Annotated in this window: 95 protein-coding genes, 1 tRNA gene, 1 other RNA gene, 1 pseudogene and 1 riboswitch (1 of these 99 only partly in view); of the genes and pseudogenes, 58 read left to right on the top strand and 40 right to left on the bottom strand. The window is 43.7% G+C overall.

Annotated elements, in window-relative coordinates; all coding sequences use genetic code 11:
* From proB to BET10_RS11560, 6 genes are all read left to right on the top strand, one after another.
* Nucleotides 1-252: the end of a glutamate 5-kinase gene (proB, locus tag BET10_RS11585; RefSeq protein ID WP_170829142.1), read on the top strand. Its footprint begins 852 nt before the window's first position; only the last 252 of its 1,104 coding nucleotides appear in the window; the start codon falls outside the window, past its left edge; its stop codon occupies nt 250-252.
* Between the two features lie 77 nt (nt 253-329).
* Nucleotides 330-1,328 (top strand): GGDEF domain-containing protein, encoded by a 999-nt coding sequence (locus BET10_RS11580; RefSeq protein ID WP_070985742.1) that lies wholly within the window; start codon nt 330-332, stop codon nt 1,326-1,328.
* Between the two features lie 46 nt (nt 1,329-1,374).
* On the top strand, nt 1,375-1,740 hold the full coding sequence (locus tag BET10_RS11575) for a glutaredoxin family protein (protein ID WP_070985741.1): 366 nt from the start codon (nt 1,375-1,377) through the stop codon (nt 1,738-1,740).
* Nucleotides 1,741-1,837: 97 nt separating this feature from the next.
* A complete protein-coding gene (gene gltX, locus BET10_RS11570; RefSeq protein WP_070985740.1) occupies nt 1,838-3,322 on the top strand; it encodes a glutamate--tRNA ligase in 1,485 nt (494 codons plus the stop codon).
* Between the two features lie 142 nt (nt 3,323-3,464).
* A complete protein-coding gene (locus BET10_RS11565; RefSeq protein ID WP_070985739.1) occupies nt 3,465-4,157 on the top strand; it encodes a DUF3581 family protein in 693 nt (230 codons plus the stop codon).
* 78 nt (nt 4,158-4,235) lie between these two features.
* Nucleotides 4,236-5,465, top strand: a complete 1,230-nt coding sequence (locus tag BET10_RS11560; protein WP_070985738.1) for a DEAD/DEAH box helicase — start codon at nt 4,236-4,238, stop codon at nt 5,463-5,465.
* Between the two features lie 47 nt (nt 5,466-5,512).
* Here the strand turns inward: BET10_RS11560 and BET10_RS11555 are convergent, their stop codons facing one another.
* Nucleotides 5,513-6,469 (bottom strand): methylenetetrahydrofolate reductase, encoded by a 957-nt coding sequence (locus BET10_RS11555; RefSeq protein WP_070985737.1) that lies wholly within the window; start codon nt 6,467-6,469, stop codon nt 5,513-5,515.
* Between the two features lie 262 nt (nt 6,470-6,731).
* Here BET10_RS11555 and BET10_RS11550 point away from each other — a divergent pair, with 262 nt between their 5' ends.
* The 3 genes from BET10_RS11550 to BET10_RS11540 all read left to right on the top strand — a co-directional run bounded on the left by BET10_RS11550 (nt 6,732) and on the right by BET10_RS11540 (nt 11,261).
* Nucleotides 6,732-9,599: a M16 family metallopeptidase gene (locus tag BET10_RS11550; protein WP_070985736.1), complete on the top strand. Its 2,868-nt coding sequence runs from the start codon at nt 6,732-6,734 to the stop codon at nt 9,597-9,599.
* Nucleotides 9,600-9,792: 193 nt separating this feature from the next.
* Nucleotides 9,793-10,614 carry a serine O-acetyltransferase gene (gene cysE, locus BET10_RS11545; protein WP_070985735.1) on the top strand — a complete coding sequence of 274 codons (822 nt, stop codon included), beginning with the start codon at nt 9,793-9,795 and terminating at the stop codon, nt 10,612-10,614.
* Nucleotides 10,615-10,640: 26 nt separating this feature from the next.
* On the top strand, nt 10,641-11,261 hold the full coding sequence (locus tag BET10_RS11540) for a hypothetical protein (protein WP_139158545.1): 621 nt from the start codon (nt 10,641-10,643) through the stop codon (nt 11,259-11,261).
* On the opposite strand, the gene xseA is transcribed toward BET10_RS11540, so the two are convergent.
* Nucleotides 11,255-12,610 (bottom strand): exodeoxyribonuclease VII large subunit, encoded by a 1,356-nt coding sequence (gene xseA, locus BET10_RS11535; protein ID WP_070985733.1) that lies wholly within the window; start codon nt 12,608-12,610, stop codon nt 11,255-11,257. The genes BET10_RS11540 and xseA overlap by 7 nt on opposite strands.
* A 132-nt stretch (nt 12,611-12,742) precedes the next feature.
* On the opposite strand from xseA, the gene guaB reads away from it, so the two are divergent.
* From guaB to rimI, 5 genes are all read left to right on the top strand, one after another.
* Nucleotides 12,743-14,212 (top strand): IMP dehydrogenase, encoded by a 1,470-nt coding sequence (gene guaB / locus BET10_RS11530; protein WP_070985732.1) that lies wholly within the window; start codon nt 12,743-12,745, stop codon nt 14,210-14,212.
* Nucleotides 14,213-14,316: 104 nt separating this feature from the next.
* Complete coding sequence (guaA, locus tag BET10_RS11525; protein WP_070985731.1) at nt 14,317-15,891, top strand: glutamine-hydrolyzing GMP synthase; 1,575 nt, start codon at nt 14,317-14,319, stop codon at nt 15,889-15,891.
* A gap of 144 nt (nt 15,892-16,035) precedes the next feature.
* Nucleotides 16,036-16,112 (top strand) — tRNA-Trp (locus BET10_RS11520).
* A 77-nt stretch (nt 16,113-16,189) separates the two neighbouring features.
* Nucleotides 16,190-16,465: a hypothetical protein gene (locus BET10_RS11515; protein ID WP_070985730.1), complete on the top strand. Its 276-nt coding sequence runs from the start codon at nt 16,190-16,192 to the stop codon at nt 16,463-16,465.
* Nucleotides 16,466-16,511: 46 nt separating this feature from the next.
* Complete coding sequence (gene rimI / locus BET10_RS11510) at nt 16,512-16,931, top strand: ribosomal protein S18-alanine N-acetyltransferase (RefSeq protein WP_070985854.1); 420 nt, start codon at nt 16,512-16,514, stop codon at nt 16,929-16,931.
* On the opposite strand, the gene BET10_RS11505 is transcribed toward rimI, so the two are convergent.
* Nucleotides 16,903-19,599: a hybrid sensor histidine kinase/response regulator gene (locus BET10_RS11505; protein WP_070985729.1), complete on the bottom strand. Its 2,697-nt coding sequence runs from the start codon at nt 19,597-19,599 to the stop codon at nt 16,903-16,905. The two genes, rimI and BET10_RS11505, sit on opposite strands and share 29 nt — an antisense overlap.
* A gap of 468 nt (nt 19,600-20,067) precedes the next feature.
* Here BET10_RS11505 and prfC point away from each other — a divergent pair, with 468 nt between their 5' ends.
* From prfC to BET10_RS11485, 4 genes are all read left to right on the top strand, one after another.
* Nucleotides 20,068-21,651, top strand: coding sequence for a peptide chain release factor 3 (prfC, locus tag BET10_RS11500; RefSeq protein WP_070985728.1), 1,584 nt, complete (start codon nt 20,068-20,070; stop codon nt 21,649-21,651).
* Between the two features lie 21 nt (nt 21,652-21,672).
* Entirely contained in the window at nt 21,673-23,415 is a 1,743-nt protein-coding gene (gene argS / locus BET10_RS11495; protein WP_070985727.1) for an arginine--tRNA ligase, read from the top strand.
* A gap of 91 nt (nt 23,416-23,506) precedes the next feature.
* Nucleotides 23,507-24,148, top strand: a complete 642-nt coding sequence (gene pdxH, locus BET10_RS11490; protein ID WP_170829141.1) for a pyridoxamine 5'-phosphate oxidase — start codon at nt 23,507-23,509, stop codon at nt 24,146-24,148.
* A gap of 85 nt (nt 24,149-24,233) precedes the next feature.
* Nucleotides 24,234-24,998 carry a TatD family hydrolase gene (locus BET10_RS11485; protein ID WP_070985725.1) on the top strand — a complete coding sequence of 255 codons (765 nt, stop codon included), beginning with the start codon at nt 24,234-24,236 and terminating at the stop codon, nt 24,996-24,998.
* Here the strand turns inward: BET10_RS11485 and BET10_RS11480 are convergent.
* Complete coding sequence (locus BET10_RS11480; RefSeq protein ID WP_070985724.1) at nt 24,965-25,582, bottom strand: AhpA/YtjB family protein; 618 nt, start codon at nt 25,580-25,582, stop codon at nt 24,965-24,967. The genes BET10_RS11485 and BET10_RS11480 overlap by 34 nt on opposite strands.
* A gap of 75 nt (nt 25,583-25,657) precedes the next feature.
* Here BET10_RS11480 and serB point away from each other — a divergent pair, with 75 nt between their 5' ends.
* The 8 genes from serB to BET10_RS11440 all read left to right on the top strand — a co-directional run bounded on the left by serB (nt 25,658) and on the right by BET10_RS11440 (nt 38,069).
* Nucleotides 25,658-26,680: a phosphoserine phosphatase SerB gene (serB, locus tag BET10_RS11475; RefSeq protein WP_070985723.1), complete on the top strand. Its 1,023-nt coding sequence runs from the start codon at nt 25,658-25,660 to the stop codon at nt 26,678-26,680.
* A 127-nt stretch (nt 26,681-26,807) separates the two neighbouring features.
* Nucleotides 26,808-27,545, top strand: coding sequence for a hypothetical protein (locus tag BET10_RS11470; protein ID WP_070985722.1), 738 nt, complete (start codon nt 26,808-26,810; stop codon nt 27,543-27,545).
* Between the two features lie 527 nt (nt 27,546-28,072).
* Nucleotides 28,073-28,822 (top strand): pyruvate dehydrogenase complex transcriptional repressor PdhR, encoded by a 750-nt coding sequence (pdhR, locus tag BET10_RS11465; protein ID WP_070985721.1) that lies wholly within the window; start codon nt 28,073-28,075, stop codon nt 28,820-28,822.
* Nucleotides 28,823-28,884: 62 nt separating this feature from the next.
* Nucleotides 28,885-31,551, top strand: coding sequence for a pyruvate dehydrogenase (acetyl-transferring), homodimeric type (gene aceE / locus BET10_RS11460; RefSeq protein WP_070985720.1), 2,667 nt, complete (start codon nt 28,885-28,887; stop codon nt 31,549-31,551).
* Between the two features lie 12 nt (nt 31,552-31,563).
* The gene (gene aceF, locus BET10_RS11455) at nt 31,564-33,453 is read left to right on the top strand and encodes a pyruvate dehydrogenase complex dihydrolipoyllysine-residue acetyltransferase (protein ID WP_070985719.1); all 1,890 of its coding nucleotides are present in this window, start codon (nt 31,564-31,566) and stop codon (nt 33,451-33,453) included.
* 171 nt (nt 33,454-33,624) lie between these two features.
* The gene (lpdA, locus tag BET10_RS11450; protein WP_070985718.1) at nt 33,625-35,049 is read left to right on the top strand and encodes a dihydrolipoyl dehydrogenase; all 1,425 of its coding nucleotides are present in this window, start codon (nt 33,625-33,627) and stop codon (nt 35,047-35,049) included.
* A gap of 196 nt (nt 35,050-35,245) precedes the next feature.
* Nucleotides 35,246-36,655 carry a mannose-1-phosphate guanylyltransferase/mannose-6-phosphate isomerase gene (locus tag BET10_RS11445; protein WP_070985717.1) on the top strand — a complete coding sequence of 470 codons (1,410 nt, stop codon included), beginning with the start codon at nt 35,246-35,248 and terminating at the stop codon, nt 36,653-36,655.
* Nucleotides 36,633-38,069, top strand: a complete 1,437-nt coding sequence (locus BET10_RS11440) for a phosphomannomutase (RefSeq protein WP_240503681.1) — start codon at nt 36,633-36,635, stop codon at nt 38,067-38,069. Before BET10_RS11445 ends, BET10_RS11440 begins: the two co-directional genes overlap by 23 nt.
* A gap of 30 nt (nt 38,070-38,099) precedes the next feature.
* Here the strand turns inward: BET10_RS11440 and BET10_RS11435 are convergent, their stop codons facing one another.
* Nucleotides 38,100-39,047, bottom strand: a complete 948-nt coding sequence (locus tag BET10_RS11435; RefSeq protein ID WP_070985716.1) for a sodium-dependent bicarbonate transport family permease — start codon at nt 39,045-39,047, stop codon at nt 38,100-38,102.
* Nucleotides 39,048-39,155: 108 nt separating this feature from the next.
* Between BET10_RS11435 and BET10_RS11430 the strand changes: the two genes are divergently transcribed.
* Nucleotides 39,156-40,112: a LysR family transcriptional regulator gene (locus BET10_RS11430; protein WP_070985852.1), complete on the top strand. Its 957-nt coding sequence runs from the start codon at nt 39,156-39,158 to the stop codon at nt 40,110-40,112.
* A 24-nt stretch (nt 40,113-40,136) separates the two neighbouring features.
* On the opposite strand, the gene BET10_RS11425 is transcribed toward BET10_RS11430, so the two are convergent.
* On the bottom strand, nt 40,137-40,526 hold the full coding sequence (locus tag BET10_RS11425; RefSeq protein ID WP_070985715.1) for a DUF2750 domain-containing protein: 390 nt from the start codon (nt 40,524-40,526) through the stop codon (nt 40,137-40,139).
* 46 nt (nt 40,527-40,572) lie between these two features.
* Entirely contained in the window at nt 40,573-41,112 is a 540-nt protein-coding gene (locus BET10_RS11420; RefSeq protein ID WP_070985714.1) for a GNAT family N-acetyltransferase, read from the bottom strand.
* Nucleotides 41,113-41,181: 69 nt separating this feature from the next.
* Here BET10_RS11420 and BET10_RS11415 point away from each other — a divergent pair, with 69 nt between their 5' ends.
* From BET10_RS11415 to BET10_RS11395, 5 genes are all read left to right on the top strand, one after another.
* The gene (locus tag BET10_RS11415; RefSeq protein WP_070985713.1) at nt 41,182-41,850 is read left to right on the top strand and encodes a tRNA-uridine aminocarboxypropyltransferase; all 669 of its coding nucleotides are present in this window, start codon (nt 41,182-41,184) and stop codon (nt 41,848-41,850) included.
* A gap of 903 nt (nt 41,851-42,753) precedes the next feature.
* Nucleotides 42,754-43,758, top strand: a complete 1,005-nt coding sequence (locus tag BET10_RS11410) for a Fe(3+) ABC transporter substrate-binding protein (protein ID WP_070985712.1) — start codon at nt 42,754-42,756, stop codon at nt 43,756-43,758.
* A gap of 17 nt (nt 43,759-43,775) precedes the next feature.
* Nucleotides 43,776-45,392 carry an ABC transporter permease gene (locus BET10_RS11405; protein WP_070985711.1) on the top strand — a complete coding sequence of 539 codons (1,617 nt, stop codon included), beginning with the start codon at nt 43,776-43,778 and terminating at the stop codon, nt 45,390-45,392.
* Nucleotides 45,389-46,420, top strand: coding sequence for an ABC transporter ATP-binding protein (locus BET10_RS11400; protein WP_070985710.1), 1,032 nt, complete (start codon nt 45,389-45,391; stop codon nt 46,418-46,420). Before BET10_RS11405 ends, BET10_RS11400 begins: the two co-directional genes overlap by 4 nt.
* Before the next feature lie 25 nt (nt 46,421-46,445).
* On the top strand, nt 46,446-47,363 hold the full coding sequence (locus tag BET10_RS11395; protein ID WP_070985709.1) for a Dyp-type peroxidase: 918 nt from the start codon (nt 46,446-46,448) through the stop codon (nt 47,361-47,363).
* 32 nt (nt 47,364-47,395) lie between these two features.
* Here the strand turns inward: BET10_RS11395 and argR are convergent, their stop codons facing one another.
* Nucleotides 47,396-47,863 carry a transcriptional regulator ArgR gene (gene argR / locus BET10_RS11390; RefSeq protein ID WP_070985708.1) on the bottom strand — a complete coding sequence of 156 codons (468 nt, stop codon included), beginning with the start codon at nt 47,861-47,863 and terminating at the stop codon, nt 47,396-47,398.
* Nucleotides 47,864-48,117: 254 nt separating this feature from the next.
* On the opposite strand from argR, the gene mdh reads away from it, so the two are divergent.
* Entirely contained in the window at nt 48,118-49,056 is a 939-nt protein-coding gene (gene mdh, locus BET10_RS11385) for a malate dehydrogenase (protein WP_070985707.1), read from the top strand.
* 141 nt (nt 49,057-49,197) lie between these two features.
* Here mdh and BET10_RS11380 read toward each other — a convergent pair whose 3' ends face one another.
* Together BET10_RS11380 and BET10_RS11375 are read right to left on the bottom strand one after the other, a co-directional pair.
* Nucleotides 49,198-49,782 (bottom strand): class I SAM-dependent DNA methyltransferase, encoded by a 585-nt coding sequence (locus BET10_RS11380; RefSeq protein ID WP_070985706.1) that lies wholly within the window; start codon nt 49,780-49,782, stop codon nt 49,198-49,200.
* A gap of 204 nt (nt 49,783-49,986) precedes the next feature.
* Nucleotides 49,987-51,312 carry a peptidoglycan DD-metalloendopeptidase family protein gene (locus tag BET10_RS11375; RefSeq protein ID WP_070985705.1) on the bottom strand — a complete coding sequence of 442 codons (1,326 nt, stop codon included), beginning with the start codon at nt 51,310-51,312 and terminating at the stop codon, nt 49,987-49,989.
* 148 nt (nt 51,313-51,460) lie between these two features.
* Here BET10_RS11375 and tyrS point away from each other — a divergent pair, with 148 nt between their 5' ends.
* Nucleotides 51,461-52,660 (top strand): tyrosine--tRNA ligase, encoded by a 1,200-nt coding sequence (gene tyrS, locus BET10_RS11370; RefSeq protein WP_070985851.1) that lies wholly within the window; start codon nt 51,461-51,463, stop codon nt 52,658-52,660.
* 53 nt (nt 52,661-52,713) lie between these two features.
* On the opposite strand, the gene BET10_RS11365 is transcribed toward tyrS, so the two are convergent.
* From BET10_RS11365 to folE2, 4 genes are all read right to left on the bottom strand, one after another.
* A complete protein-coding gene (locus tag BET10_RS11365; RefSeq protein ID WP_240503680.1) occupies nt 52,714-53,661 on the bottom strand; it encodes a cobalamin biosynthesis protein CobD/CbiB in 948 nt (315 codons plus the stop codon).
* A 16-nt stretch (nt 53,662-53,677) separates the two neighbouring features.
* Entirely contained in the window at nt 53,678-54,385 is a 708-nt protein-coding gene (gene mtnN / locus BET10_RS11360) for a 5'-methylthioadenosine/S-adenosylhomocysteine nucleosidase (RefSeq protein WP_070985703.1), read from the bottom strand.
* Between the two features lie 124 nt (nt 54,386-54,509).
* Nucleotides 54,510-55,100, bottom strand: coding sequence for a DUF2726 domain-containing protein (locus BET10_RS11355; RefSeq protein ID WP_070985702.1), 591 nt, complete (start codon nt 55,098-55,100; stop codon nt 54,510-54,512).
* Nucleotides 55,101-55,185: 85 nt separating this feature from the next.
* The gene (folE2, locus tag BET10_RS11350; RefSeq protein ID WP_070985701.1) at nt 55,186-56,106 is read right to left on the bottom strand and encodes a GTP cyclohydrolase FolE2; all 921 of its coding nucleotides are present in this window, start codon (nt 56,104-56,106) and stop codon (nt 55,186-55,188) included.
* 211 nt (nt 56,107-56,317) lie between these two features.
* Between folE2 and arcB the strand changes: the two genes are divergently transcribed.
* A complete protein-coding gene (arcB, locus tag BET10_RS11345) occupies nt 56,318-58,648 on the top strand; it encodes an aerobic respiration two-component sensor histidine kinase ArcB (RefSeq protein WP_070985850.1) in 2,331 nt (776 codons plus the stop codon).
* Between the two features lie 60 nt (nt 58,649-58,708).
* Here arcB and arcA read toward each other — a convergent pair whose 3' ends face one another.
* The 5 genes from arcA to trmB all read right to left on the bottom strand — a co-directional run bounded on the left by arcA (nt 58,709) and on the right by trmB (nt 63,727).
* The gene (arcA, locus tag BET10_RS11340) at nt 58,709-59,425 is read right to left on the bottom strand and encodes a two-component system response regulator ArcA (protein WP_070985700.1); all 717 of its coding nucleotides are present in this window, start codon (nt 59,423-59,425) and stop codon (nt 58,709-58,711) included.
* A 107-nt stretch (nt 59,426-59,532) separates the two neighbouring features.
* Entirely contained in the window at nt 59,533-60,048 is a 516-nt protein-coding gene (locus BET10_RS11335; protein WP_070985699.1) for a YfiR family protein, read from the bottom strand.
* Nucleotides 60,048-61,667, bottom strand: a complete 1,620-nt coding sequence (locus BET10_RS11330; protein WP_070985698.1) for an ATP-binding protein — start codon at nt 61,665-61,667, stop codon at nt 60,048-60,050. The genes BET10_RS11335 and BET10_RS11330 overlap by 1 nt, the downstream gene beginning before the upstream one ends.
* A gap of 240 nt (nt 61,668-61,907) precedes the next feature.
* On the bottom strand, nt 61,908-62,942 hold the full coding sequence (locus BET10_RS11325; RefSeq protein WP_070985697.1) for a methyltransferase: 1,035 nt from the start codon (nt 62,940-62,942) through the stop codon (nt 61,908-61,910).
* A 59-nt stretch (nt 62,943-63,001) separates the two neighbouring features.
* Nucleotides 63,002-63,727, bottom strand: a complete 726-nt coding sequence (gene trmB / locus BET10_RS11320; protein ID WP_070985849.1) for a tRNA (guanosine(46)-N7)-methyltransferase TrmB — start codon at nt 63,725-63,727, stop codon at nt 63,002-63,004.
* A 129-nt stretch (nt 63,728-63,856) separates the two neighbouring features.
* Between trmB and mutY the strand changes: the two genes are divergently transcribed.
* Nucleotides 63,857-64,915, top strand: a complete 1,059-nt coding sequence (gene mutY, locus BET10_RS11315) for an A/G-specific adenine glycosylase (protein ID WP_070985696.1) — start codon at nt 63,857-63,859, stop codon at nt 64,913-64,915.
* A 38-nt stretch (nt 64,916-64,953) separates the two neighbouring features.
* Nucleotides 64,954-65,229, top strand: a complete 276-nt coding sequence (locus tag BET10_RS11310; protein WP_070985695.1) for an oxidative damage protection protein — start codon at nt 64,954-64,956, stop codon at nt 65,227-65,229.
* Between the two features lie 64 nt (nt 65,230-65,293).
* On the opposite strand, the gene ispB is transcribed toward BET10_RS11310, so the two are convergent.
* Nucleotides 65,294-66,265 (bottom strand): octaprenyl diphosphate synthase, encoded by a 972-nt coding sequence (gene ispB / locus BET10_RS11305; protein ID WP_070985694.1) that lies wholly within the window; start codon nt 66,263-66,265, stop codon nt 65,294-65,296.
* A gap of 367 nt (nt 66,266-66,632) precedes the next feature.
* Here ispB and rplU point away from each other — a divergent pair, with 367 nt between their 5' ends.
* From rplU to BET10_RS11280, 5 genes are all read left to right on the top strand, one after another.
* Nucleotides 66,633-66,944 carry a 50S ribosomal protein L21 gene (rplU, locus tag BET10_RS11300; protein ID WP_070985693.1) on the top strand — a complete coding sequence of 104 codons (312 nt, stop codon included), beginning with the start codon at nt 66,633-66,635 and terminating at the stop codon, nt 66,942-66,944.
* Nucleotides 66,945-66,961: 17 nt separating this feature from the next.
* The gene (rpmA, locus tag BET10_RS11295; protein WP_010383519.1) at nt 66,962-67,219 is read left to right on the top strand and encodes a 50S ribosomal protein L27; all 258 of its coding nucleotides are present in this window, start codon (nt 66,962-66,964) and stop codon (nt 67,217-67,219) included.
* Between the two features lie 170 nt (nt 67,220-67,389).
* A complete protein-coding gene (cgtA, locus tag BET10_RS11290; protein ID WP_070985692.1) occupies nt 67,390-68,547 on the top strand; it encodes an Obg family GTPase CgtA in 1,158 nt (385 codons plus the stop codon).
* Between the two features lie 70 nt (nt 68,548-68,617).
* A complete protein-coding gene (gene folA / locus BET10_RS11285) occupies nt 68,618-69,109 on the top strand; it encodes a type 3 dihydrofolate reductase (protein WP_070985691.1) in 492 nt (163 codons plus the stop codon).
* Nucleotides 69,110-69,189: 80 nt separating this feature from the next.
* Nucleotides 69,190-69,564, top strand: coding sequence for a DUF3718 domain-containing protein (locus BET10_RS11280; protein WP_070985690.1), 375 nt, complete (start codon nt 69,190-69,192; stop codon nt 69,562-69,564).
* A gap of 141 nt (nt 69,565-69,705) precedes the next feature.
* Here BET10_RS11280 and ssrS read toward each other — a convergent pair.
* A non-coding RNA gene (gene ssrS / locus BET10_RS11275) (6S RNA) lies at nt 69,706-69,888 on the bottom strand.
* Nucleotides 69,889-70,073: 185 nt separating this feature from the next.
* Between ssrS and BET10_RS11270 the strand changes: the two genes are divergently transcribed.
* Genes BET10_RS11270 through BET10_RS11255 form a run of 4 tightly spaced genes read left to right on the top strand, consistent with a single transcriptional unit; the run spans nt 70,074 to nt 74,304 of the window.
* Nucleotides 70,074-70,631 carry a UPF0149 family protein gene (locus tag BET10_RS11270; protein ID WP_070985689.1) on the top strand — a complete coding sequence of 186 codons (558 nt, stop codon included), beginning with the start codon at nt 70,074-70,076 and terminating at the stop codon, nt 70,629-70,631.
* A complete protein-coding gene (gene pepP / locus BET10_RS11265; RefSeq protein ID WP_070985688.1) occupies nt 70,631-71,941 on the top strand; it encodes a Xaa-Pro aminopeptidase in 1,311 nt (436 codons plus the stop codon). Before BET10_RS11270 ends, pepP begins: the two co-directional genes overlap by 1 nt.
* A gap of 9 nt (nt 71,942-71,950) precedes the next feature.
* Nucleotides 71,951-73,135 carry a 2-octaprenyl-6-methoxyphenyl hydroxylase gene (ubiH, locus tag BET10_RS11260; RefSeq protein ID WP_070985687.1) on the top strand — a complete coding sequence of 395 codons (1,185 nt, stop codon included), beginning with the start codon at nt 71,951-71,953 and terminating at the stop codon, nt 73,133-73,135.
* Nucleotides 73,135-74,304: an FAD-dependent monooxygenase gene (locus BET10_RS11255; protein WP_070985686.1), complete on the top strand. Its 1,170-nt coding sequence runs from the start codon at nt 73,135-73,137 to the stop codon at nt 74,302-74,304. Before ubiH ends, BET10_RS11255 begins: the two co-directional genes overlap by 1 nt.
* A gap of 222 nt (nt 74,305-74,526) precedes the next feature.
* Here the strand turns inward: BET10_RS11255 and BET10_RS11250 are convergent, their stop codons facing one another.
* The gene (locus tag BET10_RS11250; RefSeq protein WP_070985685.1) at nt 74,527-75,372 is read right to left on the bottom strand and encodes a LysR family transcriptional regulator; all 846 of its coding nucleotides are present in this window, start codon (nt 75,370-75,372) and stop codon (nt 74,527-74,529) included.
* A 130-nt stretch (nt 75,373-75,502) separates the two neighbouring features.
* Between BET10_RS11250 and BET10_RS11245 the strand changes: the two genes are divergently transcribed.
* The 4 genes from BET10_RS11245 (at nt 75,503) to gcvP (ending at nt 80,837) form a co-directional block, all read left to right on the top strand.
* Nucleotides 75,503-76,075 (top strand): hypothetical protein, encoded by a 573-nt coding sequence (locus BET10_RS11245; RefSeq protein WP_070985684.1) that lies wholly within the window; start codon nt 75,503-75,505, stop codon nt 76,073-76,075.
* A 119-nt stretch (nt 76,076-76,194) separates the two neighbouring features.
* A complete protein-coding gene (gene gcvT, locus BET10_RS11240; RefSeq protein WP_070985683.1) occupies nt 76,195-77,277 on the top strand; it encodes a glycine cleavage system aminomethyltransferase GcvT in 1,083 nt (360 codons plus the stop codon).
* Nucleotides 77,278-77,331: 54 nt separating this feature from the next.
* On the top strand, nt 77,332-77,721 hold the full coding sequence (gene gcvH, locus BET10_RS11235) for a glycine cleavage system protein GcvH (RefSeq protein WP_070985682.1): 390 nt from the start codon (nt 77,332-77,334) through the stop codon (nt 77,719-77,721).
* 224 nt (nt 77,722-77,945) lie between these two features.
* Nucleotides 77,946-80,837: an aminomethyl-transferring glycine dehydrogenase gene (gene gcvP, locus BET10_RS11230; protein WP_070985681.1), complete on the top strand. Its 2,892-nt coding sequence runs from the start codon at nt 77,946-77,948 to the stop codon at nt 80,835-80,837.
* Between the two features lie 174 nt (nt 80,838-81,011).
* On the opposite strand, the gene BET10_RS11225 is transcribed toward gcvP, so the two are convergent.
* Nucleotides 81,012-81,749, bottom strand: coding sequence for a hypothetical protein (locus BET10_RS11225; RefSeq protein ID WP_139158544.1), 738 nt, complete (start codon nt 81,747-81,749; stop codon nt 81,012-81,014).
* Between the two features lie 221 nt (nt 81,750-81,970).
* Between BET10_RS11225 and BET10_RS11220 the strand changes: the two genes are divergently transcribed.
* A complete protein-coding gene (locus tag BET10_RS11220) occupies nt 81,971-82,486 on the top strand; it encodes an REP-associated tyrosine transposase (RefSeq protein WP_070985679.1) in 516 nt (171 codons plus the stop codon).
* 100 nt (nt 82,487-82,586) lie between these two features.
* On the opposite strand, the gene BET10_RS11215 is transcribed toward BET10_RS11220, so the two are convergent.
* From BET10_RS11215 to BET10_RS11170, 10 genes are all read right to left on the bottom strand, one after another.
* Nucleotides 82,587-82,895 carry a hypothetical protein gene (locus BET10_RS11215; RefSeq protein WP_070985678.1) on the bottom strand — a complete coding sequence of 103 codons (309 nt, stop codon included), beginning with the start codon at nt 82,893-82,895 and terminating at the stop codon, nt 82,587-82,589.
* Nucleotides 82,896-82,999: 104 nt separating this feature from the next.
* Nucleotides 83,000-83,503, bottom strand: a complete 504-nt coding sequence (locus tag BET10_RS11210; RefSeq protein WP_070985677.1) for a hypothetical protein — start codon at nt 83,501-83,503, stop codon at nt 83,000-83,002.
* Nucleotides 83,504-83,813: 310 nt separating this feature from the next.
* Entirely contained in the window at nt 83,814-84,314 is a 501-nt protein-coding gene (locus BET10_RS11205) for a hypothetical protein (RefSeq protein WP_070985676.1), read from the bottom strand.
* A 174-nt stretch (nt 84,315-84,488) separates the two neighbouring features.
* Nucleotides 84,489-85,355: a hypothetical protein gene (locus tag BET10_RS11200; RefSeq protein ID WP_070985675.1), complete on the bottom strand. Its 867-nt coding sequence runs from the start codon at nt 85,353-85,355 to the stop codon at nt 84,489-84,491.
* Nucleotides 85,352-87,823, bottom strand: a complete 2,472-nt coding sequence (locus BET10_RS11195) for a fimbria/pilus outer membrane usher protein (protein ID WP_240503679.1) — start codon at nt 87,821-87,823, stop codon at nt 85,352-85,354. Before BET10_RS11195 ends, BET10_RS11200 begins: the two co-directional genes overlap by 4 nt.
* Nucleotides 87,824-87,833: 10 nt before the next feature.
* Entirely contained in the window at nt 87,834-88,529 is a 696-nt protein-coding gene (locus BET10_RS11190) for a fimbrial biogenesis chaperone (protein WP_070985674.1), read from the bottom strand.
* A gap of 225 nt (nt 88,530-88,754) precedes the next feature.
* Nucleotides 88,755-90,737: a TonB-dependent receptor plug domain-containing protein gene (locus tag BET10_RS11185; protein WP_083330515.1), complete on the bottom strand. Its 1,983-nt coding sequence runs from the start codon at nt 90,735-90,737 to the stop codon at nt 88,755-88,757.
* A 139-nt stretch (nt 90,738-90,876) separates the two neighbouring features.
* On the bottom strand, nt 90,877-91,659 hold the full coding sequence (locus tag BET10_RS11180) for a DUF3307 domain-containing protein (protein WP_070985672.1): 783 nt from the start codon (nt 91,657-91,659) through the stop codon (nt 90,877-90,879).
* Between the two features lie 10 nt (nt 91,660-91,669).
* Nucleotides 91,670-92,293 (bottom strand): hypothetical protein, encoded by a 624-nt coding sequence (locus BET10_RS11175; protein ID WP_070985671.1) that lies wholly within the window; start codon nt 92,291-92,293, stop codon nt 91,670-91,672.
* Nucleotides 92,294-92,538: 245 nt separating this feature from the next.
* Nucleotides 92,539-95,139, bottom strand: a complete 2,601-nt coding sequence (locus BET10_RS11170) for a TonB-dependent receptor (protein WP_070985670.1) — start codon at nt 95,137-95,139, stop codon at nt 92,539-92,541.
* 97 nt (nt 95,140-95,236) lie between these two features.
* Between BET10_RS11170 and BET10_RS11165 the strand changes: the two genes are divergently transcribed.
* Nucleotides 95,237-97,333, top strand: coding sequence for a winged helix-turn-helix domain-containing protein (locus BET10_RS11165; protein WP_070985669.1), 2,097 nt, complete (start codon nt 95,237-95,239; stop codon nt 97,331-97,333).
* Between the two features lie 4 nt (nt 97,334-97,337).
* On the opposite strand, the gene BET10_RS11160 is transcribed toward BET10_RS11165, so the two are convergent.
* Together BET10_RS11160 and BET10_RS11155 are read right to left on the bottom strand one after the other, a co-directional pair.
* On the bottom strand, nt 97,338-98,666 hold the full coding sequence (locus tag BET10_RS11160; protein WP_070985668.1) for a TonB family protein: 1,329 nt from the start codon (nt 98,664-98,666) through the stop codon (nt 97,338-97,340).
* A gap of 281 nt (nt 98,667-98,947) precedes the next feature.
* Entirely contained in the window at nt 98,948-101,521 is a 2,574-nt protein-coding gene (locus BET10_RS11155) for a TonB-dependent receptor (RefSeq protein WP_070985667.1), read from the bottom strand.
* Nucleotides 101,522-102,034: 513 nt separating this feature from the next.
* Here BET10_RS11155 and BET10_RS11150 point away from each other — a divergent pair.
* From BET10_RS11150 to BET10_RS11135, 4 genes are all read left to right on the top strand, one after another.
* On the top strand, nt 102,035-102,283 hold the full coding sequence (locus BET10_RS11150) for a hypothetical protein (protein ID WP_070985666.1): 249 nt from the start codon (nt 102,035-102,037) through the stop codon (nt 102,281-102,283).
* 138 nt (nt 102,284-102,421) lie between these two features.
* The gene (locus BET10_RS11145; RefSeq protein WP_070985665.1) at nt 102,422-102,670 is read left to right on the top strand and encodes a DUF3297 family protein; all 249 of its coding nucleotides are present in this window, start codon (nt 102,422-102,424) and stop codon (nt 102,668-102,670) included.
* A gap of 494 nt (nt 102,671-103,164) precedes the next feature.
* Nucleotides 103,165-103,377 carry a hypothetical protein gene (locus BET10_RS11140; protein ID WP_070985664.1) on the top strand — a complete coding sequence of 71 codons (213 nt, stop codon included), beginning with the start codon at nt 103,165-103,167 and terminating at the stop codon, nt 103,375-103,377.
* Nucleotides 103,378-103,442: 65 nt separating this feature from the next.
* Nucleotides 103,443-104,570: a radical SAM protein gene (locus BET10_RS11135; protein ID WP_070985663.1), complete on the top strand. Its 1,128-nt coding sequence runs from the start codon at nt 103,443-103,445 to the stop codon at nt 104,568-104,570.
* Nucleotides 104,571-104,687: 117 nt separating this feature from the next.
* On the opposite strand, the gene BET10_RS11130 is transcribed toward BET10_RS11135, so the two are convergent.
* Complete coding sequence (locus tag BET10_RS11130) at nt 104,688-106,784, bottom strand: zinc-dependent metalloprotease family protein (protein ID WP_070985662.1); 2,097 nt, start codon at nt 106,782-106,784, stop codon at nt 104,688-104,690.
* 69 nt (nt 106,785-106,853) lie between these two features.
* A riboswitch (cyclic di-GMP riboswitch) is annotated at nt 106,854-106,941 on the bottom strand.
* Between the two features lie 334 nt (nt 106,942-107,275).
* Between BET10_RS11130 and BET10_RS11125 the strand changes: the two genes are divergently transcribed.
* Both BET10_RS11125 and BET10_RS11120 read left to right on the top strand, forming a co-directional pair.
* The gene (locus tag BET10_RS11125) at nt 107,276-107,578 is read left to right on the top strand and encodes a hypothetical protein (RefSeq protein ID WP_070985661.1); all 303 of its coding nucleotides are present in this window, start codon (nt 107,276-107,278) and stop codon (nt 107,576-107,578) included.
* A 73-nt stretch (nt 107,579-107,651) separates the two neighbouring features.
* Complete coding sequence (locus BET10_RS11120) at nt 107,652-108,497, top strand: carboxylate/amino acid/amine transporter (protein ID WP_070985660.1); 846 nt, start codon at nt 107,652-107,654, stop codon at nt 108,495-108,497.
* 37 nt (nt 108,498-108,534) lie between these two features.
* On the opposite strand, the gene BET10_RS11115 is transcribed toward BET10_RS11120, so the two are convergent.
* The 4 genes and pseudogenes from BET10_RS11115 to BET10_RS11100 form a co-directional block, all read right to left on the bottom strand.
* A complete protein-coding gene (locus BET10_RS11115) occupies nt 108,535-110,034 on the bottom strand; it encodes a calcium-binding protein (RefSeq protein ID WP_070985659.1) in 1,500 nt (499 codons plus the stop codon).
* A gap of 161 nt (nt 110,035-110,195) precedes the next feature.
* Nucleotides 110,196-112,469, bottom strand: coding sequence for a catalase/peroxidase HPI (gene katG, locus BET10_RS11110; RefSeq protein WP_070985658.1), 2,274 nt, complete (start codon nt 112,467-112,469; stop codon nt 110,196-110,198).
* Nucleotides 112,470-112,763: 294 nt separating this feature from the next.
* A complete protein-coding gene (locus BET10_RS11105) occupies nt 112,764-114,044 on the bottom strand; it encodes a S41 family peptidase (RefSeq protein WP_170829140.1) in 1,281 nt (426 codons plus the stop codon).
* Nucleotides 114,045-114,211: 167 nt separating this feature from the next.
* Nucleotides 114,212-115,033: pseudogene (locus BET10_RS11100) on the bottom strand (GNAT family N-acetyltransferase).
* Nucleotides 115,034-115,343: the final 310 nt, after the last annotated feature.

Here is a 115,343-nt window from a genome sequence, read left to right as displayed (position 1 = left end):
TGCCTAGCTATTGCACGCCAAGGTGCCAGCTTATTAGCCAAAGGCGTGGTAGGCGTATCAGGCAGCTTTGTTCGGGGAGATCTAATCACCGTGACTGACAGCCAAGGACAAGTGATAGCAAAAGGATTATGTGGATTTTCGGAGCGAGAGCTCGATACCATTAAAGGTTGTCATAGTTTAGATATTGCATCGGCACTTGGTTACAAAGCATCGAGTGTGGTTATCCATCGTGATGATATGGTTTTGCTATAAATCTGTACGGTTAATCACATGCAAAATGAGCGAGTTACGCTAGACTTAAGCTACTGTGTACAACAACAAGGTTGCAGATGGAAAAAATATCATCGTGTGGCTATGAATGGACTATAGGGCTGATTTCGCAAAATAGTGAACACACTTTAGATAGCTGCTTAGCCAATACATTGAATCAGCTATTGGGTGATTCCGGTATATTTGCCTTTTACTTCAGTAAAAGCCTTTCTGTACAGCAAACACCTTGTTTAACGCTAGCATCAACAGGTAAGCAGCTTTGCGATGAAAACAAAACAGCCTTATTGGAAGTTGACGTGCCGCCATTGTTAGAGCGTCTACGGAAACTAAATCAGGACGTGCAGCTACTTAATTTAGCACACATACAAGTGCTGCCCGTGAGATATCAAGGGTTGGTGCTGGGGTTTTTAGTGCTTCACAATCAATCTATCATTCCGACTTCTGGGTACTCGGTACTCAATCACATTCTTAATGTATATGTGCATCAATTGGCGACACTACAATACGCACGTATGGACCCATTAACACAGTTATTGAACCGTCAGACCTTTGATGAAAAAATCATCGATATCGCTTCGGGAAAAGAAGCATGGCTGGTTCGTGAGAGCAAGCAGCAGCTCCATTGGTATATGGCTATCGCGGACATCGACTTATTTAAACATGTTAATGACAATTATGGTCACGTCATCGGTGACGAGGTGATATTACTGGTTGCACAGTTACTAAAAAGTAACTTTCGGGCGGGAGACTACGTTTTTCGTTATGGTGGCGAAGAGTTTGCAATAGTATTTCCGTGTGAACACGAAGCTAAAGCCATGGCTAAACTAGATGGTGTACGCGCCTTGATAGCCGACACTCGGTTTCCTCAGGTGGGAAAAGTAACAATTAGTATGGGATTTGTTGAATTAAAAGATGCTGCGCAGGTTGCTGATTTTGTTAATCGAGCAGACAGAGCGCTCTACCAATCTAAGCAAGATGGCCGCAATAAAGTGACCGCATATTCGAGCTTAAAAGATAAACAAAATAACCATCATTCAGGTGATATTGAATTGTTTTAGCCTGTGTTAATATAGCGCCCATTAACTTTAATAAATGGGAGCGAGCATGAAATTTGTACGTTGGTTTTTGGGTCGAATTATTCTACTTTTGGATTTTATTTTTACACCTCGTAGCAAAAAACGCCCTGAGGATGCACAGCAAAAGCTCGATGAGCAAACTGCTCAACTAAAATTATATCAATTCCAAGCCTGTCCATTTTGCGTCAAAGTACGTCGAGCGATTAAACGCGAAGGTTTAAAAATCGAAACGCGTGATGCCAAGAACAATGCGCAATTTCGTCAAGAGTTGGCGGAACAAGGCGGAAAGATCAAGGTACCTTGTCTGCGCATCGAACAAGGCAGTAATGTACAATGGCTGTACGAATCTAGCGATATTGTTAGCTACCTAGAAAAGCTTGAAAAAGCCGCATAATTTACAGTTGCAAACGTTGTAGAGCGTTTGAGATACCCCGCGGTTATGCTAGCATAGCCGCCCATAATCTATTGTCAGACATTTAAAGAGAAACACCATGACTATCCGTACTCGTGTTGCCCCCTCACCCACAGGTGATCCGCATTTAGGTACCGCTTATATTGCCCTTTTTAACTACTGTTTTGCTAAGCAGCAAGGTGGCGAGTTTGTTTTACGTATCGAAGATACCGATCAGGTACGCAGTACACAAGAATCAGAGCAGGCGATCATGGATAGCTTACGCTGGTTAGGATTGAACTGGGATCACGGTCCAGATGTGGGTGGTGAGTTTGGTCCTTATCGTCAATCAGAACGTAGTGAGCTTTACAAAAAGTATGCCCATCAGCTCGTTGAGCAAGGTAAGGCGTTTTATTGTTTCGTAACGGCTGAAGAGCTGGATGAAATGCGCGAACAGCAAATGGCTGAAGGCTTACGCCCAAAGTATGACGGTCGTGGTTTATTACTGAGCGAAGAACAGGTTAAAGAAAACTTAGCTGCCGGCAAGCCGTATGTAATTCGCATGAAAATTCCAAGCGAAGGTACTTTTAAGTTCAATGATTATCTACGTGGCGAGATTGAGATCCCATGGGAAAACATTGACATGCAAGTATTGCTCAAAGCGGATGGGTTTCCGACCTATTTCTTAGCGAACGTGGTTGATGACCACCATATGCAGATAAGCCATATCTTCCGAGGTGAAGAATGGATCAACTCAGCACCTAAATTATTAAAGTTATACGAAGATTTTGGTTGGGAGCCACCTGTGTTGGGTCACTTACCGTTATTACGCAACCCAGATAAGTCAAAGCTGTCTAAGCGTAAAAACCCGACCTCAATTAACTACTATAAAGAGATGGGCTTCCTACCTGAAGCGGTCTTAAACTACTTGGGCCGCATGGGTTGGTCAATGCCTGATGAGCGCGAAAAATTCACCTTAGCTGAGATGATTGAACACTTTGATATGAAGCGTGTATCACTTGGTGGCCCAGTATTTGATGTAGACAAACTAAGCTGGCTAAACGGGTTGTGGATCCGCGAAAACCTTTCAGATGAAGAGCTTATTCAACGTTTTGTGGATTGGAAGTTTAATGCACAAACATTAGCTCGCATTCTTCCAGAAGCGAAGGCGCGTATTAATACGTTGTCTGATTTGGTGGACTTGGCAGGGCACTTTGTATCAGGTCAACCTGACTATGATCCAGCGTTACTGACAGCAGGTAAAGCGGATGAAGAAACGGTTCGCCAAGCATTACAGTTCTTTATTTGGCAGTTAGAAGGGCTTCGTAGCTGGAATAAGTCGGAAATCTTCGCAACAGCGAAAGCGGTTGCTAACTTCCACGAATTGAAGATAAAAGATTTCTTAGAGCCAATCTTTGTTGCGATTACTGGTAAACAGTCTTCAACATCAGTGGTTGATGCGATGGAAATTTTAGGTTCGGACCTGTCTCGTGCTCGCTTACGCGTTGCATTAGCACACATTGGCGTGTCTAAAAAGCAGGCTAAGAAGCTTGAGAAAGCATATCGAGACTTTCCTCAAGACTAATTTAACTATCTGATATTAATAATAAAAGCCACAGTTCGGTTATTGTGGCTTTTTTATTATGCAGAAAATTAAACAGATATGACCTCTAACAAGCTATATTCTGTTAACATAGCGCGGTTTTTAGTCGTGAAAGAAAAGGTCTATGTTAAGTCAATTTTTCCAGCAAGATGGTGATCAAGTTGTGATCAGTCGTGAGCAAGGCAGTGAGTTTGCCAAGCGTGTGGCTGATGATTTTAATCCTTTGCATGATGTCGATGCGAAAAAGTTTTGTGTACCAGGAGACTTATTGTTTGCACTGGTATTGGCAAAGTATGGTGTTAGCGAAAATATGCACTTTACGTTTGCCGGCATGGTTGATGAAACATCAAGGTTAGACTTTCCGGCTGGAGGTGATTCATTTGACATTACCTCTAATGACAAGGTTATGCTATCGGTAAAAAGAGAGGGTGAAAACAATCTGTGCCAAACACTGGTTGATAGTTTGACCAAGAACTATGTTGAATTTTCAGGCACAACCTTTCCACATGTCATCATTCCACTTATGGCACAAAAGCAGGTTATGATTAACCCAGCTCGCCCTATGGTAATTTATGAGTCAATGGCTATTCATTTAGATAAACTAGATGTAAAGACGTTAGACTTGGAAGCAGCGACACCCGAATTTGATTACGAAGGGAAACGAGGCAAGATCATCTTGCGCTTTAACCTGCTCAGTGAGGGTCAAAAGGTGGGTTATGGTGAAAAGCACATGGTAGTATCGGGTATTCGAGACTATTGCCAAGAGATGGTTGATGGTTTGATTGACTATTACAACGATAGAAAAGCCACTTTGTAATCACTCACAGCTAAAGCGCGCATCCCAAGCGCGCTTTTGTTATACTGCCAAGCATCTTCGTTTATATCCGGTTTATCCATGTCATTCCAAGCTTTATCTCTTTGCGGCGAACTTGCTCAAGCGCTTAACAAACTCAATTTCACAGCGCCAACCCCCGTACAAACACAATGTATACCAGTAGTATTAGCAGGGCATGATTTAGTCGCGACTGCGCAAACGGGAACCGGTAAAACAGCGGCTTTTATGTTGCCAATTTTAGAGCGTTTACTGGCCAGTCCCGAGCGCCAAGGAACCGTTAGGGCGTTGGTAGTGACACCAACCCGCGAGCTGGCGCAACAAGTCGCCCAAAGTGCTCAAAGTTATGCACAGTGTACAGCTTTAAAAATGGTCTGTTTGTATGGCGGGGCAAATATCGGGCCTCAAGAGAAGGCATTAAAAGCGGGTTCGGATGTGGTTGTGGCGACACCGGGCCGTTTACTTGATCATTTGATTAAAGGCACGCTATCACTTGCGCAGGTAGAACATCTGGTTTTTGATGAAGCGGATAGAATTTTAGATATGGGTTTTATTGGCGAAATCAAACGTATTATGCGCCATTTACCAGCACAGAGACAAACTTTGCTCTTTTCTGCCACCATAGATGAGCAGGTACAAAGCTTAGTAAAACAGTGGCTCAATGACCCTAAACGCGTAAGCATTGACAAAGAGAACAGCGCAGCACAGCAGGTGGAGCAAGTCTTTTACGCTGTGGATGAAGACAGAAAGCGTGAACTGATGTCGCACTTGATTGGCAAAAACAACTGGCAGCAGGTGTTGGTATTCACTCGTACCAAGAATATGGCGGATAGCCTCGCGAAGGAGCTCAACAAAGATGGCTTGGCGACCCTTGCAATTCATGGCGATAAGTCTCAGGGGGCGAGAGACAAAGCGCTAGAGCAATTCAAAAGTGGTAAAACACGTGTGCTGGTGGCAACGGATGTGGCAGCTAGAGGGTTAGACATAGTTGACTTAGACTACGTGATTAATGCCGAGCTTCCTTATGTTGCTGAGGATTATGTTCACCGTATTGGTCGTACGGGGCGCGCGGGAAAAACCGGCTACGCAATGTCTTTAGTGAGTATCGATGAACAGTGGCTGTTAGAAGAAATCGAAGTGTTGCTGGACGAGCGACTAACACCACAGTGGCTGCCAGGGTATGAGCCTGATTTAACCAAAGAGCCCAAAGATAACCGCAAAAACTCCAACAAGTCTCGTAAGCAAAGAGACAAAAAGCGTATTTTAAACAAACGCTCGACACGTCGCCGTTAACTTACCAGTTAAAATCACAAATAAAAAAAGCACTGAGTGCTTTTTTATTATGCAATTTGCTTTTCTGCAAGTGTGAGTTCCATCGTTGCTTTTAAAAGCCGATATAAATTGATTGACGCGTCAATCTCTTCTTTACGGTTTGTTAAACTCTCAATGTTTAAACCCAGCGGCACATCTAAATGCGCACAGCTTCTTAAGATCTGATCGAGGTTTTCACGGCAGATGCGAATAGATTCACTCAATGAGTTATCGGCATCTAAAATGCGCCATTTAGTCGCTTCAGGTACAGAAATTCCCAGCCACTGCATAAACTCGAGCGTTTTCTCACCTCCACATGGCGTAAACGTTAAAATAACACGCTTGGGCGTCAGTCCTTGTTGCTTACATGAGCGTGCGTAGCTGGTGATCAAATCAACTGTCGCTTGTGCGTTATATACCGCTTGAGAGATAAAGAACTCGCATCCTTGTGTGGTTTTCTCCAGCAGCCTTTCATGTTCATTGCGTTTGCTAGCATGGCGCTCTGCAATGGTAACACCACCCAAGAAGAACTCTTCCTGATGTTCAGCAAGTGCTGCATAGGCCTCGGGCAGGCTGAGTTTAATATCGCCAGTAGATGAAGGGCTGCCTACCAAAACCAAGTTTTTTAGGCCGTATTGTGCTTTGGTGTTATCTAACCAACTATTAAATTCAGAAGCTTCACGTTGTGCGACACTTTTGTAAGTGATGACGTCCAGTTGTGACAGTTCACTGATCAGCTGAGAATATTCGCACGGGTCAACTGTATGTTTAAAAGGAAAAGGGCGTGGCGCTTGTGTGCGACTACTTTCGTCTTGAATGTCATAGATGACTACACCGTCATATTCAATTTCATGTAAGCGACCGAGCAGTTTAGTGGCAATGCTTTTTAGTTTCGTGGTGTCGGTTCCCACCTTTGGTGGGGTTGTTCCGATTAAATATACTCCCTGATTGGAGTCTAATATTTTCTCTTGCAGTGATAACGCCATGATCCTCATCCCAGCTCAATGTGTGTCGATAAAGGATAATATAGCAGCCATTTAGACGTCTAGATAGATTTTTATAGTGAAAGTTATTCAATGAATATGAAATTAATTCAAGTTCACTTGGCTTTTTATGCGGTTGTTAACATATTTATTTACACAATTTTGACTTGGCGGGTGTTACCTCAATGATAAATTATTGCATAATGGTCTGTGATCAAAGCACTTATCAGCTATGGCAGTGCAAACAACAAATTCAGGGAAAACTATGAAATTTAAACATTTGGCAGTGAGCCTTGCGGTAACATTGGCCTTGGCAGGTTGCGTTAGTAAAGGTACTAACCAATCGACAAACATCGTTCAAACACAAAGTAACAGCAAAGTATTCTCACAAGATTACGTATTAGAAGAATTAGAAAATGGGTTGCGCGTCATGGTGGTTAAAACGGACTACCCAGACGTAGTGTCAGTGCATATTCCTGTATCGGTCGGTTCTCGCGATGAAGTTGAACCGGGCCGTACCGGTTTTGCTCATTTCTTTGAGCATATGATGTTTAAAGGCTCAAAAAAATATCCAAAAGATGTGTATGCCGATATCTTGAAAAACTCAGGGGTAGATAACCGCGCATACACAACCAACGACTATACCAACTATTATCTGAGCTTTACTAAGCAACATTTAGATAAGGTATTGGAAATACAGGCCGATATATTTCAAAACCTAACATACACCGAAGCACAGTTCCGCACTGAGGCGTTGACGGTTAAAGGGGAGTATTTAAAGAATAACGCGAATCCGATTCGCCAGTTGTTAGCTGCGGTGCGCAAAGAGGCGTTTGAAAAGCACACATACAAGCATACGACAATGGGCTTTTTTGAAGACATTGAAGCCATGCCGGATCAGATGGCCTATGGACAAACCTTCTTTGAGCGTTTTTATAACCCAGAGTATGTATCTTTAGTGATTGTCGGTGATGTAGACCCACAAGAGACTATCGCCATGGTGAAAAAACATTGGGGTGGTTGGGAGCGAGGCGATTATGTTTCAGATGTACCACAAGAGCCAAAGCAAGATGCACCTAAATATGTACATAAACAAAGTGAAGGGTTACCGGGTCACTGGCTATTGGTGTCATACAAAGGCGCTGCGTGGCAGCCAGAAGCAAAGGATAGAGCGGCGCTTGATCTAATCTCGGATCTGTACTTTTCAGAAACGTCGGAACTATATCAGCAGTTAGTAGTAGAGAAACAAATAGCCAGTCAAATACTGACATACAATCCCCAAACCAAAGATCCAGGCCTACGACATGTATTTGTTAAGGTAGACAACGCAGAAGACTTAGCGACTGTGCGTGATGCCATTAACCAAACTTATGCTAAGGCGCGTACAGAGCTTGTAAATGAAGATAAGCTAAATGCACTTAAATCGAATAGAAAATATAGCTTTATTAATGGTCTTGATTCATCGCAAGCCATTGCGTCACAGCTAGCTCAATACATGCACTTTGAACGAGATCCTGAAGTGATCAACCAGTTGTATGCAACCGCTGATGCCATCACCGCGCAGGATATCAAAGCGATTGCTAACAAGTACTTTGTGGACTCTAATCGTACTACTGTAACCATGTCGGCGCAGGCCTCAATCGATGGGTTTGACAATGAAGTGTCGCTACAGGCATTAGTTGATAAGGCAAATAAGCCGACTGAACGCCACTTTAAGGTAGTTGATAATAGCAATAGCTCACCGCTTGTTGACGTAAACTTACTATTTTATACCGGGGCTGCGGCAGATCCCGATGGTAAAAAAGGCTTGGCAGCGATGACGGCGGCCATGATTGCCAATGGTGGCTCTCAGACCAAGGCATATAAAGAAATTCAAAAGGCTTTGTATCCAATTGCAGGCACTTTCAACTATCAAATCGACAAAGAGATGTTGTCATTACGTGGTCGTGTTCACAAAGACAACATCCATCCATGGTATGCGCTGGTCAGTGAGCAGTTACTCAACCCTGGATTTAGGGCTGAAGACTTCAGCCGTTTGAAAAAAGAAATGTTGGACAACATCAAGGCGGGCCTAAAATCATCAAATGATGAAGAGTTAGGTAAAGAGGTGCTTTATCATAAGTTGTATCAGGGACACCCTTATGAAAATTATAACTTAGGCGACTTGTCTGATCTTGAAGCCATGACCTTAGATGACGTCAAAGCCTTCTATCAGCAACAGCTAACTCAAGCTAAGCTGAATGTGGGTATCACAGGAGCCATGCCAGAGGATATCAAAGCTAGATTATTTGCAGACCTAACTAAGCTGCCTAAAGGTGATGAAAAGCGTTTAAATATACCTGATGCGCCAGCGTTGAACGGTCATCACGCCACGATTGTGGAAAAAAGTGCGAAATCTACAGCGGTATCGTTCGGTTTTCCAATTGACACCATTCGCAGCAACAAAGACTGGACGGCACTTTGGTTGGTTCGATCGTATTTTGGTGAACATAGAAACTCGAATAGCTTCCTGTATCAGCGTATTCGTGAAACGCGTGGTATGAACTATGGTGATTATGCCTACATAGAATATTTCCCACGTGGCATGTTCCAAACGGTACCAGATGCAAACTTGGGTCGTTCGGAGCAAATATTCCAAGTTTGGTTACGCCCATTGCGTTCTAATAATGATGCACATTTTGCCACCCGTGTTGCACTATTTGAGCTAGATAAGCTCATTAAAGAGGGTATGAGCGAAGCAGACTTTGCTGCAACTCGTAATTTCCTAAGCAATTACGTGGCTCAGCTTGTTTCAAGCCAAGACCGTCAACTAGGTTATGCACTAGATAGCCAGTTTTATAACATTGAAGGGTTTGTTGATTATGTGCGCAAGCAACTAGCTAGTTTGACTGTAGAGGATGTTAATCGAGTGATCCGAGAGAACTTACAAACGGAGCATATACAGTACGTATTTGTAACGGGTGACGGTAAAGATATGGCACAGCGATTGGCAGAAGAAACGCCTTCACCAATGAGCTATAACTCTGAAAAACCAGAGCAATTGTTACAAGAAGATAAGCGTATTGCCTCATACAAACTAAGCATCCCTAAGCAGAATATTGAAGTACTTGAAGTGAATTCAGTATTTGAATAATACGCGGAGCAAGTTGAGCTAAAAAAGCCGCACTTAATGTGCGGCTTTTTAATTGTCAAGCTGTCATAAGCATACGTTGCGCGGCAAATAGCACTTTGTTATAACTAATTACTATATAGTTTTTTATTACGGTAACACCTGTGGGTGTTTTGTCGTTAGAATCTGTGGTGTTAATTTGAATAAAGGTATCGCTATGCGTCATGAAATATGGCAACAACTTCGCGCCGAAGCAAAAGAGCTTGTTAGCCACGAGCCATTGCTAGCCAGTCATGTATATTCAAGTATTTTGAATCATGAATGTCTGGGCGCAGCTCTGAGTTTTATCGTGGCTAATAAACTGGCCGATGCAGTGGTATCAGCGTTCACGATTCGTGAACTATTTGATCAGGCCTTTGTTGATTGTGACAATATGCTCACTCATGTTGCTCATGACATTAAAGCGGTAAAAGACAGAGACCCAGCAGCGGATAGTTACCTAACGGTAATGCTAAACCTTAAAGGTTTTCATTCTATACAGGCACATAGGTTAGCGCATTGTTTGTGGCGACAAAACCGTAAAGAGCTGGCACGATTCATCCAGAGTCGAACCTCAGAAGTGTTTGGTGTAGATATTCATCCCGCGTGTAAAGTCGGTCACGGTATCATGTTTGACCATGCAACCGGTATCGTGATTGGTGAAACAGCACTAATTGAAGATAATGTATCTATTTTACAATCGGTTACGCTTGGAGGGACGGGTAACGAGCAAGGTGACAGACACCCTAAGATCAGAGCCGGTGTACTCATTGGCGCGGGGGCTAAAGTACTGGGGAATATCGAAGTTGGTGAAGGTGCTCGAATAGGTGCAGGTTCAGTTGTACTCAACCCTGTTGCTCCGCATACGACCGTGGTTGGTGTCCCAGCTAAAACTGTTGGTAAACCTTGCAGCCCTTGCCCTGCAGAGAGTATGAATCAAAACTTCTTAGAAGACAGTGATGACCCAAAGAATGAATCGCAAACCAGTGCTATGATTTAGAGGCTGCTGTGAGAGGGTTTATAGGATTGATCTTATTACTGTTTGCTTTCGCAATGGGGATCATGGTGGAGCGGTTATGGCTGGCTGCACCACCTACAGTAATTGAGAATCAGGGAATTGCGACAACACATCCACAGATGCCAAAGGAGAGGCGGTACATGCCTATACCTTCACCCTCTGACAAACCAGGGCCACAAATAGAATCAGCAAACAGCACTATAGAGCAATTACAAGCGCAAAATCGTCAACTCCAGCAGCAACTTTTAGTTGCTCAACAACAAACAAGCGCGCCAGCGATACAGTTGGCTAATGGTGATTTAAGCGCTGTGTTATCGCAACAATATCAGCAGGAAGCTCGTGATGGATTGTGGGCTGACGAGTTAGAGTTACTGATCAACGACTTTCTCTATCAAAGCGACTTAAGTCATCTCGTTTCGTTATACAGCTATGGCTGTAAAACCACCGTGTGCCAGGTGGAGCTAGTCCCCAGCGTTCCCGTTGATGAATTTGACGAAGCAAACTGGCGGGCAGTCAGTAAAAAGTTGTTTGAGCAAAGTTGGTTCAAACGTTTTACGATGAGTACATCTTCTAGTACCAGCGAGCGTATGCAGATTTACTTAAGTACTCAACAAGTGGTCGATCAATAAGGTTTTATATTCACTATATGGGAGTGAACTTCCCCATCGTGCAATCGAGTCACCAGCGGTTGTTGAGTGTTAACTTGTGCCACAGACTTGATAACCGATTGCTGTTGGCTGGTAATACTATAGCCACGTGCTAGTACATTCAAAGGGCTCACGCTATCGAGCCTAGCGGCGTAAAGAGCCAGTTGATTCTGGCGTAGCTGTTGTTGCTTTTGCATTGCTTGGATAAGCGCATTTTTAAGCTGTTGCAACTGTTGCGTGCTGTCTTGTAGACGTCGTGTTGGGTGCTGGTGGCTTAAGCGCTGCTTTACCAAACCAAGGTGGCTACTACGCTGGCTCTGCATTTGTAAAAATGCACGGCTTAAACGGCTCGACAATTCATCGACTCTTTGTTGCTGCTGCAATAATTGATTTTCAGGATGCTGCAATTTGAGTCGTTGTTCGAGCGTTGCACAGTAATGTCTGGTATGTTTGATAGCTTGCTGTACTTGTATATGAAGTGCGCGTTTGTACTGCATAAGTTGTTGCTGTAAAGCCATTTGGTCTGGGCTCACCAGTTCGGCAGCAGCAGATGGTGTCGCAGCTCTTAAGTCAGCAACATAATCACTGATGGTAGTATCTATCTCATGACCCACGGCACTGATCACGGGTAATTGGCTCGCAAAAATAGCACGAGCCAGCGGCTCTTCGTTAAAGCACCACATGTCTTCGAGTGAGCCGCCTCCTCGACCAATGATAAGTACGTCAACCTCGGCACGTTGATTTGCTATCGTTAATTTTTCAATCAACTGGAGGTGTGCTTCTTTGCCCTGTACTTGAGCGGGGTAAATGATGACTTCCAGTTGCGGCGCTCGGCGTTTGAGTACGGTTAAGATATCTTTGATAGCGGCCCCTGTGGCGGAGGTGATCACGCCAACTTTATTTATTTGGCTTGGCATTGGCTTTTTATGAACGCTACTAAACAAGCCTTCTGCGGCTAAACGCATTTTTAGTTCATCGAATTGTTGTTTTAGCAAGCCTTCACCCGCTGCTTCCATCTTTTCAACAATAAGCTGATAATCACCCCGAGGCTCATACACAGAGACTCGTGCTTGTACCTCTACTTGAGCGCCATTGGTTGGCTTGTATTGACAGTAACGGTTATTACCGCGCCACATGGCCGCTTTAATTTGCGCCTTGTCATCTTTCAAAGAAAAATACCAATGTCCGGAAGCAGGGGCCACAAAGTTAGAAATCTCTCCACTGAGACGAATCGAAGCAAAACCTTGCTCCAAAATGCTTCTAATTTCTCTGTTTAGGCGAGAAACGGTGTAAGTTGATGAGGCACCAGAATGAAAGCCAGACAATGACATAGAACGCTCCATAAAAAATTCACGGCTACTTTATCATATTTTTTGCGAAATATTATTTACTCCACCCCTGAACGCTGATAAAATTTCGCCGCAATTCCTTATACTCAGTTCCACGTGAGAGAAACCGCAACCATGCTAAGAATTGCAAAAGAAGCCCTAACCTTTGATGATGTGCTATTAGTTCCTGCACATTCTACTGTTTTACCTCATACAGCAAATCTATCAACGCGATTGACGCGTGGTATTACACTAAACCTGCCGCTTGTTTCTGCATCTATGGATACAGTAACAGAAGCTCGCCTTGCTATTGCGCTTGCGCAAGAAGGCGGAATTGGTTTTATTCACAAGAACATGACCATTGAAGAGCAAGCGCGCAATGTACGCAAAGTAAAAGCGTATGAAGCGGGCATTGTATCTTTTCCGGTTACTGTTTCTGCTGATCTAACGATTGCGCAAGCAAATGCATTAGCAGAAGAAAAAGGTTTTTCTGGATTTCCTGTAACTGGCAAAGATAATCAGTTAGAGGGGATCGTTACTAGCCGTGACATGCGTTTTGAAACAAAGCTTGATCAGCCTGTTTCAACCGTTATGACTACCAAAGAAAACTTGGTGACGGTTAAAGAAGGTGCTTCTCGCGAAGAGATCTTAGGTCTAATGCATGAGCATCGTATTGAAAAAATCCTAGTGGTTGATGATGCGTTTAAGCTCAGAGGCATGATCACGGTAAAAGATTACCAAAAGGCGCAGGACAAGCCTAACGCTTGTAAAGATGAGCAAGGCCGCTTGCGCGTGGGTGCGGCTGTGGGTGTAGGTGCAGGCACTGACGAGCGTATTGCAGCTTTAGTTGAAGCGGGTGTTGATGTATTGCTAATTGATACCTCACACGGTCATTCTCAAGGTGTAATTGACCGAGTTAAAGCAACCCGTGAAGCTTACCCTGACCTACAAATTGTAGCGGGTAACGTGGCAACTGCGGATGGCGCTATTGCGCTTGCTGACGCTGGTGCTGATGCTGTGAAAGTGGGGATTGGCCCAGGTTCAATCTGTACAACACGTATCGTTACTGGTTGTGGTGTACCGCAGATCACTGCAATTTCAGATGCGGTTGAAGGCTTAAAAGGTCGTGACATTCCTGTGATTGCCGATGGCGGTATTCGTTTCTCAGGTGATATTGTAAAAGCCCTTGTTGCGGGTGCATCTTGCGTCATGGTGGGCTCAATGCTTGCGGGTACTGAAGAGTCTCCGGGTGAAGTTGAACTTTATCAAGGTCGCTATTACAAGTCATACCGTGGCATGGGATCGCTTGGTGCAATGAATCAAAAAGAAGGTTCATCAGACCGTTACTTCCAAAAATCAAACGAAGCGGACAAGTTGGTGCCAGAAGGCATTGAAGGACGAGTTGCTTATAAAGGTCCAATCGCGACGATCATCCATCAGCAAGTCGGTGGTATCCGCAGTGCAATGGGTCTAACAGGTTGTGCAACGATTGCAGAACTAAATACTAAACCGCAGTTTGTACGTGTCACATCTGCGGGTATGGGTGAGTCTCATGTACACGATGTACAGATCACCAAAGAAGCCCCTAACTACCGTCTGGGCTAACACTCAAAAGTGGGCTAGCGATTGCTGGCCCTTCTTAATTTTAAGTAAAGCTGCCTATATATGCTTTACTGAATTTAGTCGTTTACTAACTAACGAGATTATCAATGAGCAAAGACATCCACGATTCCCGCATTTTGATCTTAGACTTTGGTTCGCAATACACGCAGCTAATTGCACGTCGTATACGTGAAATTGGTGTGTACTGTGAACTATGGGCTTGGGACGTTACCGAAGAGCAAATCCGTGAGTTTAATCCTCAGGGCATTATTTTATCAGGCGGTCCTGAGTCAACGACGTTAGAGAACAGCCCTCGTGCACCAGAGTATGTATTTAACGCTGGTGTGCCTGTCTTGGGTGTTTGCTACGGTATGCAGACCATGGCGATGCAGTTAGGCGGTAAAGTACACAGCTCAGACAAGAAAGAGTTTGGCTATGCCCGTGTTGAAAAGGTTGGTAATTGTAAGCTATTTGACCAAATCCAAGATCATATCGAAGATGGTTTGGACTACCTTGATGTGTGGATGAGCCACGGCGATAAAGTAATTGATATTCCAGATTCTTTCGTTACTACAGCAAAAACAGAGACCTGCCCGCATGCTGCGATGTCATGGGAAGAAAAGCGCTTTTATGGTGTGCAATTCCACCCAGAAGTAACCCACACTCAGCAGGGCCAACGCCTGTTAGAGCGTTTCGTGATTGATATCTGTGCATGTGAAAAATTATGGACGCCAGCGCAAATCATTGAAGACGCAGTTGAGCGTATCAAAGAGCAAGTAGGTGATGACGAAGTGATCCTAGGCTTGTCTGGCGGTGTAGACTCATCGGTCGTGGCGATGCTGATTCACCGTGCAATTGGTGACAAGCTTACCTGTGTATTTGTTGATAACGGCTTACTTCGCTTAAACGAAGGTGAGCAGGTTATGGACATGTTCGGCGATAAGTTTGGCCTGAACATCATTAAAGTTGATGCCGAAGAGAGATTCCTTAAAGCACTTGAGGGGATTGACGAGCCAGAAGCAAAACGTAAATCTATCGGACACACATTTATAGAAGTATTCGACGAGCAGGCCAGCAAGCTGAAAAATGCGAAATGGTTGGCACAGGGTACGATTTATCCTGATGTTATTGAATCTGCTGCATCGGCAACAGGTAAAGCACACGTGATCAAATCTCACCACAATGTGGGCGGTCTACCTGAAGATATGGAAATGGGTTTAGTAGAACCATTACGTGAATTGTTCAAAGACGAAGTACGCAAGATTGGTCTAGAACTAGGTCTGCCTTATGACATGCTTTATCGTCACCCGTTCCCAGGTCCAGGTCTAGGTGTTCGCGTTCTTGGCGAGATCAAAAAAGAGTACTGTGATCTACTACGTCGAGCGGACGCTATCTTCATTGAAGAGTTACATAAAGCTGACCTTTACCACAAAGTTTCGCAAGCATTCACGGTATTCTTACCAGTTCGCTCTGTGGGCGTGATGGGGGACGCACGTAAATATGATTGGGTCGTATCACTGCGTTGTGTTGAAACTATTGACTTTATGACAGCACGCTGGTCACACTTACCTTATGAGTTCTTAGGTCAGGTGTCTAATCGTATCATCAATGAAATCGATGGCATTTCTCGTGTGGTATATGATATTTCAGGTAAACCACCCGCAACGATAGAGTGGGAATAATCATTTCAGCACTAAAATAGAGTGTAAATCTAAGGGCGAATTAAACGATATTCGCCCTTTTGTTTATTTTAGAAGCAGTTAAACGCTATTTTTATAATTTTTCTTTACCTTTGGAAAAACCTCTTTATAATGCGTCGACATTGCAGGGGCGTAGTTCCAATTGGTAGAACAGCGGTCTCCAAAACCGATGGTTGCGGGTTCGAGTCCTGCCGCCCCTGCCACTTCTTTTTTAGTTTTGCTTTATGTTCTTCAAAGCAGTATATTCCCAAATTATTAATACTCAGTACAACAGGCAACTATGCACTCTTTGTATGCTGAAATCTTGGATATCACACCGCTTGTTTTAAATAATCGTTATTGTGTTAGCGATGCGAATCAGAACGAATGCGAAACGGTTGAGCCATGTCATCTCAGTCCTCTACTGTGGGAAGATATTAAGCTCGCTACAGCACGCGAATTACATAATGTGTTCAAAGCACAGAGTATTGAGATCCAAGGTACTTCGTTGTATTTACCTGCAGAACAATTATCCAGTGCGCAAAAGCGTCAGTTATGGGCCTTACTTAGTGAATAAATTAGTACAGCGTAACGTATTAACCGACGTTGTGTTTGAACAGCTGATGAGCGTTGAAACCGCATGTCATGAATTTCCGTGGTCAGCAAATACCATGCAATCATGCCTAAGCGGCCGTTATTTTAATGGTGCAATATTCGAACAAGAGCAGCTAATTGGATTTTACATCGGTGAGGTCGCCGGGCCTGATCACACCTTAATGGACATTTGTGTAGCGCCAGCTTACCAACGTCAAGGTGTGGCCAAGATACTGTTAACAGATTTTATCGCAGTCAGTGAAGAAGCCGGTGCTGAAAACTTGTTTTTAGAGGTGCGCGCATCTAATCAAGGTGCGATTGCGTTGTACCAATGGGCTGGGTTTAGTGAAGTCGGTATACGTAAAAATTACTATCCAAGTGCCAATGGCAATGAAGATGCAATCCTAATGGCGATGACGCTTAACTTCGGCTCTCAGAGTAGTCTTTAGTTGATTCGCAGATCTGCTGCTTAAGTGTATAATTTATGGCCTCAGTTAATGACAGCATGGCGTAGTGCCACTGATTTTCGTCATTGGTGCGTAGCATCTGCTCTAGTTGATCAGCAGCACTGTGAATATTCGTAAAGCCAAAGCAGCCTGCACTACCTTTTAGGCTATGTGCCAAAGCTCTCAAAGATTCCCAGTCGCCACGCTGATAATATTGTTTGAGCTGCGCAAGGTATTCAGGGAGCTTTTGGTTATAGTTGTGTGCAATTTGCGCGAACTTCTCGCTTTTGAGCAATGAGTCCCATTTTGAGTCGCTGGCGGCTTGAAGCTGTAAGTGTTTCAGTAACACTTTTCCTAACTGCTCTCTATCGATTGGTTTTGCGAGTGTGGCATCACAGCCAGCCTTTATGTAAGATTCTATATCGTGCTTCATCACATTGGCCGTCAAAGCGATGATAGGGCCGTCATAAGCGGCATGGCGCAACATCTGAGTTGCTTCAAGCCCTCCCATTACAGGCATTTGCATGTCCATTAAAATGAGTTGATAGTCGTTAATCAGCGCTTTTTCTACGGCTTGTGCACCATTGTCTACAATGTCAGGGGTGATCCCCCAGGCATTCAGCAGCAGGGCGATCAGTTCTTGGTTATCAAGGTTGTCTTCTGCCAATAAGATACGGGCGTTTACATGAATATCAGCAAATTCTTGGGTAATGTTCGCTTTAGTTTGTTGTGCCACGAGAGCGTGTTGCATTTGTGGTGACGTATTTTCTTGATAGTTGCCCGCAATGGTGATGACAAACTGACTACCTACGCCTTGTTCGCTCTTAACCTTTACATCGCCACCAAGCAGTTGTGCTAAATTCTTTGCAATGCACAGCCCCAAGCCTGTACCACCAAAGCGACGTGTAATGGTGCTATCTGCTTGCTCAAATGGCTTAAATACTCTGCTTATTTCGCCTTGTGACATGCCAATACCAGTATCTTCAACAATAAACTTAAAGTGCTCAGTAGACGCATCATAAGAAACGTCGATGGTGACTTTGCCGTATTCTGTAAATTTTACGGCATTACTACAAATATCAATTAAGATTTGCTTTACTCGAGTTGCGTCACTATACAACACTTTAGGGATAGGAAACTGGTAATTGATGGAAAAAGACAGCTGCTTTTGCTCACTCATCGGGATGATTATGTCAGCAACATCTTCCATCAATGGCTGAACTTCAACCTCGCTGCATTCAACGGCGAGCTTTTCCGCCTCTATTTTTGATAAATCTAGAATATTGTTAATTAATTCAAGCAAGTGCTTTGAGTTACGCAACATGGTTTCTAGGTGCTTTTGGTTGCATTGGGTATCACGGTTGTTGATTAGCTGCTCGGTAAAGCCAATAATGGCCGTCAGTGGGGTACGAATTTCGTGACTCATATTCGCTAAAAAGCGGCTTTTTAACTCGTTAGCTTGCTCAGCTTGCGTAAAAGCAGTTTCTAACTGTTGGTTCATACGCTCAAGGGCAAATGTGCGGTTATCAACCTTCTCTTCAAGGTGTAGTTTGTAGTCTTCAAGCTCTCCTTGAAAGTCTCTAATTTGTTTAACCATATGGTTAAAGTCTCTAAACAGCTTACCTACTTCATCTTTATTGTCATTTGGTAAGTATACGCTGAGATCACCATCCCCCACACGATGGCTAGCTTCACCCAACAGTTCAATTGGGTTGATCAGAAAGCGCCTTACGACAATCAGTACCAAAATAGGGAGCGCGATTATGGATAGCAAAACAATGAGCGCAGTGAGATTTTTAATTGCCTGCCCAGATTCGTACAGTACATGCTTAGGAATCGCAGATAAGTAGTAGTAATCATCACTCAATTGCACCGCATAGCTGATCATGTCTAGTTTATTAATACTCGGCAAATTGAGGTTCGTCAGTTCTTCTTGATCTGCGAGATTATGAACTTGATCTACCTCTTGTGATTGTAAAGTTTGTGCGTATAAAGCCGGTGCGGAACTGAATAGGATTTTACCTTCACCGGTGATTAGCAAGTTAAGAGCATTGTCGTACGGAGACTCTAAAATAGAATAATTGATGATTGAAGGGTCTACACGTACCACAACGTAGCCTGCCAAAGTAGCTTGATTAGCTGAGCTATTTACTGCAAAGACTTGCTGCACAAAGTATAAGTGTGTCATGCCATTGTCTGTGGGGATCATAAAGTACTGCTGGCGCAAATTGCTTGTACGTACCTGATTGAAAAAAGCGTACCCTTGTGGCGGTAGGTGCAAGTTATTGGCGAGATAAGCTGTGCTGCGACCTTGTTGATCGACCAGATTAATACTGAAAATATCAGGATAGGCTTCCGTATAACTGGCGAATACGTTTTGTAGTGCCACACGGCGTTGCTCAGTAGTATCCGAATCAAGATGGCGTACACCGAGGTAATCGTTGAGCACAGGTGAAGTTGACAGCAATTTGGTTGTTGATTGATATATATCGATATAATTGAGAATTTTTTGCTGTTGTTGCTCAACAAAGCGGCTGACGGTAAGTTTGGCTTGCTTTTGTGTTGAGCTAGTCACATTCGACAATGTAAAACCACCAAGAAACAATGAGGGTAGCACCACTAAAGGGGTAATGTAGCGTAGCAGTTTTATGCTTAACTTACTTATTTTCATGGCGTTACGATAATTTCCCTATGAAAATCATATCGGTCTATTCGGGTTTAAGAATACGGTCAATTTAAAGCTTTTTTACGTTGTTACTGCTAAAAGTATGTTTGTTTAAAGTAGCAGATGTATTGTCAACCTTAGGCTATCACTGTAGACCAAATTGTCAGGAACTGACAATACAATTGCAAAAATGCAAGAATTGAAAACAAGCACTTATGTTTAATGCAAGCTTGTGTGTTGTTGTTGCTAACAAACCATGTGCAGTGCCTGTATTCAATTGATATGAGTGGGATTCAATAGAACGGTTTGAGCTGATGAAGGGGTGTTCTGGTAAAGAGAGTGTGTAAAGCGCAAATTCTCGCCCAATAACTTAATCTGGCGGCTTTTTTGCCCCGTCTAAAACAGGTATAATCGGCAAAATTTTAACTTGTTTCGCAAACAGAACTGCGAGCACACAGGGCTAAAGCTGCTTACATGTCAAATATCGTTAATGAAATACACAAGCGACGCACGTTCGCTATTATCTCGCACCCGGATGCGGGTAAAACCACCATCACCGAAAAAGTTTTATTGTTCGGAAAGGCGTTGCAAAAAGCAGGTACCGTAAAAGGGCGCGGGTCGAACCAACATGCTAAATCTGACTGGATGGAAATGGAAAAAGAGCGTGGTATCTCAGTAACGACCTCTGTGATGCAGTTTCCTTACAATGACGCTTTAGTTAACTTACTCGATACGCCAGGACACGAAGATTTCTCGGAAGACACATATCGTACACTTACGGCTGTTGACTCTTGTTTGATGGTGATTGATGCCGCAAAGGGTGTTGAGGATCGTACGCGTAAGCTAATGGAAGTCACTCGTCTGCGTGATACACCTATCGTTACTTTTATGAACAAGCTTGACCGCGATATTCGTGACCCAATGGAGCTGTTGGACGAAGTTGAAACAGAGTTAAACATCGCTTGTGCACCTGTATCATGGCCTATTGGGTGTGGTAAAGAGTTTAAAGGGGTATACCACATTCACCGCGATGAAACGATTTTGTATCAAACGGGTCAAGGCCACACGATTCAAGAAAAACGAATTGTTAAAGGCTTGGATAACCCAGAGCTTGATCAGGCTGTAGGCGCAGAGCTTGCGGAGCAACTGCGTGAAGAACTTGAGTTAGTGATTGGTGCGTCACATGAGTTTGATCAAGAATTGTTTTTAAAAGGTGAGCTGACGCCAGTTTTCTTTGGTACAGCATTAGGTAACTTCGGTGTCGATCATATGTTAGATGGTCTGACCGAGTGGGCACCAGCGCCGATGCCTCGCCAGACCGAAGAGCGTGAAGTAAAAGCTGAAGAAGAGAATTTCAGTGGGTTTGTATTCAAAATTCAGGCGAATATGGACCCTAAACACCGCGACCGTATCGCGTTTATGCGTATCGTATCGGGCAAATATAGCCAAGGTATGAAGATGAATCACGTGCGTATTGGTAAGCAAGTGAGTATTTCCGATGCGGTAACCTTTATGGCGGGCGACCGTGAACGTGCAAATGACGCGTTTGCGGGTGACATTATTGGCTTGCATAACCACGGCACCATTCAAATTGGTGATACGTTTACGCAAGGCGAGAAATTAAAATTCAGTGGTATTCCTAACTTTGCGCCTGAGTTATTCCGCCGTATTCGTTTAAAAGATCCACTCAAGCAAAAGCAGTTGTTAAAAGGCTTGGTACAACTTTCTGAAGAAGGTGCTGTGCAGGTATTTAGACCTTTAATTAATAACGACTTGATAGTTGGTGCTGTGGGTGTACTGCAGTTCGATGTGGTTGTCGCTCGTTTAAAAGCAGAATACAACGTTGATGCAATTTATGAGAGTGTCAATGTACAAACGGCTCGTTGGGTTAGCTGTTCAGATGAAAAGAAAATGGCGGAATTTAGACGTAAATGTGAGTCAAACTTGGCACTGGATGGGGGAGATAACCTGACATATATCGCGCCAAGCCGTGTAAATCTTAATTTATCTATGGAGCGCTACCCAGATGTTGAGTTCCATCATACTCGTGAACACTAAGCCGCATACAAAGGATAAAGCATGAACATTAAAACGATTCTAATTGAAAAAGCCAATGCGGCCATGTTGGCTGCGGGGATCCCTGAAGGAACTAACCCTGCGGTAACACAAAGTACTCGCCCTCAGTTTGGTGATTATCAAATAAATGGCGCGATGGGCGCAGCAAAAGCTTTGAAAACCAACCCAAGAGAGCTGGCACAAAAAATTATCGATAATCTAGATGTGAGTGATATTGCTGCACAAACAGAAATCGCAGGTCCTGGTTTTATCAATATTCATTTAAAACCAGAGTTTTTATCCGCCAGTTTAGCTGCGGCTAACAAAGACGCTAAGCTTGGTGTGTCTGAGCATCAACCTGCTAAAAAGGTTGTGGTCGATTACTCATCACCAAACCTTGCGAAAGAAATGCACGTTGGTCACTTACGTTCGACCATCATTGGTGATTCAGTGGTGCGTGCACTTGAGTTTCGTGGCGACACCGTGATCCGCCAGAACCACATGGGGGATTGGGGAACGCAATTTGGGATGTTGATAGCTCACCTTGAAGATTTGTTAAATCAAGGTGTTGACCTAGAAAATGTCGCATTGGCTGACCTTGAAAGCTTCTACCGTGACGCCAAGAAACGCTTTGATGAAGAAGAAGGCTTCGCTGACAAAGCACGGGACTATGTAGTGAAGCTACAAAGTGGTGATGAGCACTGTAAAAAACTTTGGCAAATGTTCATCGATACCTCAGTGAAGCACTCCGAAGAAGTTTACGAGAAACTAAACGTGACACTCACACGTGACGACATCATGGCTGAGAGTGCCTACAATGATCGCCTCGCTGGTGTGATTGACTTACTCAAGTCAAAAGGCATTGCGGTTGAAGACCAAGGCGCACAGGTGGTTTTCTTAGATGAACTGGCGAACAAAGACGGTGAACCTTCGGTCTTTATCGTACAGAAATCGGGTGGCGGCTTCTTGTATTCCACCACAGACTTAGCGGCATGTGACTATCGCTCGAACGAATTAGATGTTGATCGTATCCTAATTTTTGTGGATGCCCGCCAAGGCTTGCACTTCAACCAAGTTGAGATCACGGCGCGTAAAGCGGGTCTGTTAAAAGACAAAACAACTTATGAGCCAAGCCTATTCGGTACGATGATGGGAGAGGATGGTAAGCCATTTAAAACCCGTACTGGTGGTACCGTTAAATTGGCAGACTTGTTAGAAGAGGCCGTTAGTCGTGCTACAGACAAGTTAGCGAACAGAGACTCTGGCTTATCGGATGAAGAACGCAAGGAAATCGCTCGAAAAGTAGGTATTGGCGCAGTTAAGTATGCAGATTTATCTAAGCACCGTACCAGTGATTATATCTTCAACTGGGATACTATGCTCAGTTTTGAAGGTGCAACAGCGCCTTACTTGCAATATGCCTATACGCGTGTACGTAGTATTTTCCGTAAAGCGGGTGTTGATAGCATAGCATTGAATGCGCCAATCAGTATTGTTGAGCCACAAGAAAAAACATTGGCGCTTAAATTGCTGCAGTTGGAAGAAGTACTTGATCTGATGATCAATGAAGCAACACCGCACGTATTGTGTGGCTACTTGTATGAGTTAGCAAGTTTGTATATGACTTTCTACGAGGCTTGTCCAATTCTAAAAGACGATGTGGCAGATGATGTGCGTGATAGCCGCTTAATGCTTTGTAACCTAGTTGCCAATACCTTACGTACTGGCTTAGAGCTGTTGGGTATTGAAGTGATGGAGCAAATGTAAATTCGCATTCGCTTAGTTACATAGCCTCGTAGAGGTGTTAATCTAAAAGCCGCATAGAACCTTGTTTATTGCGGCTTTTTTGTAAGGAAAAATCATGAAGCTTGAAGATATTCGTCGCGAATACACAAAAGGTGGGCTGCGCAGAGAAATGCTAGCGCAAACCCCTGTTTTGCAGTTTGAGCAATGGCTACAGCAAGCTGTTGAAGCAAAGTTTGCAGATCCAACAGCCATGGTGGTGGCAACGGTAGATGAGCATGGTCAACCGTCACAGCGCATCGTGTTATTAAAACACTTAGATGACAATGGCTTTGTGTTTTTTACCAACACAGGGTCGCGCAAAGCGCAAGAAATCAAGGGCAACAATAAGGTTTGTTTGCATTTCCCATGGCAAGAAATTGAAAGACAAGTCATCGTATATGGACAAGCAAAGCCACTGTCGACTGCAGCGGTGGCCAAATATTTCTTATCACGTCCAGCCGAGAGTCAAATTGCTGCGTGGGCCTCACAGCAGTCTCGTCCGGTTTCCTCACGTAAAGCCTTAATGGAGACCTTTCATAGTATGAAAGCCAAGTTTTCCAAAGGAGAGATCCCGTTACCTGATTTCTGGGGCGGCTACTGTGTTGAGCCATCCAAGGTTGAGTTTTGGCAAGGTGGTGAGCACCGTTTACACGATCGCTTTATGTATATCAAGCAAAGCGATGGTAGTTGGGAAATCGACAGGCTCAACCCTTAAAAAAGTATAAGGCAGCCATGCGTGCTGCCATACAACCTTAGAGCATTTATACTTACCTTCATAATGTGCAGCTATTAAGGTGAACATGCACTTCATTGATACTCATTGTCACTTAGACTTTACCGAGTTTAAACTTGATCTCGAACAGCAGCTGGCGCACGCGCACGCGTTAGGGGTTGATTACTTTGTTGTGCCTGGCATTACAATAAAGCAAAGCGAATCATTACTGGCATTTTCTGAGCGTTATTCGCAATGCAGAGTTGCTGCGGGGCTGCATCCGTACTTTATTGACCAACACACGGATGAGGCGCTGCATCAGCTTATATTATTTGCCCAAAACAATAAGCATCACTTGGTGGCTATTGGGGAGTGCGGTATAGATGGCACATGCCCACAATTACCATGGCAACAAGCACTTTTTGCGGAGCAGATTAAACTCAGCAATATGCTGCAACTGCCTTTGATTGTGCACCATCGACAAAGCCATCACTTAATCGCACAAACTTTCAAGCAAACGCCGCCTAAGTTTGGCGGGGTGATCCATGCTTTTTCTGGGTCTTTACAACAAGCGCAGTATTATATCAAGCAAGGCTTCAAGCTTGGAGTAGGTGGCACCATAAGTTATGAGCGGGCAAGCAAGACCAGAAAAGTGTTTAGCCAAGTACCGTTAGAATGCTTGCTACTTGAAACCGATGCACCATCCATGCCCTTGTCGGGGCATCAGGGCAAGGTTAATGAGCCTAGGCGTTTGTTAGATGTATTTGAGTATTTATGTCAATTGCGTAGCGAGCACCCCGAGCAAATAGCACGGCAACTTTACTTGTCATCTTGTACGCTTTTTCGGATCTGACGTTTTACTTCCCAACCTTTTAATGCGCGACCAATTTGCCAAGTAAATACGCCAGTGATAAGTAACATGAGCAGCACCATACGGCCCAACTCATGGAAATGATAATGGCTTTGGCTCATCGCGGACTGAGTTAAGTACACCATGCTGACAAACCCAAGTGGTCTGTCATTGGCGGTGATCGGCTCAACCACCGAGGTTTTAAGTTTACTGATGCCCGGTAACTGTTGAGGTAAACCGTAGGTATTATCATGTTGTGTAAAGCCTTCACTCGCAACAATCAGCTCTCCCGTGTTGTTATAAATGGCGATACTGAGTACATTTTTGTCACTTTCCAGATGTTGGCTAAGCTGTTTTAACAAAGGTACGTCTTCTTTGATAAGAGGTTGGGCGGCATTAAGTGCCAGTTGACGCGCTAGGCTGCGAGCATTCATATCAGCCTGTTTGTACAATAATTGATGTGATTGAAAGCTGGTATTAAAGGCAAGCCACGTTAGGGTAACAAAGCAAGCCGCCGCAACCATCAAACGTACTAATCGACGGCCTCGTGAAGACTTTAATAAATCAATTGCTTGTGTATTTTTCATATTACCTATGTTGGTTGCTGACAGTATCATTGATAGATGTTAAAAAGGGCGAGTCTGTTACTTAGGAGCTTATGTATGCCAACCTCTAGCCTTGTGCAATTACCTGATCATGATTTATCTCATATCTTCACTTTAGCAAAATGGTACCGAATTGAAAGTGCACAGTGCTTATTAAGCGATATGACTCCTGATAGCCAAAAAGGCGTGTTTATCACCTTGTTTGGCGAGCAGTTAACAACCGCTAAGCTGCAAAACTTTCTGGCATTTTTACACGACTCGGACCTGCCAGTTAGCGCCATATGTCAATATCACCCACACCCTGCATTACCAGAAGCTATGGTGATGTATGTTGATAAGCGCTATGTGCCAGAGGTAACCGAGCAACTCAAGCAACAGCTCAGAGAGGCGGCACATTCACTGGCGCTACAGTGTGCTATTTTGGCAAACCCTGCAACTATTTCAAAAGCCGGGCTACTGGTGATGGACATGGATTCTACCGCGATAGAGATTGAGTGTATTGACGAAATTGCTCGTCTAGCCAATGTTTATGATGAAGTTGCAAAAGTAACGGCTCAGGCAATGGCTGGACAGCTCGCTTTTAGTGATAGTTTGCATCAACGGGTCAGTAAGTTGGCAGGCATAGAGCTGAGTTTAATCAAAGAGTTAAAGAGTAACCTGCCGTTAATGGATGGTATAAAAACATTATGTACTCACCTGAAGCAACATGGTTGGCATTTGTATATTGCCTCGGGCGGTTTTACTTGGTTTGCAGAAGCTTTGTTAGCACCACTACAACTCGATGGGTGTTATGCCAATGAGCTTGAAATCGCTGACGAGCACTTAACTGGAAAGGTGCTTGGAGAGGTGGTAGACGCACAGAAGAAGGCCGACATACTAAATATTTTGACGCAACAGCATGGCTTGAATAAGTCTCAAACTGTAGCAATGGGCGATGGCGCAAATGACTTGCTAATGATGGCTCAAGCCGGTACTGGGGTCGCTGTGCACGGCAAGCCTAAGGTTGTTGCTCAAGCGGATGCAGCGATCTGTGAAGGGTCACTACTACAAGTCCTTTATTTGCTATCTATTCCGCTTTAAACGCGTTATAGAAATCGTGAATAAGTGCTATATGCTAGGTAAGTAAAGTGAATATTTTATGTGAATAATAGTTTGGGATAGTCTGACCGATAACCTATAAAAGTTCATTAAGAAAAGGATATTTTTTATGAAAGTAAATGCCAACCAACTGATTGAGATAGGTGCTTTAGCAAATAAAGGCACTTCAAAATCAGTTAATCAGGAAAATACCACCACTGTGCAAAACAGTGATCTTAAACTTGCGGCTGATACTTACCATGGTTCCAAAGAGCAGATCCTAGATCCCACGTATAGTAGACCTATTGTTGTTGGTGAAGCTCAACAGCTTATAGAGGAACCAGAACAGACAAGTGCGAGACTCAATGAAGCCTATCACCAACTCTACTTTAATGGTGATATGTACAAAGCGGCTGATGAATTGGCTGGGCAGTACAACCAGTTTATGAGTGAGCTGGCCAGCAGTGACCCACAACTTGCTCAAAAGGACTGGGCATTCTCAGTTGATGAAGAAGGCGCAATTAAGGTCTCTGGGCAGCTAAGCGCGGATCAAATCAGCTATCTTGAAGATAAATTGAATGCAAATGAAAAGCTCGTGCAGCTGGCCAATGATGTTAAAGACAACTTCTTGAAGTATACCGAACTTGAGCGTGGTCCAAGCGAGCAAGGAACCAGTGAATACTGGGGCAAGTATGATGTGAACAGCGAGAACTTTTCACAAATCATTGATATGAGATCTTTAATGACAGAGCAAATCAAGGAAGATGAGGTCAGTGCGCGGATCGGCAATAACTTAAATATGTTTGGTTTTATTGAAAATATGTCTGAACAGTTAAGTGCTAAAGCTCAAGCAACATACGCCGCGTAAAGCTTGATAAAAACTTGAGTGATAAGCAATGGAGTAACTACCATTATTATTACAGCTATCGCGATTACAGCCTCATTTGGTGTTCCGCCCAAACCCCACACAGCTAAGAACTATTATATCTATCGCGTTTTCTCCTAGTAAAGAATAGGTTCTAAGTTAATGGCACGTGATATTTCACTTTTAAGATTGGATATCTACACATGGCTGGCATACAGTTGGTATCGGCGAGCATCAATTTTAGTGCCTATATATTTTCGATTGGTATGTGTTGGTGGATGATCCCTCTTTTAATTTTAAACTGGTCAGACCTTTTTTATAAACCTAGGAAATTCGATATTTTTGTATAAAGTTTACACTTTAACTATGCACTTTCAGTGGGTATTTATACGCAGATTTTTGACAGTGTTCATTGATTTTGATAACGTATTGTGCAAATTTGGTATGACCAATTTACCTTTTGGTTTTAATGGATCGGCTAACCACAAATAGTTGAGGTTAGCAGTACACTGAAATTCGGCGTTAGATCAATGTCTTTAAAGATAAAAGCAGCGAAGTTATCCGATGTTATTTTAGAACAGCTTGAGAATATGATCCTTGAGGGTTCTTTAATGCCAGGAGAAAAGTTGCCCCCTGAGCGCGAGCTTGCTAAGCAATTTGAAGTATCGAGACCTTCACTACGCGAAGCAATTCAAAAGCTCGAAGCAAAGGGCCTAGTAACACGCCGTCAAGGCGGAGGAACTTACGTTAAGAATCAATTGGAAGAAGGGCTAACAGATCCGTTATTTGACTTGATCAGCAAGCACCCTGAATCACAATTTGATTTACTTGAGTTTCGTCATGCCCTTGAAGGGATTGCCGCTTATTATGCAGCGCTACGCGGTACCGATACAGATTTCGAAAAGGTGCAAAACAGCTTTGATAGCATCGCTCAAGCACAAGGGGATCTTGCCCAAACTGCAGCGGCTATTAATGCCTTTCATTTTACGGTGGCAGAAGCCTCACATAACGTGGTGTTGTTACATTTAATGCGAGGTATGCAATCGTTACTTGAGCAGAATGTGTTGCAGAACTTAACGGTATTGGTGCAAAAATCAGAAGTAAGTGAGCAACTGGCTGAGCATAGAAGAGTGTTGTTGGAGGCCGTTATTAATGGCAACCCTGAGCAGGCACGTTTAGCCAGTAACGCGCACTTAGCGTTTATTGAAGAAGCATTACTTGAAGCGGGCAAAGAGCGTTCGCGCATCGAGCGTAGCTTAAGACGTACAAAACAGCAGTAAGCGTGCTGATCACATTAAAACTGAATAATAAATTCGTATTTTAAACATAAGGAAAATTCCATATGTCTGAAGTCAATAAATTTGACGTAGACGCGTTAGAAACCCAAGAGTGGTTGCAAGCGCTTGAGTCGGTAGTAAAAGAAGAAGGTGTTGAGCGCGCGCAGTTCTTGTTAGAGCAAGTACTTGAGCAAGCACGTCTAGAAGGCGTAGATATGCCAACTGGCACAACTACTAACTATGTGAATACTATTCCAGCGGACCAAGAACCTGCTTATCCAGGTGATGTAAACATTGAGCGTCGTATTCGTTCAATCATTCGTTGGAATGCCATCATGATCGTATTACGTGCGTCAAAGAAAGATTTAGAACTTGGCGGACATATGGCGTCTTACCAGTCGTCAGCAGCGTTCTATGAAATGTGTTTCAATCACTTCTTCCGTGCACCTAACGAGGTTGACGGTGGTGACTTAGTTTATTATCAAGGTCATATTTCACCGGGTATCTATGCTCGCGCATTTTTGGAAGGTCGTTTAACTGAAGAGCAGTTAGATAACTTCCGTCAAGAAGTGGATGGTAAAGGTATTTCATCTTACCCACACCCTAAACTGATGCCTGAATTTTGGCAATTCCCTACCGTTTCTATGGGGCTTGGACCAATCGCATCTATCTATCAAGCGCGTTTTCTAAAATACCTTGATGGCCGTGGCTTAAAAGATACCAAGAACCAGCGTGTTTACGCGTTCTTAGGCGATGGTGAAATGGATGAACCAGAATCACGTGGTGCGATCTCTTTTGCCGCGCGTGAAAAGCTGGATAACCTTTGTTACCTAATCAACTGTAACCTACAACGTCTAGATGGCCCTGTAATGGGTAATGGTAAGATCATTCAAGAGCTTGAAGGTCTATTCAGAGGTGCAGGTTGGAACGTGATCAAGGTAGTATGGGGTTCGGGCTGGGACAAACTACTAGCAAAAGATACCACAGGTAAACTACTACAGTTGATGAACGAAACCATCGACGGTGACTATCAAACTTACAAAGCAAAAGACGGCGCATACGTACGTGAGCACTTCTTTGGTCGTTACCCAGAAACTGCGGCACTGGTTGCAGATATGACCGACGAAGAAATTTTTGCACTGAAACGCGGTGGTCATGAGCCTTCTAAGTTGTTTGCCGCATTTAAAGCAGCACAAGAAACCAAAGACCGTCCAACGGTTATCCTAGCTAAAACTGTAAAAGGTTACGGCATGGGTGAAGCGGCTGAAGGTAAAAACATCGCACACCAAGTTAAGAAAATGGATATGACACACGTTGAACACTTACGTTCACGTCTAGGTCTACAAGACTTGGTGTCAGACGAAGAGCTGGTTAACCTACCGTACTTGAAGCTTGAAGAAGGCTCAAAAGAGTACGAGTACCTGCATGCTCGTCGTAAAGCACTGCACGGCTATACGCCACAGCGTTTACCTAACTTTACTCAAGCGTTAACGCTACCAGAAGTCAACGCGTTTGAGCCACTGCTACAAGAGCAAAAACGTGATATTTCAACGACTATGGCATTTGTTCGTGCGTTAAACGTATTGCTAAAAGATAAAAACATCGGTCAAAACATTGTACCTATCATCGCTGATGAAGCGCGTACATTTGGTATGGAAGGTTTATTCCGTCAAATCGGTATTTACAATCCACATGGTCAGAACTACACGCCACAAGACCGTGACATCGTTTCTTACTACAAAGAAGCAACATCGGGTCAGGTACTACAAGAAGGTATCAACGAGCTAGGTGCCATGTCGTCATGGGTTGCTGCTGCAACATCATACAGCACCAACGACTTGCCGATGATCCCATTCTACATTTACTACTCTATGTTTGGTTTCCAACGTGTTGGTGACATGGCATGGATGGCGGGCGACCAACAGGCACGTGGTTTCTTACTGGGTGCAACGGCAGGTCGTACGACGCTAAATGGTGAAGGTTTACAACACGAAGACGGTCACTCACATATTCAAGCGGGCACCGTACCTAACTGTATCTCTTATGACCCAACATTCGGTTATGAAGTGGCAGTGATTCTACAAGACGGTATTCGTCGTATGTACGGTCCTGAGCAAGAAAACGTGTTCTACTACCTAACATTGATGAACGAAAACTACCACCAGCCAGCCATGCCAGAAGGCGCTGAGGAAGGTATTCGTAAAGGTATTTACAAGCTTGAGAGCAATTCAGGCGACAAAGCGCATGTTCAGCTAATGGGCTCAGGCACTATCTTAAATGAAGTACGCAAAGCGGGCGTGATCTTAAGTGAAGAGTACGGTGTTGGTTCTGATGTGTTCTCTGTGACGTCATTCAATGAACTAACGCGTGATGGTCAAGATGCAGAGCGTTTCAATATGCTAAACCCTGAGTCTGAAGCAAAAGTACCTTACATTGCGACTGTTATGAGCGAGTCACCAGCCATTGCTGCTACTGACTACATGAAGAACTATGCTGAGCAGGTACGTGCCTTCATGCCAAGTGCTTCATACAAAGTGTTAGGTACGGATGGTTATGGTCGTTCAGACAGCCGTGAAAACCTACGTCGTCACTTTGAAGTGAATGCTGGATACGTTGTTGTTGCAGCACTTACTGAACTTGTTAAGCAAGGCAAAGTTGAGAAGTCAGTAGTCGTTGAAGCTATCAAGAAATTTGATATCGATACGACCAAAACTAACCCACTTTACGCATAAGGGGCGTTACTAATGACAATCGAAATTCATGTTCCAGATATTGGTGCTGATGAAGTTGAAGTTACTGAGATCCTAGTAAAAGTTGGGGATTCGGTTAGCGAAGAACAATCGCTTATCACGGTGGAAGGCGATAAAGCATCAATGGAAGTACCTGCTGCACAAGCAGGTACTGTTAAAGAGATCAAAATTAGCGAAGGTGACACAGTATCGACTGGCTCCCTTATCATGATCTTTGACGCCGCTGACGGTGAACAGCAACAAGACACTGAAGCCAAAGCTGATGATAAGCCAGCATCGGCTTCGGCGGGTGCAACCGAGTTACAAGAGGTACATGTACCAGATATCGGTGGTGATGAAGTTGAAGTGACTGAAATCATGGTTGCCGTTGGTGACAAAGTTGAGGCAGACCAATCAATCTTAAATGTAGAGGGCGATAAGGCTTCTATGGAAGTACCAGCGCCATTTGCAGGTACTGTTAAAGAGATTAAAGTTGAAGTCGGCGGCACAGTGTCAACGGGGTCTTTGGTCTTTGTGTTTGAAACAGGGGCAACAGCCAGTGATTCAGACCAATCAGAGTCAAAGTCAGAAGCTGCTGATACAGCAACATCGTCTGAAGTAAAAGAAGTTCACGTGCCAGATATTGGTGGTGATGAAGTTGAAGTGACCGAAGTAATGGTATCGGTAGGCGATAGCGTTGAAGCGGATCAATCAATCCTGAACGTTGAAGGCGATAAAGCGTCAATGGAAGTACCAGCGCCATTTGCAGGTACTGTTAAAGAGGTGAAGGTTGCTGTTGGCGATAAAGTGTCTACTGGGTCGCTAATTTTTGTATTTGAAGTGGCGGGTAGTGCGCCACAAAAGGCCGCAGATAAGCCTGCTGAATCTAAGTCTGCACCGGCTTCAAGCCCCGCGCCAAAAGCAACAGCGCCAGCTGCATCAAGTGTAAAAGAAGACTTTGAAGCAAATTCATCTTATGCCCACGCATCACCTGTGGTACGTCGTTTAGCACGTGAGTTTGGTGTAAACCTTGCGCGCGTAAAAGGCACAGGCCGTAAAGGTCGAGTGATCAAAGAAGACGTACAAAACTACGTCAAAGAGCTTGTGAAGCAAGTTGAGTCGGGCAAAGCGTCAGGCAACAGCAGCGCAGGCGGCGGTGAGTTGGGTCTGATTCCTTGGCCAAAAGTCGACTTTAGTAAGTTTGGTGAAATTGAAGAGAAGAAACTTTCTCGTATCCAAAAGCTATCGGGTGCTAACTTACACCGTAACTGGGTTCAGATCCCACATGTGACACAGTTCGATGAAGCAGACATCACGGCCTTAGAAGCATTCCGTAAAGAGCAGAATGTACTGGCTGAGAAGAAGAAAATGGGTGTGAAGATCACGCCATTAGTATTCGTGATGAAAGCAGCGGCAAAAGCGTTGGAAGAATTCCCAACGTTTAATTCTTCATTATCAGAAGATGGTGAAAGCCTAATCCTGAAAAAGTATGTTCACATTGGTATCGCAGTAGATACGCCGAATGGTCTGGTTGTGCCGGTTGTTCGTGATGTAAACAAAAAAGGCATCATTGAACTGTCTCGCGAGCTTATGGAAATTTCAGCCAAAGCGCGTGAAGGCAAGTTAACCTCATCTGACATGCAAGGTGGCTGTTTTACTATTTCAAGTCTTGGTGGCATAGGTGGTACGGCGTTTACGCCTATCGTTAACGCGCCAGAGGTGGCTATCTTAGGTGTGTCTAAATCTGAGATGAAGCCAAAGTGGAATGGTAAAGAATTTGAGCCGCGCTTGATGGTGCCGCTGAGCTGTTCTTACGATCACCGTGTTATTGATGGTGCATTGGCAGCGAAATTTACTGTGACGCTGGCCAGCTACTTGAGCGATATTCGCCAATTAGTGATGTAATTTATTGTCCCGCCTACTATTTAGGCGGGACATCTTTTTGTGCGGATGATACACTTTCGCACACTTTAAAATCTCTCTGCCTTGTACCGGTGTTTTTGTACGCGGCAGGCATTTTGGGTGCGGATACTCAAAAGAGTACAGTCCCGTTCGAATAATAGTTAAGGTAATAACATGAGCAACGAAATCAAAACTCAAGTTGTTGTACTAGGCGGTGGTCCTGGTGGTTACTCAGCAGCATTCCGTGCTGCGGATTTAGGTTTAGAAGTTACACTAATCGAATCTCGCAATACCCTAGGTGGTGTGTGCTTGAATGTTGGTTGTATTCCTTCAAAAGCATTGTTACACGTTGCTAAAGTCATCGATGATGCGGCAGAAATGTCATCTCACGGTGTAACATTTGGTGCGCCACAAATTGACTTAGACAAAATCCGTTCTTGGAAAGAGTCTGTTATTGGCCAGCTAACAGGTGGCCTAGACGGCATGGCTAAAATGCGTAAAGTAAAAGTAGTCAATGGCTACGGTAAATTTACGGGCGCAAACACCATTGCTGTTGAAGGTGACGCTGGTACAACAACCGTTACTTTCGATAACGCTATTATTGCCGCGGGCTCTCAGCCAGTTAACCTACCTTTCATTCCAGAAGATGATCGTGTGATTGACTCAACAGGCGCACTTGAGCTTAAAGACGTGCCAGAGAAACTACTTGTACTAGGTGGTGGTATCATCGGTCTTGAGATGGGGACTGTATACCGCGCACTAGGTTCGCAAATCGACGTTGTTGAGTTTGCTGATCAACTAGTTCCTGCGGCGGACAAAGACGTTATCAAAATTTACCAACGTTACGTTAAAGACAAGTTCAACGTGATGCTTTCTACGAAAGTTGTGGCTGTTGATGCAAAAGACGATGGTCTATACGTTACTTTCGAAGGTAAGAACGCGCCGGCTGAGCCAGTACGTTATGACAAAGTACTTGTGGCCGTAGGTCGTACACCTAACGGTAAGCTACTTGATGCTGACAAAGCGGGTATCAGCGTTGATGAGCGTGGCTTCATCAGCACTGACAAGCAAATGAAAACCAACGTTGACCACATCTTCGCGATCGGTGACATCGTAGGCCAGCCTATGCTTGCGCACAAAGCGGTTCACGAAGGTCACGTTGCAGCAGAGGTTATCTCTGGTAAGAAGCACTTCTTCGACCCTAAATGTATCCCTTCAATCGCATACACAGACCCTGAAATTGCATGGGTGGGTGTCACTGAGAAAGAAGCAAAAGAGCAAGGTCTTAGCATTGAAACTGCGGTATTCCCGTGGGCAGCATCAGGTCGTGCTATCGCTTCTGCACGTACTGAAGGTCAAACTAAGCTTATCTTTGATAAAGAGTCAGGCCGTGTGATCGGTGGTGCTATGGTTGGTATCAACGCTGGTGAAATGCTAGGTGAAATCGGCCTTGCAGTTGAAATGGGCGCAGACGGTGAAGACATCGCACTGACGATTCACGCGCACCCAACATTGAACGAGTCAATCGGCCTTGCGGCTGAAATTTTTGAAGGTTCAATCACTGATTTACCAAACAAAAAAGCAGCTAAGAAAAAGTAATCTGATTACTGCGACTTAATGCTAAAAACCCAGCTTATGCTGGGTTTTTTTATGCCCTAACGGCGGAAAATTGGCTCGAATGTAGCAATAAACTATCCTCAATGGAGTTCGCTGGTTTACAATAGAGGGCTTGAGTGACACCAAGCTGGTGAAGAACTCCGACTATACCGCCAATTAGATGTAAAGTGAGGTAAAAATGTTTCAACCAGTCATTATTGCGGGCGGTGTCGGTACACGCCTTTGGCCGCTATCTCGAGAAAAGTATCCAAAGCAATTCCTCACACTGACAGATTCAAAGCACTCCCTTTTTCAACAGACGGTATTGCGTTTGCAAGGACTACCCCATGCGAGCCCATTGGTGATTTGCAACGAAGAACACCGTTTTATGACCGCCGAACAACTAAGACAAATCGACCATACTGATACGCAAATTTTACTTGAACCCGAGGGGCGTAATACCGCTCCAGCCATCGCATTGGCTGCATTAAAAGCACTTGAGAAAGGGAAAGACCCGATTTTATTAGTATTGGCCGCAGATCACGTAATAGCGGATATTCAGGCATTTCATCATGCTGTTGAGCAGGCTGTAGCACTGGCTAAGCACAACCACTTAGTGACCTTTGGTATCGTACCCACGCACCCGCATACCGGCTATGGCTACATCAAAAGCGGACAAGCACAGCAACCGTATGGTTATCGGGTGGATAGTTTTGTTGAAAAGCCTACCCTTGAACTGGCAACGCATTATCTGAGCACGGGTGAGTATTATTGGAACAGTGGTATGTTTATGTTTAAAGCAAGTCGCTATCTCGAAGAATTAAAACAATACCAATGCGATATTTATAGCGCATGTAAAGCAGCGATGCGTGATCAAACACCCGATCTCGACTTTATACGTATTAATCAAGACGCTTTTGCTGAGTGTCCGAGTAACTCGATTGATTATGCCGTGATGGAGCATACAAAACACGGGCTTGTTGTGCCTTTGGATGCACACTGGAATGATGTAGGTGAGTTCTCCGCATTATGGGATATATCGCAAAGAGATGAACAGGGTAACGTTATCAAAGGAGATGTGAAAGCACTCGATACGCAAAACACGTTAATACTCAATGAAGACAAGCTGGTAGCAACGCTTGGCGTACAGGATTTAGTGATCATTAACACCAAAGATGCGCTACTAGTCGCACATCAAGATCACACTCAAAAGGTCAGGGATATTGCTCAACATCTGCAAGATGAAAACCGCTCAGAAGCGAGTATTCATCGTGAAGTGTATCGCCCGTGGGGCAAGTACGATGCCTTTGACCGTGGTGAACGGTTTTTGGTAAAGCGCATTACGGTTAAACCCGGTGCCAAGTTATCCAAGCAAATGCACTATCATCGCTCGGAACACTGGGTAGTGGTTGCAGGCACAGCCAAAGTGTTGATTGGTGATAAAGAGCAGTACGTCGGTGAAAATGAGTCTGTATATATTCCAATTGCACAGGTTCATGCGTTGGAAAACCCTGGTAAAGTGGATTTAGAGTTAATAGAAGTACAATCAGGCGCTTACTTGGCTGAGGATGATATTGTGCGCTTTGATGATCAATATGGCCGGCGTTGATATGCGCAGTAATGAAGTAATAGCGCAAAGTGCTATAAGCTTTGGCACGAGTGGCGTCAGAGGCGAGGTCAGCCAGTTTACACCAGACGTGATTGGTGCATTTACGCTGGCATTTGTGGCTATTCAAAAGCACGTCAAACGCGTTGCCCTTGCCATCGATAACCGCCCAAGTAGTCCGCAGATCGCAAAAGTGTGTATTAGCACACTCAAGCTACATGGCTATGAGGTTGAGTATTATGGGGTTATTCCGACTCCAGCGTTGGCTTATGCGGCTCAATTACAAGGCATTCCCGCCATTATGATCACAGGAAGTCATATTCCTTTTGACCGTAATGGTATCAAGTTTTATTTGGCCACGGGTGAAGTCAGTAAAGCGGATGAACGAGCGATTATTAATGCACAAGTCAATGTGCCAACCATTCCTTCTCTTGATTTGCCTAAGGTGAGTGACTACGCAAAGCAACAATATATCAAGCGGTATGTTGATTATTTCCCAGCAAATTTGTTAGCTGGAAAGCATATTGGTATCTATCAGCATACCAGTGCGGGTAGAGACATTTATCCGTTGATCTTGAATGCGTTGGGGGCGCAAGTCACTTTGCTTGGGCGCAGTGAACAATTTGTGCCAATAGATACAGAGGCGGTAGCGCATGCAGACCGTTTACAAGCCAGGCTGTGGGTGACATCACATAAGCTAGATGCTCTATTTAGCACAGATGGTGATGGTGATAGAGCACTGCTGGCCGATGAACAAGGTGAGTATTTAGCGGGAGACATTCTATCACTACTGGCGGCGAAGTATTTGAAGATTGAGGCGCTTGCTACCCCTGTTAGCTGTAATTCATCCATAGAAGCATCAGGAGCTTTCAAGCAAGTTCAGCGCACTAAAATTGGCTCACCCTATGTGATAGCGGGAATGGCAGCGTTACAGCACGGCCACCACAGAGTTGCGGGTTTTGAAGCCAATGGTGGTTTTTTACTTGGTTCTGATGTGTATAACAATAAAAAAGTACTAAAACAGTTACCAACACGTGATGCCATGCTACCTGCATTATGTGCTTTGGCGTGTGTATCTCAGAAAAAGTTAAGTCAGGTTGTGGCAGATGTCACGCACAGGCATACCCACAGCGACCGACTAAAAAACTTCGCACAGCACAGAAGCGCGGGTGTTATCGAGTTGGCTGCCACTCATCCAGAGCTGCTGCTTAAACGTTTGCATGTCGCTTATCAAGGGGAGTTAAAGGTGGATACAACCGATGGGGTGCGTATCACACTTGTGGATAAAGGGCATATTATCCATATTAGGCCATCGGGTAATGCTCCTGAGTTAAGGTGCTATAGCGAAGCAAGTAACAAAGCAGTTGCACAAAAGTTAGTTGCAGGGGTTTTATCTGGCATTGAGACACTGTTTTGAAAGCCCAGCTTTAAGCTGAGCTTTGCATGTTTAGTAAATGAATAATGCGAGCTGATGGTACAACCCAATCCCAATGATCACATTAAATGGGAAGGTGAGCCCGAGTGAACTGAGCATCGCCAGCCCTATATCCGCGTCAGGAATAGCTGCTTTGATGGCTGCGGGTGCCGCAATGTAGGATGCGCTCGCAACAAGGCTGGCTAAGATGACAACGGAGCCTAGTTCTAAGCCCAACAAAGTGCCCACACCCACACCAACACAGCCCAGCGCTATTGGCGTGAGTAGTGCAAAACTCGCCAGTCTCCAATGATGCCATGGCACGGGTCTGAGCGTTTGCGCGGCAGTTAAACCCATTTCCAATAAAAACAGCGCTAAGACCACTTTAAAGCTATTGGTCAACAGGCTTGTGACCTGACTGCCTTGCTGTGTGCCGTACATCATACCGATGATGACCCCCCCGACCAGCAAAATAACGCTTTTGTTAGTGAGTGTTTCGTGCCAAAGGTGCTTTAGAGAGAGCGTACTTTGCCTGTCGCTGTGTTCTCCAAAACGTCGGTAGAGTAACAGAGCGACAATAATCGCAGGCAGCTCAAGCATGACGAGATACAAGGTTACTTCTGCACCTACTTGAAGTTGTTGTGATTCGGCGTAGGCCAAGGCAACAGCAAAGGTCCCTGCACTCACAGAGCCATAGTGAGCGGCAATGCTTGCGCTGTTCGCTGTGGAAAGTTTAATGAGGTGTTTTAGCACAGGGTAAAGCGTCAATGGGATCAGAGCACCTAGAAGCATTACGGTGGCCATTTCAGGTAATAGCGTCCAGCTGAGGTTACCGTGAAGGACCATACCGCCTTTTAGACCTATGGTTAGCATAAGCAGCAGACTTAGCGTTTCGTATGTTGCTTTGGGGATAGCCAAGTCGGAACGCAATATTCCAGCGGTGAGTCCTAGAATGAAAAACATGACCACAATATCGGGCATTGTGTACTCCTCGTTCAATCAATGTATAGACAAGATCTTAGAGTGAATTTAAGATAGATAAAAATAAAATAATTGATAGTTATATATAGATATATATAAATGGGTGAAATGGATTTAAGACAGATATCATTTCGGTTACTGGAAGTGTTCATGAGTGTAGTGAAAAGTGGTTCGATAAGTGAGACAGCTCGCCGCTTGCACCTCACACAACCTACCGTGTCTTTGCAGATCAAGCGTTTACAAGAAACCGTCGCGGAGCCACTTTTTTATACCTATCAACAACGCTTGCATCCTACCGATGCGGGAATGAGATTGTTTCAAACTTGTCAGCAGGTATTCGGTCACTTTGAAGACTATCAAGGCTATCTTGATGAACTGCGCGGCGGGGAGCGGGGACATTGCCGTATCGCAATGGTTAACACTGCACAGTATATTCTACCTAAGTTATATGGGCCTTTCAGTGCGACTCATCCAAATGTTGAGATGCATGTTGAGGTTGGTAATCGTGCGCATGTGTTGAGCCGTTTCGAACGTGGTGAAGATGATCTCTACGTATTTAGCCATCCACCGACACTGGAACATGCGCAAGCGGCTAGGTTTTTGAAAAACCCATTAGTCTTTATTGCACCTAAGGGGCATCCGTTGTCACAATCAAGCGGGCTTAACCTCGCGGATGTGGTCAAGTATCGTTTCTTGTTAAGAGAGAGCGGTTCGGCAACACGTATGTTGTTTGAAAGTGAGCTGCAAAGTCGTGGTTTGGTGCTATCCAACAGTGTGAAAATGGCGAGCAATGAAGCTATTCGAGAAGCGGTAAGTGCAGGAATGGGTGTGGCGGTGCTGTCTGAGCACGTGTTGGGTCAAGACCAATCTAACATTGTAAAGTTAGATGTAAGCGATACCCATTTAGCAAGTCACTGGTATTTTGTAGTTCGAACCGATAGGCACATTTCTCACTCGGCTAAGTCATTTTTACGTTTTGCTACGTCACACCTAGAGCGTTATCTAGATAGTCCATGGACAGAAAATGAGTTACATCGACTGAATGTGACAGAGCAACAACCTTGATTCTTTGCTCCGTCACGATGTTGCCTACATGCGTTTTCTAAATTGCTCTAACTCGTAATCAAACTCATCGGGGTCAACAATCAGTCCATCCTGATCTGGAAGGGGAAATATAGCAATAGCGAGCTCGTCATCAGCCAGCCCATCGGTCCATTTATCATGCCATTTCTTCAGGCTAATGGCCTGTGGCTCGCAGTCTTTCCAGTCTCCCGTGGCCCATAGTTCAGCAAACTCCTTATTTGGCCAAACAGGCACACAGTCTTCACTGTCACTGTTGAGCATCACGCAACCATGCTCATCGGTCAAAATCCAGATTTTTTCACTTTGGGTGACTTCTTTTATTAAGTATTTATAACGTTGTGCATTGTCATTATTTAAAATCGCTTTAATGCGATCTGGGTTAATGGGGGTATTCATATTTTTATCCATGATGTGTAAGCAGCCGACGGGGACTACATAAATCTTAGCCTAAGTTTTTCCGATATAACACGGCTTCCATATCACCGAGGGGATCGCGGTGGATATACTCTTTAACAAAAGACATGCCGAGCTTTTTCATTATGTTAATTGAGGCTAGGTTATCTGCAAGTGCCGTAGCAGAGAATGACACAGTGGCTGGATTAGCACTGAGTACCTGAGCAATATGTGAAGCTGCTTCTGTGGCGTAGCCTTTGCCCCATGTACATTGCTTGAAGCGCCAGCCCAGCTCAAGGTCGCTGTCATCTCGTTCGCCGTTAAAAAATCCCATGGGGCGCACTAATACCCAGCCGATAAATTGCTGTGTATCAAGCACGTTTACTTGCCAAAGCCCCCAGCCTTGTGAGGGGTTACTAAAAGCATTTAACCGAGGAATGAAGATATTCTCAATGTCTTCCATGGAGTTGGGGATGCCACCATTTATATATTTCATTACAGCAGGGTCTTGGTCGAGTTCAAATAACAACGGTGCGTCATGTTCATCCATGAGTCGGTAGCTCAGGCGTGCTGAGTTGGTAATATTCATCTTATCTCCTTACTGCTTTTATGTGTGAATTTGATTACAATACGCGCCCAATTTATATGAGGGTGTTCAGTGAACAATTCTGTATTGGCTCTACGCCAACAGCAAATAGCCGCGGCTAAACGCGAATATAAAGCCAGAGGTTCAAAACTAAGTCGTTGTGAAACCTGCTTGTTAGCACAAAGCTTGTGCATCTGTAGCGGTATTCGAGTTGCACACAACTGCAACAGTGCAGTGTGCCTGTTAATGTATCATAACGAGAGTTTCAAGCCATCAAATACAGGTCGGCTAATCGCGGATGTTATTCCTGATAATCATGCTTTTAGATGGGACAGAACAGAACCCGACCCTGCACTGTTAGCGTTGCTAAATGATGTTCGGTATCAGCCTATCGTGGTGTTTCCTGCCGAAAATGTGGAGCCGCAACGTGTCATTGAGCATGTGATACGAGAAGACAACAAAATACCCCTGTATATTTTTTTGGATGGCACATGGCGAGAAGCGAAAAAAATGTTTCGCAAAAGCCCCTATTTAGACAACATGCCGGTGCTATCTGTGTCCCCGCAGTCACTATCTGATTATAAATTACGCGTAGCGCCGCATGCACACCAGCTTGGCACAGCAGAAGTTGCGTGTGTGGTACTAGAACAAAACGGTGAAGTAGAGGCCGCGACTTTGCTCACTGAGCATTTTATAGACTTCAGAGATGCTTATTTAAAGGGGAAGCGTCAAAAGGGCTAACAAACTCGGTTGCGAGATTTAGAGCGAGTATTTTTGACTTGGGCGGTATACCCAAAGCGAAAAAGTGTCTGGTAATGAGCAAAACGGTAACTTAAAGCTAACTTAGTATGCGTCAGAAACAAAGAAGCGCGACTCAATGAGTCGCGCTGACGGAATCTTTTATAGCGTCCTGCTATGTTGAAATTTTCAACTCCTAATTTCGTCCAGTTCCTTGGTTTCGCTTGGCGTTATGTTTCTGCGAAATCTAGCTTCCTGCTAATGTCCTCATCTTCCTTGTGCTCCATGCGCTCCTTCCATTGATAACAGCTTCCTGCTGTATGTCCTTAGCCAACGTCCTTTTGAGTCCCTGTTATGAGCCAACGGCTCTAATCCTGTTTATCTAATCCTCGGATTTCCAATTTCCACTTGAGAGATACCCTCAACGCCACTCCTGTAGCGTGTCCTTTTTGCATCATTGCAACGATAGGAACTTCCTGTTCACTCTAACTCGACACCGCATGCATCCATTATGCTTCTTCCATTACACTTACCATCCTAGTAAGCTGGGCATCCGACCCGAGTAATCAGCTTGCTAATAAACCGATGTTCTCCTGAACTTGTTACTAAGTATAAGCAATTCTGGAGTGTGCTCTAGGGAGCTATTAGCAATAAAATTTATCTCAGATACGAGTATAGAATAAAAAGTCATTTTAATTCAGTGGTTTATCGTTATTTCGGTGATATAAACAGCAGCCTCTTCCATGATCGCTTAGTGCTTAGTGAGATATTTCTCACACGTAAATTCCAATCTGGCGCAACCGTTCACCGAGATGCAGGTGAATAGTCAGGTCGAACGGGTGTACAATACCCAGATACAGGTTAAAATTGCCTGAATAAGAATAAACATTATATTGGAGCTTGATTATGAAGCGACTGCTCGCTGTTCTTTTTACCACGTTAGTATGTACGCCAGTTATGGCTGATGAAGAAGTAAATATTTACTCTTTTCGTCAACCTTTTCTAATTCAACCAATTTTAGATAAGTTCACGGCACAAACGGGTATTAAAACCAATGTGGTTTTTGCGAAAAAAGGGTTAATTGAGCGTGTAAAACGCGAGGGTAAACATAGTCGAGCCGACCTAGTTTTAACGTCGAACTTTAGTGCCTTGATCCAATTAGAAGAGCTTGAGCTGACACAGTCGATAAAAAGCGATTTAGTTACTGACAATATCCCAGCGGCATTTCGAGACCCACAAGGTGATTGGGTGGCATTGACTAAACGTGTACGTAATGTGTACTCATCAAAAGAGCGTTTAGGAGAGCTAAAGGGGCTAACTTATGAGTCATTAGCAGATCCTAAATATCGCGGAAAAATCTGTACTCGCTCAGGCAAACATCCATACAACTTAGGCTTAGTTGCTTCTATGGTAGCGCACCACGGTGAAGCTTACACTAAGCAATGGTTGTTAGATGTCAAGGCTAATTTAGCGCGTAAGCCACAAGGTAACGATAGAGCGCAAGTCAAAGCGGTAAAAGAAGGGTTGTGTGATTTAGCGCTGGGTAATAGTTACTACTTTGGAAAAATGCTGACAGACGAGAAACAAAAGGCATGGGCGGAGTCTGTATTTATCAACTTCCCAAACCAAGAGAATCGAGGTTCACACCTGAATGTGTCAGGCGTAGTGATGACCAAATATGCTAAAAACTCAGCAAATGCTCTAAAACTAATTGAGTTTATGAGCGCTGATGAAGCACAAAGCATGTACGCGTCGGTTAACATGGAATACCCAGTAAAACCGGGCGTTAAGTTATCACCGCTAGTTGAATCATGGGGTACATTCAAAGAAGACGCATTGGCACTATCCGAGATCGCTAAATATCGCCCAGTAGCACTTAGACTGATTGATGAAGTTAAGTTCGATCTATAACACTCGGAGGTTGATGTTTGTCTAGGTGGCAAGTCATAGCGTGGTCGATAGGCGTGTGCTTATCGACTCCATTGGCATTTTTAATTTTTGAATCACTGCAAGGCGACTCAGAGGTGTTTTCTCACCTTTGGGATACCGTTTTATGGGATTACATCAGTAATACTGTATTACTTATTCTCGGTGTGATCACACTAAGTTGTATTATTGCACTGCCTCTGGGATGGCTTGCTGCGTACTGTCAGTTCCCCGGCAGACGCTTTTTTGAATGGGCAATGATGCTGCCCCTAGCAATGCCAACGTATATTATTGCTTACATTTACACTGACCTATTGGATTATGCAGGCCCCGTGCAAGTCGCGCTGCGTAATTGGTTTGGTTGGCACTCACCCGCAGATTATTGGTTTTTTGATATTCGCACCTTAGCGGGCGCGATTGTGATGATAGCGTTGGTACTTTATCCATACCTGTACTTAATTTTCAAAACCGCCCTTCGTGAGCAATCATTTAAATTGGTTCAGGCCAGTCAGTTGATGGGCCTTAATCCGACGCAAAGCTTTTTCAAAGTGAGCCTGCCGCTGGCTCGTGGAGCTGTTGTAGCCGCACTGGCATTGATCAGCATGGAAACCATGGCTGACTTTGCCACCGTTCACTATTTTGCTGTAAGCACCTTAACCACGGCAGTGTATGACACTTGGTTGGGGTATTATTCTTTGACGGCTGCTGCGAAAATTTCAGGGATCATGCTGTTGTTTTTGTTTGTGTCTTTATTACTGGAGCGTTTTAGCAGAAAAAACAATACCGTTCACGAGCGGCAAGTGAGCATGAATGAACAAGCATTGTATCGCCTCAGTGGTAAGCGAGCTTGGCTAGCGACTGCATATTGTACAGTTATCTTGCTTATCGCGTTTGTTCTGCCTGTTACCATTTTAGTTGGTTATGCCATTGATTACTTTGAACAAGCATGGAGTAGTGAATTTTTCGTTTATGCTTGGCAGAGTTTGCAAATTGCGATTTGGGTCAGTGTTGTAGCGGTATTACTAAGTCTGCTGGTGGTGTTTTATCAGCGCATAGGAAGCAATGCCAGTAAGAGTGTGCCAGGCAGGTTTGCAAGTACGGGTTATGCGCTACCGGGGACGGTGCTTGCCATTGCCGTATTACTGCCGCTGACGCTACTAGATAATAAATTGAATCAGTGGTTTGCCAACACTGATTTTGAACCCGGTTTATTGCTCAGTGGTAGTATATTTGCGATGGTTTTTGCATATATTGTACGCTTTTACGCCATTGCACACGGTGCGGTTGAGTCTAGTTATGTACGGATCAGTCCATCACTTGATATGGCAAGCCAAAGCATGGGTAAGAATTTGCTACAAACTTTGAGTTTGGTGCACTTTCCGTTATTGCGCAGAGGCATTCTTACCGCGGCATTATTGGTTTTTATCGAGTGTATGAAGGAACTACCCGCAGCTTTACTATTGCGACCATTTAACTACGAAACGCTCGCCACACATGTGTTTCAATACGTCAGTGATGAGCAGTTAGAATTGGCCTCAATCTCAGCGTTATTTATTGTATTAGTGGGTTTGGTACCGCTGTATATCGTTAATCGTTCAATGGAACAACACAGCTCATGAGTAGTCTTGTATTAGAAAAGGTATCCTATCAGTATCAGCAGCAGGCTGTGATTTCTCAGTTAGATTTGACAGTAGAGCACAATGAAATTGTGTGTTTGCTCGGTGCAAGCGGATGTGGAAAAACCACCACATTAAAAGCAATTGCGGGGCTGATCAGACCACAACAGGGGCGTATCTCTATTCATGGCCAGTGTATGAGCAACAAGCAACTGTTCGTTGCGCCTCAACACCGAAATATTGGCATGATGTTTCAAGATTATGCGCTTTTCCCCCACCTCACTGTGGCGCAGAATGTGGCGTTTGGTTTATCTAAACTAAGCCGGTCTGAGCGCAGCAGTCGCGTGGCGCAAATGATGGAGTTGGTGCGCTTAGAGGGACTAGAAAAGCGCTACCCACACGAGCTATCAGGAGGTCAGCAGCAACGGGTGGCTATTGCCAGAGCGCTCGCGTATCGACCCAATTTATTGTTACTGGATGAGCCGTTTTCAAACATTGATACGCAAGTACGTTTTCAGTTAATTAGTGACATTCGCAGTATTATCAAAGACCAACAAGTTTCAGCGATTTTTGTGAGCCACTCAAAGGATGAAGCTTTTGCCTTTGCAGACAAACTCGCCATCATGCATGAAGGTAAAATTGCGCAATTGGATAGTGCTAAGGCACTGTTTCAAAAGCCAAAAACAAAATCTGTTGCCGAGTTTTTGGGCCGTGGTATTTATCTAGATGCAACGCGCTATAATGGCCGCAGTGTTGCGACCAAATTTGGTGAGGTCAGCTCATCCATCACACTGCCAGAATCTGAACGGTATGGGCAAATTTATGTTCGTCCGCAGCATATTGAATTGGTGAATGCACCTGACGGACATGTAGAAATACTACAACAACGATTCATTGGTACAGAATACGTCTATCATATAAAGGTAGCTGAACAACAACTCGAAGTTCCGGCACCCGCAGAGCAATTATTAGATACAAATCAACCTGTCTCTTTAAAAATTAAAGCACATGCGGTAAATTTCTTTTCTTAACACTAGATGAACAAAAGGAAAAGGCATGGCGCAAGCACAATCAGGGGTCTGTGCTGAGGCAAACCTACATGGGCTGCATTTATTTTTTAATGTACTGGAAGGCCAAGATGAGGTCGTCCGTGCTGCGCTGGCTAACTGCGAACGGTTACAAAATGAATTAAGTGACAGATTCTCTGAATCTATGGTATCGAGCTTTGTTGCGATAGGGGCGCAGTACTGGCCACATATTTATCCTGAGTTCATTCCTGAACAGTTGAAGAGCTTTCCAAATGTGAGTAGCTCAGAACATGTAGTTCATTCTCAACCATTTGATTTACTTTACGTGATCCGTTCAGACCGAGAAGATGTAAACCACCTTTTTGCACAAAGTGTACTGCACATGTTGGCACCCAGTGTCGAGCTGGTGGCACATGTCAGAGGTTTTCGTTTTTTAGATGGCAGAGACTTCAATGGTTTTGTGTACGGTGGCAATGCACCACACGGTCGCTTTAAGCGTCAAGTGGCGTTGGTTAATAACCCGCACAGTCGCGATGATCAGGGCTGTTATGTGCACGTTATGCGCGTGAAGTTTGACATCGATGCTTGGCAACGCCTACCACTTGATGAACAAGAGCAGTTAATGGGGCGTACACGCCTTGATAATACCCTGCTGGAGCCTAAACAGCCAGATAGTCATGCAACCTTAACTGAGCTCAAAGATGATAATGGACTGGCGTTGGTACTTGACCAAAGTATGCCGTTTGGTGATGTGTTTGAGCAGGGGAGTTTATGGCTCAGTTGCTCAGGCAATGGGAATGGGTTTGAGCAAATTTTAACGTCTAGGCTAGGCAATCCGCAGTGTTATGATCCATTATTGGATTACAGCCAAGCGGATATGGGGGCGGCTTTTTTTGCGCCGTCTATTCAATTTTTGACTGATATGGCTAAGCTTTGTGAACAGTAAAAGCTGTGATAATCACAGCTTTTCTATGGTGACTAAACGTTATCAAAAAGCGTTTTTACACGGTCTAGCGTTTCATCTATTTCAGATATTTTGGCCGGAGCGATAAAAATCGTATCATCACCGGCTATGGTGCCCAGCACGCCATCTGCTGTGCCTAAAGAGTCAAGTAGTCGTGCGATTAGCTGTGCAGCACCCGGACTGGTGCGAATGATGATCATCATTTCATTATGCATGATATCAATAACTAATTGACGTAAAGGGCTTTTCGCGGTTGGAACGCCCATTTCAGCGGGCAAACAGTAAACCATTTCTTGTTTAGCATTGCGTGTGCGCACCGCACCAAATTTGCTCAGCATACGAGATACTTTACTTTGGCTAACATTATCAAAGCCTTGATCTTTTAAGGCGTCGACAATCTCGCCTTGGGAACCGAAGTTTTCTTCTTTTAATAGAGCCTTAAAGGCTTTAATCAAGGCTTCTTGCTTTTCTTGTGGTTGCATAATGTTTCATTTCTTCTAAAGCGGTCTTGGGATTTTACACAAAACTGCAGTGTTACCCAAATTTTCACAATGAAATATGCTTTGATGGCATTGTTGAGATTGTATACAACGATGCGTAAAGGGCAAAGTGCCAAAAGCTTTACAACTATAGTCGAAAAAATCATGAAAATAACTCGGATTAATTTGTCTTTAGCGGCGCTTTTCATTATCTTTACAGCTCATTTAATTCCACCTTCAAATTATGGAGAATTCACATGAAAGTTGCTGTATTAGGTGCCGCTGGCGGTATCGGTCAAGCTTTATCGCTTTTACTAAAAAATGGCTTGCCTGCAGGCTCTGAGCTAGCACTATACGATGTTGCACCAGTTGTTCCTGGTGTAGCGGTTGACCTTTCTCACATTCCAACTGCAGTAAAAGTTGCAGGTTTTGGTGCTGATGATTTAGACGCTGCGTTAGTTGACGCTGATATCGTACTTATCCCAGCGGGTATGCCTCGTAAGCCAGGTATGGACCGTGCGGACTTGTTCAACGTAAACGCAGGTATCATCAAGACTTTGGCTGAAGGTATTGTTAAAAACTGTCCTAAAGCACTCGTTGGTGTTATTACAAACCCAGTTAACGGCACGGTTCCAATCGTTGCTGAAGTATTCAAAAAAGCGGGTACTTATGATGCTTCACGCGTATTCGGTGTAACGACACTTGACGTTATCCGTTCAGAAGCATTTGTTGCTGAGCTTAAAGGTGTTGACGTATCTGAAGTAAAAGTGCCAGTTATCGGTGGTCACTCAGGTACAACTATCCTACCTCTCCTTTCTCAGGTTGAAGGTGTAACCTTCACTGATGAAGAAGTTGCTGCACTAACGCCACGTATCCAAAATGCAGGTACTGAAGTAGTTAACGCTAAAGCGGGTGGCGGTTCTGCGACGCTTTCAATGGGCGCTGCAGCTGCACGTTTTTGTTTCTCACTTGTAAAAGGCTTACAAGGCGAGAGCAACGTTGTAGATTACGCTTATGTTGCGGTTGAAAATGGTGACGCTCCTTACTTCGCGCACCCAGTACGTCTTGGTAAGAACGGTGTTGAAGAAATCCTATCTTACGGCGAGCTAAGCGCTTTCGAGCAAAAAGCGAAAGAAGACATGCTTGAAACACTAAACAAAGACATCCAAGAGGGTGTTGACTTCATGGCTAAGTAAGCCTAGCAAGTGATTGAAAAGCCCGCAGTCGCGGGCTTTTTTGTGGGTTTTTTGTTGTGATCGCTAATCAAGTCCTACTCAGAGAACTACGTGTAAGATTAACCACGCCCAGAGGGCTTTACTTGGCGCTAGTAGACTCTGCTACGCGTTGTTTGCAACCCCCATAAGTACGTGTGCCTCACCTTTTTCACTTGTCAGTGAAAACGCATCACTAACACGTACAAGTGAGAGACCGACATGGGCGTAGGCATTGGTTATTATTTCTTTGGTGAAACCAAAATCATCTTCTTCGTTGCTACGTTTCCAATCCCATTGAATAAATGTCCCACCGTCTTTTAAAAGCAGTTTAAGTGTGGATAAGGTTTGCTCATAATCCGGTAAAAATGCACATACAGATGAGGCAACAATGAGATCAAAACGTGGCTCAAAAATAGGCTGGCTAGTGATTAAGTCTACGGAGATTTCACACGCTAGCGAGTTTACATTGTGAATATTTTTATGTTCTAAGACGTCAATCATCTTCGGCGAAGGATCAACGGCAACGACCGACGAAGCGACACGCGCTACCTTCTCGGTGAGTAACCCCGTGCCACAGCCAAAGTCTAACACACGCAAACCTTCCAAATTTATAAACTCACACAGTGAATCAAATGCTTTTTGTGAATACTCTATAGCCCCTGCGTTAGAGTCCCAGTCTTCTGCGTAATCGTCCCAACTATCACTCATTTTGTTTTCCTGCTTTTGAATGCGCAAATGCATAATATATCAACAGAGGTAGGATTATGCTTGTATAAAGTTTGCGACCCATTCCGTATCAGAAAGTCGTTTGTTATTCTGCCGTATAACACTGAACTTCCTTCAACTTACAGACGCTTTCTAAGCGCAATAAAAAAGGCCTCGATCGAGACCTTTTGACAATTGAAGCCCTGCTTAGTTATGCAGTGCCAGTTGTAGTGTTCTGTTGCGCTCAAGCTTTGCTAGCATTTCTTTGGCAATGGGCTTAAACGCGGCCATCTCAGCGGCAGGGAGTGGTTGTGATTTTGGTAGCTCGACCGTTTTTGGATTACGGTGAACGCCGTTTACCAAAAACTCATAGTGTAAATGTGCACCTGTTACACGACCCGTAGCACCCACAGTACCAATTTTCTGACCTTGTTTAACTTTTTGGCCAGTTTTTACCATACGCTTGTTTAAGTGTAGGTATTTGGTAATGTACTTATTACCGTGTTCGATGAATACGTAGTTACCGTTTAAGTTGTTGCGGCCAGACTTGATCACTTTACCATCGCCTGATGAGACGACCGGCGTGCCTGTGCGAGCGGCATAATCAATGCCTCGGTGTGCAGATACTCGACCTGTTACAGGGTGCTTACGGCGTGGATTAAAGCTTGAACTGATATACTTAAAGTTAACCGGTGCACGTAGGAAAGCTTTTTTCATGCTACGGCCTTCTGGGGTATAGAAGTTACCGTCGGTATGGCGTATTGCACTGTAGCGCTCACCTTGGTTGATGAACTCTGCGGCAATGATTTTACCTGTGCCAATTTCTTCGCCATCCACAAAGTGCGACTCGAAGATGATAGAAAACTCATCACCTTTTCTAATATCGTTGGCAAAGTCCACGTCCCAACCAAAAATCTCAGCGAAATTCATGATCTGACGCTCGGAAAGACCCGATGTAATACCCGCGGTCCAAAAGCTAGAGGTTATCTCACCGCCAGCAGCTTTCGCTATAGTCTCAATTTCTTTGCTCTGTATGGCTGTTTCGTACTGACTTTCATCATTAAGGGTAACAAATAAGGTGTCTGTTTTTGACAGTACATACTTAAGCTGCGCCAACTGGCCTTTGTCATCCGTTGCAAAACTTAACACTTCACCTGGGTGAATTTTAGTCAGCTTGCGCGTTTCTTCATTAGTGTTAACAACCTGATGGAGCGTTTGTGCTGAAAAGCCTGCTCTTTTAAAAATAACAGCTAGGCTATCACCTGACTTAACTTCATGATCAGTGTAGGTATATTCTACTTTCTTTGTGTTAATCGGCGCATCAGCGGAGTTAAGCTCGGTAAGTTGCTCAGTTACTTCGCTAACCTTTACTGGTAGCTCATAACGCTTTCCGACTTCTAATGCTTTTTTGTCATGATCTTTGGAAGCTGTTGCTTTTTCTGAAGGCCATAGAGCAACAATCAACATAAGGGAGATGAGACCAATAATAAGCAGTTTGTGTTTTTTAGGGAGCTTATACACCACGTGAACCATAACGCGCCTTTTCTGCTGTCAAGAAATTTTGTTGATAATATTGCAGGATATACGCAATAAAGCGGCAATACCAGTATTTTGTGCATTTAAACTCATGCAAATATAGGCTAGAATCGGCCGATAAACTGAATATTTGGAGCGATGAATGGTGGACTTAGAAACTGCATTTGCCGAGATAAAACGTGGTGCAGAAGAAATTCTTATTGAAGACGACTTAAAGGAAAAGCTTAAGTCAGGTAAAAAACTAAAGATCAAAGCGGGTTTTGATCCAACAGCGCCTGATTTGCATTTAGGTCACACTGTTCTCATTAATAAGCTAAAGACATTTCAAGACTTAGGTCATGAGGTGATTTTCTTAATTGGTGATTTCACCGGCATGATAGGTGACCCAACGGGTAAAAGTGTTACCCGTAAACCGCTTACCAAAGAAGATGTATTGGCAAACGCAGAAACATATAAAGAACAAGTTTTTAAGATTCTAGACCCAGCTAAAACAACGGTTGCATTCAATTCAACTTGGATGGAAAAATTGGGTAGTGCGGGCATGATCAAACTTGCAGCACGTCAAACCGTTGCTCGTATGCTTGAACGTGATGATTTTAAAAAGCGTTATGCAGGTGGTCAGCCAATTGCGATTCATGAATTCTTATACCCACTGGTACAAGGCTGGGACTCGGTTGCGTTAGAGGCTGATGTTGAGCTTGGTGGTACTGACCAGCGCTTCAACCTTTTGATGGGCCGTGAGCTGCAAAAAGAAGAAGGACAAACACCGCAAACTGTACTGATGATGCCATTGCTTGAAGGCACAGACGGTGTACAAAAGATGTCAAAATCGCTAGGTAACTACATCGGTATTACTGATGCGCCAAATGATATGTTCGGTAAAGTGATGTCTATCTCTGATGAGTTGATGTGGCGTTATTATGAATTATTGAGCGCTTTGTCATTAGAAGAAATTGCAAACTTAAAAGCGCAAGTGGCAGATGGTCGTAACCCAAGAGACATTAAGATTGAGTTCGCTAAAGAAATGATAGCGCGTTTCCACAGCGCTGAAGATGCTGAAGCTGCACACCAAGATTTTATTAAACGCTTCCAAAAGAATGCGTTGCCTGATGATATTCCGCAAGTAAGCATTTCAATTGATGAACCTGCGACATTTATAACCAACTTGCTAAAAGAAGCTGGTTTGGTGGCAAGTACATCAGAGGCGATGCGCATGATCAAACAAGGTGCGGTTAAACTTAACGGTGAAGAAAAGATAACAGATAGTAAGTTACTGATTGAAAAAGGCAGCACTGCCATTTATCAAGTAGGTAAACGTAAGTTTGCTAAAGTAACAGTTAACTAAATACCGATGACGTTTGATATTAGGCCAGCCTTAGCTGGCCTTTTTTATGTGCGTTAGAACCTTAAGGCGGTTGCTGATAGCGTATAGGCAAGCCATGATAGCGCAATCAACAATAAAAAGAAGGTTCGAATACGCTTTAGTAAGCTAAGTAGAGCATCTATGTCTTCAGGTTCTGGATGACGCTCGACGCCGAGGCGCATTTTCTCAAAGCGCTGCTCAAGGTAAAAACAGGGTCCGCCCAGCTGGACTCTTAAGTTGGCTGCAAACAAAGCCAAGATCCAACCGCTGTTTCGCTGATAAAAGTACCTCGCATAGTGTTTGATGTAATGCGCGACTTTTTTACCATTGAGTGATAGCGCCATAAGCGTGATAAACGTTCTTAAAGGCAGCCACTCAATGACGTAAATTGTCTGTTTGAGCGGTGCAATAAATCGGCTGTTGGGTTTGATACTGTCACGCCAAGCGTGGTCACAAAGCAGTAGTAGCTTGTAGCTCAGCGCGGCAATTGGGCCAAGTAATAAATAGAATATAATGATGAGATAATAATGCCTGACAGTGCGCAAGCTCGTACTATCAATACACGCTTTGGCAATACCTACTTTTGATAATTTAGCCACGTCTCGCGCCACAACGGATTGTAAAAGCTGTCTAGCGGTGGATTTTTGACCTTGCTTGAGTAAGGTTGCGATGCGCTTAGCACGGATGGTGATACTGGTATCTAAACATAGGTAAAGCACAAGACCACCAAGCCAGTTTGGATAATAGGCAAACTGCGACAGTAAAAGGCATAAAACAACAATGGTCAATATTGGCAATACAAAGGCAAGTGTGCCACTGAAGGCAAGATAGCTTGTTGATGCCTGACGTTGGTAAACTCTTTGGGCAATACCCTTAAAAACCAATAAAAAAATCGTATTGGGGTGGTAACTTCGTTGCAGCGGTAACAGGTGTGCTGCACTGAGTGAAAGTATGAATATCAGCAAGCCCTGGTGGGCTTGCATGAGTTCTAGCATCATCTTAAAGCGTGACGTTAGTTAACTTTTCAAGTAGTGCGGTGACTAGCTTTGAAGAATTAATCGACGCAACTTCGAGGTATTCTTCAAATGACTGTGGTGACTCTTTACCCGCGATATCAGAGAGAGAGCGAATAACGACAAAAGGAGTATCGAGTACATGGCATGCTTGTGCAATCGCAGCGCCTTCCATTTCTACAGCCAACATCGTTGGGAAATCAGCACGCGCTTTGTCAATTCGTACTGGATCACACATAAATGAATCACCCGTACAAATTAAGCCCGTCATGGTTTGCGTATCAGCAAGGCTAGCAACACTCTGCTTGGCCGCTTCGATAAGCGTAGGGTGTGCCTTAAATCCTGCAGGCATTTGCGGGACCTGACCGATTTCATAGCCAAACGCGGTTACATCAACGTCATGGTGTTTCACTTCATCTGAGATAACCACATCGCCAACGTTTAAACTAGGTTCAAAACCGCCAGCAGAGCCGGTATTGATAATGCAATCTGGTTTAAAGTTGTCAATCAGCAGTGTAGTTGCAACAGTTGCAGCAACCTTACCGATGCCTGATTGCACTAAAGTTACCGTGTGACCTGCAAGATCACCTGTGTAAAAAGTAAAGCCACCTTTACTCATTTGCTGCTTGTTTTGAATGGCTTCACGTAGGATCGCAACTTCAGGCTCCATTGCGCCAATAATACCAATATTCATGATAAGTATTCCTCAGAAAATTTGCGTCATAGTATACCTGAGCACGCCACAAATGCGAATTTCAACCTTAACGCAAGACATTAAAAAGCGAGCCGTAGGCTCGCTTTTTAATGTCTTTGATGTTTTATATTTCTGCTAATTGGGTTGAGTGTGCCTTGGCTTGAGAAGGTGACAGTACAGCTGGCTTTTCTGTTCTGTTACGAAGTGGTTTGGGCGCTTGAGCATTTTTACCTAGTTTAAATAAAATTGCGCTACGCACTTCTGAAGACTTATAGCCTGCTTTAACTTTCATCCGAATATGAGGAATGCCAGCAGACTCTAGCGCGCCACTAACAAACCAGTCGCGCTGCGCTTTGTGTCCGCTTTTATTGGCATTATTAACTAAATCAACAGCGGCCATAATTTTGAGTGTATCTTTATCAACCAACACATAATCAAGCTGCTTGTTTTTAGCTTTGATTAATGCGGCACGACGAGCTTTATCAGAAAGGCCGGGCTTGCATTCAATTAAGTCAATTAACTTTACTCGACTGACAATTTTGAATCGATCACCCACGGCTCTTTCCAGCAAAGTTAGAAAAGAAGCCTCTACGGTGCTAAAAACAGAATCTTTTTTATTAAATGGGTAAGGGTTACCACCTGTATCGGTATATTTTGCCGCAACGACAGAGGCGACAACAACAAGTGCTAATATTGATAATAAAGCAAATTCCATAAAACACTCCACAACAACAATTTGACAATTTACAGTTAATAAGCAAATGTCATGCCTGTTTAGGAGTGCTTTATGTATTTATTTTCTAAACTTGATAACCATGAGATAAACCTTTAACAGCATAAGCCACAGCGTCGTGCGCATGTAAAGATTCATAGTGATTAATCTTGATATAATAGTCTAGATAATGAGACGCCTCGAATAGTGCTTTGAGTTTCCTCGCTGCATCTTCACAAAACATTAAGTTTTGTCCGTTAAGTCTAGCAAACTCTTGTTCATCTTCTCTTTTAACCGCTGCTTGAACAGGCGTTTTCAATTCATGTTCGACGCTATTTATCAAAGCTAAAATGTCAAACTCTTGACTGTCTGATGCAAGCTTCACTTTGATATTTGCAATACTGCGCTGAGAGTGTGGTGTTGCAACAATACCTTCAGTGCTGCCCAGCCACTGGTGAACTTGATCAAAGCTAAGTGATTGTTTAGAAAACTGCTCACTGAATGCTTGTTGGATCAGCTGTCTGGCAAGTGCCGCTGAGCACGGGCAGGTAGATGAGTAGGTTACATCAAGTGCAACTTCCAACTGAAATTGGCCACCTTGAACTGTGCCAGTAACGGTAACAGGGTAACTTTTCCAGCCTTGTTTTTGACTGAGCAAAGATGAGCGGCGTAATGGTAACTCAAAAGTCAGTACCACTTTTGCGGCGTTACTCAGCCCTTGATGGCTACTTACGAAGCTATCAAGTACTTGTTTTAAGGTTTGAGGTGTTAAAGTTTGCTCACAAGATAAGGTATCCAAAGCCAAAAATAAGCGAGACATATGAATGCCTTTTGCCTGCTCGTTTTGTAAATTAACAAATGCATCGGCTTTAGCAGTGACAGTGATATCGTTTAATCCCTTGCTGGCAAATAATAAAGGTAGTTCAATATTACCCATACCGACCCAATTTAAGGTGCCGGTTTGCAAGGCTTCGGCGGTATCAGCAATATCTGGCATTATGGTTTGCATCTAAACCCTCATAGTCACGACGATTAAAAGCGTGCATATTACACTATAATCGAACGGGTTGCCCCTATAAGAATTGCTCTTAAGCGGTAGAAAAAGTGAAAATGTGCAAAAGATATTACAGTTCATATTGCACAGATTTTAATAAAAAGGATAGTTCGCATCTTGGTGTTGCTTGCGTATAATGTGCGAGTGAATGGGGTATATGGTGACTATGATAGATTCTTCTTTTGGCCCTTGGGCCCGCGTGTTAGCTAACTTAGTTAATAAATATGGTGCAAAGCCAGCGAGCTTCTTGTGTTTTATATTCATCTTATTGATAGCGCTGATCTTGTCATGTATGTTTTATTACGTTGCATTAGGCGAGATAAAAATTGTTGATGTTCTAGCGGTGATGTTTTTTTCTGCCGTGACGTCACCCGTGCTGATCTCGATATTGATCCACGCAATGCGGCAATTAGAAGACTCAAAAACCTACCTTGAGTCAGCAACCAAGCAAGAAAAATTACTTAACCAAACCCTAAAAGATAACATCAACCGTTTAAATAATGAGATCGATGAGCGTAAAATGGCGCTGCACGCCAAGCATCGAGCGATTGAAGAACTCCGAAAAGAAATAGCAGAACGTAAGAAGACACAACAAGAACTTGCTCAGCAGGGCATGTTACTGCGCTCGATTGTTGACTCCTCACCTGACTTATTCTATTACAGAGACGAAAATGGCGTATTTGCTGGTTGCAACAAGATGTTCGAGTTGGTGATAGGAAAACCCAGTGAAGAATTGATTGGCCGCTCCGTTGAACAAATTTATCCGCAAAACTTTTTGCCTGAAGTATTGCGAACCGATACAGAAGTTTCAACAACTCACAAGCCAATTACCCTAGATGTTGAATATCCCGTCAATGATGAAAATCGCTGGTTCGAAATGCGCAAGCTGCCATTTATCAATGACGATGGAAAGTATATCGGTCTACTGGCATTCGGCCGTGATATCACCAGTCGTAAAGAAGCAGAACAAGCACTTGAAACTGCTTATAAAGACAAAGGCAAGTTTATCGCAACATTAAGTCATGAACTGCGAACGCCATTAAATGGGATTGTAGGGTTAACCCGCATGCTATTAGATACCGAGTTGTCTCAGCAGCAAAAGAGCTGGTGTAATACCATTTTTTCAAGTGCTGAAACGCTTGGTAATATTTTTAACGATATTATAGATTTAGATAAAATAGATAGAGAGCAGCTAGACATAGCAACAGACAGTATCAATGTGTCTGATTTTATAAACGATGTGGTTAACTTTGCGGGCTTGATAGCAGATCAAAAGGGTCTCGATTTTACTATCAATCGTTCAGGCATGTTAGATGTCTATGCGTTGCTTGATCCAACGCGCTTGCGTCAGGTGCTTTGGAATCTTATCAATAACGCCGTCAAATTTACCCACCGCGGTGGCGTAACATTGGAATGCCGACGTGAAAACAGAGAAACGGGGCCTTGGTTGGCAATCAGTGTAATCGATACTGGTTTAGGCATTCCAAGTGATCAACAAGAACGCATTTTTGACATGTATTATAAAGCCCCAGATCTGACGGGTGCGAACGCAATTGGTTCAGGCATTGGCTTAGCGGTTACTAAAGCGCTCGTGTTGGCTATGAAAGGTCAAATCAGAGTCAGCAGCATAGAAGGGCAGGGAAGTCGTTTTGATGTAGATATTCCGTTAACGCTTTGCAGTGCGCCAAAGCAGCAAAGTTACGCAGGACGAAGCTTGTACATTTTGTTAGTTGAAGATGTACCACTGAATGCTGAAATTGCTACGAACCTGTTAGAGCAGAGGGGGCATGAGGTTATTTGGGCAGAGACCGGTGAAGACGCGTTATCTTTGGTCGCAACGGAAGATGACCTAGATTTGATACTGCTAGATATGCAGTTGCCGGATATTAACGGAGATCAGGTTGCAAAGGAAATTCGCGCAGATAGCCATTATGATGACCTTCCAATTGTTGCATTAACAGCGAATGTGCGCAGCGCTGAACAAGAGCTCGAAGGTATAAGCATACAGGGGGCGTTGGCAAAACCTATCAATACCACTCGTCTAGATCGCATGCTAGCAGACTTATTTGGTATTGATGCTAAGCTAAACAGCGCTAAAACACACCCAGATAAAGTAACTTTTAGTCAGCAGCAACAGCATGAGCTAGATATCGAGACGATAACGGATTTTATGGATTCAATGGGGGTTGATGCGTTTAAGCGCAGCGCGCGATTGTTTAAAACTCTTAATCCTAAGTACTGCACGGAACTGCGTGAAGCTCTGGGCAACAACGATATTGATGAATACGCATCGGTTGCACACAAGTTAAAAGGTGCAGCAGGCTCCGTGGGTTTAAATCAAGTGCAATTACACGCCAAGAAAATGGAATTGGATGCAGAGCAAGTTGATAATGAGGTGCTCAACATGTGGATTGAGCAATTGGAAGATAAAATTGTGCTAGGGCAATCCCTGTTAGAGCAAATTATTGAAATGCTGGCTAACCGAAGTGAAGCATAAAAATAAGGGGCTATGGGCCCCTTACTCAATAATTGCAAAACTCCCTGAAACCACTGTTCTTTAGCTATCAATCTTCCCTATAAAGCGATAGCCTTCACCATGAATGGTGCTGATCAGTTCAGAAGTGTTACTGTCGCTTTCAAAATGCTTTCTGATACGACGAATTGTTACATCTACAGTACGGTCATTGGCGCGAAGCTCTCGTCCTGTCATGTGCTTAATTAACTGCTCGCGACTAAAAATACGACCAGGTGAATCAAGCATTAGACGTAGTGCGCGGTATTCACCTTTAGGCAAGCGTTTTGCTTCGCCAGCTGGAGAAGTAAGGCAACGACTATTTTCGTCTAGCTCCCATCCGTTGAACGTGATAACTCCATTACTATCAAGTGACGACTCTTCACTAGAAGAACCTGTTCTTGAAATCAGGTTGCGTGCACGAATAGTTAACTCACGAGGGTTGAATGGCTTTGTGATGTAGTCATCAGCACCAATTTCTAAGCCAAGAATACGATCGACATCGTTGTCACGGCCTGTTAAGAAAATTAGGCCTATATTTCTTTTTTGGCGTAATTCACGAGCGAGAATCAAACCGTTTTTACCCGGAAGATTGATGTCCATAACAACAAGGTTGACGTCGTCATGCGTTGTCAGTTTGTCATGCATGTCATCGCCATCTATGGCTTCAATTACTTTGTAACCTTCCGCTTCAAATAAACTAACGAGGTTCAGGCGAGTTACGTCTTCATCCTCTACAATCAGAATGACTGGCGTTTGCATTATTAATTAACCTTTTCGGAATATATTATTTACATGAAATTCGGTACTATCTAATAAAACCGAATATTTACGATTATAGGAGTATATCTAATTGTTAACAAGTAAAATTAATTAGGATGAAACTTAGAAACTGCAAGCAGTCTTGATAACACTTTAAAATTATGTTGCGAAACTTGTTGCTTATTAATATACAGCCGTATTTTACTCCCTTCCTGGACCAAAGATGCGACTCCACCACCTTCGAGAAACTCTATGCTTTCTCCCACAAACACCGTATTAAGCGGGGTTGTATCGGCCCAAGCGGTAAGTATATCATCTTCATTACTTTCATCAATGTATGTGATATCACACTGCTCAGAAAGTTCCCCTAAATTGCTCGGCTTTTTTATTTGTATTATTTCTATTGGTAAGTTTCTAATTTTTAAACTACGGTTTCCTGCTAGAATTAACCCCGGTCCGTTATCTATATTTAGAAAACAAAATCGCGTAGACACTTTTGTCTGCTGATTAGGAAATTCAATAAATTTAGCCATCTGGTACAAGAATGCCGAACGTACCTGATCAGGTGATTTTGCACTAGATAAAAATGGAATAATTAATAAAATCAATATCAGTAAGCGCATTAATTTACCTCACCTAATGGTAGTGTGAGAATAAACCGAGCACCTGTCTTAGTGCTTTCATCAAGTGAGATGTTGCCATGTAATGCCTGAGTAATGAGGTTATACACCAAATGCATACCTAAGCCGCTACCACCTTCGCCACGTCGTGTTGTGACAAAGGGATCAAAGATCCGCTTTTTGATGGAGCTGGATACGCCACAGCCGTTATCACTGTATTCGACGGTCAGTTGGTTGTGATCTTTGGCTATCTTTATGTCAATGACATTGCCTTCGGCGCTGCTGAAGCCATGTAGCAAAGAGTTAGATATCAGTTGTTCAAATATTTGCTGTAGTGGCCCCGCTTTACTACTGATTACTAAGTCTTCTTGGCAATCAATATTTATAGTGGGATTCTTGGCGACCAGATCCGGCTTCATCGCTTTGATAATGTTGCCTAATAAGATCGCAACATTAACATCGGAACTCAGCTCCAGATCCTGACTAACAGCAACACGTTTGAAGCTAGAAATTAAATCAGCGGCTCGGTTTAAGTTTCTGTAGATTAAATCGAGGTTTTCAATGCCATCATTTATGAAGCGCTCAAGCTGTTTAGAAGTAAGGTTCTTTTGCTCAAAGGCGGATTTTATGTCTGCTAGTTTATCGCGTAATAGGGTTGAGCCGGTGACACCTAACCCGATTGGTGTGTTAACTTCATGTGCTACACCTGCAACCATCTGGCCTAAAGATGCCATTTTTTCGTTTTCGACAATTTGGTTTTGATACTGATGCATCCGCTCTAATGTATTTAGCAGCTCTTGATTTGCTTCACGCAGTGCAATAGTCCGTTGATTTACTTTTTCTTCTAGGCTCTGGTTTAACTTTTTTATTTCGAGCTTGTCTGCCTGATGCCGTTCTAACTGGTTCTGTGTTCGAGTTAGCATCACATTTAAGCTGCTTGCCAGAATGTTGATCTCTTCTATGTGGCTATTTGAAGCTCTGGTGCTGTAATTATGATTTTTTGATACATCTTGCAGCAAAATCGAAAGCTCTTCTATGGGTCGCGCGATGCGTCTTTGAATACCTCTTGCAACCAGTAGCACTAATAACAACACAAACAAAGTCAAAGTGATATCAACTAATATCTTAGTATTGATATATTCATTCAAACGTTCCAAACCACCGCGAATATAAACATAACCTTCAATTTTATCTTCATAAATCACAGGCTTGATGAGTTCGATATAGTCTTCGGTTATTCTAGGCTCTTGCAGCTGCTCAATGCTATTAACCTTTAGTGGTACAGGGGGCGTTTTCGAAGCATTATAGCTGGTAAAAAATACCGGTTTATTCGTTACGTCATCGATATCATAGATATGTATATTTTTAACGAGTTCGACCCTTTTAAACGATTTTAAGCGTTTTTCTTCGGTTTTTCGATCTTCAAAAATCAGTGTGATTTGTGCATTAAACGAGACTATCTCAGCAATCATATCAAGCTTGTTGATGATCAACTTTCTTTGTTCTTTGATATCAAGATAAGTAGAGATTGAAATGGATAAAGACAGGCACAGAGCTGTAACGAGCATTACTGCACTAATTAAAACTTTCCTTATACTTGTTTTTGATGCCTGCTTTGTCATTATCAGCCTTAATTCAGCCAGTTACCAAATACTAATTCGTTATACTTTTGGCAACTCATAAAGCGTTTGGGCGCGCAAGTCACTCAAATTAGCTTTATTTGGCGCGAAAAAGAGTCGAACGGTATGAACTACATTCTAGTGTAGCAAAGAGATTGAATAAAATAACAAAAAAATCACTGACTTTGCATGTTATTTTATCCAATATGCGTGCTTAAAAAGTCTGCAATTGTGGCAGTAGGATCACTTTTTAGCTTGGTAAACCGTGAATTTAGTGTTTTTGGCAAGAATAGTGAATTGACCAAATTGTTGTTCAAGAATTGGCGGGTACTTTAAAAAGTTATTAGCAACAATTTGTACCTGTCCGCTTGGTTTCAGAAACCCTTTGGTTTGTTCTAAAAAGCGTTCGGCAATACCATAATCTGTCGCAATTCCTGTGTGAAATGGTGGATTGCTGATAATCAGGTTGAATTGATCACTCACCTCTTGTAAGCCATCACTGAGAATACAATCCGCGTCTAAGCTGTTAAGAGCAAGGGTTTGTTGCGTAGCATATATAGCTAGTGCACTAACATCGGAGCAAAAAAGCCTCAGCTCACTTTGTTGCGAACCTAAGAAAGTCGCAATGATGCCTGCGCCACACCCAAAATCTAGCACCTTGCCTTTATATGGCACAGGGATGTTTTCAAGCAGCAGTTCTGTGCCCACATCAAGTTTACCGTGGTTAAATACACCCGGTACACTCACCACATTGAAGGTTTTGTTGGCGACGTTTACACTGAATGTGCTGTGATATTGTTTTATATCGAAGCCTGGGTTAACTGTAAGTTCGGAAAACTCATATAGTACGCAATGTTTGGCACTTTCAAGTTTATAAAACTGCAAAGCGAAAGGCTTGAGTTGCTTTTCAACCGATTTAACGCCACCTTTATTATCACCAACTACCAACAAGCGTGTGTTAGCACTGGCTATTGCTCTAATGTTATCAAGCATCATTAAAGCTTCTGGTTTAGATTTTGGATAGTAGTAAATAATCAAATCCAAATCGGCGAGCTGGGGCAAGCTATGATCCACATAACTATTAATATTTGGATATTTGCTGGAGTCATTATGATCCGCCACATTATAGCTAAAGGCGCTGATCGTGGCTGTGGGATTTAGCTCGGTTAACTCAGCTAAAAAGCCATCTCGGTTTGTATTGATGACCAAAATGTTGTTGCCATGTAATTCTTCTTCGTTGCGAAGGAGCAACAGACTGGGGTTTGTTAACTTACTCATAATCACTCATATTAAAGGGCCTTAATTGGGCCCTGTTAGTTTTTTAAACACCTTACAGATTATTCAACGCGCTTAAACATCAGGTCCCAAACTCCGTGACCAAGCCTGTGACCACGTTGTTCAAACTTAGTAAGAGGGCGGTTGTCTGGACGTGGAACATAATCGTTCGTCGCTGAGATATTTTCATAACCAGGTGCTGCTTGCATCACTTCTAGCATATGTTCAGCGTAGTTTTCCCAATCAGTGGCCATATGAAAAATACCACCGATTTTTAGCTTTTTCCTAAGACTCTCGACGAACTCAGGTTGTACGATACGGCGCTTATGGTGGCGCTTTTTATGCCAAGGGTCGGGGAAGAAAAGCTGCATTGTTGTTAAACTTCCATCCGCAATACAATCAGCAAGCACTTCAACTGCATCGTGCTCAAATACACGTAAGTTTGTTACTTGATGTTCATCGGCGTCCATCAAGCAAGCGCCTACACCTGGGCGGTGTACTTCAATTCCAATAAAGTTAAGGTTTGGTGCATTCTTGGCCATTTCGACCAGCGACTTACCCATACCGAAACCGATTTCTAGCACTACATCGTTGTCATTATCAAACACTTTTGAGAAATCGAGCATTCCTTGACTGTGCTCTAAGCCCATAGTTGGCCAGCACTTTTCAATCGCAGCATGTTGTCCTTTGGTTAAACGGCCTTCACGTTTTACAAAGCTGCGTACTTTGCGGATGTATTTACCTTCTTGCTGTGCTTGTTCCAGCGCGGTTTTGCTCGATTCACTCATAATCATTTCTGCGGTGTAAAAAACGGGCGCATATTATCCCTATTCATTGGCTCAAGTACAATAGCTTGACTGTTTTTAAAAGCACCATACACTGGCGCCCTAGTAATAAATCAATAAATAGTGTGGTTAATGCAGGTATCTAGTGAGCAGGCGCAATGGTTCGCCGAGCAGGTTGTCAATTGGTATCACCTACATGGACGTAAGACTTTACCATGGCAGTTAGGTAAAACACCTTACAAAGTGTGGATCTCAGAAGTTATGTTACAACAAACTCAGGTTGTCACTGTCATTCCTTACTTTGAGCGTTTTATGGCGCGCTTTCCTAGCATTGAAGCCTTGGCTGAGGCTCCAGAAGATGAAGTGCTACATCACTGGACTGGACTTGGCTACTACGCGAGAGCTAGGAACCTGCATAAAACGGCAAAAATAGTGGCAAACGAGTTTAACGGACAGTTTCCACAAACTTTGGAGCAGGTTATGGCGTTGCCCGGAATTGGCCGCTCTACAGCTGGCGCTATTTTGTCTTTAGCGCTAGGCCAACATCACCCAATTTTAGATGGCAACGTCAAGCGAGTATTAGCACGGTTTTTCATGGTTGAGGGCTGGTATGGTGTCAAAGGCGTAGAAAAGCAGCTTTGGGCGCTAAGTGATGCTCTCACGCCCAAAAATAATGTCACTGAATTTAACCAAGCGATGATGGACCTAGGTGCGAGCCTCTGCTCAAGAAGTAATTTTAATTGTGCAGCTTGTCCGTTATCGGAGCAGTGTTTAGCCAATAAGCATAATCAGGTTAAAGCATTTCCAAACCCAAAGCCGAAAAAAGACAAACCTAAAAGGCAGGCATATCATTTAATCATCAATGCCCAAAACAAACTATTGATGGAGAAAAGGCCCAGCACGGGTATTTGGGGCGGGCTGTTTGGTTTTTTTGAGTTTCAGACGATTGAGCAGGCCGAGCAGTTTATCGCTCAGCATGGATTACAAGGGCAATTACATTCGCTGCAATCATTTATTCATATTTTTACTCACTTTGAATTAACCATTCACCCATTGGTATTTAAGCTGGCAACGATCCCTGATTTTGCCCATGAGCAAGCAATTATTTGGTATGACTTAGATGACCATGCTGAAGTTGGTTTGGCTGCTCCTACGAAAAAGTTGGTTAAAGTCCTAGGCGCGATGAGTTAGACTATCGATATTAAATTATAATTTGATGTGGAAAAGTTATGGCACGTACTGTTTTTTGTCAAAAGCTACAAAAAGAGGCACCTGGTTTAGATTTTCAATTGTATCCAGGTGAAATCGGCGAAAAGATTTTTAACAATATTTCAAAAGAAGCTTGGCAGCAATGGCAGCATAAGCAAACTATGCTGATCAACGAAAAGCATCTAAACATGATGGATCCAGAGCACAGAGCGCTACTTGAGGAGCAAATGGTAGGGTTCTTGTTTGAAAATAAAGAAGTAGAAATTGAAGGTTATCGTCCACCTGAGCAAAAGTAGTCACAATGACGAGAACATATAAAAGGCCGCTACATGCGGCCTTTTTTGATTCAATTTGTAATTCTTAGTGATCTCTTGCAACTGACAATTCAGCCAATGCTATTAAAGCCTGCTTGTATGGCGACTCAGGTAAAAATGCAAGGTAGCTGATCGCTTTTTGAGCTTCATTCTTGGCTTTTTCCATTGCAAACTCTAATGCTTTAGTTTGCTCAAGCGTTGTAAGAATATCTTCCAGATAGGCCATGCCATTACCTGTTTCAATCGCTTCTCTGATCTGGGCTACTTGTTTCTCAGAACCGTGCTGCATGGCATAAATAAGAGGCAGTGTTGGCTTTCCTTCTGCAAGGTCATCACCTAGGTTTTTACCCATTTGCTGCGCATTTGCGCTGTAATCCAGTACATCATCTACAAGTTGAAAAGCAGTCCCTAAGTGCATGCCATATAATTTCAGCGCTTCTTGTACATCATGAGGGTGCCCTAAAACTACAGCTGGTAACATTGTTGCCGCCTCGAATAACTTAGCTGTTTTGCTGTAGATAACCTGCATATAACTTTTTTCACTGGTATCAGGGTCGTTGCAATTCATTAACTGCAGTACTTCCCCTTCCGCGATAACATTGGTGGCATCAGCAAGTATTTGCATCACTTGCATGTTGTTTAAACCCACCATTAGCTGGAATGAGCGAGTGTAAATAAAGTCTCCGACGAGCACACTTGCAGCGTTGCCAAATTCAGCATTTGCAGTAGGTTCGCCACGTCGTAGCGACGACTCATCCACTACATCATCGTGCAAAAGGGTTGCGGTGTGGATAAATTCGATAATAGTTGCAAGTGTTACATGTGTGTCATTTGGGCAGTCTAAAGCTTTGGCTGTAAGCAAAGTGAGCATAGGGCGAATACGCTTGCCACCGCTGTTAACAATGTAGAGTCCGAGTTGATTAACTAAAGCAACGTCGGATTGCATTTGTGCATGAATAAGTTGATTGACGTTAAGCATATCAGGTTCGATTAACGTCTGGATAGTTTTGATATCCATTGTGCTCCAAGCCAAAAATAAGTTACGAGATACAGCGCGAGTGTACTACAAAATTTAAACTAGCTCGATATTTTGTCCAAATCTGGCTAAAAAAATAACTTATCTTGGTATGTTGTTGATTATTTGGACAACTTATCGGTTGTATTAAACGCTTTAAAAATCGTCTTAAAAGTGTAAAAAAGGGCTTTGGTTTAGCGGCGTTTTTGGATAAACTAGCGAAAAATAATGATTCGCCCTCATTGCAGTTATTTTTTATTCATTTTCTACAAAAATAGGCTTGCTTGTAGACAAGCATTAGCGTAAACTTCGCGCCCTATTGAAGAATATTAAGTTGCGTCGATTTGAGGGCGCACAGACGGAGTTAATTATGTACGCGGTTTTCCAAAGTGGTGGTAAACAGCACCGTGTGACTGAAGGTCAAACAATTCGTCTAGAGAAATTAGACGTTGAAACTGGTGCAGCAGTTGAATTCGATTCAGTACTTCTAGTTGCTGATGGTGAGAAAATCGAGATCGGTGCACCGTTCGTAAACGGTGGCAAGGTAACAGCTGAGGTTGTTTCACATGGTCGCGGTGAGAAGATTAAGATCGTTAAATTTAGACGTCGTAAGCATTCTCGTAAGCAGATGGGCCACCGTCAGTGGTTCACTGAAGTTAAAATCACTGGCATTAGCGCTTAATTTAGAGGTACAGAAAGATGGCACATAAGAAGGCAGCTGGTAGTACTCGTAACGGTCGTGATTCAGAAAGTAAACGCTTAGGTGTTAAGCGTTTCGGTGGTGAATCAGTATTAGCGGGTAACATCATTGTTCGTCAACGTGGTACTAAATTCCACGCTGGCACTAACGCAGGTATCGGTAAAGACCACACAATTTTTGCAAAAGCAGACGGTAAAGTTGTTTTTGAACAAAAAGGTCCTTTAAACCGTAAATACGTTAGCATCATTGCTGAGTAATCGGTAAAAGATTGAAAAAACCCCGCTACGGCGGGGTTTTTTGTTTGTCAAAAGCATAACTTTATTAGTAAAGATTGGTTTTTATTGGGCAAAGTAATAAGAACTAAAGCTTTAGCGGTAAAGGTATTATACTTCGGTATTAGAATCCCCCCAGTCAAAAGAGAGTAACCATGAAGTTTGTCGATGAAGTTGAAATTCGAGCAGAAGCGGGCGATGGCGGCAGTGGCATTGTGTCATTTCGTCGGGAAAAATTTGTCCCTGATGGCGGTCCTGATGGCGGTGATGGTGGGGATGGTGGCAGTGTATACCTATTAGCAGATGAAAGCTGGAATACCCTAGTTGACTATCAATTTGAACGTTTTCACAGAGCAGAGCGTGGCACAAATGGCCAGTCTCGTAATTGTACTGGTAAAAAGGGTAATGATTTATTCTTGAAAGTGCCTGTAGGTACGCGCGTGACAGACGTTGATACTGAAGAGTCTTTGGGGGACTTAACACAACATGGGCAAAAGCTATTAGTTGCCAAAGGCGGCTTTCATGGTTTGGGGAACACTCGTTTTAAATCTAGCGTAAACCGAGCACCACGTCAGAAAACCTTAGGTACGCCGGGTGAGGTTCGTAATCTGAAGCTGGAGCTAATGTTACTTGCTGATGTAGGCTTGTTAGGGTTGCCTAATGCTGGTAAATCAACCTTTATTCGTAGCGTATCAGCTGCAAAACCAAAAGTAGCTGATTATCCATTTACGACATTGATCCCTAATTTGGGGGTGGTGAGACCTGAGTCAGGTAAGTCTTTTGTGATTGCGGATATCCCTGGGCTTATTGAGGGGGCATCTGAGGGAGCGGGTTTAGGTATTCGCTTTTTAAAACACTTAGAGCGTTGTCGTGTACTGTTACATATTGTTGATGTGATGCCAGTTGATGGTACAGACCCAGTAGATAATGCGTTTGCCATCATCAATGAGCTACATCAATATAGCCCTAAACTGGCAGACAAACCTCGTTGGTTAGTGCTCAACAAGATTGATCTAGTGCCAGAAGATGAAGTTGAAACGTTGTGTGAGCGTATTGCCAGTGAGCTGGATGCTGATACTGTGTATCGCATTTCTGCTATAAACAAGCAAAACACGCAGGCACTGTGTTATGACATCATGGAATTGCTGGAAAGTATGCCAAAAGACAAATTTGAGGCTGAAGCAGAGCAAGAAGAAGTCGAGTTTAAGTGGGATACCTATCATCGCCAAGCAACAAAAGAAGCTAGTGATGATGATTGGGACGACGATTGGGATGACGACGACTATGATGTTGAAGTGATCTACGAAAGATAAAATACAGATATTTTTGTAATTAAGGGCTATTTGGCCCTTTTTTAATACTAAATTATTGATGAGGTTCAATGTGATAATTTCCATGATAGCGGCAATGGCGAACAACCGAGTGATAGGGCAAGACAATAAAATGCCATGGCATTTGCCCTCTGATCTAAAGCACTTTAAAAGAGTTACGCTGAACAAACCCGTTGTGATGGGTAGAAAAACATTTGAATCAATAGGGCGTCCATTGCCAGGGCGACGTAATATAGTGATCACACGAAGCGAGAGTTATTCTGCATCGGGCGTTGAGGTGGTAAGTTCACCTCAAGCTGCACTGGAGCTGGTTAGTGATGCGGAAGAAATCATGATCATTGGTGGCGGCAACATCTATGAGCAGTTTTTACCTATGTGTGAACGACTATACCTGACCTTTATTGATTTGGACGTCGCAGGAGATACCTGCTTTCCTGATTATACAAAAGCAGGACACTGGGAAGTCATCGAAGAGCAGTCTTTAAGTGCAGATGAGTGTAATCCACATAACCATAAGTTCGTAACCCTAAAGAAAAAACTATGAGTTTATTGCTAAATTTTGTTCAGCTTGGTACAATTACTATCCTTTTTGGGGTACGAAAAAAGTATTAGAGGGTGTTTGGAATGAAATTAACTACTGTGCTTGTGTCTGTTTCTTTATGTGCAGCTTCTTTAGCATTTAGTCAAAAAGCAAGTGCTGATGATCAGTTAGCGGTGTCTCTATGTGAGTATGTTGCAGCTGACGATAAAAGCGCTTTACGTAAAAAACTGAAAAGTTCACGTGTTAAAATCCGTAACGTATTTGATGCGATACAGTGCAATGGTAACAACCTACTGCGTCATGCGATTGCGAGCAACGCAGCAGATACCGGTGAGTTTATTGTTAAAAACTTGCCAAAAAGCGTATTAGCAGATGGCGCAGATATCGCTTGGGCTGAAGGAAATGGTCACGGCGGTTCTCCAATCATCGCTGCAATTAAAGACCGCGCAGGGCTTTAATTACAACTGACTTACGGTGTGCAAATCGTAAGTACAACAGCGAAAAAGGCCTCACATTAGTGGGGTTTTTTGTTTTCTGAGAGCATGAAATTGACAAGCTTTGATTTGTTGAAAGTAGTGCTTTGAGTATAAGAGAAGTAGATGTTCCCCGGCGACGCGGATGCGGATGTCAGCCCTTGAACCCTGAGGTTCAAGGCGGAACGCAACAGCTCACCGTAGGCTTCTCGGTACATGCCGAGCTTGCGCAAAAGCAAGCAAACTACATTCCTAAATAAAATTTATCGGCTCAGGGACTTAATCTGCTGTCCTACGAGCTAGGGAACACCTTCAGTATATAAAACATAACGCTTGGCCGAAACCATAAAACGAAAAATGTTGTTCGTTTGCTTGGTTTTTATTCGTAACACTCATACAGGTGTTTGATTTTTAGCCCAAAGGATACAATTGCTTGGAGTTGCTATACTTGCGGTGTTAGCATTAAGCGTAAACATGCCTAAAAAGTCGAACTGATGAGTGAACTAAACGATTACACCCAAGCGCAACTATTGCTTGAAAAACACGATATATACATTGCCCCAGCGGAAGTACATGGTGCTATCAGCGGCTTGTTGGCATGTGGATTAAATATTGAAGAAAAAGAGTACCTCGGTTTATTGAGTGATGTGTTCAATGAGGGACAAACATTTCAAGAAGAGCTAAAGCAATTTTTTGCCAACATGTATAAACACGTTGTTGAGCACTTCAGTAATGCAGAATTTCATTTTGAATTATTCTTACCAAGCGAAGACGAATCTTTAATAGACCAGGCCAATGCGTTAGTCGGCTGGGTCTCTGGGTTTTTGTTAGGATTTGGCTTAAAACAAAAAGATTATGGTAAGTTATCTGCTGATGTGAAAGAAGTGATCAGTGATTTTACTGAAATTACCAAACTCGATACGCATTTTGATGACACCGAAGAAGACCAACAAGCCCTTCATGAAATTATTGAATATATTCGTGTATCAGCCATGCTGTGTTTTGCTGAAATGGGCAAAGATCTGACTACAACTTCAAAGACAATACACTAATGATTGAGACAAAAGAGTTTTTACAACGCAGAACACGTTTGTTATCACAATTAGATAAAAACGCTGTTGCTGTGATCCCTGCAGCGGTGGAGTTGACACGCAGCCGCGATACAGAGTTTCCTTTTCGTCAAGACAGCGACTTTTACTATTTAACAGGCTTTAACGAACCTGATGCTGTACTGGTGCTATGTAAAGACCGAGATGAACAACTCAGCAGCCACTTATTTTGTAGAAACAAAGACAAAGTAGCTGAAATTTGGCATGGTCGCCGCGTTGGCTTTGAGCAGGCGAAAGCGCAATATTTATTTGATCACAGCTACCCACTTAGTGAGCTTGATGAGCAATTGCAGTCGCTCGTTAACACCAAGCGTGTACTGTATTATGGACAAGGTACTTACGGTGACTTTGATAATAAAATCTGGTCGTTATTAAGCACTCTACGTGGCGCACCAAAAAAAGGTTATCGCGCCCCAGAGATCATTAAAGACATCCGCCCACTGGTGCATGAAATGCGACTGTTTAAATCCGAAGCAGAAATTGCGCTCATGCGAAAGGCGGCAAAAATAAGCTGCGAAGCACACAAACGAGCAATGCGGTTTGCCAAAGCTGGAGCCACTGAATACCAGCTAGAGGCGGAGTTACATCATCATTATGCAATGAATGGTGCGCGTCATCCAGCCTATGGCACCATTGTTGGCTCAGGTAACAACGCCAATATATTACATTACACCGAAAATGGGGATGAGTTAAAAGCTGGAGATTTAGTGCTCATTGACTCAGGTTGCGAGCTGCAAGGTTATGCCGCAGATATTACCCGTACTTTTCCGGTATCTGGGCGTTTTAGTGAAGCCCAAAAGCAAGTGTATGAATTGGTTTTAAAAGCACAGCAAGCCGCATTTGAGCATGTTAAACCAGGCGGTACGTTGGTTAAGGCCAATCAAGCTGCAATGAAAGTAATGACACAAGGTTTGATCCAGCTCGGTATTTTGGCTGGAGATTTAGATACACTCATGGAAAACCAAGCGTGCAAAGCGTTTTATATGCATGGTTTAGGTCATTGGTTAGGCTTGGATGTACACGATGTTGGTGAGTATAAACTCGATGAGGCTGACAGGCCTTTTGAACCTGGCATGGTATTAACCATCGAACCTGGGTTGTACTTTGACGAAGATGCTGAAGTGCCTGAAAAATTTAAGGGCATAGGCATTCGTATTGAAGACGACTTGCTCGTTACCGAAAGTGGCTTTGAGAACTTAACTGTAGATGCACCAAAGACCATTGCTGACATAGAAGCGCTAATGCAACACTAGGAGAGCAGGTTGCAACACTTTGATATCCTTATTGTAGGCGGAGGCATGGCTGGTGCCACCGCTGCGTTGGCAATGAGTAAGCTTAATGTCGATTACAAAATTGGCGTTGTCGAAGCCTTCACGCCCAAAGATAAAACACATCCTAGCTTTGATGATAGAAGCATTGCTCTGGCACACCAATCGGTATGTTATCTTAAAGAATTAGGTTTATTTGAACCTAGCTGGTCTTTTGCGCAAGCTATTAAGCAGGTGCATGTATCTGATAGAGGCCATTTTGGTAAAACCGATATTCATCATCAAGACTACCAATGTGATGCTTTGGGATATGTGGTTGAAGTAAGTCCTTATGGCGCGTTTTTACATCAACAATTAAAAGACGCGGGTGTCACGCTGTTTTGTCCTGCAACGATTGAAACGTTAACACAGACACTTGATGCTGTGGAACTCACCTTAAACACTGGGCAAGCCATTGCCGCAAAGTTAATGGTGATTGCTGATGGCGCACAATCCCCCACACGAGCACTGCTAAAGCTTAACTTTAACAGTGTTGCTTATGAGCAAGGTGCATTGATTGCAAACGTAAAGGTACAAGGTGGCCATAACGGTCAAGCTTTTGAGCGATTTACAGAACATGGACCGATGGCGTTATTGCCCATGAGTGACTCTCGTTACTCACTTGTTTGGTGCATGGAAAATAGCCAATTGGCACAGTATCAGCACATGGATGCAGAGCAGTTTATTGAAAAGTTACACAATGCGTTTGGTTATCGCGCTGGGCTTTTTACTCAAGTGGGTATGCGAGCAAGCTACCCTCTTGTGCTAGGTCGCGTTGAGAAAGTGGTGCACCACCGTTGCCTTTTAATTGGTAATGCGGCACATGCTATTCATCCGATTGCAGGACAGGGTTTTAATCTTGGTCTGCGAGACATACAGTGTTTAGTTGAGCTGCTGGCGAATCCCAGCCAAGCACAAATTGGGGATTATCACTTTACGCGTCGTTATGAGTTATTAAGAGAGCAAGATATTAACACGGTGATGACTCTCACTGACTCTTTAGTACGCTTGTTTTCGAACTCTTCAAGGCTGATGGCATTAGGCCGCAGTTGTGGTTTATTTGCGATGGCCTTATCTTCACGTTTAAAAGCGCCACTTGCAAAGCAGTTAATGGGCCATGTGATCAAAGGAAATCGCTAATGCAGCAAGTTCAAGTATGTATTGTAGGTGGTGGGGCAGTCGGCTTAACACTGGCTTTGGGGCTGGCCAAAGCAGATATTACTGTTCAAGTAATAGATAGCTCCGCGCCACCGCAACCTTTAGGTGAGCTATTTGCCAATCGTGTCAGTGCCATCAGTCTGGCCAGCCAAACACTATTTGAGCAGCTGGATGTGTGGCAGGATATGGTGGCACAACGTGTTATGCCTTACACGCATATGGATGTTCGTGACAAGGACAGCTTTGGTAAAATAGCTTTTAACAGCAGCGAACTGGATTTGCCAGAGCTGGGCCATATTATCGAAAATGACGCTATTCGTTATGCGCTTTACAATAAACTAAAACAATTTAGTAATGTAAGCTTGGCGTTCGATACGCGTTATCAAAGTATTCATCAAACAGACTCCGATGTGCTGATCACGCTAGGATCAGGTACGCCTGTGATGGCTAAGCTTTTAGTCGCATGCGATGGTGCAAATTCAGCTATTCGCACACAGTTTAAAATGCCAATGACTTTTTGGGATTATGACCATCACGCCATCGTTGCGACGGTAAAAACACAACTGCCACATGATGCCACTGCTCGCCAAGTATTTTTACCTACCGGGCCATTGGCCTTTTTACCGTTACATGATGAGCATCACCATTCGATAGTTTGGTCGACCTCACCAAAAGAGGCTGAGCGATTAATGGCACTATCCGAAGACGAATTTAACAAGGCGTTGAATGTGGCTATTGATGGACAGTGTGGTTTATGTGAAGTTGCCCCCGATAGAGCGGTATTCCCACTTAGAATGCGCTATGCAAAGCAGTGGCTGAATAACAAAGTGGTGTTGATGGGCGATGCTGCGCATACCATTCACCCGCTGGCAGGGCTTGGCATGAATTTGGGTTTGAAGGACGCTGCTTTGCTTATCGAGTTGCTTAGTCGGGACCTGCGTGACGGGTTTGCAAACCATAGAACGTTACGTGAGTATGAAAGAGCGCGAAAACTAGATGCACAAAAGCACATTGCTATGATGCAGGGGCTTAAAGAATTGTTTGAAGGGACTCATCCGCTGAAAAAGCTAGTACGCGGTGTTGGTCTAAGTATGGTTGACAAGCTTGGCCCCTTGAAGCAGTTGTTTGCTAAACAAGCCGTCGGTAAATAATCGGATGTTGACGTTGGGCTCTGGTTATATACAGAGCTCTATGTCACATTTAACGTTCTAAATTATGAGCTTTTATCTCCTTATCAGTGATTCATCAGTCGTTTATCAATATATTATCAATCTTTGTTAGTTGCCCTTGTCGTGAGCTCGCCAGTGACAGGGTCAAGTTGTTTGCCATCTATTATGATCATTGTTTGGCCTTTAAAGCTATTTTTAACGTGATTAGCCAAGACGCAGCGCGATAAATTCAGCAAGCTTATCAACAGCATGGACAGATTCACCCGAGTTCTTGATAAGACAGATACCAATTTGTCCAAGCTCAGGCAAGGTGGCCGTGTGACTTTGATAGTTGAGTTCGCTTGGCACGGTGCTTTTTGCTAATACCGTGATCCCTAACCCTTCTTTAAGTGCTGCTGTTAGCCCAGTTAAATCGGCATTACTGTATATAATGCGATGTTTAAGGCCCGCTTGTTGCAACGCTTCAATGGCGCGGCGTCGGTAGATACAGCCTTCAGGCGCCGTCACCAGCGTGACGATACCATCATTGGCTTTGGATAAATCACCTACCCACACCAGTTGGTCTTGCATAAAAATGGGATGTTGAGCAGAATCAAGTTGCTCATTAAGCGCGAGCACCAAGTCAAATTGATCCTGTCGCGAAGTTGAAAGTAAATGCTTACTTAAGCGGGATTTAACTTCTAAAGATACATCTGGATACAAAGAAACAAAATCACCGATGATGGACGGTAAAATACGGGCTGCAAATTCACTGGGGATCCCTAAACGTACTTTACCCGTCACGCTCTCTGAGGTGAACTGCTGAATGATTACATCGTTGTGTTGCAACATCTGCTTGGCAAGTGGCAGTAGCAACTCACCATATTGGTTGAGTACCTGTCTTTGACCCTGCTTCTTAAATAGCTTGCAGTTGAGCATGTCTTCTAAGCGTTTTATCTGTAGCGAAACGGCAGGTTGTGATAAACCTAATAGCTCGCCAGCTTTGGCAAAGCCGCCCACATCAACTACTGTGACTAAAGTACGCAGGCCATCAATCGATAAGTTCTTCATATTAATAAATACTATTTAACAAAGCTAATTACATAAGTATTATTTATCAATGGATAAATAATTACAATTTGTTGTTGGCTTTTAGGGCCAATATACTCTGTGCTTATCGAAATTTAATTAAGGTGTCTCTATGACATTTGCACCTACAATGTTTGCAAAACACCGCCAAGGCTGTACACCAGCCGTTAATAGTATGGCGATGACGCAAGATCTAACCGTACTTGATTTTAGTGGTTTTGAAGCGACACCTTTTTTAAATCAACAAATGGGTTTAAATCTCAACAAGCTAATGGCACCGGGCCTTGGTATCCAAGGAAAATTAGATGGAGGCCAATCGTACTGCGTGTATTATTTCAGCGAAACGGCCTATCGTTTTGTGGTAGAAAGTAGCGCGGTTGCAATTTTAGAGCAGTTTGTGGCTGCACATGTTGAAGATTACGATATTGAGCTGGTGGTGCGTGATGATTTAGCTATCACGACCGTTTCTGGCCAGCAAGCGTTTGAAACTCTAGTAAACAGCTTTGAGTTAACACCAGGATTACGTTTATCCGACGAACAGGTGTGTTACGGCAGACAAAGCGGTGAAGTATTTGTCACCTCTCTTTTAGAGCAAGGTGAACAGCGTTATCAGTTAATTGCGCAATTACCTACGCTGAATAAATGGCAAGCAACATTGCAAGCGCAAGGCTTTGACCTAAACTAAATCAAAATAACAAGGGCACGCTGTATGGCGTGCCCTTGTTGCTATTTGAATTAACCCCACCTCGTTTGAGGTAGCGTCAACAACTAGACTTGTTGATTAAATATAAGTGAAGGAATGATATGACTTCTAAAACAGTATTACATGCCAAGCATCTAGAAGCTGGCGCAAAAATGGTTGACTTTCACGGTTGGGAAATGCCTATCAACTATGGGTCACAAATTGAAGAGCACAACGCAGTACGTAACGATGCAGGTATGTTTGATGTATCTCACATGACCATTGTTGACGTAGCTGGTGATGATGCAAAAGCATTTTTGCGTAAATTGGTTGCCAACGATGTGGCTAAGTTAACTGTACCAGGTAAAGCACTATACACAGGTATGCTTAACGAGCGCGGCGGTGTAATCGACGACCTTATTATTTATTTCTTCACTGAAACCAGCTACCGCCTAGTTGTTAACTCAGCAACGCGTGAAAAAGACTTAGCACACATCGCAAAAGTATCTGAAGGCTACGCAGTTGAAGTGACTGAGCGCCCAGAGTACGCAATGATTGCAGTACAAGGTCCAAATGCTAAAGCAAAAACAGCTACCGTATTAAACGACGAACAAAAAGCTGCTGTTGAGGGCATGAAGCCATTCTTTGGTGTTCAAGCGGGCGATTTATTTATTGCAACAACAGGCTACACCGGTGAAGACGGTTATGAAATTGTGGTTCACAATGATGACGCAGCAACACTTTGGCAAAAATTATTAGACGCAGGCGTTGCACCTGCTGGCTTAGGCGCGCGTGATACGCTACGTTTAGAAGCGGGCATGAACCTGTATGGTTTAGATATGGATGAGTCTGTATCGCCATTGGCTGCAAATATGGCGTGGACCATCGCTTGGGAACCCGCAGAACGTGACTTTATCGGTCGTGAAGTATTGGAAAAACAACGCGCTGAAAAAAGCACTGACAAATTAGTTGGTCTAGTTTTAGAAAGCAAAGGTGTACTTCGCAGTGGTTCTAAAGTTATCGTAGAGGGTGGCGAAGGGGTGATCACTTCTGGTACATTCTCACCGACTTTAGGCTTTAGTGTGGCATTAGCACGTGTTCCTCGTTCAACGGGCGATACAGCACAGGTTGAAATGCGCAAAAAGTTAGTTGACGTGAAAGTAGTGAAGCCTTGCTTCGTACGTAACGGCAAAGCAGTTATTTAATATTAAGAAAGGGTGGGTTAACCACCCAAAACACCGAACCAAAGGAACAAAAAGATGAGCAACATTCCTAGCGAGTTAAAGTACGCGTCTTCACACGAGTGGGTTCGCGCTGAAGGCGATGGCACTTACACAGTAGGTATCACTGAGCACGCTCAAGAACTTCTAGGCGACATGGTATTCGTAGAATTACCAGAAGTAGACGATGAAGTTGATGCTGGCGAAGACTGCGCAGTTGCTGAGTCTGTTAAAGCAGCTTCTGACATCTACGCGCCAATCACAGGCACAATCGTTGCTATCAACGAAGAGCTTGAAGATTCACCTGAAACGGTAAACAACGACGCTTATGGCGACGGTTGGTTATTCCGCATCAAAGCTTCTGACGAGTCAGAGCTTGACAACCTTTTAGATGCGGAAGGTTACGCGAATTCAATCGACGAAGACTAATCGTTTTACGTCTACATAAAGGCCCCATTTATTGGGGCTTTTATAATTAACCCTGATGATAAATGCGTTGTGCAAACGCTTATCCAAACTGGGGTTAATAAGAAGCACCGCATTTTTGGCCCATGTGCCATATCACATGGGCTGATTTAGTTTTGTTACTCTGCTGTTACCAAGGCTATTGTGACAAACACACTTTTTAATTTGGATCATAGGAATCTGGACTAATGTCAAACGCCAAATCTCTTGAACAATTAGAGCAAAAGCAAGATTTTATTCGTCGCCATATCGGCCCAAGCCCGGCGCAAGTAACTGACATGCTGAATGCTCTTGGGGTATCGAGTGTTGAAGAGCTGATCGGTCAAACTGTACCTGCGGCTATCCGTTTAGAGCAAGGGTTAAACATCGGTGAAAGTCGCACTGAAGTTGAAACGCTAAGCTACCTAAAATCAGTTGCAAGCAAAAACAAGGTATTCAAGTCATACATCGGTCAGGGTTATCACCCAACACATGTACCGAACGTAATTCTACGTAACGTACTTGAAAATCCAGGTTGGTACACAGCTTACACTCCTTATCAGCCAGAGATTGCACAAGGCCGTTTAGAATCATTATTAAACTTCCAGACGCTTACGATTGACTTAACAGGTTTAGACTTAGCGTCTGCTTCACTACTTGATGAAGCGACAGCAGCAGCAGAAGCTATGGCGCTGGCTAAGCGTGTTGCAAAAGCTAAAAAAGCCAATATCTTCTTTATTGCTGATGATGTACACACGCAAACCATCGACGTGGTAGCTACGCGTGCTGAACAGTTTGGTTTTGAAGTGGTAGTAGGTCCGGCTAGCGACGCTGCAAACCACGACATTTTTGGTGCCTTATTCCAATACCCAAGCACAACCGGTGAAGTGGTTGATGTGCAAGACTTAATTGCACAAGTACAAAGCAAAAAAGCGATTGCTTGTGTGGCTGCTGACATCATGAGCTTATTGCTACTTAAAGCGCCAGGTCAATTAGGTGCTGACGTAGTACTGGGTTCTGCACAGCGTTTTGGTGTGCCTATGGGCTACGGTGGTCCTCACGCCGCATTCTTTGCAACGCGTGATGCGTACAAGCGTTCACTTCCTGGTCGTATCATCGGTGTGTCTAAAGACCGTTTAGGTAACGATGCGCTACGTATGGCGATGCAAACGCGTGAGCAGCACATCCGCCGTGAAAAAGCCAACTCAAACATTTGTACAGCGCAGGTATTACTAGCCAACATGGCGGCGTTCTATGCGGTGTACCACGGTCCACAGGGCCTTAAGACTATCGCTCAGCGCATTAACCGTTTAACAAGCATTTTAGCAACGGGTCTTAAGTCTAAAGGTGTTGCGCTTAAGCACGACACTTGGTTTGACACGTTGAGTGTTGTTGCAGAGAACAAAGACGAAGTAGTTGCACGCGCGATTGCTGCAGAGGTGAACTTTGCTACTAACCACGAAGGTGAATACTCACTCTCAGTAAACGAAACGACTACACGTGCAGACGTGGCGCAGTTGTTTGACATCATCCTTGGCGAAGGCCATGGTTTAGACGTTGACGCGCTAGATGCGCAAGTGAGCAAAGACGAAATCACGGGTATTCCTGCAAGCCTAGTACGCGATGATGAAATTTTAACGCACCCTAACTTCAACTCGTACCACAGCGAGACTGAAATGTTGCGTTACATCAAGCGTTTAGAGAACAAAGACTTAGCGCTTAACCACTCAATGATTTCACTTGGTTCATGTACCATGAAACTTAACGCGACTGCGGAGATGATCCCAGTCACTTGGCCTGAGTTTGCAGAGCTTCACCCGTTCTGCCCATTAGACCAAGCACAAGGTTACCAAATCATGATCAACGAACTACACGATTGGTTAGTTGATATCACAGGTTATGATGCGGTATCACTACAGCCTAACTCAGGTGCACAAGGTGAATACGCGGGTCTTATCGCGATTCGTAAATACCACGAGTCACGCGGCGAAGGCCATCGTAACATCTGTTTGATCCCAAGTTCAGCGCACGGCACTAACCCTGCATCTGCGCAAATGGCCAGCATGAAGGTTGTGGTTGTTGGCTGTGATAAGAACGGTAACATCGATATGGAAGACCTACGCGCTAAAGCCGCTGACGTCGCAGAAAACCTATCGTGTATCATGGTCACTTACCCGTCTACACACGGTGTTTACGAGCAGACCATCAAAGAAGTATGTGACATCGTACACCAGCACGGTGGTCAGGTTTACATGGATGGCGCGAACATGAACGCGCAGGTTGGCGTAACAAGCCCAGGTTCAATCGGCTCTGACGTATCGCACCTTAACCTGCACAAAACATTCTGTATTCCACACGGGGGCGGTGGCCCAGGTGTTGGTCCAATTGGTGTTAAATCACACCTAGCGCCATTTATGCCTAATCACAGCGTGATCAACGTAGCAGGTACAACTGCAGGCAACGGTGCGGTTTCAGCAGCACCTTACGGCTCTGCGGCAATCCTACCTATCTCTTGGGCATACATTGCCATGATGGGCAGCGAAGGCTTAAAACAAGCCACAGAAATGGCGATTGTGAACGCTAACTACCTCACTGAAAAGTTAAGCGAGCACTTCCCAATCTTGTACCGTGGCCAAAACAACCGTGTTGCGCACGAGTGTATTGTTGACTTACGTCCTATCAAAGAAGCCTCTGGCATCACTGAAATGGATGTGGCGAAGCGTCTACAAGACTACGGTTTCCACTCACCAACGATGTCGTTCCCAGTTGCGGGCACCTTGATGATTGAGCCGACTGAGTCTGAGTCAAAAGTAGAAATCGATCGCTTTATCGAAGCCATGGTGTCAATCAAGGGTGAAATCGACAAGATCATCTCAGGCGAGTGGTCAATCGAAAACAACCCATTAGTATTTGCACCACACACCCAAGCTGACGTACTAGGCAACGAGTGGGACAGAGCATACGACCGCTTCTACGCAGCATTCCCAGTACCAAGCGTAGCAAAAGACAAATTCTGGCCAACGGTAACCCGTATCGACGACGTATACGGCGACCGTAACCTAATTTGTTCATGCCCAGCGGTAGAAACTTACGCGGAGTAAGTGTTGGGTAAAAGCCAAGTTTAGGCTTTGATTATAACTTAAAAACCGCCTTGCGAAAGCAAGGCGGTTTTTTGTTTGGGGGCGTCGGATGGCGCTTCGCTTATGCCGACCTACGAGTTTGGTATGTAGGTTGGAAAAGCCGAAGGCGCCTTCCGACGATTAGAAGTTACATAATCATAAAGAGCCACGTTCATAGGGTTCGTAGTCAGGCACTGTTAGTTTGAAATCTTTCATATCGATAGCATGCGCATATTTTTTGATAATCTGCTTTACTTTCGCATAATTATTGTCGTGGTTTGTGCTTCTTAATATATGAATATCCTTATCCAATTGAACTCCGTCTACTTTTTCACCAAAGTTTGATGCAAGTATCATTGCTTTAACTATCAATGAGTCAACATCACTTTTCGCTTTCAATATGCTTTCTTTGTAGATAGGGACAAGCACTTCACTGTAGTTATTTATACTAGCTAAATCGGCTTCAGAATAACTGGAAGCTTTAGTATTTACTCCAATGGATTGAAGCATGCTCTGTGCCCCGTTTATGTCTTTGACGCCGAACTTTATCTCGTCTCCTACTTGTTTCTTTCTGAGATCATGATAAATGGCTAACTTACTATTCGTACTATAAATGATAAGTTGATGATGAAAAATAGCCGCGAGAGTTTCTAGGAATTCGGTTGCTTTTAGGTGGGCTTCTTTGTCTAACCAGCTTTTGCTGGTGATGTAGGCAGCAGCTACAAGTAAGAATGTAAAATACGCAATTAATGCGGTACCTAGGGCTACAAGCATATCACTGACACTACCCCAATGACCATTCTGAACATGGGTATCATAGAAGCAAATAGACCCAAAGATAAGAATAGCGAAAATAATAAAAGACCCTATCGAAATATGAATAAACTTTTTCATCCAGCTCTCTGATTTAATTGTATTATTAATTCTAGTGTAGGTTGGAAAAGCCGAAGGCGCCTTCCAACAAAGGTTTAAAAGGTAAACGGCAGAGAACGAAGTGAGGGCCTTTACTTTGTACAAGGTTAAACAAGCTCGTTTAACCATTGCTAAGGGACTCTCCATCGTCGGATGGCGCTTCGCTTATCCGACCTACAAAAAAGCAATCACAAGGAGGTGGTATGCGGTATCGGCGCAATTATGTGGCGGGTGGCACGTATTTTTTCACGGTAAATTTGTTAAACCGACAAAGCGCATTGCTGGTGGAGCATATTGATGTGCTGCGAGAGTCTGTGCGTTGGGTCAAACAACAGCAACCATTTTATATTGATGCGTGGGTGGTGTTGCCCGATCATATGCACGCGGTGTTGACCTTGCCTGATGATGATCATGATTACTCTAATCGTTGGCGCGAGATCAAAAAGCGCTTTTCTAAATCATTACCAAAAACAGAACTGCTTACAGATTCGAATAGACGAAAAGGCGAGCGGGGCATTTGGCAACGACGCTTTTGGGAGCATACCATTTGTGACGAGCGTGATTTTTGGCACCATGTTAATTACGTTCATTACAATCCAATGAAGCATGGTTTAGTTAATTGTGTTATTGACTGGCCGTATTCGAGCTTTCACAGGGCATTGGAGCTTGGGATATACCAGTCAAGTTGGTGTGGTGAAGAGTTAATGTTTGAATCGTAGGTTGGAAAAGCCGAAGGCGCCTTCCAACAAAGGTGCCGAGCAGTTGGGTTAAACACGTCGGATGGCGCTTCGCTTATGCCGACCTACCACCTGTAACTGCTTAATCCTCTGGCCCCAACAACGTAAACGTTAAATGCTTACGCATATCTTTTAAGATCACGCCTTTTTTGAGCATGGCGGCGCTTAAGCGTTTTTGCCATTTTAATAAATCTGGTTTGGCGGCTTCTAAAGCTGGTTCATCTTCAAATTGAAAACATAGCAGTAAAGAACCGGGGAATAGGTGATATTCCACATCAAACCAACATTGCACCATACCGGGGATCTCGTTGCGGGCTTGCTCTTCGAGCATATCGGCAACGCTCATTACTAGCGTTTGTTGTTTTTGTTGAACTTTAGAGAGCTTTTTCATGGGGTTCCAAATTAACGGCAAAATACAGCAATAAAGGTGGATTATAACCAAGCTCTTAGAGTAGCAAAAGTTATCGGGCGTTCTGTTGTAAGGGGGAGTGCTTATTAATTTGCACTCACCGTGACGGTAATGGTGTCTGAGTATGTGCCAGCTTCGTTTAAGCCATTTACCTGAGGGGTAATTTTGAGCAAGGTGGCTTGTGTTTCGCCCGAGCTACCAGTACCCGCGGCGGTAGCATTTAAATGCTCGTAGGCTCCCGCTTGAAGGTCGATACCTGTGGTGTCGCCGATGTTTAGGGTATACGCCAATTTACTGTTTTGTGCGTTGTCTGCAACCAAGTAGCCGCCATTTGCTGAGCTGTAGGTTGTAGTGGCGTTTTCACCGGTATTACACCACACATCTAATGTGCCAATTTCTTGTGCTTGTGATGCGGTGCTCAGGTTTAAGCCTGTTACGCTGTTTGTACCGCTGCTGGTTTTACACATAGGCTCAACAGTACCAGTAAAGGAATACTGAGCTTCGCTGCCCGTTGTTTCAGTCACAGCAGACATTGTGCTGAGCGATATAATCGCTGAGATAGCAAACAGTGGCTTTAATATGGTGATCATGGCGTTCCCCCTAACACTAAAGTACAGCAGTTGTATTTCAGTTTGCAACTATTTATCGTCGCATAACACCGTATTGCATAGTATTGCATATATTGCGCCTGTTTTTTGTTCAATATGTGGCACTTTAATTGCGTTGTTATGTCACTATAGACCGTTGATATTACATTTGGGGACATTTATTGCCACATAGGCAAGAAAGTGCCTCTGTGTTTTGGCATAGGGATATGTCGGATGATGTTACACACCCGACCGTTTAGCTCTATTTGTGGGGGAGGGCAATGAGCAATATCTCATTGCCAAAATGTAGTGCTTAGTTAGGGCTTACTGTAACTGTGATAGTATCAGAGTAAGTACCCGCATCGTTCATACCGTTTGACTGAGGTGTGATTTTAAGTGATGTCGCTTGTGTTTCACCTGTGCTACCAGTACCTGCAACGGTTGTTAGGTGCTTGTAAGTACCGCTTTGTAGGTCAACACCAGATGTATTACCGATGCTTAGCGTGTAAGCGATTTTACTTGCCTGTGCGTTGTCAGCAACTAAGAAACCGCCATTTGCAGAGCTATATTCAGTTGTTGCATTTTCACCTGTGTTACACCACACATCTAATGTACCAATCTCTTGCGTTTCTTGAGTTGAATCAAGGTTCAAACCCGTTACGCTGTTTGAGCCACTATCAGTTTTACACATAGGCTCAATAGTACCTTCAAACGAGAAGCTTGCTTCTGTTGCAGATGTTTGCGTAACAGCAGCCGCTGCTGACATTGATGTGATTGCAGATGCAACGAATAGTGATTTTAGTAATGTGTTCATGGCGTTTCCCCTAAAATAAAATACAGCAAATGTTTTTTATATAATTTAATGATTAGGTATTAGTTACCTATTTCCCAAAAATAAAGCAAAGGGTGTGCCAAGGTTTTATTTTGTTGCGTGTTAAATTCTTCTTTGTCGTCTGGGGTCTTTATTAAATTGTTTTATTTCAATGGTTTACTTTGGGTAAACAGTCAGTGATAAATTATCTCTGTAATATCCCGCTGGCATTAATTCTGTGTTACCCAAAATAAATTCAAAGCCAAACCACTTATTTCTGACGCCTGGAAAAAAGTTATAGCTACGAATGAGTCGCTCTGAAGACGAAATTTTGACGTTATCGAAGGTTATCGAATAGTCGATCAGTGCTTGAGTATCGGTTTCATGACGCAAGCCATTGTATTCTGAGTCTAAAACAATGTCGTAAGAGCTGTTGCTCAGAATATTAATGCCCCAGTAGAAGCGCATATCGCTTTTCAGCTCTCCCAAATTGATTTGATAATGTCCATTGCTGCCAGAGACTTTACCTTTGCTGGCGTTATCTAAGGAGACCGCAACCTGCGGCTGTGAGTAATAAGCCATATCGAGGTATTGCTCTTCTATCACGCGGTTCCTACGCACGATAGATACTTTTACACTGCCCGTATAAGAGCCCGCAGGAAACAGGCTATAATGCTGCAAGCGGGCCCACAATTGACTAGAACGACTCGTAAGAGGAATGCGCCATATGCCACTTTGTGGCCACATGGTATTAAACTGTGAGTCCAACAGTCTGGCGTATTTATATTCTGTCGGTCCTGTGAATACTAAAGAGTAGTAGTAAACGTCTTCAATCCATATTTCATCCGCACAATTTAATAATGTGTCAGAAACTTGTACTTTTAATGGCAAGTATACTGAAACTCGGTCACTGTGCTCTTCTATGATTTCAGATGGATCAGAGGTGGCCCATAAAGTGCCATAACATCGTCCGTGTTTCGCCAGTGCTTGGTTGGAAGCGCAAAGAAGAGCCGCAATTAGCAACATATAAACTTTTAATTTCATTTACTTGCGTCTCCTTTCGATGGGATTTTCTCAAGCGTTAGTGTGCCAATTCTGATAAATCGTTGTTCCGTATCTTCAATTAAAAAAGTACCCTGAGTGTCATTTAATTCAATCAGATACTCACCAACACTAATTCCTTCCACGACAAACCTACCTGCTCGGTTGGTAAAAAATGCTCGGCTCAGCGGCTGCGCTTTTTGGCCGTCAGTATTTTGTTGTTTGATGACCCGTCCTCGTTGCATTGCAATCGGCGTGCCTTGCTCATCCACTAAAGTACCAATAACCGTATACGAGAGCTCTGAACCTATTTGGATATGGTGACCTGTGTTTGCCCCACCGACGATTTGGTACATTCCAGGACCCCAGTCGTAGCCCAATGGGGCTTGTGGTACATCAATATTAAACTGGTAGTTTGCATAGCCGGTCCCTAGGTCAATGAGTGCGCCAATATTTTGACTGGGCTTTGTTTGTGCGCGACCAAAGTGGTTAACATTGACCAGAACGTCGGTCTCTTTGAGCGTCTTGTGTTTAGTCACAACGGCAAACGGCGCGGTGGTGGTTGCCCCCATACCCACGTGGCCATCAGCAATACCGACACTGGTAGATAAGTTGATATTCGCGCCACTTTCACTGCTTTGCTGTGAGCGAGTATAGTTGTTTGCGCCCACATCAGCTCTAAAAAAGGCGCCGGTATAGCTGGCTTTAAACTGCTCTTGTCTATAGTCACTACCTCTTTCGGCTCTGAGTTCATAACCGTAATCATTAACAAAGTTATTGTTGGTTTTGCCATAGCTGGCACTGGCAACTTTACTTTGATTATTGTACTGCGCTCGGGTGCGAATATTACTTCGGCGGTTATAGTCATTCCAAATGAAATTCAGAACAAACTGATTTTCAGAGAGGGTCCGTGGGTCTTCACTTGTGCTGTGGTTATAGCCAACTCTCACCCGCAAGCCCTCATAACGCAGGTTTAACTCTGCTGTTATGTTTTTAGTCACCATAGCGTCACTGTTGGTTGAGCGTGACGCGTTTAAATTAACATCAAGATTGTCATCAATGATATAGCTGTAGTCTACATAGGCCCTTTTATTGTTATTAGGCGTACTGAATTGCAGCCATGGCGTGTTGGTGAAGTCTTCTTTGACTTCGTAGCCTAAACGTAAGTTTGGTGAGCCATAGTCTCCTTTGCCAAAAACGCTGTGCTCGGTTTCGATAGAATAGGCGTGGCCTTGGGTGCTGCTGTGTGTTTGGTATTGCATATCACTTTGTGAAAAGCGAAACGATATATTGCCTAATAGGCTATTGAGTGTGGCAACCGAGCCCAGCACGTGGCCACGTGGGTGAATTGCCCCGTTTACGCCAAAGGTCAAACTGTCAGTTAATCCGTATTCATAGCTGCCTGATATGAGTAAGTCATCATCATAGTGGTAACGACCATCTTCTACAGACGAGACATAGCCTACCGCGAAAGAATAATCACTTAAGCCTTCGGCCAGTAATCTGGCGTTATAGTGTGTGGTAAAGCTAAACTGCTGGGTTTCGCCATTAGCATAGGTGGCGACGATTTGGATATTATTCACACCGGATGTCAGTGGTAAGTCGTTTAAATCATAGCGTCCAGCACGCAGCCTGAGTCGAGAGATCAAAAAGTCATTAATAAATACTTCGAGTGTAGCGGGGCGTGGCAGCACAAACTGTTGGCTATTACCTGGCGTTATTTTGCGCTGTGGCTGCAATTTTGAGTAGGCTTTTTGTATTTCAAACCCGCCAAGCTGGGTGCCAGAAAGGTGACCACGACTGCTAGTTTGGGTATCACCCAAGGTCATTCTCAGGGGCATATCAGGCTGATCGTAGAACAAAGCAATATCACCCCGATAAAACTGCTCTTCTAGATTATCATCGTTTTCCCAAAATATAGAGCTGCGCATATTGATACCATCACCACCACCAACATTGGCATTGATGAGCCACTCAAACTGTGAGTGGTGGCTTTGGTTATTATCACTGCGTTCATGGTTTAAGTTGAAGTTGTTTAGTACCGCCCAGTTCGCTTCACCGTTTGGCTGTTCAAAGTGTTTTTCCCTACCGTACGATAGGCTGTCTGTTGCCATCGCAGCTTCAGTTAACGACATTTCAATGGTGAGGTCTTGCGGCTGTAATGACAGCGAGATCCCGTGCGAGCGAAACTGCTCAAGGGTGACTTCCTGCTCTCCTTTGCTTGTCAGCCATGCGAGTACTTCTTTACTTAACACTGATTGTAGATTGCGTTTAAACTCAGCGGCCGAGATAGACTTCAAGGTGAGTCCGTCGACGGTGGCTGACACATGGCCCAGTTCAGTCGCATTTTGCCTGATAGGAAACTCCATCACATAAACGGCCGAAAGCGCGGGGAATGCCTGTATAAACAGCACGCTTAACAGCACGCATTGCCATTTGGCTGGCCTGTGGGTAAAGCCCATTGCTAACATCGCTTATTGGTTACTTTTTACTGAATAGGTTGATAAGCGCGGCACTTTTGGTTGGCTTGTCATTTAGCAGAGACTGTAAATCTATCACCATAGAGTGCCCCGGCATAATGAAGCGCCCAGAGGTGACGCCTTGGAACTGAGGCCAACTAATCACGGTATCGCCTTGATGGAAATGATATTCAAATCCAGAAAGGTCTAATACACGTTCACCGTCATTGTTGATGGTCAGTTTACAGTCTGTTATTTTTTCACAACTTACACTGCTGTTTGGCTTAGCTGCGATGCCCTCTGGGCTGACAAATACCAAGGTAGCAAAATTAAATACCATTTTAACCCCAGATTTTTCGTCATCACCGGGTAGTGGTAGCTGTTTAAATACAATGCGATAGGAATGGGTCTGCTTAAGCTCGGTCGAGCCTAAATATTTAGCACGAAAAACTTGGTGACCTTTTGCTGGTACCTCAATTTGTGGCGGTAACACAATAAAGTCTTCTTCTGCACGCACTAACACTTCTTTATGGTTTTCGTCGAAAGTACGTTTATAGACTTCTATTTCAATGGGCAGAGGGCTATCACTGGGATTCTGCAGTCGATAGGTTACTAACGATTTTTTGCCATGAGACGCGAGATCGACGATCATTGGCTGAACCTGATAGGCCATTGCGGGGGCTGATAAACACAATAATAGTAACAACAGTTTACGCATCTGAATTCCAACAAGGAGACGTGACTTACATTTGTGCTATACGATACCCTGACTTTTGGTTAATACAAGCCTAATTTATTAGATTGTTGCAATTTATGAGTACATAGTAAGTATGTACAGTTCTATCCGCACAACCTTGAGAGTGTAATGGTATCGATATTCATCTGGTAACACGCTTTATTGCAATGTGCTATGTTTGAGTTGTATTGGACTGAGCCTATCACGCTAAAATTGATAGTTTACTGACAAAAACGCCCCTAAATCTTCACGAGCGGGCAAGGTATTGATGGGATAAAACACAGGGGTATCATTGGGCTGATAAACAGACTCATCCAACAGGTTTTTAATTTCCAGTGACACGGTGAGTTGATTATCATCATTGACGATAAACTTTCGGCTGGCTTTAACGGTTAACCAGTTATAACCATCGGCTGGCGGATTCACAAGCTCCCTGTTTGGGTCAAACAAAATGTTATCGTGATACTTAGAGTAACTGAGCAGGTACATGCCAAGCTGCCAGCGTGAATCATCGTAGCTTAGGCCGAACTTAAAACTATTATTGGGCGCTAGGTTAATATTTTCTGTGCCGTGCTTATCTTCATTGCGCTGATGTGTGGCAGATAATTCAGCGTACCACTGGGCTGTTAATTGATGCTTATATTCCAATTCGATGCCATATGATGAAATTTCACCGCTATTTTTATTCTCCAATGCAAAGTTAGGGTCATCGGAGGGGCGCAGCAAGATTAAGTCGTGCTCCTCATTTTTATACAAGGTAGCAGTGAATAGCTTTTCGTCTGTTTGATAAAACAGTTGCGCTTCTGTGGTATTGATAGTTTCAGATCTCAGATCGGGGGTCCCTTTTTGGATCCCTGGGGTTTCGATGGTGCGCTCTCCTGAAGATGGATGACGAAACGCCTTAGCATGGCGCAGCTTCAACGTCCAAACGTCATTCAAGTGATAGGTAAGTCCGAGTCTTGGTACAAAATCAGATTGGTTATCAATGTTATTGATAAGCTCGACGGACGTCACATACTGCCCGCCTAACTCTACATTCAACTTTGGCGTGACAACGTACTTTATTTGCGCATACAAACTGGCATAGCGCTCCTTGGCATCAGGGATAGTTGAAGCAGCATACACTCTGCGATGTTCATGATATGCGCCGACCAACAGTGAAACATTGTCTGATAAATCACCGCTTAAGTTAAACTCTAGTAATCTAATATTGAGTGGAGATTTGATGCGTATAAAGTCGTCTGCAATACCTTCACTGCTCCATTCCATCTCTTTTTTGATGTTGGTGTAATGGCTATCTAATTTCCAGTTATTATCAAATTGATAGCTATGAGAGAGATTGGTGAAGGTTGATGGGTGTAGCTTTGACCAAGGGATGTAGTTTTCTTCAGGTGCATCCCAAAAGTTGCCGAATTTTTGCTGTAGATTTCTAAAGTGGGATAGTGAAAGTGCCTTGTAGTTTATATCTAAATGTAGCGTTTTGTCGGTTTGAAACGCTTTTTTGCTAAATGTAGTTTGCTTAGTTGGGTCAAAGGTTTGTGCATCCCATCCGCCTATATCTGTGTACAAAACATTGATTGCCCCAGATAAATCGTTATTTTTATATACATAGCTGGCGTCAATTATTTGTGAGTCAAAGCTTCCTACAGCAATACTTTGATTGGCCTGCCAGCCCTCAGATTTACCTTGTCGGGTAATGATATTGAACACGCCCTGATAGGCGTTTGTGCCATACAGCACAGAGCCCGGACCGCGAATGTATTCTATCCGCTCAATCGAAGACAGCGGGATTGAAGTATATAGGTTGTGTGCGCCAGAGAGGTTACCAAAAGGCCTGCCATTGAGTAATCCAAGGTGTTGTAAAAGGCCCGTCCAAGGCTTACTTCCTCGGGTGGTAATGGTTGTGAGTACGCCGTAGTTGCTGTTGACGGAGACGATACGTTCAAGTATTTCATAGAGACTATGTCCGCCAAACTGTTCTATTTGTTGGCGTGAAACAACCGAAATACTGGCGTTGGAGTTGCGTAACGATTCTTCTTGTTTTGAAGCCGTGGTCACCGGCGTACTTAGCAGTTCTTCAAGCGACATATCAAACAGCGATGCAAATACATCATCTTGCGAGGCAACAGGAAAACTCTGCATTGACGCAGATAGAAACAACAGATAAGCGCAGCGTTTGGAATGTGTCATTGACGTATATTTGGAAAAAATCTACTTAAAAAAGATAGCAGAGAATAGAGGGGATTCAACAAAAGCAAGCAAAGTGCCACTGAGAATAATAACCTATGCGTTTGATGGATATACAACTCTGCGGAGGTGGGTTTATATATTACGCAATAGCCTGATATAACCTGAGCCCGTGCCAACCAACGAATAGCGCTATCGCGTAACTAAACAGGGTGCCTAGCATTACGTATTCCGTCAGCTTCATATCTTGATTCTTGGTTAAGTCTCCAAACCTAAATATGGTTTTAGCTGCAACTAAAAAGCCAATGCCTGCAAATTGTCCCATAAAGATAAAGGAAATAGCTAAACAACGTTCCATGTAGCCGATCCATGCGCCTGCTGAGATTAAGCCAACATTGATAGGTTCAGTACCAGAGGGGTTATTTGTTCTTTCGTTTTGTCGGTTTGGGGCTGTTAAACAATCGGTATGTTTTTTCAAAGCTAGTGCAATCAGTATCGAAGCGGGTTTGCATACCAGTAAATAGGCAAGCGCGATGACAATATTTTTGGCGGTGATAAAGTCACTGAGAAAAAGCTTAACTTGCGCCATTGAAAATTCAGATAAATATATCCAGACCAAACAGATAATGAAAAGATGCACGCCTTGGTCGAGTAAGAAGGGACGCAAGCTATTATTCAAGTGAGACTTAACGTAATCCATGGCTAAATGTGAAACAGCAAGGAGCATGACCGCTACGCTGGATAGCCAAAAGGAAAACTCCATCAGTAAAAAAACCAATGAATAGAGTACAAGATGAACCAAAAAATGTTTCCACAAACCCGGTGATTTTAAATGCCGAGTATTTCTACATTCCACCCACGCTGTTGGTTGTAGATAAAAGTCGCCAACAAAATGTGCGCCAATCAGCAGCAGTAGTAGATCCATGTTCTTTTCCTTAAGCTGTTGTAACTCTTTGGTTTACGACACCAATGTAGTCGCGTATCAAGGTAGCTCCAATACTGCTCAGTCGATTACTAATATTCTGTCGCGACGTTTTTGTTATTTCAGCAATTTTTTGATGATCTGGAAAGTCATTTATTATGTAAGTGTATAATAGCTCGGCTTGGGTTTTGGTCATCTTATTTAATTGATGACTTAAAAATCCTGTTAGCAATTGCATTTCTTCACTCACGTTGCCTGCAAAGCGAATAGTAAGGTCACCACGTGGGGTTTTGTTTAGGCCTCGGCCTGACTCGATAAAAACAGGGCCTGTTGCTGTGGTAGGGCTGTTGCTATGGAGTGTTTGCTCACCATATGCCAAAGATAGTGTACTTAAAATAGGCTTATCGGTTTGAGGCGCGCAATGCAATGCGAGTTTGAGTAACAGTGTACATCCAATCGCGTGGCTAGGATTTGGGAATTGAATTTGAAATTCATCTCCTCGATATATCTCGCCTTTCGCTCCATATCGCTCATCGGCTAGGCGCATGATGCTTTTTAATATGGATATTGCCTCAGTGTAAGTGTTAGGTTTCATTTTGCTGGAGTTGACGAGATCTCCGGTTAGCACCGCTATCATATAATGTTTGCTCAAAGTTATTACTGATGCAACTATATTTCATTGTATTGATACAAGCAATTAAATATAGTTGCAAATATATACTGCAACCTTATTTGGTTGCTTATGGAGTGGCCGTTTAGCTCTGATGTGTACGGTGGCTCGGAACAAGATACATTATTCTATTAAATAGGTGCTTGGTATCGGGCTTTTCAACTCAAAGCTCGATACCAACTGTGGCAAGTAGTTTATAAACTTAAATGAACTTAGAACTGATATCTTAGCCCCGCGTAATAGCGTCTACCGTTGATGTATATACCCGTAGGGGCAAATTCATTACGATCAAAGGTATAAATTTGCTCATCCGTTAAATTAATAAACTCAAATTGTGCTTCTAGGCTGTGAGTCAGCTTAATCGTAAGGCTGGCATCTAACTGACCATAATTATCCATGATGGTTTCACCGACCCCTGTGGCAAACTGAGTGCGATAGTTATAGCTTAGTCGGGTACTGAACTGGTGATTTTCATAGTAAGCGGTGAGATTAGTGCTGTGTTTGGAAGTGCCGGGCACTTTGTTTTTTAAGTTATGGTCGCTTTGCTCACGTTCACCGTCAACAAAAGTATAGTTCGCAATGATCCCAAAGCCATAGGCCAGCGTTTGTTGATAACTTAGCTCTATACCCCGAATACTGCCACCCGCGCCATTCTTTGGTCTATCAATCGACATTAAAATACCTTCGTGATGTTCCAATTGCCTATCAAACTCTATAAAGGATTCTACGTCTTTATTGAAAAGAGCCAATGAAGCAAGCCCCGCATCGTCAAAATACCACTCCAAACTGGCATCAAACTGCGCTGCACGGTAAGGGTCTAAATTGGCATTACCGCCTTGGCCTTGGGCTTGCGTGACGTTGTAATTGGTAGACGGCATTAGGTGGTGAAACTGAGCGCGAGACATGACGCGTGCAACGGAAAAGCGACCAACAAGTTCATCGCTTAAATCCACCTTGAAGTTAATGCTTGGTAGTATATCGGTGTAATCTCTTGTTTCTTCATGCCATTTATAACTATCAGGGGCTTCGATAGGAGAGGCAACGCGTTTGTATGCGCCTGAATCTTGAGCGGTCCTGACGATTCGAACGCCCATATTAGCGCTAAAATGCTCAGTGGCCAATTGCAGTTGGCCGTAACCTGCGAGTGTTTTTTCCGTGATATGAAAGCGGCTGGCTTTTTCAACTTCCTGTTGAAAATTAAGATGGCTAAAATCTTCTGCAAGTGCATTGATATCGGCAAAGCTGTATACCTTTAAGGTATCTGAATTACCCACGTCGGCCAAATAGCTGTCTACAAATTGCCCAGGGTAGTCCGCCAAAGTCGTATTGAGTTGGCCAGCAAGGCCATCAAGTCCACCAGAGTTGGAGCGGTAACGCAAAAAATCACGCTGGTGGTCTTTAAACTTGAGTCCGAACTTGATGGCATCAATAATTTTAAAACCCATATCGTGGGTGAAGTCGAGTTGTGCAAACCAAGCTTTGTCTTCACCGTTTTGACTGTCATTTCTTGCCTCGGTGAGAAACCAGCGTTTAGCATCTAACGGCGAGGTGGTGTAGCGGGCAACAATATTCTTTTTGTTTGAGGTATCGACACTAAATTGCGTATTGGCAGAAAACTGCGAGGTGATATCTTCTTTGGTGCCACCTGAGCCGCGACTCACACCTATTTGTAATTGAGAAGTCCAGAAAACCCCTTCATAGGCTAAATCTAGATGTGCGCTGTGTGTGCTTAATTGTGAATCTCGCCAAATCGCCTCCATACTGGTGTTGAATGGCCCTGTTACTGGTAAATATTGTGCACTAACCAGCGTATTATCTATGATATTGAGATTGCGAACGGCACCACCTAAATCCACTGATTTAGCACTTTGCCACAAAAAGTTCTGGTTATTATTGTCTGCATCTAGGTGAGAATATAGCAGGTGACCATTGAGCCTCCAGCGTGGTGATAGTTGTAAGGCGGTATTGACGGTATACGCTTGCAGCTCCCTTTTTTGCTGGAATACGGCGGAGCCTCCACCGCCAGGAAACCACATCATTTTTGCTGGACTTTGTTGCTCTTGTGGGGTGGCATACCAGTTGTCGTCATTGTCTTGATACAATGTGCGCTCATGCCAGCCCCATGACTCAAGGCCATCTCGTCTTAGGCTGCGGTCTCGCCTTGTGGCGGTAAATAAAATCGCGTAATCGCCGCCTTCACTGTGATAGTTGTAAATGGCGCTAAGTTGCGGGTCGAGCTTATCGCTTAAGTCACTGTATTGCAGCTGAGCTGTGACCATGCTGTACCCTGCGGGGGTCAATAAAGGGTCTCGCGTTTTTATATTGATCGCACCACCTAACGAGCCTTCGTCCTGTGATGCCTGAGGTGTTTTAAAGACCTCTAAAGTAGAAACTATTTCACTGGGAAGTAAGGTGAAATTAAATCCGCGGCTGGGCTGACTCGAAATCCACCAATCTGCAGATGCTAGATATTGACCGTTTAGATAGGTTCTATTTTGTTCTGGAGTAGTACCTCTGACACCTATTCTTTCACCTTCGCCCTGTGCACGAGAAAGAGAAATACCCGTAATGCGTTGTAGCGCTTCAGCGACATTTTTATCTGGAAATTTACCGATATCTTCTGCGCTGATTGTATCTGAAACTTGTTGATTGTGGCGTTTATTACTGAGAGACTTGACAACGCTGTCATGAAAGGCACGAATTTCAATGCGCTCAATTGAGTTTTCGATTGTCGGATCGCGCTCTGTTGCATAACTAGAACCTGCAATTAAAAGTGCGCTGCAAGACGCTGTTAGTATGAGAGTCTCTGACATTGTGCTCAACTTATAATACGAGTAAGTTATTGTTAGTTACTTTTCATAATACGCTTTTATTACGAGCCGAACCATAGTTTTACAATATTTTTAGCGAATGCTTGAAAACCTTAATAAACGTTTTTTAATCAATGAGATACTGGTCGATCTGGGCAACTTATCTGTGCAGGTAGGAGGATCCTGTAGAAGCATCGAAGCGAAGCATGCCGCTTTATTGCGTCTGTTGATTACCAATCATGGCGAGGTGGTAACACGTGAATTAATACTCAACACCTTGTGGCCCGGTACCATAGTGAGTGATAACTCGGTGAGTCAGCTGGTGGCGCAGTTGCGGAGGCTTTTGGATGACAGCCCGACTGATCCTAAGATTATCAAAACGGTGCCACGCTTAGGCTATCAATGTATTGCCCATGTTGAAAGGGCGCCAACACTGCTTGAACATATTGAAGAAGTATCGCGTGGTCGCGGTGTGCAATTTGCCTTGCTGGGGTTTCTAGCGGGCGCAGCCATTACCTTGGCAGGTTTTGCAATTACGCAATACTGGCAGCAACGGGGTGAAGTTAAAGCGATCAACACTACGAGAATAACCTCAGCACCGGGAGCTGAGCTATTTATTCGCTTTTCCCCAAATGGAAAATACTTGGTATATAGCTACTTAGCCGATGGAGCCGATCAGTTTGACTTAGCCGTGTATGATCTGGAAACGAAAACAACACATACCATAAAAAGCAGTGGTTATAGTGAAGAGTCGGCAAGTTGGTCCGCAGATGGCAAATGGTTAATTTACTCGCGTTCAGACCCCGTTTCTTGTGAAATACGCGCACTGGATGTTAAGGGGCCTGTGGAGATGTGGCGTTTGGCAAGAGATACGGTGCTAGATACTTGTAACAGTGCCCAAGATTCCGCGCCTTGGTTGCCGTATAACAACAATCAGTTTATCACTAAAGTCTGGGACAAAGATGGCGCTTATTTGCAGTCGTTAAATGTGTCTTTTGCAGGCAGTGCCCCTAAAGTGATCCATAAAACTGCATTGCCGATTAGAGATGTCACTCATTACGACGTGAAGTTCCACTCCTTGCTTTATCAAATAAAAGAGCAGGGAGTATTTTTGGCTAACCTAACCAACCTTAATAATATTGCGCGAACACACACTCAGATAGCAGACAAAACTTATACTGCTTTCAGCCTCGGCGATGTACCAGGGTCTGTGATACTGGCCGCAAATCAAATTGAAAAAGTACACGGCGCGAACAAACAGCTACTCTATGCCAGTTTTGGCTCGGTCACTGAAATAGATTTTCACGCCAATACTGAGGTGTCAGCTCATACTGAAGGGGTGGCAGAAATTAACTACTACCAGCTGGAGTTGAGTGATCAGGGTAAGGGTAAACAAACACAACTTACCTCACCGTCTAGAATGGATTTGCTCGCAACACTCTCACAAGATGGCTTACACTTTGTGTATGCATCCATTGCAGCTAAAAATGAAGGGTTTAGCAAGTTTGAATTATGGCACAAGTATGCTTATCGGCCCACCTCAAGTTTACTTGGCACCATGCCCGAAGGGGAAACACCTGTTTTATTGTTACTGTCACCAAGTAGTGAATATTTAGCTGTATTGTCAAAATCAAATAAGGTGTATTTAGTCAGTTCTTTTACCAAAGAAGTCAAAAAAATTATTGATAACTTCTCTGATGTTGCCAGCCTTCGTTGGTCAAGTGATAGTCGTAGTTTGCGGTATCAGGCCAAACTGTCTGGCGATGCTGATTGGCAGAACTGGCTTTTTGACATATCCCAAGGTCGCAGTGAGCAAGCGCACACTACTAACGTAAGTCGTTTGTCATTAGCGGCAAAAAATCAGAGCTTCAAGGATTATCAGGAGCAAGTGCAAGATTTTCTAATTGCCAAACTAGCCAGCATGTTTGATGTGGAGCAGCTGAGGGTTTCACTTTCTCTTTATCAGCCAGCGGTATACCAAGATGGGATCTATTTTATTTTAAAAAGAGGACATCAACTAGTGCTTTATCGCTACTTAAGCGCCAGCGAAGAAATACAGGAAATACAGGCTGTAGGCTTGCATTTATATGCAGATATCAAGGAGCTGCAGGTATTATCTAGTTTCGATGGTAGCAAAGTCATATTCAATCGAATCAACAATTATGAAAGCGACATTGTATTACTTAAGCAGCAATGAGAAGTTATTGTGCGAGCTGTGAAAATGCGCGTATTTCAGCTGTGCTCCAGCCTCGGTCCATGGCGGATTTTAACGCTTGTGATAGCAATCGGTTTACTTGAACCTTTGAACTTGTCAGTTTGGCACTAAGCAGTAACAGTTGTGGGTGAGTTGTATCTAAAGAAAGCCCTTGCTCAACCCAATACTTGGCTTTTTCAAGATCTTCTGTAATGTTCAGATGAGTAGTAGCGAGTAAAATGATGGCACGTAGGTGCTTTTCGGATGCAGCTTGTTCAAGTATATCCAGTGCCTTTATTTGTGCTTGTTCATCATGGCTGTTTTGCAAAAGTATCGTAGCCAGTCTGAAGCGGGCAACATTCATAGTCTTTGCTGCATGGTGCAACCAAAGCGTTGCTAACTCTTCCTCCTTTCTGCTAAGTAGCTGTATAGCAAGGCGGTATTGCGCCAAATTAAAGCCATTCTTTGCAGCAGCAAGTAGCAAGCGATTGCTAGGGTTATCAGTACGCCAATGGTATCGCAATAACTGATAGGCGTTATAGTCTTTCATACTCAGCCAGTTCGCAATATTGTATTGCACTTGAGCAACGCCTTTTTCAGCGGCATCAATATTAAGCATAAGTTGTTGCTCATAATCCTTTTTTTGCAGTTTTAAAGTTGCGTGGTATTGCTCGCCTTTGTAAGTGGCGAAGTGGTAAATAAGAGAGTGATTGGTTTTTGCGCCACTGTAGCGCCATTTTTCCACTGCATTGAGTAGACTTGCGGTGAACGTATGTTTGGGGTAGCTATCGATGACCTCAATGTTGATGGCTTTACCGCTGCTATCAATATCAAACTCTAGCCACACCCATCCTTCAACACCTTGTCGTACAGCCTCTTCTGGGTAGTTGGGAAGCACATCGGCGATTTTCTTTGGGGAGGGAATGGTTTCTGCTTTTTCTAAACGAGGAAGTGTCGAGTCCAGCAAATAAGTTTTTGCAAGGTTGTCTCTTTGCTGACGCACAAAGTCTTGTAAGTCTTTGGGTTGCTTAGCTTGTTGTAACACTAACTGCGCGGTTTGAAGTGCTTCGGTTACGCCAAAATCATGAGCCAGAGAGAACCAAGCAAAGGCACTTGCAACACTTTTTTCAACACCTTGTCCATATAGGTACATTACCCCCAGGTTATACATAGCATCCGCATTGCCAAGTTTGGCTAGGTGGTTAAATTGGGTAAACGCCCGTTGATAATTGGCATCTTGGTAAGCGAGGGTAGCGTCATAGAGGTCTGCTCTGCCGAGCCAACTACATCCACATAGGAGTAAAAAAATAAGCCTGATAATGAGGTTGCTGTGCATCTTATTTGTTACTCACCTTTGGCTTGTGTTGTTAGGAATAGCTCGACTTGACTGGTTATCTAACCACAATATAAGAGAAATTAAAATAATCCACAGACCAATATTCGGTGAGCGAGATGAAAAAGTCGGACTATGCTCATAACGCAATAAAGAAAGCTGATAGCGGGTGCTATCAGCTTGGTGACTCCGGGCAGGGAGCCGATAAAGTCGAACCTGTGTTAGCAGTAGTACGACTTGAGTGTGGCGAACATCCATGTTCGCTCTCTAACCTCTAGTGAGCACTAGAAGTTAAACCTGATACCTGCGCTGAAACGTCTGCCATCCGCATAAACACCAGTGAGTGCTTGTTCAACCCCTTTTTCTTGATAGCTGAAGGTATGTTCATCGGTTAAGTTAATTGCTTCTACTACAAATGCTAGATTTTCGCTGTAGGTATAAGTGACATTAGCATCTATTTGTCCGTAGTCATCCATATAGCCTGGCCAATCTCGGCCAGTATCATAGCCAGTTCTGTAGTTGTATGAGATGCGAGCGCTGATGATTTCGTTTTCATAGTATGAGCTTAGGTTTACAGTATGCTCAGAGTTACCAGGAATCGTAATATCATTACCTTGCGCATCTTTGGCTTCGCCGTCTACGTAAGTATAGTTTGCTGCGATACCAAAGCCTTCATATAGCTCTTGCTGATAGCCAAGCTCTAGCCCCTGAATTCTACCAGCCTTACCATTAATGGGTCGGCTGATAAGGATTTCTCTACCTTCATGAACTTCAAGCGCTGGCTGACTTTCTATAAATGATTGAATATCTTTATAAAAAATTACAGCTGAGAATAGACCTGCGTCACTAAAATACCACTCAATACCGGTATCAAACTGCGTAGCACGATATGGGTCAATATCTGGGTTACCACCAGTACCCGTTTGTGTCTCTAGATTGTACGACGTTGAAGCGGTCATATCAGCGTAGTCAGGGCGAGACATCACTCTGGCCGCAGAAAACCTCATGATCAGATCATCGTCTAAGTCTATTACAAGGTTTAAACTGGGCAGAATATCAAAATAATCTTTCTCTTGTGTGGTCCAAACTTCAGCGCCAGATTCGCCTGCGAATGCGGATGAAGTCTGTTTGGTATTGACCAACCTCACCCCAAGGTTACCGCGTAGCCCATCCGCATCCAAATTTGCTTTGATGTAGGCGGCTGTGATTTTCTCGTTGATATCAAACGTACTGGCTTTTAATACTCGATAGTTCCAGCCAAGCGCATCGCCTTCTTTGCGAATTTTATTGGCATCCGTGATGGCGTAACTGCGTGTTGTACCATCAGAGCCAAGGCCAGAGAGGTAATCACTGGGCATAGCCATTGAGTAATCGGCTAGGCTCCAGTTTAGATCCGTGCGGTTATCTGTGGTGTGTTTGGTATTAAAACGGCTGTGGTCACGGTATTTAACGCCCATTTTGATCTGATTAAAAATGGCCACGTCGATGGGACGTTTGAAGTCTGCCTGAAAGTAGCTCTCGTCGTCTTTTGCATCGTTGCTATCATAACGTAAAAAGCCTAAATGCCACTTTTCACCATCGTTAGGATCTGCGCCATAGCTGGTTTTAATATCTTCTGCTTGTGAGGCATCAAAGCTGTGTACGTAATTGCCTTCCCAGCCAACCGAGCGGTCAGCCTGAGAGCCACCAGAACCCTCAGTGTAGCCTAGATGAAAAGATGACTCCCAAAGTTCACCCTGATGCTCAACTTTCAAATCGTATGATTTTGTTTTTAGCTCAGAGTTTCTGACTTTGGTTTCATCGAGAATATTATTGCCATCTGGAGATAACCCGAGCGTCCCACCTACCGCCATGTTTCCTACTACGGGATGGCTTATTACGTTAATGTCGGTGTACTGAGAGCCGCCATAGCCTGGTAACCAAAGGAAGTTTTGGTTTTCATTGTCGGCTTCTAATGTAGAATCTAGCGCGTTGAAGACAATGTCCATGTTGTCATTTGGGCGGTATTGCAGTGCTAAGTTAATGCCAGTGCGCACTCGCTCTTGTGAAAACATCGCTGAGCCACCGCCGCCAGGGCTATACACATTTTCGACTACGCTGCCATCTTCAAGCGTAATATCACGATAGGTCCAAGACCATGCTTCGATACCATCACGTCGTAGGTTACGTTGTTGGCGTACAACGGAGATAAGTGCACCAAATGATTCATCGTCATTTTTGAAGTTATACATGGCTGAAAGCTGTGGGTCAGTTTCACCTGATACTTCACTGTGTTGGGCTATGATGGCACCAGCAATTTTATTTGCTTCTAAGCTCAAAGGCTTACGTGTTCTTACGATAACTGTGCCACCAATAGAACCTTCATCTATGTCTGCCTCAGGAGACTTATATACTTCCAACGCTGAGATAATCTCTGATGGTAGCATGGTGTAGTTAAAGCCACGGCTGGCGGCTGAGTTTGTCCACCAATCTGCAGAGCCGACTGCCTGACCGTTCAGCAGCGTACGGTTTTGGCTTTCACCTGTACCACGAATACTGACTCGCTCCCCTTCACCGAAACTACGAGTGATTGATACACCTGTGATACGTTGCAAAGATTCGGCAACGTTTTGGTCTGGAAATTTACCTATATCTTCTGCGGTTACCGCATCAACGATAGCATCAGAGTATCGCTTTGTGTTGAGAGACTGCACCACACTCCCTCTGATCCCTCGAACTTGAATTACTTCGACGTCGCCGTTGGTGTCAGCCTGTTGCTGAGTGTCTTGCTGAGCGGCATAAGCTGGTGTGTACAACAGTGAACCAACTAGAATTTGGCTGATGATTATCGCCAGTCTTTTTTTGTTATTGTGAATCATAGTTTCCCCTTAAGTACTATATGTGCCTTGGTATTAAAGTCGTTTAAGCCAACCTTTGATCGATATCGCTAAAAAATTAAACACTAGAGAGAGTTGTTAAATCTTGAATCAAAATGATTAGTTGTGATTTGTATGAAATTTAGAAGTGTTTTTAGTTATTGCATTGAAAAGTATAGATAAAAAAATATCTAAAAATTATTTGTGCAGTAATAAGTTAAATTTACTCAAAGGCTGAAGTTATATATTTGGTTAACATTCACAACTAATAAGAGCCAAGGTTGCTAGAGGGGAGATGGGAGTGAAGTAGGGGCTTTGTTTTGTTTGTATGTCCATGGTTTTGGTTTAGCACCCAAGTGTGGCAATTAAAATTTGCATATAAGGTTGTAACTGCAATGAGAAAAACGAACTGTTAGGCTTGGTTTTTGTAAAACATAAGGGGGAATATCTCAACTTTCTTTACATAGCATAAAGCTGTTATTCTACCCGCCTGTAAGTTGTAACAGAGTAAAAAGCATGATTGACGATAATAAAGTAATAGATACCTTGGAAGAGTTAGAGGCGTTTCTACGGTTAGTTGACGGTGGGAGCCTAGGTCTTAAAAACGCCGCAGGGGTTGCACTTGCAACCAACAACAGTGATGGTCGCCCGTTAGTCGCGGTACTTGATGATAATCACCAACTGTTACTCGGTCGCTGGGTGACTCAAGAAGTATTTGAAAATGGTAAAGACTTAGTTCGCAGCGGAGCAAAAAAACCAAATTAATCGTGGCGTGCTGTGGTGCGAGTCATTTTATATAGCAAGATGCAGCTTGGTTGTTGGTAAACATTTATCACAGAAGCTATTGAGCGGGTGATAAGTATTACCTACAATAGCGCATCCTTTTTTATCGCAGAACATATTATGAACGACACAACAGCAAGACCAGATATTCCTGATCAACTTTCTATTAATCCACGTAGCAAATTCTACAATGAGGAAGTACTCAAACACGAGATTGGTGTGCGCATCAATGGTAAAGATCGTGATGATGTTGAGGAATACTGTATTAGTGAAGGGTGGATCAAAGTTGCTTCACCAAAAGCTTTAGACCGTCGTGGCCAGCCGCTTCTTCTGAAAACCAAAGGTACAGTAGAAGTATTTTACCGCTGATCACCTACGAGTGATTTCGTAGCATAAAAAGATAAGCGTTGGTGTATCTAAACCACGCTTATCTCTACCTAAAGAGTGCTTGTTTACGCACACCATCCATCCGTATTTTTCTACTAAATATATTGCACCAGCCGATCCATTCAATGTCATTTAAAGCGACGACTATTTGCTTAAAAAACGCTCTATTATTGCCATTTTCACTCCAATAAGCCTATTGCTTTAACAGTCAAGCGCTTACAAAATGATGTAAAAATCACAATACAGTACCGATGGTTTTTAATTGATTAATTAAGCAGTTTTAGACAATAAATTTTGGCTGTATGTGCGTACATGTGAAGCGTTGTAATCAGGATTATATTTAATTACTTAGCAAAATCACGAAAAAAAACTCATAGTTTTGTCCCAATAACCTTCGTTGACATCTCATACTCCTGTACTAGCTTTGGGCTGACTAGTTACTAGTCGAATCCACTTATTTAGAAGGAGATTAAATTATGGCTAAAGGTGTAGGAGTAAGAACAAGCGAGGCAGTGAAAGCCTTCAGGCAGCCTGCTGAATTAAAACTCGACAAGCTAGACGTTCACTCACTCAACGAAGAGCTGGGTAAATCTAGGATCTTAGAAGCTGTGAAGGGTCATATCATTAATGACTTAAAGCTTGATGCTTCGCAGATTAGTTTCTCTTTAGATTTTGGTTTAGATATCTAAGCTGAGCGTACGACCTCGGCACTTCACAGTGTGGAGTGCCGATTTGCCAAAAAGGAGTGTTTATCATGGCGTTTAGTGCAGCAATCGTGAAGCTTAATAGTGTCTGTAATTTGAATTGTAGTTATTGCTATATGTTCAATGGACCAGATCGTACCTTCGAAGAAACAGCTAATAAAATGGACGTTGCCACAGCAACCCTTATGATTGATGAAATAGCCGTCTATTGCGTCAGTACCGCACAGCAGCATTTTAAGGTGACATTACATGGTGGCGAACCAACATTGTGGCCTGTGAAGCGTTTTGCAGCTTTGTTCGAACATGCGGATGAGTTGAACCGTAAACACGAAATTGCAATTAGCTTCTCAATTCAATCAAATGGTATCAGTGTACCCGATGGCTTACTTGCATTATGTTTAAAGTATCAAGTGTCAATTAGCGTCAGTATTGATGGCCCGCAACAATACAACGATGAATTTAGAGTCGATCACAGTGGTCATGGCAGTTATCAGCGTATAATGAAAACTGTGCAGCACATTGCCAACAGCGAATATAAGTCTTTGTTGAGTGGCTTTTTGAGTGTGATTAATCTCAACATCAGCCCGCAGGAATATTTTGACTGGATCAAGACATTACCCGTGACACGGATTGACGTATTGTGGCCCATAGAGATCAATCATGACACCGTGAAACAAGATGTATTACATGACAGTGTTATTAAACAGCACCGCTATGGAAAGTGGCAACAAGCGCTATTCAATATCTGGATGCGCAATGATGATCCTAGCATCTATATTCGTTCATTTTTTAACATTTTGACTGTCTTACACGGCAGTAAGGCTCATATTGACTCGATAGGCAATGATGTACTGAATATGTTTGTGGTGAACACACAAGGTCAGATTGAATACCCTGATTATTTCCGCTCTGCCAAAGATGGCGGATGCAAAACGGACTTACATATATCTGGTGGAGTTTCTCAACTGGAACAGGAGCCCATGTTTGCTAAGCTCCTGAAGCTCAAAGACTATCGGCCACTAGATTGCCAGCAATGCCCACATAAGGCGTTATGTGGTGGCGGTTTTTTACCCGGTAGGGTCAAAGGAGAGCAATTAGATTTAAGCCAAAAATCTATTTTATGTGACGATCATTATATGTTGTTCGACACCGTGAAAAGTGTTTTAGGGCAAGGCTGAGTCGTCGATAGACCGCTGAGGTAGAATTATTGGCCTTATCAATGTGATGTGAGCAAGCACAGCCTGCAAAAAAAGCAGCCAAGTGGCTGCTTTTGGTGATATCTAAGAGAGATATGTCTAATTAGTACACTTTTTGCCTTTACAGGGTTTATCTGAGCCACCGTCTGTGGTGCTGGTCACGCTCACTACCTGCCATATCGTCCACTCAGAACTGGCTATTTCATTCACTGCACGTACTCGATAACGAAATGTCCCCTTACCGCTGTTATCAGTGTGTGTGGTTTCATTGCTGCCAACAGATGCCACCAGCTGGGTTGCCTGCCAGCGACCGTTTTTGTGTTGTGACTCTCGCTGTACTTCAAATATCAGCTCATTGTCACTGTTGTCTTGCCAATTTAATAAAGCGGTACCGTCTTGAGCGTCAAGCACTGATAAATTGCTTGGTGGAGCAGGGGGCAAAGGTTTTGGCGGTGGGGTATGTGTGGTAGCACACAAACTTGCAGATGGCACCGTGGTGTTACCTGTTAAATCTTTTGCTTGTACGCTGAAGCAATATTGAGTCTGTGATTGCAGTGCCGTTGCCGTAAACACAGTATCACTTTGCCAGTCACTGCCTTGGCAGATATTGCTATTTTGTGTGCAGTCAAAGCGATAGCTTACGACACCACCATTGTCATCAATAGCGCTAACAGCCTGCATTGTAATTTCTGAATCACTCATCGTTGTTGGAGCTTGAGCAAAACTCATAGGATTAGGATCTGGTGGTGTATTATCAGGGGTTGCAGGAGTCACTTGACCCTGTAAATAGAAATGGCCTTGACTTGCATAGTCGCTTGCATATGGGCCCGCAGCACCAAACACTTCTAGCGTATAAACCCCTTGTGCGAGATCTATCTGAATACTAGCACTGGTATCGTTATGGGTATTATTAGTTGCGACCACTGTGCCACTACTGTCGTATAAATTCAGGCCAATATCCAGATTAGCACCACGCTTGTTGCTGCGAGGAAATACATCCCAGGCAGGGATGGCAATAAATTCAGCGGGACCACTGCCCACACTGAACTGAAACCAGTCACTGTCACTGACTTGCACGCTACCTTTGTTGCCTGTAGATACGTTGTCGGGGTCTATTTGGCGGTTAGTCGCAGAAAATCCACCTTGGCTGTCTACTTGCAAAATAACAGGGTTATCACTGCTACCTTCGGTGTCGATTGTCATGCCTAATTTGGTTGCGATGATCGCGATATCATCCTGATTTTGGTTGGCATCGGGGTATTCCCCTTTACTCCATTGGGTCACATTTTTATAGTAGCTGGCGCCCATAATTGGCGCCCAACTGCTCGGATCGCTATCATTGCCAAGGCCTGGATAGTAGCTTTGCGTGGAAGTGCCATCATGGCTTAATCCCAAATTGTGGCCAAGCTCATGAGAGCCTGCTTCAGCCATATAAGATGCGACGCCGCTGCCTAGGCGGTTGTAGTACACAAACGCAGGTTGATAGTAAGTAAAATTACTGCGGCCCCACACGTTCACGTAGGCCACGCCCCCGGCACCTTGATGTGGCATGGCATAGCCAGACAGATCGGTGTCTTTGGTAAATAACACCCAGCCAACATTCGGACCAAACTCAACGGGAGCTTCTGTTGTGACATCAATGTCAAAGGCGGCGAAATCATCCGCCATGCGGTTCCAGATGTCATGAATACGCGCGCGTTCATTTTCATTGAATGTATTTGGATCGCCATCTAAATCATAGGGCGCTGAATCAAAAGTGGCACCGCTTCCCCATGCGCGACCACTGACAATGCCGCCATCGAAATCTAAAAACACTTTGTTATTAGAACTTGGGTTACTGTGTAGTTTAAACACATCCACAGGCGGCAACGTGTATGCTTGTTCAGAATCGTTCGCTAGGCCGTCAACCAAAGCTTCTTCGATGTAGAACAGCTCACCGCTGCTATCGGCTTGCATCAGCAAGGTATCAATAGCTGGAATTGCCAGTTCTTGTAGTTGTACAAGCGCCTTTTGTTGGGCGTGAGGAGGTAATTTGCTGAGGCTAGTTTTTAGTTTGCCATTTGGTAAATTGTTGATGGCTTGTATTGGCAATGCTGTTTGTGGTGTGCTTTTGCCAGCGGCATAGGCGGTAGAGCCTAATGCCATACCAATACACCCACAAAGCATGACAGCTTTGCTTTTTGTTAATAACTTCATTTTATGCTCCAAATAATAACAACTTGGTCATTTGGAACGGAAAGATAGGCAGCCGAATGGTTTGGCTGCGCTAGCAATCCCGCTATCATAGGGCTGTTGACCCCTTAGACCGGTGACTTTGCGCCCCATCCTTTCGAATGGTTTGCCCATAGCGTCGAATAAGCCGACCAAAGAACTCTAACAAATAATTGCAAAGATGAAAACAAATCAATCAACTGTGTTAAATTTAGGTAATTTATTATATTTATGAAAAGTTAAGTTAAATAATACTATGTGTGCAGCCAGCATAGGCTGTACAGATTAAAGTCTATAAAAACAAGTGGAATATTCCCGATACAAGAAGTTAACGTATTTACTCTAGATAGGGCTGGTAATTATAAAGTTGACTTGTATAATTGACTCAATTTGAGTACCCAATAAAGGGGCTTGGGTTCAGTGAATGGCAAATTGAATATATGTCAGGGAGTTTTATCGTTGTCTAAGGAGAGATTATGAATAAAGAAAGTATTGAAAGTCATATCGCGTTGACACAAATGAAGAAGCAAGTTCAATTGGAAGCTGAATTAGCGTCGCTACGCCCCAACGTGTTTTCACACAGCTTTAAAGCGTTGAGCGTATGTGCTTTGGCGTTTGGCTGGAGCGCACTGGTGCCTAGTAGCTCAGATCAGCTCACATCTTACTGCTTGCTCTACGGCACAATATTGATAGGCGTAAACATGTGTTATGAAAGTTATCGTACCCATAAACGCATAGATACCCTTTACAAACTTTTAAAAAGAACGGCTCATGAGTGAGTAAAGCTTCACAATAGGTGAATCACGACACGTGATTGTGTACGATAGCATTTTTGGGTAAAGCGCAGGCTGTATGCAATATCTTATTTCGGTAACCTTGTTGTGGGCTTTTTCATTTAGCTTGATAGGCGTATATTTGGCAGGACAAGTAGACGCTTGGTTCAGTGTGCTGGTGCGTATTACTTTGGCGACCTGTGTATTTCTTCCCTTCTTAAAGCTGTCTGTAATACCCAAAAAGCTTGCCGCCAAATTGATGCTGGTAGGTGCTATTCAATTGGGTGCGATGTACGGCTTTTACTATCATTCGTTTTTATTTTTAAGTGTGCCAGAGGTGCTGCTCTTTACCGTTATGACACCACTGTATATTACCCTGTTCAATGACCTGCTGGCGAAGCGCTTTCATATCGGCTTTTTAGTGGCAGCTTTAATCGCCGTGATAGGCGCGATAGCGATTCGCTATGAAGGCGTAGATGGGCAGTTTTTGATTGGTATGCTGTTGGTACAGGGCGCAAATATTTGTTTTGCAACAGGGCAGGTGATGTATAAACGGCTGATGCAAGACAAGGAAATTCCCCAGCAAAGCGTATTTGCTTGGTTTTTTATCGGTGCGTTAGCCGTTGCTGTTTCTTGCTTTGCTGCATTTGGCGATGTAACAGGTTTACCAACAACGGCTGTGCAGTGGAGTGTACTTATCTATTTGGGAGTCATAGCGTCAGGGTTGGGTTATTTTGCGTGGAACAAAGGGACTACAGTTGTGGATGTCGGTGTATTGGCTGTTATGAATAATATGCTGATCCCTGCGGGCATTTTGGTCAACGTGGCTATTTGGAATCGAGACGCTGACATTATGCGGCTTGCAATTGGTGGTGCCATTATTATGTCTGCGCTTTGGGTGAACAAAAGGTTGAGTAACGCTTAACAGGCAAACCCGGCATGAGATGCCGGGTTAGTAAGTGTTATTGGCAATCTACCACACTACCTGTTTGGTTGTAGCAGGTCTGGACTTGTTGCAAAATGTGCTTACATTTATAAGCAACGTTATTCTCCATACAGTTTATATAGGTGCCGTAAATACCTGAGCCAACGTTGTAATCAACACGCCACTCGTAGTATGAGTAGGGTTTTGTAGATTGATCTTCTAACCAGCGTTGAAATACGGCGCTGGAAACTATATCGAATAGTGCGGTGGGGCGAGGGCCATAACTACGCCAACCATTATTTAAGCCAGTGTATGAACCAGGCATTTCTACCACAGCATTGGCAGCGTCATAGTAGGGGTTATCGAAGTTACTTTTCTTATCAACTTTAGACAAAAGCCCTTGATAGTCATCAACCCAAGTGATGCCTTCACAGCTATTTAAAAATAACACCCCTTTATCATCACCCTTGCCGCAACTGCCCTCAGGAAAAGCATCGGCCGTCCAAATGTAATCGGCATTTCTACCACCTTGAATTTTTGCGTCAAACTCCGTTGACGAAGTAATAATGACGTCATTGCCGCTACCACCTTCTTGTCGTGAGTTTTCTAAGTAAGTGAAGAGAATATCGTCGCCGCCGTTGCCCCATGCTTTGTGCCATTTGCTACTATTGACGACATCACCATCGCCTACTTCAAAGAGGGCGTCTTTACCGTTACCGCCGTATAGTCGGTCTTCGCGACCCTTATTACCGGTTAGATAATCATCGCCGTCTTCACCGTAGAGTTTGTCATTCCCCTTATCACCACTTAGCACGTCGTCACCGCTTCCGCCGTATAAGGTGTCGCCACCATCGCTGTTGCTGTTACAGCCACTTTGTTCGTAAATATAGCCATTATTGGCATTGGCAAGACGGCACCCTCCACCGAGATAGTCATTATCATTACCACCCATAAGCAGGTCACTACCTTGGCCACCGATGAGTAAATCACCACCATTGTCACCAACGATTACGTCATCATTCTGATCGCCAAACAGTTGGTCATGGTCGTTTCCTCCCGTAATGTGATCATTGCCATAGCCGCCATAGATCACATCGCTACCGTCTTGTCCGTGCAACATATCATTGCCAGCACGACCATAAATCGTGTCATTACCTGCACCACCATACACTCTATCTTGTTGCGAGCCTGTGGTAATTGTGTCATTACCATTTTCGCCATAGACGTACTGCATGACTGCGACATCTTGTCCATTGAAGGTGTCATTCCCTGCGCCCAATCTGGCTTCAATAAACATGATTTGGCTGAGGTAAAATGTATCGCAGCTGGTGTTACTGCTGGCGGTTCTAGTAACGGTTAATGTGTCTTGCGAAGTGTTAAATGAAAATGACTCGGACTCAGCAGAACCTGCAATTCTTAGTGACACCCCCTCTAAAGTAGCACTGGCTCCATCGCCTATACCGTTACAAGAAGCCATTGCATAGTTTGATAGGCCCAGCGACAGAGCAAGGCACAAAGAGCTTAATTTAAACGCCATTAGTTTATCCTTATATTTGATTATATTGGTCTTTATGAGTGTTTAAGAACTCATTTGGCGCTAAGGTAGCGTTGAATCGTGCAAAGAAAATGGAGAAAATTCGGGTGGTTAGTGGAGAAAAGGCACTGAGTATGGTTGCTCAGTGCCTACAAAGGATACGTTTAGCGGTCTAAATTCATCACCTTGGTCCATACTTTGATAAAGTCGTCCACAAACTTTTGTTTTGACGTATCGAATGCATACACTTCCGCCACAGCACGTAACTCAGAGTTAGAGCCAAAGATCAAATCAACTGAAGTCGCGCTCCATTTCGGCTCACCCGTTTGACGGTCAAAACCTTGATATATACCTTGCTCTGATGACTTTCTCCAAACTGTTGACATGTCTAGTAAGTTTACGAAAAAGTCGTTACTTAAGGTGCCTGGCTGATTGGTGAATACGCCATGTTTCACCCCCTGATAATTTGCATCTAATACGCGCATACCACCAATCAGTACAGTCATCTGTGGCACACTCAGGTTGAGTTGATCGGCTTTATCAATCAGCATTTCAGTGGGTGACTTATAGCTGTTTTGTTTGTCAAAGTAGTTTCTAAAACCATCGGCACTGAGCTCTAGCAAGCTAAATGAGTTCACATCGGTTTGTGCCTGTGTTGCATCCGCTCGACCAGGAATAAATGGTACCGATACTGCGTAACCCGCGTCTTTAGCTGCTTTTTCAATGGCCGCATTTGCAGCTAACACAATCAAATCCGCCAAAGAAACACGACTGCTGTTGAACATACCGCCATTGAAATTTGATTGGATGTTGCTGAGCACTTTAATGACTTTTTGTGTTTCCACGGGGTTATTAACTTGCCAATCTTTTTGTGGTGCCAGTGCTATACGGGCACCATTGACGCCACCGCGTTTGTCCGCTGCGCGATAGCTTGCTGCAGCGCCCCAAGCTACTCGAACGAGCTCAGATACACTTAGACCTGAGTCTAACACCTGTTTTTTCAGCTCGTTAATATCATCATTGTCTAGCTTTGATGCGGTTTTTTCATCAATTGGGTCTTGCCATATCATGGTTTCTTTTGGTACTTCCTTGCCAAGAAAGTTACGTGCAGGCCCCATATCTCTGTGGGTTAATTTGTACCATGCTTTGGCAAATGCCAAACGGTACTGCTCAGGGTCCGCTAAAAACCGCTCCGCTATCTTGCGATATTCAGGGTCGAACTTCAGTGCTAAATCAGCGGTTGTCATCACTGGTGGATTAAACTTACCTTTGATATGGGCATCTGGCACTGCTTTATGCAGCGACTCATCGGTTGGTATCCATTGAATTGCGCCAGCTGGGCTGCGTGTTTGCTGCCATTCAAAGTTCAATAGGTTACTTAAATACAAAGAGGTCCACTTAGTGGGGGCTTGCGTCCAAGCGCCTTCTAAACCGCTGGTTACGGTGTCTTCAGAGTGTCCTTTACCGCAGGTGTTTTTCCAACCAAGGCCTTGTTGCTCAATGTCTGCAGCACCAGGTTCTTTACCCACGCAATCTTTTGGTTTGTGTGCACCATGCATTTTACCAAAGGTGTGGCCACCTGCTATCAGCGCTAAGGTCTCTTCATCATTCATAGCCATTCGAGAGAACGCGGTACGAATATTTTTTGCAGAACCCAAGGGATCGGGAACGCCTCTCGGGCCTTCTGGATTGACGTAGATAAGCCCCATATGGGTTGCGCCGAGTGGACGCTGAAGTTTGCCGTCCCGTTCGTGTCTATCGCTGGCCAGCATTTCCAACTCTGGACCCCAGTATACCAAGTCTGGTTCCCAATCATCAGCACGGCCACCGGCAAAGCCAAAGGTTTTAAAACCCATATTTTCTAGCGAAACGTTGCCAGCCAATACCATCAGGTCAGCCCAAGACAATGCTTCACCATACTGTTGTTTTACCGGCCATAACAAGCGACGAGCTTTGTCTAAATTACCATTGTCTGGCCAGCTATTGAGTGGGTCAAAACGTTGTTGCCCACCATCTGCGCCACCACGGCCATCTAATGTACGATAGGTACCTGCGCTGTGCCATGTCATGCGGATGAAAAACGGACCATAGTTGCCAAAGTCAGCGGGCCACCAGCCTTGAGATGTTGTAAGCAGCGTATCTATATCTTGTTTTACTTGGTCTAAATCTAAGCTGCTAAATGCTTTGGCGTAATCAAAATCTTCGCCATATGGATTTGACCGAGCATCATGATCACGTAATGGCGCTAAATTTAATTGATCGGGCCACCAAAATTGATTTGTTTTTGCTTGTCCTGCTTTGGCTACACCACTGCCGATAGCCCCTTGAGGCTTACTCATCTGGGCTTTTTCTTGGTTTTGTGCGGATGCACCGCCAGAAATTAGTAGCAAACTGACCAAACTGGCCAGTAGTCGCTTGTTAAAAAGTCGCTCATTCATGGTAAGTTTCCTTAAAGTTTACCTGCCTCCGCAAGGGGGCGATTAATTTGCATACTCACTACATTGACCTGAGAATGGTGAAATACCAGGTCACAATAAACACAAGCGGTTTGATATCTTTTGCGCCCGCGTTTGAAATCGTTGCCAAGAGTATAGGAAAGGGCGGTGGGTTTATGAGCGAATTAAAACGATTGGCTTAATCGAAAAACTTGATGTTTAGATTGATGTTAGAGATCTGAATTGGACTGGAGCCCAAACATACAGGCTCCAGTAAGGTGAGGAAATTTAAAGCCGTTAAAGTATATTTTCGGGTAAGCTTGCCTGTGTCAAAGAGATATCGGGCACAACAGGCGTCATTTGAGTAACACCACTTGGGCGGGTCAGTAAAAATCGTGGTGAAATCATTTGCAGCTGACTGTGCGTGAGTGTAGTGAATTGGATGCCACCGCTTTGTGTGCTGCGACCGCCTGTTTGGGTACCTATAAGCTGAGCAAATTTATAGTCCTGTACGGTGTTTGCAAACACAACAGATGATGAGTAAGTACCCGTACCTATTAGAAGGGACACTTTGCCAGTGTAGAAGTTATCCAGCTGTAGGTCTGGTTGGATTAAGCGGGTATTTTCACCTTGTTCAATATTGCCAACAATTTGCCCCGGATCACGATATTTTAATAAAATCTTTGAGCGGTAAGTTGAAAAGTGCCGATAGGGCTTATCGGCGATATAACGCAATATGCCTTCCATCCACATATCGTCGTTACCACCTCCGTTTTTGCTGATATCAATGATTAAGTGATTAATGTTCTTTTCTTTGATATCCGTGAATACACCGTCCATAAAGGTGAGGTATTGTTTAAAACCATCCCATGCAAACGTGTTCACGCGTAATATGGCTGTGTTGTCTTGATAGGTGACATTGAATTCCTCTGCAAAGGTAGACGTTGCGAGGCTTTTCGGCAGTGCAGCCTTGGCGCTGAGCTTAATACTGTGTGGCTTACCCTTGTGCGTTAGGTTGATATGAAAAGAATCTTGTGGGCCAAATGTCATATAAAATAAGCGATTAAACTGACTTTCCAGCACGCTTTGGCGAAAAGCCAGTGTGTCGCCATGGGTATTGGTGAGTAAGAGTTGTAACATGCTGGTGGCGCTGATGCCATTGATAGATTCTATTTTAGCGCCTTGATAGCGGCTAGTTTGTGTGCCTAGGTCTCGTGCCACATAAATGCCGTCATCGTTTATATACACTTCTAGTGGAAGCAATGCTGTTCCCTGCACAATCCATTGACGCCACTGTGACGTTGAGCCATGCCCTACCTTAATGTGACCATCTGCGAGCATGGAGTTAAGTGGGGCCATGTGTTGCCACAGTGTCATTGCGGTCATTGGGGATTTAATCGCGCTTTTGATCTGCGCTACTTTTTGATAAAAGGCATCAACATCTTCTACGCTGTGCGATAAATCTGGATGAGTCTGATGTAGCCAGTTAAACCACTGCTCAATATCTTGATGTGCTTGTGAAACAGAAAGAAGCCCTTTAAAAGGCGTTACGGGTGTAGTTTGTGCTTTGCTTGTCAACGAAGTAAGTATACAAAAAATGAAAACCAGAGTGAGGGAAACAAGCCGAGTTGGGTACAGCATAATAGTCCTTTGTTATTTTTTAAGGGTATGACGCGATGATTTTCCAAAAGGTTTAAGGCAACTTTGATATTTTTATGGTTTTAAAGTCAAAGCGCCTTGTTTTATTAGCCTATTTCAAATGATGTTACGCCGTATGTTCTTTCGAGAGATAGCTTTGGTGTGTTGCCCGTGTACATTCTGGCGGTTTCAAAATCAGGTGCCATACCATGGTCGTTAGCCAGAGCAACCGCGGCGTCATTAACTTCAGGAACATCTTAATAAATTGTGTCTGTTGTGGAGGTTTTAGCGCGTAGGGCTTGAAAAAGTTGCTCTGCCTCAGCTTTACTATTCGCAAATAGGGGGCCTATTTTATAGCCTTGTCGACAAGGGCGGATCACGCCATACCCCGCGATTTTTCCTTCGTTCATGATAGCGAGAGCGTGGCTGTTAGCTTGGGTTACCCAGCATTTGAGAAAGTTTTCACGCTTGGCAGGAAAAAACGCCTGTTCGTAGTCAAGTACAGTAGCGATGGGCAGATCACTTAGCGATACGATGTTGCTGGCTAGCGGTTCTGTACCACCGCCTGTGCCCGCAAAACGGATGTTACGATAGGCAAGTTTAAAACCAGACTTTTTATAGTTATCTTGCTGAGCAACAACACCATCCAGCGCGATATTACAGCCATTCAAATATTGCAGTCCAGCTTGCCATATTTGCCAGCCAAAACCTAAGCCTCGATACTCGGGTTTAACGATATAAAAGCCTAAAAATCCGAAACTATTATTGTATTTCACCACAGAGATAGATGCGATGGGTTCATCACCCAAATAGCCCATCAAGAAACCATTAGGATCGGCTCGATAATAGCACTGAGCGTCACTGAGCCCAGGATTCCAGCCCTCGCATGCTGCCCACTCAACGGCAATATCCAGCTCACTTGGGGTCATAGTTTTTATTGTAAGGGACCGATTTTCCATGCTTTCTCCTAAAGCGGTTATGCGAAGCGAATGTTGCAAAATTTATACTATCAAGCTTGAACTTATCCGTACAAGCATAGTTGAGAGAAGAGATTGTTTTAGTATAATCATATTGTTACGCACTCGTACAAAAATTTTCAATTCAGTAAGACTTAAGATTGAGCGACTAGCATTAAAGAGGTTGCTCATCGTTTTGATGCGCAACTTCATCGGTTTTAAATACACTGGAATGTTACCAGTTGGCAAGGGGCACCATTGGCGCCCCTTTTTTAACTACCAA

The organism is Pseudoalteromonas amylolytica (genome assembly GCF_001854605.1).
Taxonomy (GTDB): domain Bacteria; phylum Pseudomonadota; class Gammaproteobacteria; order Enterobacterales; family Alteromonadaceae; genus Pseudoalteromonas; species Pseudoalteromonas amylolytica.
This window is presented reverse-complemented; position numbering and strand designations above follow the sequence as displayed.

Coding starts and splice junctions, on each gene's coding strand:
- BET10_RS11165 (WP_070985669.1), top strand. CDS start 95,237: ATGCTTGAAAACCTTAATAAACGTTTTTTAATCAATGAGATACTGGTC.
- BET10_RS11410 (WP_070985712.1), top strand. CDS start 42,754: ATGAAGCGACTGCTCGCTGTTCTTTTTACCACGTTAGTATGTACGCCA.
- BET10_RS11255 (WP_070985686.1), top strand. CDS start 73,135: ATGCAGCAAGTTCAAGTATGTATTGTAGGTGGTGGGGCAGTCGGCTTA.
- aceF (WP_070985719.1), top strand. CDS start 31,564: ATGACAATCGAAATTCATGTTCCAGATATTGGTGCTGATGAAGTTGAA.
- guaA (WP_070985731.1), top strand. CDS start 14,317: ATGAGCAAAGACATCCACGATTCCCGCATTTTGATCTTAGACTTTGGT.
- BET10_RS11200 (WP_070985675.1), bottom strand. CDS start 85,355: ATGAAATTAAAAGTTTATATGTTGCTAATTGCGGCTCTTCTTTGCGCT.
- BET10_RS11125 (WP_070985661.1), top strand. CDS start 107,276: ATGAATAAAGAAAGTATTGAAAGTCATATCGCGTTGACACAAATGAAG.
- gcvT (WP_070985683.1), top strand. CDS start 76,195: ATGACTTCTAAAACAGTATTACATGCCAAGCATCTAGAAGCTGGCGCA.
- BET10_RS11170 (WP_070985670.1), bottom strand. CDS start 95,139: ATGTCAGAGACTCTCATACTAACAGCGTCTTGCAGCGCACTTTTAATT.
- BET10_RS11190 (WP_070985674.1), bottom strand. CDS start 88,529: ATGCGTAAACTGTTGTTACTATTATTGTGTTTATCAGCCCCCGCAATG.
- BET10_RS11555 (WP_070985737.1), bottom strand. CDS start 6,469: ATGGCGTTATCACTGCAAGAGAAAATATTAGACTCCAATCAGGGAGTA.
- BET10_RS11245 (WP_070985684.1), top strand. CDS start 75,503: ATGACATTTGCACCTACAATGTTTGCAAAACACCGCCAAGGCTGTACA.
- argR (WP_070985708.1), bottom strand. CDS start 47,863: ATGCAACCACAAGAAAAGCAAGAAGCCTTGATTAAAGCCTTTAAGGCT.
- BET10_RS11215 (WP_070985678.1), bottom strand. CDS start 82,895: ATGAAAAAGCTCTCTAAAGTTCAACAAAAACAACAAACGCTAGTAATG.
- BET10_RS11335 (WP_070985699.1), bottom strand. CDS start 60,048: ATGCGCTTACTGATATTGATTTTATTAATTATTCCATTTTTATCTAGT.
- BET10_RS11470 (WP_070985722.1), top strand. CDS start 26,808: ATGAAAGTAAATGCCAACCAACTGATTGAGATAGGTGCTTTAGCAAAT.
- BET10_RS11565 (WP_070985739.1), top strand. CDS start 3,465: ATGTTAAGTCAATTTTTCCAGCAAGATGGTGATCAAGTTGTGATCAGT.
- BET10_RS11330 (WP_070985698.1), bottom strand. CDS start 61,667: ATGACAAAGCAGGCATCAAAAACAAGTATAAGGAAAGTTTTAATTAGT.
- arcA (WP_070985700.1), bottom strand. CDS start 59,425: ATGCAAACGCCAGTCATTCTGATTGTAGAGGATGAAGACGTAACTCGC.
- BET10_RS11120 (WP_070985660.1), top strand. CDS start 107,652: ATGCAATATCTTATTTCGGTAACCTTGTTGTGGGCTTTTTCATTTAGC.
- gcvH (WP_070985682.1), top strand. CDS start 77,332: ATGAGCAACATTCCTAGCGAGTTAAAGTACGCGTCTTCACACGAGTGG.
- mdh (WP_070985707.1), top strand. CDS start 48,118: ATGAAAGTTGCTGTATTAGGTGCCGCTGGCGGTATCGGTCAAGCTTTA.
- BET10_RS11250 (WP_070985685.1), bottom strand. CDS start 75,372: ATGAAGAACTTATCGATTGATGGCCTGCGTACTTTAGTCACAGTAGTT.
- BET10_RS11515 (WP_070985730.1), top strand. CDS start 16,190: ATGCACTCTTTGTATGCTGAAATCTTGGATATCACACCGCTTGTTTTA.
- BET10_RS11375 (WP_070985705.1), bottom strand. CDS start 51,312: ATGGTTCACGTGGTGTATAAGCTCCCTAAAAAACACAAACTGCTTATT.
- BET10_RS11225 (WP_139158544.1), bottom strand. CDS start 81,749: ATGAAAAAGTTTATTCATATTTCGATAGGGTCTTTTATTATTTTCGCT.
- BET10_RS11575 (WP_070985741.1), top strand. CDS start 1,375: ATGAAATTTGTACGTTGGTTTTTGGGTCGAATTATTCTACTTTTGGAT.
- BET10_RS11180 (WP_070985672.1), bottom strand. CDS start 91,659: ATGGATCTACTACTGCTGCTGATTGGCGCACATTTTGTTGGCGACTTT.
- BET10_RS11150 (WP_070985666.1), top strand. CDS start 102,035: ATGATTGACGATAATAAAGTAATAGATACCTTGGAAGAGTTAGAGGCG.
- BET10_RS11135 (WP_070985663.1), top strand. CDS start 103,443: ATGGCGTTTAGTGCAGCAATCGTGAAGCTTAATAGTGTCTGTAATTTG.
- BET10_RS11355 (WP_070985702.1), bottom strand. CDS start 55,100: ATGGAATTTGCTTTATTATCAATATTAGCACTTGTTGTTGTCGCCTCT.
- pdhR (WP_070985721.1), top strand. CDS start 28,073: ATGTCTTTAAAGATAAAAGCAGCGAAGTTATCCGATGTTATTTTAGAA.
- BET10_RS11440 (WP_240503681.1), top strand. CDS start 36,633: ATGATCAATATGGCCGGCGTTGATATGCGCAGTAATGAAGTAATAGCG.
- xseA (WP_070985733.1), bottom strand. CDS start 12,610: ATGTCATTGTCTGGCTTTCATTCTGGTGCCTCATCAACTTACACCGTT.
- BET10_RS11195 (WP_240503679.1), bottom strand. CDS start 87,823: ATGTTAGCAATGGGCTTTACCCACAGGCCAGCCAAATGGCAATGCGTG.
- guaB (WP_070985732.1), top strand. CDS start 12,743: ATGCTAAGAATTGCAAAAGAAGCCCTAACCTTTGATGATGTGCTATTA.
- BET10_RS11435 (WP_070985716.1), bottom strand. CDS start 39,047: ATGCCCGATATTGTGGTCATGTTTTTCATTCTAGGACTCACCGCTGGA.
- BET10_RS11365 (WP_240503680.1), bottom strand. CDS start 53,661: ATGCAAGCCCACCAGGGCTTGCTGATATTCATACTTTCACTCAGTGCA.
- trmB (WP_070985849.1), bottom strand. CDS start 63,727: ATGAGTGAATCGAGCAAAACCGCGCTGGAACAAGCACAGCAAGAAGGT.
- rplU (WP_070985693.1), top strand. CDS start 66,633: ATGTACGCGGTTTTCCAAAGTGGTGGTAAACAGCACCGTGTGACTGAA.
- argS (WP_070985727.1), top strand. CDS start 21,673: ATGAACATTAAAACGATTCTAATTGAAAAAGCCAATGCGGCCATGTTG.
- BET10_RS11210 (WP_070985677.1), bottom strand. CDS start 83,503: ATGATCACCATATTAAAGCCACTGTTTGCTATCTCAGCGATTATATCG.
- pepP (WP_070985688.1), top strand. CDS start 70,631: ATGATTGAGACAAAAGAGTTTTTACAACGCAGAACACGTTTGTTATCA.
- mtnN (WP_070985703.1), bottom strand. CDS start 54,385: ATGAATATTGGTATTATTGGCGCAATGGAGCCTGAAGTTGCGATCCTA.
- prfC (WP_070985728.1), top strand. CDS start 20,068: ATGTCAAATATCGTTAATGAAATACACAAGCGACGCACGTTCGCTATT.
- rpmA (WP_010383519.1), top strand. CDS start 66,962: ATGGCACATAAGAAGGCAGCTGGTAGTACTCGTAACGGTCGTGATTCA.
- BET10_RS11310 (WP_070985695.1), top strand. CDS start 64,954: ATGGCACGTACTGTTTTTTGTCAAAAGCTACAAAAAGAGGCACCTGGT.
- BET10_RS11430 (WP_070985852.1), top strand. CDS start 39,156: ATGGATTTAAGACAGATATCATTTCGGTTACTGGAAGTGTTCATGAGT.
- BET10_RS11395 (WP_070985709.1), top strand. CDS start 46,446: ATGGCGCAAGCACAATCAGGGGTCTGTGCTGAGGCAAACCTACATGGG.
- lpdA (WP_070985718.1), top strand. CDS start 33,625: ATGAGCAACGAAATCAAAACTCAAGTTGTTGTACTAGGCGGTGGTCCT.
- BET10_RS11115 (WP_070985659.1), bottom strand. CDS start 110,034: ATGGCGTTTAAATTAAGCTCTTTGTGCCTTGCTCTGTCGCTGGGCCTA.
- BET10_RS11160 (WP_070985668.1), bottom strand. CDS start 98,666: ATGCACAGCAACCTCATTATCAGGCTTATTTTTTTACTCCTATGTGGA.
- BET10_RS11140 (WP_070985664.1), top strand. CDS start 103,165: ATGGCTAAAGGTGTAGGAGTAAGAACAAGCGAGGCAGTGAAAGCCTTC.
- folE2 (WP_070985701.1), bottom strand. CDS start 56,106: ATGCAAACCATAATGCCAGATATTGCTGATACCGCCGAAGCCTTGCAA.
- BET10_RS11425 (WP_070985715.1), bottom strand. CDS start 40,526: ATGAATACCCCCATTAACCCAGATCGCATTAAAGCGATTTTAAATAAT.
- BET10_RS11155 (WP_070985667.1), bottom strand. CDS start 101,521: ATGATTCACAATAACAAAAAAAGACTGGCGATAATCATCAGCCAAATT.
- BET10_RS11325 (WP_070985697.1), bottom strand. CDS start 62,942: ATGAGTAAGTTAACAAACCCCAGTCTGTTGCTCCTTCGCAACGAAGAA.
- BET10_RS11480 (WP_070985724.1), bottom strand. CDS start 25,582: ATGAAAAATACACAAGCAATTGATTTATTAAAGTCTTCACGAGGCCGT.
- serB (WP_070985723.1), top strand. CDS start 25,658: ATGCCAACCTCTAGCCTTGTGCAATTACCTGATCATGATTTATCTCAT.
- BET10_RS11560 (WP_070985738.1), top strand. CDS start 4,236: ATGTCATTCCAAGCTTTATCTCTTTGCGGCGAACTTGCTCAAGCGCTT.
- arcB (WP_070985850.1), top strand. CDS start 56,318: ATGATAGATTCTTCTTTTGGCCCTTGGGCCCGCGTGTTAGCTAACTTA.
- BET10_RS11220 (WP_070985679.1), top strand. CDS start 81,971: ATGCGGTATCGGCGCAATTATGTGGCGGGTGGCACGTATTTTTTCACG.
- BET10_RS11380 (WP_070985706.1), bottom strand. CDS start 49,782: ATGAGTGATAGTTGGGACGATTACGCAGAAGACTGGGACTCTAACGCA.
- BET10_RS11175 (WP_070985671.1), bottom strand. CDS start 92,293: ATGATAGCGGTGCTAACCGGAGATCTCGTCAACTCCAGCAAAATGAAA.
- aceE (WP_070985720.1), top strand. CDS start 28,885: ATGTCTGAAGTCAATAAATTTGACGTAGACGCGTTAGAAACCCAAGAG.
- BET10_RS11550 (WP_070985736.1), top strand. CDS start 6,732: ATGAAATTTAAACATTTGGCAGTGAGCCTTGCGGTAACATTGGCCTTG.
- BET10_RS11130 (WP_070985662.1), bottom strand. CDS start 106,784: ATGAAGTTATTAACAAAAAGCAAAGCTGTCATGCTTTGTGGGTGTATT.
- BET10_RS11445 (WP_070985717.1), top strand. CDS start 35,246: ATGTTTCAACCAGTCATTATTGCGGGCGGTGTCGGTACACGCCTTTGG.
- cysE (WP_070985735.1), top strand. CDS start 9,793: ATGCGTCATGAAATATGGCAACAACTTCGCGCCGAAGCAAAAGAGCTT.
- gcvP (WP_070985681.1), top strand. CDS start 77,946: ATGTCAAACGCCAAATCTCTTGAACAATTAGAGCAAAAGCAAGATTTT.
- BET10_RS11205 (WP_070985676.1), bottom strand. CDS start 84,314: ATGAACACATTACTAAAATCACTATTCGTTGCATCTGCAATCACATCA.
- BET10_RS11185 (WP_083330515.1), bottom strand. CDS start 90,737: ATGACACATTCCAAACGCTGCGCTTATCTGTTGTTTCTATCTGCGTCA.
- BET10_RS11270 (WP_070985689.1), top strand. CDS start 70,074: ATGAGTGAACTAAACGATTACACCCAAGCGCAACTATTGCTTGAAAAA.
- BET10_RS11485 (WP_070985725.1), top strand. CDS start 24,234: ATGCACTTCATTGATACTCATTGTCACTTAGACTTTACCGAGTTTAAA.
- mutY (WP_070985696.1), top strand. CDS start 63,857: ATGCAGGTATCTAGTGAGCAGGCGCAATGGTTCGCCGAGCAGGTTGTC.
- gltX (WP_070985740.1), top strand. CDS start 1,838: ATGACTATCCGTACTCGTGTTGCCCCCTCACCCACAGGTGATCCGCAT.
- BET10_RS11400 (WP_070985710.1), top strand. CDS start 45,389: ATGAGTAGTCTTGTATTAGAAAAGGTATCCTATCAGTATCAGCAGCAG.
- BET10_RS11280 (WP_070985690.1), top strand. CDS start 69,190: ATGAAATTAACTACTGTGCTTGTGTCTGTTTCTTTATGTGCAGCTTCT.
- katG (WP_070985658.1), bottom strand. CDS start 112,469: ATGAATGAGCGACTTTTTAACAAGCGACTACTGGCCAGTTTGGTCAGT.
- BET10_RS11420 (WP_070985714.1), bottom strand. CDS start 41,112: ATGAATATTACCAACTCAGCACGCCTGAGCTACCGACTCATGGATGAA.
- cgtA (WP_070985692.1), top strand. CDS start 67,390: ATGAAGTTTGTCGATGAAGTTGAAATTCGAGCAGAAGCGGGCGATGGC.
- BET10_RS11505 (WP_070985729.1), bottom strand. CDS start 19,599: ATGAAAATAAGTAAGTTAAGCATAAAACTGCTACGCTACATTACCCCT.
- BET10_RS11145 (WP_070985665.1), top strand. CDS start 102,422: ATGAACGACACAACAGCAAGACCAGATATTCCTGATCAACTTTCTATT.
- BET10_RS11580 (WP_070985742.1), top strand. CDS start 330: ATGGAAAAAATATCATCGTGTGGCTATGAATGGACTATAGGGCTGATT.
- ispB (WP_070985694.1), bottom strand. CDS start 66,265: ATGGATATCAAAACTATCCAGACGTTAATCGAACCTGATATGCTTAAC.
- rimI (WP_070985854.1), top strand. CDS start 16,512: ATGAGCGTTGAAACCGCATGTCATGAATTTCCGTGGTCAGCAAATACC.